General features: G+C 58.3%; 96 protein-coding genes, 1 tRNA gene and 7 pseudogenes (2 of these 104 cut by a window edge). 54 read left to right on the forward strand and 50 right to left on the reverse strand.

Going from position 1 to position 115,343, the window contains the following annotated elements:
• Together VD17_RS05225 and VD17_RS05230 are read left to right on the forward strand one after the other, a co-directional pair.
• Window positions 1–532, forward strand: the 3' portion of a protein-coding gene (locus tag VD17_RS05225; RefSeq protein WP_046052965.1) for a vWA domain-containing protein. Its footprint begins 8 nt before the window's first position; the window shows 532 of its 540 coding nt (coding positions 9–540); the start codon falls outside the window, past its left edge; the stop codon is at window positions 530–532.
• Window positions 533–647: 115 nt separating this feature from the next.
• On the forward strand, window positions 648–2,294 hold the full coding sequence (locus VD17_RS05230) for a phospholipase D-like domain-containing protein (protein WP_046052966.1): 1,647 nt from the start codon (window positions 648–650) through the stop codon (window positions 2,292–2,294).
• Window positions 2,295–2,445: 151 nt separating this feature from the next.
• Here VD17_RS05230 and VD17_RS05235 read toward each other — a convergent pair whose 3' ends face one another.
• Entirely contained in the window at window positions 2,446–3,672 is a 1,227-nt protein-coding gene (locus VD17_RS05235; protein WP_046052967.1) for an NADH:flavin oxidoreductase/NADH oxidase family protein, read from the reverse strand.
• Between the two features lie 77 nt (window positions 3,673–3,749).
• Here VD17_RS05235 and VD17_RS05240 point away from each other — a divergent pair, with 77 nt between their 5' ends.
• Window positions 3,750–4,154, forward strand: a complete 405-nt coding sequence (locus VD17_RS05240; protein ID WP_046052968.1) for a MerR family transcriptional regulator — start codon at window positions 3,750–3,752, stop codon at window positions 4,152–4,154.
• Here VD17_RS05240 and VD17_RS05245 read toward each other — a convergent pair.
• Window positions 4,144–5,685, reverse strand: a complete 1,542-nt coding sequence (locus VD17_RS05245; protein WP_046052969.1) for an MFS transporter — start codon at window positions 5,683–5,685, stop codon at window positions 4,144–4,146. The genes VD17_RS05240 and VD17_RS05245 overlap by 11 nt on opposite strands.
• A 165-nt stretch (window positions 5,686–5,850) precedes the next feature.
• Here VD17_RS05245 and VD17_RS05250 point away from each other — a divergent pair, with 165 nt between their 5' ends.
• A complete protein-coding gene (locus VD17_RS05250) occupies window positions 5,851–6,717 on the forward strand; it encodes a LysR family transcriptional regulator (RefSeq protein ID WP_046052970.1) in 867 nt (288 codons plus the stop codon).
• 123 nt (window positions 6,718–6,840) lie between these two features.
• On the opposite strand, the gene VD17_RS05255 is transcribed toward VD17_RS05250, so the two are convergent.
• Window positions 6,841–7,284 carry a thioredoxin family protein gene (locus VD17_RS05255; RefSeq protein WP_046052971.1) on the reverse strand — a complete coding sequence of 148 codons (444 nt, stop codon included), beginning with the start codon at window positions 7,282–7,284 and terminating at the stop codon, window positions 6,841–6,843.
• 84 nt (window positions 7,285–7,368) lie between these two features.
• Window positions 7,369–7,782 (reverse strand): hypothetical protein, encoded by a 414-nt coding sequence (locus VD17_RS05260; RefSeq protein WP_046052972.1) that lies wholly within the window; start codon window positions 7,780–7,782, stop codon window positions 7,369–7,371.
• A gap of 448 nt (window positions 7,783–8,230) precedes the next feature.
• Here VD17_RS05260 and VD17_RS05265 point away from each other — a divergent pair, with 448 nt between their 5' ends.
• The 8 genes from VD17_RS05265 (at window position 8,231) to VD17_RS05300 (ending at window position 14,940) form a co-directional block, all read left to right on the forward strand.
• Window positions 8,231–9,079, forward strand: coding sequence for a transporter substrate-binding domain-containing protein (locus VD17_RS05265; RefSeq protein WP_046052973.1), 849 nt, complete (start codon window positions 8,231–8,233; stop codon window positions 9,077–9,079).
• Window positions 9,080–9,130: 51 nt separating this feature from the next.
• Window positions 9,131–9,793: an amino acid ABC transporter permease gene (locus VD17_RS05270; RefSeq protein WP_008015908.1), complete on the forward strand. Its 663-nt coding sequence runs from the start codon at window positions 9,131–9,133 to the stop codon at window positions 9,791–9,793.
• An 8-nt stretch (window positions 9,794–9,801) separates the two neighbouring features.
• Complete coding sequence (locus VD17_RS05275) at window positions 9,802–10,464, forward strand: amino acid ABC transporter permease (RefSeq protein WP_008033040.1); 663 nt, start codon at window positions 9,802–9,804, stop codon at window positions 10,462–10,464.
• Complete coding sequence (locus tag VD17_RS05280; protein WP_046052974.1) at window positions 10,461–11,267, forward strand: amino acid ABC transporter ATP-binding protein; 807 nt, start codon at window positions 10,461–10,463, stop codon at window positions 11,265–11,267. The genes VD17_RS05275 and VD17_RS05280 overlap by 4 nt, the downstream gene beginning before the upstream one ends.
• A 45-nt stretch (window positions 11,268–11,312) precedes the next feature.
• Window positions 11,313–11,702 (forward strand): RidA family protein, encoded by a 390-nt coding sequence (locus VD17_RS05285; protein ID WP_046052975.1) that lies wholly within the window; start codon window positions 11,313–11,315, stop codon window positions 11,700–11,702.
• Between the two features lie 142 nt (window positions 11,703–11,844).
• Window positions 11,845–12,609, forward strand: a complete 765-nt coding sequence (locus VD17_RS05290) for an IclR family transcriptional regulator (RefSeq protein WP_046052976.1) — start codon at window positions 11,845–11,847, stop codon at window positions 12,607–12,609.
• A gap of 39 nt (window positions 12,610–12,648) precedes the next feature.
• Window positions 12,649–13,866: an amino acid deaminase gene (locus tag VD17_RS05295; RefSeq protein ID WP_046052977.1), complete on the forward strand. Its 1,218-nt coding sequence runs from the start codon at window positions 12,649–12,651 to the stop codon at window positions 13,864–13,866.
• A 141-nt stretch (window positions 13,867–14,007) separates the two neighbouring features.
• Window positions 14,008–14,940 (forward strand): sugar kinase, encoded by a 933-nt coding sequence (locus VD17_RS05300; RefSeq protein WP_046052978.1) that lies wholly within the window; start codon window positions 14,008–14,010, stop codon window positions 14,938–14,940.
• Window positions 14,941–15,081: 141 nt separating this feature from the next.
• Here VD17_RS05300 and VD17_RS05305 read toward each other — a convergent pair whose 3' ends face one another.
• Together VD17_RS05305 and VD17_RS05310 are read right to left on the reverse strand one after the other, a co-directional pair.
• On the reverse strand, window positions 15,082–15,357 hold the full coding sequence (locus VD17_RS05305) for a peptidylprolyl isomerase (RefSeq protein WP_007898282.1): 276 nt from the start codon (window positions 15,355–15,357) through the stop codon (window positions 15,082–15,084).
• 64 nt (window positions 15,358–15,421) lie between these two features.
• Window positions 15,422–17,959 carry a PAS domain-containing hybrid sensor histidine kinase/response regulator gene (locus VD17_RS05310; RefSeq protein ID WP_046053093.1) on the reverse strand — a complete coding sequence of 846 codons (2,538 nt, stop codon included), beginning with the start codon at window positions 17,957–17,959 and terminating at the stop codon, window positions 15,422–15,424.
• Window positions 17,960–18,079: 120 nt separating this feature from the next.
• Between VD17_RS05310 and VD17_RS05315 the strand changes: the two genes are divergently transcribed.
• Both VD17_RS05315 and VD17_RS05320 read left to right on the forward strand, forming a co-directional pair.
• Window positions 18,080–19,189 carry a PilT/PilU family type 4a pilus ATPase gene (locus VD17_RS05315; RefSeq protein WP_046052979.1) on the forward strand — a complete coding sequence of 370 codons (1,110 nt, stop codon included), beginning with the start codon at window positions 18,080–18,082 and terminating at the stop codon, window positions 19,187–19,189.
• A gap of 315 nt (window positions 19,190–19,504) precedes the next feature.
• Entirely contained in the window at window positions 19,505–23,311 is a 3,807-nt protein-coding gene (locus tag VD17_RS05320; protein WP_046052980.1) for a hypothetical protein, read from the forward strand.
• 4 nt (window positions 23,312–23,315) lie between these two features.
• Here the strand turns inward: VD17_RS05320 and VD17_RS05325 are convergent, their stop codons facing one another.
• The 11 genes from VD17_RS05325 to VD17_RS05375 all read right to left on the reverse strand — a co-directional run bounded on the left by VD17_RS05325 (window position 23,316) and on the right by VD17_RS05375 (window position 37,793).
• Window positions 23,316–25,271: an acetoacetate--CoA ligase gene (locus tag VD17_RS05325; protein ID WP_046052981.1), complete on the reverse strand. Its 1,956-nt coding sequence runs from the start codon at window positions 25,269–25,271 to the stop codon at window positions 23,316–23,318.
• A gap of 185 nt (window positions 25,272–25,456) precedes the next feature.
• On the reverse strand, window positions 25,457–26,230 hold the full coding sequence (hbdH, locus tag VD17_RS05330; RefSeq protein WP_046052982.1) for a 3-hydroxybutyrate dehydrogenase: 774 nt from the start codon (window positions 26,228–26,230) through the stop codon (window positions 25,457–25,459).
• Between the two features lie 6 nt (window positions 26,231–26,236).
• Window positions 26,237–27,628, reverse strand: a complete 1,392-nt coding sequence (locus VD17_RS05335) for a GntP family permease (RefSeq protein ID WP_046052983.1) — start codon at window positions 27,626–27,628, stop codon at window positions 26,237–26,239.
• 287 nt (window positions 27,629–27,915) lie between these two features.
• Window positions 27,916–29,331 (reverse strand): sigma-54 interaction domain-containing protein, encoded by a 1,416-nt coding sequence (locus VD17_RS05340; protein WP_046052984.1) that lies wholly within the window; start codon window positions 29,329–29,331, stop codon window positions 27,916–27,918.
• A gap of 128 nt (window positions 29,332–29,459) precedes the next feature.
• Window positions 29,460–31,034 carry an ABC transporter ATP-binding protein gene (locus VD17_RS05345; protein WP_046053094.1) on the reverse strand — a complete coding sequence of 525 codons (1,575 nt, stop codon included), beginning with the start codon at window positions 31,032–31,034 and terminating at the stop codon, window positions 29,460–29,462.
• A gap of 27 nt (window positions 31,035–31,061) precedes the next feature.
• Window positions 31,062–32,084, reverse strand: a complete 1,023-nt coding sequence (locus VD17_RS05350; RefSeq protein ID WP_046052985.1) for an ABC transporter permease — start codon at window positions 32,082–32,084, stop codon at window positions 31,062–31,064.
• Window positions 32,084–33,145, reverse strand: coding sequence for a microcin C ABC transporter permease YejB (locus VD17_RS05355; protein ID WP_008150922.1), 1,062 nt, complete (start codon window positions 33,143–33,145; stop codon window positions 32,084–32,086). The genes VD17_RS05350 and VD17_RS05355 overlap by 1 nt, the downstream gene beginning before the upstream one ends.
• Window positions 33,145–35,013: an extracellular solute-binding protein gene (locus tag VD17_RS05360; RefSeq protein ID WP_046052986.1), complete on the reverse strand. Its 1,869-nt coding sequence runs from the start codon at window positions 35,011–35,013 to the stop codon at window positions 33,145–33,147. Before VD17_RS05360 ends, VD17_RS05355 begins: the two co-directional genes overlap by 1 nt.
• A gap of 135 nt (window positions 35,014–35,148) precedes the next feature.
• Window positions 35,149–35,430, reverse strand: a complete 282-nt coding sequence (locus VD17_RS05365; RefSeq protein WP_008150918.1) for a peptidylprolyl isomerase — start codon at window positions 35,428–35,430, stop codon at window positions 35,149–35,151.
• 106 nt (window positions 35,431–35,536) lie between these two features.
• A complete protein-coding gene (locus VD17_RS05370) occupies window positions 35,537–36,418 on the reverse strand; it encodes a lipase family alpha/beta hydrolase (RefSeq protein WP_046052987.1) in 882 nt (293 codons plus the stop codon).
• Window positions 36,419–36,704: 286 nt separating this feature from the next.
• Window positions 36,705–37,793: a 3-deoxy-7-phosphoheptulonate synthase gene (locus VD17_RS05375; protein ID WP_046052988.1), complete on the reverse strand. Its 1,089-nt coding sequence runs from the start codon at window positions 37,791–37,793 to the stop codon at window positions 36,705–36,707.
• Window positions 37,794–38,418: 625 nt separating this feature from the next.
• Between VD17_RS05375 and VD17_RS05380 the strand changes: the two genes are divergently transcribed.
• From VD17_RS05380 to VD17_RS05405, 6 genes are all read left to right on the forward strand, one after another.
• The gene (locus tag VD17_RS05380; RefSeq protein WP_046052989.1) at window positions 38,419–39,177 is read left to right on the forward strand and encodes a carbon-nitrogen hydrolase family protein; all 759 of its coding nucleotides are present in this window, start codon (window positions 38,419–38,421) and stop codon (window positions 39,175–39,177) included.
• Window positions 39,177–39,620 (forward strand): GNAT family N-acetyltransferase, encoded by a 444-nt coding sequence (locus tag VD17_RS05385; protein ID WP_046052990.1) that lies wholly within the window; start codon window positions 39,177–39,179, stop codon window positions 39,618–39,620. Before VD17_RS05380 ends, VD17_RS05385 begins: the two co-directional genes overlap by 1 nt.
• A gap of 126 nt (window positions 39,621–39,746) precedes the next feature.
• The gene (gene gacA / locus VD17_RS05390) at window positions 39,747–40,388 is read left to right on the forward strand and encodes a response regulator transcription factor GacA (protein ID WP_008015884.1); all 642 of its coding nucleotides are present in this window, start codon (window positions 39,747–39,749) and stop codon (window positions 40,386–40,388) included.
• Between the two features lie 2 nt (window positions 40,389–40,390).
• Window positions 40,391–42,214 (forward strand): excinuclease ABC subunit UvrC, encoded by a 1,824-nt coding sequence (gene uvrC, locus VD17_RS05395; protein WP_033061681.1) that lies wholly within the window; start codon window positions 40,391–40,393, stop codon window positions 42,212–42,214.
• A 32-nt stretch (window positions 42,215–42,246) separates the two neighbouring features.
• Window positions 42,247–42,807: a CDP-diacylglycerol--glycerol-3-phosphate 3-phosphatidyltransferase gene (gene pgsA, locus VD17_RS05400; protein ID WP_008150904.1), complete on the forward strand. Its 561-nt coding sequence runs from the start codon at window positions 42,247–42,249 to the stop codon at window positions 42,805–42,807.
• Window positions 42,808–42,869: 62 nt separating this feature from the next.
• Window positions 42,870–42,945 (forward strand) — tRNA-Gly (locus VD17_RS05405).
• 337 nt (window positions 42,946–43,282) lie between these two features.
• Here VD17_RS05405 and VD17_RS05410 read toward each other — a convergent pair.
• The 7 genes from VD17_RS05410 to VD17_RS05440 all read right to left on the reverse strand — a co-directional run bounded on the left by VD17_RS05410 (window position 43,283) and on the right by VD17_RS05440 (window position 50,928).
• Window positions 43,283–43,879 carry a sarcosine oxidase subunit gamma gene (locus VD17_RS05410; protein WP_046052991.1) on the reverse strand — a complete coding sequence of 199 codons (597 nt, stop codon included), beginning with the start codon at window positions 43,877–43,879 and terminating at the stop codon, window positions 43,283–43,285.
• Window positions 43,880–43,882: 3 nt separating this feature from the next.
• A complete protein-coding gene (locus VD17_RS05415) occupies window positions 43,883–46,780 on the reverse strand; it encodes a 2Fe-2S iron-sulfur cluster-binding protein (protein ID WP_046052992.1) in 2,898 nt (965 codons plus the stop codon).
• A complete protein-coding gene (locus VD17_RS05420) occupies window positions 46,777–47,079 on the reverse strand; it encodes a sarcosine oxidase subunit delta (protein ID WP_046052993.1) in 303 nt (100 codons plus the stop codon). Before VD17_RS05420 ends, VD17_RS05415 begins: the two co-directional genes overlap by 4 nt.
• Before the next feature lie 13 nt (window positions 47,080–47,092).
• The gene (locus tag VD17_RS05425; protein WP_046052994.1) at window positions 47,093–48,334 is read right to left on the reverse strand and encodes an FAD-dependent oxidoreductase; all 1,242 of its coding nucleotides are present in this window, start codon (window positions 48,332–48,334) and stop codon (window positions 47,093–47,095) included.
• Window positions 48,316–49,221: a bifunctional methylenetetrahydrofolate dehydrogenase/methenyltetrahydrofolate cyclohydrolase FolD gene (gene folD, locus VD17_RS05430; RefSeq protein WP_046052995.1), complete on the reverse strand. Its 906-nt coding sequence runs from the start codon at window positions 49,219–49,221 to the stop codon at window positions 48,316–48,318. Before folD ends, VD17_RS05425 begins: the two co-directional genes overlap by 19 nt.
• Window positions 49,218–50,084, reverse strand: a complete 867-nt coding sequence (purU, locus tag VD17_RS05435; RefSeq protein ID WP_046052996.1) for a formyltetrahydrofolate deformylase — start codon at window positions 50,082–50,084, stop codon at window positions 49,218–49,220. The genes folD and purU overlap by 4 nt, the downstream gene beginning before the upstream one ends.
• 244 nt (window positions 50,085–50,328) lie before the next feature.
• Window positions 50,329–50,928, reverse strand: a complete 600-nt coding sequence (locus VD17_RS05440; protein ID WP_046052997.1) for a helix-turn-helix domain-containing protein — start codon at window positions 50,926–50,928, stop codon at window positions 50,329–50,331.
• Window positions 50,929–51,210: 282 nt separating this feature from the next.
• On the opposite strand from VD17_RS05440, the gene glnT reads away from it, so the two are divergent.
• From glnT to VD17_RS05465, 5 genes are all read left to right on the forward strand, one after another.
• Entirely contained in the window at window positions 51,211–52,545 is a 1,335-nt protein-coding gene (gene glnT / locus VD17_RS05445) for a type III glutamate--ammonia ligase (protein ID WP_046052998.1), read from the forward strand.
• Between the two features lie 72 nt (window positions 52,546–52,617).
• Window positions 52,618–53,523, forward strand: coding sequence for a class II glutamine amidotransferase (locus VD17_RS05450; RefSeq protein ID WP_046052999.1), 906 nt, complete (start codon window positions 52,618–52,620; stop codon window positions 53,521–53,523).
• 11 nt (window positions 53,524–53,534) lie between these two features.
• On the forward strand, window positions 53,535–54,218 hold the full coding sequence (locus VD17_RS05455; protein ID WP_046053000.1) for a protein glxC: 684 nt from the start codon (window positions 53,535–53,537) through the stop codon (window positions 54,216–54,218).
• Window positions 54,219–54,238: 20 nt separating this feature from the next.
• Window positions 54,239–55,579 carry an FMN-binding glutamate synthase family protein gene (locus VD17_RS05460; RefSeq protein WP_046053001.1) on the forward strand — a complete coding sequence of 447 codons (1,341 nt, stop codon included), beginning with the start codon at window positions 54,239–54,241 and terminating at the stop codon, window positions 55,577–55,579.
• A 187-nt stretch (window positions 55,580–55,766) separates the two neighbouring features.
• Window positions 55,767–57,092 (forward strand): ammonium transporter, encoded by a 1,326-nt coding sequence (locus VD17_RS05465; protein WP_046053002.1) that lies wholly within the window; start codon window positions 55,767–55,769, stop codon window positions 57,090–57,092.
• On the opposite strand, the gene VD17_RS05470 is transcribed toward VD17_RS05465, so the two are convergent.
• Entirely contained in the window at window positions 57,080–57,343 is a 264-nt protein-coding gene (locus VD17_RS05470) for a hypothetical protein (protein ID WP_046053003.1), read from the reverse strand. The genes VD17_RS05465 and VD17_RS05470 overlap by 13 nt on opposite strands.
• Before the next feature lie 110 nt (window positions 57,344–57,453).
• Here VD17_RS05470 and VD17_RS31455 point away from each other — a divergent pair.
• From VD17_RS31455 to VD17_RS05485, 3 genes and pseudogenes are all read left to right on the forward strand, one after another.
• A pseudogene (locus tag VD17_RS31455) lies at window positions 57,454–57,636 on the forward strand (S-(hydroxymethyl)glutathione dehydrogenase); the annotation flags it as partial.
• A 325-nt stretch (window positions 57,637–57,961) separates the two neighbouring features.
• Window positions 57,962–58,864, forward strand: a complete 903-nt coding sequence (locus VD17_RS05480) for a LysR family transcriptional regulator (protein ID WP_046053005.1) — start codon at window positions 57,962–57,964, stop codon at window positions 58,862–58,864.
• Between the two features lie 105 nt (window positions 58,865–58,969).
• On the forward strand, window positions 58,970–59,959 hold the full coding sequence (locus VD17_RS05485) for a zinc-dependent alcohol dehydrogenase family protein (RefSeq protein WP_046053006.1): 990 nt from the start codon (window positions 58,970–58,972) through the stop codon (window positions 59,957–59,959).
• Between the two features lie 176 nt (window positions 59,960–60,135).
• Here the strand turns inward: VD17_RS05485 and VD17_RS05490 are convergent, their stop codons facing one another.
• A complete protein-coding gene (locus VD17_RS05490) occupies window positions 60,136–61,959 on the reverse strand; it encodes an NAD(P)/FAD-dependent oxidoreductase (RefSeq protein WP_080931967.1) in 1,824 nt (607 codons plus the stop codon).
• 242 nt (window positions 61,960–62,201) lie between these two features.
• Here VD17_RS05490 and VD17_RS05495 point away from each other — a divergent pair, with 242 nt between their 5' ends.
• The 3 genes and pseudogenes from VD17_RS05495 to VD17_RS33020 form a co-directional block, all read left to right on the forward strand.
• Window positions 62,202–64,097: a sigma-54-dependent Fis family transcriptional regulator gene (locus VD17_RS05495; protein WP_046053007.1), complete on the forward strand. Its 1,896-nt coding sequence runs from the start codon at window positions 62,202–62,204 to the stop codon at window positions 64,095–64,097.
• Between the two features lie 370 nt (window positions 64,098–64,467).
• Complete coding sequence (locus VD17_RS05500) at window positions 64,468–64,683, forward strand: hypothetical protein (protein WP_046053008.1); 216 nt, start codon at window positions 64,468–64,470, stop codon at window positions 64,681–64,683.
• Between the two features lie 4 nt (window positions 64,684–64,687).
• Window positions 64,688–64,762, forward strand: a pseudogene (locus tag VD17_RS33020) (LysE family translocator); the annotation flags it as partial.
• A 56-nt stretch (window positions 64,763–64,818) separates the two neighbouring features.
• Here the strand turns inward: VD17_RS33020 and VD17_RS05505 are convergent.
• From VD17_RS05505 to VD17_RS33030, 3 genes and pseudogenes are all read right to left on the reverse strand, one after another.
• Window positions 64,819–65,130 carry a hypothetical protein gene (locus VD17_RS05505; protein WP_080931968.1) on the reverse strand — a complete coding sequence of 104 codons (312 nt, stop codon included), beginning with the start codon at window positions 65,128–65,130 and terminating at the stop codon, window positions 64,819–64,821.
• Window positions 65,131–65,645: 515 nt separating this feature from the next.
• A pseudogene (locus tag VD17_RS33025) lies at window positions 65,646–66,193 on the reverse strand (methyl-accepting chemotaxis protein).
• Between the two features lie 51 nt (window positions 66,194–66,244).
• Window positions 66,245–66,961 (reverse strand): annotated as a pseudogene (locus VD17_RS33030) (PAS domain-containing protein); the annotation flags it as partial.
• Between the two features lie 406 nt (window positions 66,962–67,367).
• Between VD17_RS33030 and VD17_RS33035 the strand changes: the two are divergent.
• The gene (locus VD17_RS33035) at window positions 67,368–67,547 is read left to right on the forward strand and encodes a hypothetical protein (RefSeq protein WP_440130557.1); all 180 of its coding nucleotides are present in this window, start codon (window positions 67,368–67,370) and stop codon (window positions 67,545–67,547) included.
• Here VD17_RS33035 and VD17_RS05515 read toward each other — a convergent pair.
• The 7 genes and pseudogenes from VD17_RS05515 to VD17_RS05545 form a co-directional block, all read right to left on the reverse strand.
• Complete coding sequence (locus VD17_RS05515) at window positions 67,520–68,416, reverse strand: class I SAM-dependent methyltransferase (RefSeq protein ID WP_046053009.1); 897 nt, start codon at window positions 68,414–68,416, stop codon at window positions 67,520–67,522. The two genes, VD17_RS33035 and VD17_RS05515, sit on opposite strands and share 28 nt — an antisense overlap.
• A gap of 75 nt (window positions 68,417–68,491) precedes the next feature.
• Complete coding sequence (locus VD17_RS05520) at window positions 68,492–68,902, reverse strand: type II toxin-antitoxin system HicB family antitoxin (protein WP_046053010.1); 411 nt, start codon at window positions 68,900–68,902, stop codon at window positions 68,492–68,494.
• Between the two features lie 2 nt (window positions 68,903–68,904).
• A pseudogene (locus VD17_RS32945) lies at window positions 68,905–68,994 on the reverse strand (transposase domain-containing protein); the annotation flags it as partial.
• A 7-nt stretch (window positions 68,995–69,001) separates the two neighbouring features.
• Entirely contained in the window at window positions 69,002–69,211 is a 210-nt protein-coding gene (locus VD17_RS05525) for a hypothetical protein (RefSeq protein ID WP_046053011.1), read from the reverse strand.
• 916 nt (window positions 69,212–70,127) lie between these two features.
• Entirely contained in the window at window positions 70,128–71,387 is a 1,260-nt protein-coding gene (locus VD17_RS05535) for a cation:dicarboxylate symporter family transporter (protein ID WP_046053012.1), read from the reverse strand.
• Between the two features lie 93 nt (window positions 71,388–71,480).
• A complete protein-coding gene (locus VD17_RS05540; RefSeq protein ID WP_080931970.1) occupies window positions 71,481–72,689 on the reverse strand; it encodes a pyridoxal phosphate-dependent aminotransferase in 1,209 nt (402 codons plus the stop codon).
• Between the two features lie 11 nt (window positions 72,690–72,700).
• On the reverse strand, window positions 72,701–73,366 hold the full coding sequence (locus VD17_RS05545) for an RraA family protein (protein WP_046053013.1): 666 nt from the start codon (window positions 73,364–73,366) through the stop codon (window positions 72,701–72,703).
• A gap of 128 nt (window positions 73,367–73,494) precedes the next feature.
• Between VD17_RS05545 and VD17_RS05550 the strand changes: the two genes are divergently transcribed.
• On the forward strand, window positions 73,495–74,391 hold the full coding sequence (locus tag VD17_RS05550) for a LysR family transcriptional regulator (RefSeq protein WP_046053014.1): 897 nt from the start codon (window positions 73,495–73,497) through the stop codon (window positions 74,389–74,391).
• Window positions 74,392–74,494: 103 nt separating this feature from the next.
• Here the strand turns inward: VD17_RS05550 and VD17_RS05555 are convergent, their stop codons facing one another.
• Entirely contained in the window at window positions 74,495–74,770 is a 276-nt protein-coding gene (locus VD17_RS05555; RefSeq protein ID WP_046053099.1) for a hypothetical protein, read from the reverse strand.
• Window positions 74,771–75,325: 555 nt separating this feature from the next.
• Here VD17_RS05555 and treS point away from each other — a divergent pair.
• Complete coding sequence (gene treS / locus VD17_RS05560; RefSeq protein WP_046053015.1) at window positions 75,326–77,392, forward strand: maltose alpha-D-glucosyltransferase; 2,067 nt, start codon at window positions 75,326–75,328, stop codon at window positions 77,390–77,392.
• A gap of 53 nt (window positions 77,393–77,445) precedes the next feature.
• On the opposite strand, the gene VD17_RS05565 is transcribed toward treS, so the two are convergent.
• Both VD17_RS05565 and VD17_RS05570 read right to left on the reverse strand, forming a co-directional pair.
• Window positions 77,446–78,846: an amino acid permease gene (locus VD17_RS05565; protein WP_046053016.1), complete on the reverse strand. Its 1,401-nt coding sequence runs from the start codon at window positions 78,844–78,846 to the stop codon at window positions 77,446–77,448.
• Between the two features lie 78 nt (window positions 78,847–78,924).
• A complete protein-coding gene (locus VD17_RS05570; protein ID WP_052962683.1) occupies window positions 78,925–80,217 on the reverse strand; it encodes an MFS transporter in 1,293 nt (430 codons plus the stop codon).
• A 304-nt stretch (window positions 80,218–80,521) separates the two neighbouring features.
• On the opposite strand from VD17_RS05570, the gene VD17_RS05575 reads away from it, so the two are divergent.
• Entirely contained in the window at window positions 80,522–81,649 is a 1,128-nt protein-coding gene (locus VD17_RS05575; RefSeq protein WP_046053017.1) for an MFS transporter, read from the forward strand.
• A gap of 56 nt (window positions 81,650–81,705) precedes the next feature.
• The gene (locus tag VD17_RS05580) at window positions 81,706–82,806 is read left to right on the forward strand and encodes a LacI family DNA-binding transcriptional regulator (protein ID WP_046053018.1); all 1,101 of its coding nucleotides are present in this window, start codon (window positions 81,706–81,708) and stop codon (window positions 82,804–82,806) included.
• A gap of 61 nt (window positions 82,807–82,867) precedes the next feature.
• Here the strand turns inward: VD17_RS05580 and VD17_RS05585 are convergent, their stop codons facing one another.
• Genes VD17_RS05585 through VD17_RS05595 form a run of 3 tightly spaced genes read right to left on the reverse strand, consistent with a single transcriptional unit; the run spans window position 82,868 to window position 86,996 of the window.
• Window positions 82,868–84,478 carry a GMC oxidoreductase gene (locus tag VD17_RS05585; protein WP_046053019.1) on the reverse strand — a complete coding sequence of 537 codons (1,611 nt, stop codon included), beginning with the start codon at window positions 84,476–84,478 and terminating at the stop codon, window positions 82,868–82,870.
• 17 nt (window positions 84,479–84,495) lie between these two features.
• On the reverse strand, window positions 84,496–86,283 hold the full coding sequence (locus VD17_RS05590) for a thiamine pyrophosphate-binding protein (RefSeq protein WP_046053020.1): 1,788 nt from the start codon (window positions 86,281–86,283) through the stop codon (window positions 84,496–84,498).
• Entirely contained in the window at window positions 86,280–86,996 is a 717-nt protein-coding gene (locus VD17_RS05595) for a ThuA domain-containing protein (RefSeq protein WP_046053021.1), read from the reverse strand. Before VD17_RS05595 ends, VD17_RS05590 begins: the two co-directional genes overlap by 4 nt.
• A gap of 395 nt (window positions 86,997–87,391) precedes the next feature.
• Between VD17_RS05595 and hisD the strand changes: the two genes are divergently transcribed.
• The 3 genes and pseudogenes from hisD to VD17_RS33045 all read left to right on the forward strand — a co-directional run bounded on the left by hisD (window position 87,392) and on the right by VD17_RS33045 (window position 90,971).
• A complete protein-coding gene (gene hisD / locus VD17_RS05600) occupies window positions 87,392–88,675 on the forward strand; it encodes a histidinol dehydrogenase (protein WP_046053022.1) in 1,284 nt (427 codons plus the stop codon).
• 442 nt (window positions 88,676–89,117) lie between these two features.
• Window positions 89,118–90,113: pseudogene (locus tag VD17_RS33040) on the forward strand (PDC sensor domain-containing protein); the annotation flags it as partial.
• Between the two features lie 102 nt (window positions 90,114–90,215).
• Window positions 90,216–90,971, forward strand: coding sequence for a methyl-accepting chemotaxis protein (locus VD17_RS33045; RefSeq protein WP_440130558.1), 756 nt, complete (start codon window positions 90,216–90,218; stop codon window positions 90,969–90,971).
• Between the two features lie 165 nt (window positions 90,972–91,136).
• Here the strand turns inward: VD17_RS33045 and VD17_RS05610 are convergent, their stop codons facing one another.
• The 5 genes from VD17_RS05610 to VD17_RS05630 all read right to left on the reverse strand — a co-directional run bounded on the left by VD17_RS05610 (window position 91,137) and on the right by VD17_RS05630 (window position 97,055).
• Window positions 91,137–92,723, reverse strand: a complete 1,587-nt coding sequence (locus tag VD17_RS05610; RefSeq protein WP_046053024.1) for a GMC family oxidoreductase — start codon at window positions 92,721–92,723, stop codon at window positions 91,137–91,139.
• A 115-nt stretch (window positions 92,724–92,838) separates the two neighbouring features.
• Complete coding sequence (locus tag VD17_RS05615; RefSeq protein WP_046053025.1) at window positions 92,839–93,918, reverse strand: ABC transporter ATP-binding protein; 1,080 nt, start codon at window positions 93,916–93,918, stop codon at window positions 92,839–92,841.
• A gap of 5 nt (window positions 93,919–93,923) precedes the next feature.
• Window positions 93,924–94,715 (reverse strand): ABC transporter permease, encoded by a 792-nt coding sequence (locus tag VD17_RS05620; protein WP_046053026.1) that lies wholly within the window; start codon window positions 94,713–94,715, stop codon window positions 93,924–93,926.
• Between the two features lie 31 nt (window positions 94,716–94,746).
• Window positions 94,747–95,682 carry an ABC transporter permease gene (locus VD17_RS05625; protein ID WP_046053101.1) on the reverse strand — a complete coding sequence of 312 codons (936 nt, stop codon included), beginning with the start codon at window positions 95,680–95,682 and terminating at the stop codon, window positions 94,747–94,749.
• Between the two features lie 212 nt (window positions 95,683–95,894).
• Window positions 95,895–97,055, reverse strand: coding sequence for an ABC transporter substrate-binding protein (locus VD17_RS05630; protein WP_046053027.1), 1,161 nt, complete (start codon window positions 97,053–97,055; stop codon window positions 95,895–95,897).
• A 515-nt stretch (window positions 97,056–97,570) separates the two neighbouring features.
• On the opposite strand from VD17_RS05630, the gene VD17_RS05635 reads away from it, so the two are divergent.
• Both VD17_RS05635 and VD17_RS05640 read left to right on the forward strand, forming a co-directional pair.
• Entirely contained in the window at window positions 97,571–98,743 is a 1,173-nt protein-coding gene (locus VD17_RS05635; protein WP_046053028.1) for a thiamine pyrophosphate-dependent enzyme, read from the forward strand.
• Between the two features lie 27 nt (window positions 98,744–98,770).
• On the forward strand, window positions 98,771–99,004 hold the full coding sequence (locus VD17_RS05640) for a twin-arginine translocase TatA/TatE family subunit (RefSeq protein WP_046053029.1): 234 nt from the start codon (window positions 98,771–98,773) through the stop codon (window positions 99,002–99,004).
• Between the two features lie 28 nt (window positions 99,005–99,032).
• On the opposite strand, the gene VD17_RS05645 is transcribed toward VD17_RS05640, so the two are convergent.
• Window positions 99,033–99,899 (reverse strand): transcriptional regulator, encoded by an 867-nt coding sequence (locus VD17_RS05645; protein WP_046053030.1) that lies wholly within the window; start codon window positions 99,897–99,899, stop codon window positions 99,033–99,035.
• Between the two features lie 496 nt (window positions 99,900–100,395).
• Between VD17_RS05645 and VD17_RS05650 the strand changes: the two genes are divergently transcribed.
• Entirely contained in the window at window positions 100,396–101,565 is a 1,170-nt protein-coding gene (locus tag VD17_RS05650) for a Gfo/Idh/MocA family protein (protein ID WP_046053031.1), read from the forward strand.
• Window positions 101,566–101,575: 10 nt separating this feature from the next.
• Here the strand turns inward: VD17_RS05650 and VD17_RS05655 are convergent, their stop codons facing one another.
• A complete protein-coding gene (locus VD17_RS05655) occupies window positions 101,576–102,337 on the reverse strand; it encodes a DeoR/GlpR family DNA-binding transcription regulator (RefSeq protein ID WP_046053032.1) in 762 nt (253 codons plus the stop codon).
• A gap of 148 nt (window positions 102,338–102,485) precedes the next feature.
• On the opposite strand from VD17_RS05655, the gene VD17_RS05660 reads away from it, so the two are divergent.
• The 5 genes from VD17_RS05660 (at window position 102,486) to VD17_RS33050 (ending at window position 107,932) form a co-directional block, all read left to right on the forward strand.
• Complete coding sequence (locus VD17_RS05660; protein WP_046053033.1) at window positions 102,486–103,520, forward strand: glycoside hydrolase family 3 N-terminal domain-containing protein; 1,035 nt, start codon at window positions 102,486–102,488, stop codon at window positions 103,518–103,520.
• Window positions 103,521–103,522: 2 nt separating this feature from the next.
• Window positions 103,523–104,536, forward strand: a complete 1,014-nt coding sequence (locus VD17_RS05665; RefSeq protein ID WP_046053034.1) for a glycoside hydrolase family 3 N-terminal domain-containing protein — start codon at window positions 103,523–103,525, stop codon at window positions 104,534–104,536.
• A 121-nt stretch (window positions 104,537–104,657) separates the two neighbouring features.
• Entirely contained in the window at window positions 104,658–105,542 is an 885-nt protein-coding gene (locus tag VD17_RS05670) for a sugar phosphate isomerase/epimerase family protein (protein ID WP_046053035.1), read from the forward strand.
• A 69-nt stretch (window positions 105,543–105,611) separates the two neighbouring features.
• The gene (locus VD17_RS05675) at window positions 105,612–107,198 is read left to right on the forward strand and encodes a GMC family oxidoreductase (protein ID WP_046053036.1); all 1,587 of its coding nucleotides are present in this window, start codon (window positions 105,612–105,614) and stop codon (window positions 107,196–107,198) included.
• Window positions 107,199–107,776: 578 nt separating this feature from the next.
• Window positions 107,777–107,932, forward strand: coding sequence for a DUF4113 domain-containing protein (locus VD17_RS33050; protein ID WP_440130559.1), 156 nt, complete (start codon window positions 107,777–107,779; stop codon window positions 107,930–107,932).
• A gap of 165 nt (window positions 107,933–108,097) precedes the next feature.
• On the opposite strand, the gene VD17_RS05685 is transcribed toward VD17_RS33050, so the two are convergent.
• Window positions 108,098–108,817, reverse strand: a complete 720-nt coding sequence (locus VD17_RS05685) for an SOS response-associated peptidase family protein (RefSeq protein ID WP_046053038.1) — start codon at window positions 108,815–108,817, stop codon at window positions 108,098–108,100.
• A gap of 262 nt (window positions 108,818–109,079) precedes the next feature.
• On the opposite strand from VD17_RS05685, the gene VD17_RS05690 reads away from it, so the two are divergent.
• The 7 genes and pseudogenes from VD17_RS05690 to VD17_RS05720 all read left to right on the forward strand — a co-directional run.
• On the forward strand, window positions 109,080–109,991 hold the full coding sequence (locus VD17_RS05690; protein ID WP_046053039.1) for a TauD/TfdA dioxygenase family protein: 912 nt from the start codon (window positions 109,080–109,082) through the stop codon (window positions 109,989–109,991).
• Window positions 109,992–110,026: 35 nt separating this feature from the next.
• Window positions 110,027–111,136, forward strand: coding sequence for an ABC transporter substrate-binding protein (locus VD17_RS05695; RefSeq protein WP_046053040.1), 1,110 nt, complete (start codon window positions 110,027–110,029; stop codon window positions 111,134–111,136).
• Window positions 111,137–111,140: 4 nt separating this feature from the next.
• A complete protein-coding gene (locus tag VD17_RS05700; RefSeq protein WP_046053041.1) occupies window positions 111,141–112,046 on the forward strand; it encodes an ABC transporter permease in 906 nt (301 codons plus the stop codon).
• A gap of 8 nt (window positions 112,047–112,054) precedes the next feature.
• Window positions 112,055–112,828: an ABC transporter permease gene (locus tag VD17_RS05705; RefSeq protein WP_440130556.1), complete on the forward strand. Its 774-nt coding sequence runs from the start codon at window positions 112,055–112,057 to the stop codon at window positions 112,826–112,828.
• Between the two features lie 25 nt (window positions 112,829–112,853).
• Window positions 112,854–113,618: an ABC transporter ATP-binding protein gene (locus VD17_RS05710; protein ID WP_046053043.1), complete on the forward strand. Its 765-nt coding sequence runs from the start codon at window positions 112,854–112,856 to the stop codon at window positions 113,616–113,618.
• A gap of 64 nt (window positions 113,619–113,682) precedes the next feature.
• The gene (locus tag VD17_RS05715) at window positions 113,683–115,014 is read left to right on the forward strand and encodes an LLM class flavin-dependent oxidoreductase (RefSeq protein WP_046053044.1); all 1,332 of its coding nucleotides are present in this window, start codon (window positions 113,683–113,685) and stop codon (window positions 115,012–115,014) included.
• A 208-nt stretch (window positions 115,015–115,222) separates the two neighbouring features.
• Window positions 115,223–115,343, forward strand: a pseudogene (locus tag VD17_RS05720) (IS5/IS1182 family transposase) (its annotated part continues 348 nt past the right edge of the window); the annotation flags it as partial.

Here is a 115,343-nt window from a genome sequence, read left to right on the forward strand (position 1 = left end):
CGGCCGCCCGCGTCAACGCGACGATGTCTTGTTTCACCTGCGCACCCGTTCGCCCCACGAACTGTGGCTGGTGATCGTTGACGCCTCGGCCTCGACTCGTCGCCATCAGGCGTTGAGCGATGCCAAGGGCTTGCTGGCGCAACTGTTCGACGATGCCTATCGTCAGCGTGCACGTCTGGCGTTGCTCACCGCCAGTGGTCATGTGCCGAAGTGGCAGGTGCAAGGGTTGAAAGCCTCCGCGGGTTTGCGCGACTGGCTTGATGGGCTGGGAGCGGGCGGTGGTACGCCGTTGCTGGCGGCGCTGGGTGAGGCGGGGCGTTGGCTGGCTGCACGACAAAAACGTTTTCCGGCGGAACATCAGCGCTTGTTGCTGGTGACCGATGGCCGATTGAAGGACTGGTCGATGTTGCCGGCGCTTGATTGTCCGGGTCTGCTGATCGACATCGAACGGGGGCCGATTCGGCTTGGACGGTCTAAAATCCTGGCTGCCGAGTTGCAGGCCGAATATCGACATATCGATGATATGGAGTGACCGAAAAGATCGTCCGAACGCGGCCCGAACCTGCGGCAGCTCCTACAATGAATGGCGTACACCCCCGTAGGAGCTGCCGCAGGCTGCGATCTTTTGATCTTCACAGGAGTGAGTCATGCGCGTTCTAGCCGCCAACCATCAGGATGATTTTCGCGTCAAGGCCTACGCCGGCACCAATGGCGTGCTGTTGGCCATGGACCTGGCCGAACCCCGCCGAAAAGGCCTCTTGGGTTTCGCCATCGAAAAACAGCAAGGCACCAAGCCCTGGCTGTTCCTGTTCAACAGCCTGACCTTCCCCGGCAAGGTGCATACCTTTCCCCAGTTTCACGCCACCCCCAGCGATATCGCACCGTTGCAGAAATTTCGCTGGGCCGATTACGCGGTCAATCCGGGGATGACGATCCATTACCGAATCCACCTGGCCTACGGCAGCGTTGATGCGCCGCAACTGGGTGAATTCCTGGAAGTGACGGTCACCTCCGACAATGGTCAGCCGAATCACCAAAGTGTGATCTTCAATCGCGCAGTGGCCGCCAGCCAGGCGTTCCAGCGCAAGTTTCCTGAACTCGACGCGCTGATCAGCGCCAACAAGAACCTGCCCATCGAAGCCTGGCCGGATGCCCCGCGGCAATGGCTGGAAAATGGATTGCTCGGGCGTTTGCTGGGATTTATCGAACGTGCGGTGGATGGCCAGTGGGCGTTGGACATTGCCATCTACGAGTATGAATTGCAGGCCATTGTCGAGGCGGTCAATGCCGCGTTCGAACGTGGGGTCAGCGTTCGAGTCCTGTATCACGCTCAACCGGGCGATGAAGACACCACCATGAACGAGACCAGCCTGGAAAAAATCCCGGCAGAGAACAAGCGCGGGCGGGTCACCCACAATATTTTCCACAACAAATTCATGGTGCTGAGCCGGCTCGACGCGGCGGGGCAGCGTCAGCCGGAAGCGGTGCTTTGCGGCAGCACCAATTTCACGCCCAACGGCGTTTACCGCCAGGCCAACGTGGTGCATGTGCTGGACGACACACGCGTCAGCGCCAGCTATCTGCACACCTTTGAGCAGGTCTGGGCAAACCCGGCGGATGTTGGCGCCACCCGAAACTGGCTCACCCAAAACAACCCGATGGATCCGCTGCAACCAACGTTCGCCGGGTTCTCACCACGCTCGGGCGGAGAGGATCTGGATGAGTTTGTCGAAATCATCAACGCCGCGAAAAAGGACGTGCTGTTCGTCACCGCGTTCGCCTTGCCCGACGACATCCTGAACGGTTTGCTCGGCCAGCCCCACGACGACATTTTGCGTTACGGCCTGCAAAACACCGCCAGCCGTATCACCGGTTTTCACGCCGACCGTACCGCCGAATTCGCCGCCACCGCGCTGCTCAACACCGGGCTGGAGGGGTGGCTGCGAGAGAACATGAAAGGCCAGAAGGGCAACCTGCTGGTGCACACCAAAGCCGTGGTGACGGATTTCACCAGCGATGCGCCGACGATCATCAGCGGCAGCCATAACCTCAGTGCCGCGGCCAGCAATGGCAATGACGAGAACTACCTGATCATTCGCGGTGATACCGATCTGGCAGACCGTTATGGTCTGGAACTGCTGCGGTTCTACGAGCATTACCGCTTTCGCTACTTCGCCAGGAAACTCGCGCTCAAGCAGGTCCAGCCGTTGGCGGCGGATGACAGCTGGACCGATGATTACTATCGCGCAGGGGATTTGCGTCAGCTTTCCAGATTGCGTTTTTCCGGACGGTAAGCCCCCTCGCGGGGAAGATGAAGCCCTTGTGGGAGCGAGCTTGCTCGCGATGGCGCCCGGCCAGTCAATATTGATGTCGCCTGACACACCGCTATCGTCGGAACGCCGCCCGGAGCAAGCTCGCTCCCACATTGGATCTTCGACAACTGGACTACTTCATTCCCATCGCCTGCCGGTACTGGCGAGTGCGTCGGGCGATGTACACGCGGTCGAGAATCAACGCCCATAACGCCGAAACGTCAGGACGGGTCTTGCGCCCACGGCTCAGGCGATTGAGCTGGAACTTCACGACGGCCATGCTCGCCAGTGCTGCCAGCGGTTTGCGTTTCCAGCGAATCGGCGGCAGCTGCGGGTGACTGTTCTGGCCTTCACGCCAGCGTTTGACCAGTTGAGGTTCGAGCGCCAGCGCCGTGCCGATTCCGGCCATGGCGATGCCGCTGTCGAGCACCTGTTCGACGATCGCCAGGCGTCGAATCCCGCCTGTGACCATCACCGGCATGTTCGCCACACTGGCCAATTCCCCGGCCATCTCCAGAAAATACGCTTCACGCGCCAGGGTCCGACCATCCCGGGCCTCGCCTTGCATGGCCGGGGCTTCGTAGCTGCCGCCGGAGAGTTCCAGCAGATCGATCGGTTGATCGTTGAGCCACTGGATGACTTGCCGGGCATCGTCGGCATCGAAACCGCCACGCTGGAAATCCGCCGAGTTGAGCTTCACCGCCACGCAAAATTGCGGCGACACGACCTTGCGCATGGCGCTGACCACGGCCAACAACAAGCGCGCGCGATTTTCCAGGGAACCGCCCCAGCGGTCGGTTCGGCGGTTGGTCAACGGCGAGAGGAACTGGCTGATCAGATACCCGTGCGCGGCATGAATCTGCACCCCGGTGAAACCGGCCTTTTCAGCCAGGGCAGCGCTGGTGGCGAAGCGCTGGATGACCTCTTCGATGTCGCGCTCGCTCATGGGTTTGGGTTCGGCAAACATCTTCGAGAATCCACCCAGGTCCAGCGCCACCGCCGAAGGTGCCAACGCTTGCTGGCCGAGGTTGGCCATGGTCTGACGGCCAGGATGATTGAGCTGCATCCAGAACTGCGCGCCACCGGCCCGACCAATGGTTGCCCACTGGCGAAAGCGTTCAAGGTGCCGCTCATCTTCCAGCACCACACCACCGGGGCCGGTCATGGCGCGGCGGTCGATCATCACGTTGCCAGTCAGCAACAGTCCGGTTTCGCCTTCGGCCCACGCCTGATACAGCCGGAACAAGGCCTCTGCAGGTGCCTGCGCGGTATCGGCGAGGTTCTCTTCCATCGCGGCTTTGGCGATGCGGTTGCCGATGGTCTGGCCGTTGGGCAAATTCAATACTTGGAAGGGCGACATGCTTGACTCCTCATCAGTGATGAGTAGAGGCTAAGCTTAAAGTTAACTTTAATGTCAAGCAGGCAAATGAGGCCGTGATGAAGATTGGTGAATTGGCGCAGTTAAGCGGGTTGAACGCGTCGCGCATTCGGTTTTACGAGGCTCAGGGTTTGATTCGGCAGGTGGAACGCCGGGCCAACGGTTACCGGCATTACCCCGACCAAGCGTTGCAAACCCTGAAGATCATCCTTTGCGCCCAGCAGGCCGGGTTCAGCCTGGAAGAATTGAAGCAGTTGTTGCCGGACAGCGCGACCGGTGAGTTCAAGCAAGACGAATTGCTGGCGGGTCTTACGCGCAAAGTCGAACAGATCGAAGAGATGCAGCTGCATCTGGCGCAGAGCAAGGCGCAGCTGTTGGAGGTGATCGACAACATTCAGTCGCGACCCGAAGGCATGGGCTGCGAAGCGAATGCCCAGCGGGTATTGGCGAGGTTCAAGCCTTAACGCCGAGGGCTGCAGTCGAGGGGGCAGGGATCGGATTGCGCATCAGCGTGCCCACCACCAGCGCACCCAGCAATGCCAGCAAACCTGCAACCCAAAGCAGCAGGCTGAAACCACCGACGAAGGCTTGCCGGGCCAACGGCTCGACCACGGTGCGCGCGGTTTCCGGCAACAGGCCCATCGCCGCCGTCATGTCGCCGGCCACCACCCGTGAAGCAATGCCCTGGGTTTGGCCGAGCCATTGCGTGCCATGCTCCGACAGACTGGTGCGCAACAACAGCTCGGTATGACTGGACAGCAACGCACCGAACACACCGATGGCCAGCACGATGGCGCTGAAGCGCATGGTGGTGCTCATGCCTGAAGCCATGCCAGTGCGCTCCCGTGGCACGCAGGCCATGATGTTCTTTTGCGTGTCGCCGTTGAGCAGCCCGGCACCGGCGCCCGTCACGGCAATCGCTAGGGCGAAGGGCAGGTAACCGCCGCTGCTGACCGCCCAGGCACTGAGCAGATTGCCGCTGCCGACCAGGGTCAAACCAGCGGCCATCAATGTGGCAGGGGCAAACCGACTCGCCAGACGTACGCCGATGCGCGGGCAAATCAGCATGGTCAGGGCAAACGGCAACATCCCCAGCCCTGAAGCGATGGCCGAGAAACCCAGGCCATTTTGTAGGTAGAAGGGCAGCAGGGTCATCATCACCTGGGCGCAACCGGCGTAGGCAAACATGCCCAATAGCGCACCGATGAAACGCGGATGCTTGAACAGTTGCAGGTCGACCATCGGCCGCCGCTGCATCCGTTCAATCAGCACGAACAGTCCTAGCAACAGAGCGCCACCGATCAGCCGGGCGTAGGTCAGCGGGTTGCTCCAGCCGATCCGGTTCGCCTCGATCAGGCCCCAGATCAGACACAGCAAACTCGCACTGAAGGCCAGGCTACCCCAGGGATCGAGGCGTGCGGACTGCGTGTCGCGGGACTCCGGCACGGCGCGCCAGACCATCACCATCAGGAACATTCCGACGGGCAGGTTAAGGTAGAAAATCCAGCGCCAGCCCATGTATTCGGTGATCAGCCCGCCGACCGTCGGCGCGGCGGTCATCGCCACCCCCATGCACGCGCCCCAGAACGCCCAGGCCTTGGCCCGTTCCACTTCATCGTGAAAGGTGTGGCCGATGGAGGCGAGGGCCGAGGTCAGCAGCAAGGCTGCGCCGACACCCTTGATCGCCCGGGCGATGTCGAGGAACAGCGCATTGGGCGCGGCACCGCAACCGATGGACGCAAGGATGAAAATGGCCAACCCGCAGAGCAGGGTTTTCTGCCGGCCGAAGCGGTCGGCAATGCTGCCAGCCGGCAACAAAAGAGCGGCGAAGGCCAGCATATAAGCGCTGACGACCCATTCGATGTCGGCAAAGTTAGCGCCCAGGTCGCGGGCGATCGCAGGCAGGGTGACGGCGACAATGTTGGTGTCGAGGACAATCAGCGAACAGACGCCGGAGGCCGTCAGCAGTGTCAGACGAGGACTGACCCGGCTCATGGTGTGATTGCCTTTTGGGCAAGGTCGTTGGTCATGAGGACGATACGGGGTTTGACGTACATGAGGTGGGCTCTCTACTGTGATTGCCAGGCGAGCTTATCGCGACCGGTTGCAGGCTTCGTTAGCCCGACAACGGGATTTCATTACCTTTTGGCTAATACACCCATGGACATACGGCATTTCCGCTATTTTCTGGCCGTTGCCCGGCAAGGCAACTTCACCCGCGCCGCCGAACAACTCGGTATCGCACCGCCGACCTTGACTCGACAGATCCAGGACATGGAGAACGAACTCGGCACGCGATTGTTCGTGCGCCAGACACGTGAAGTCAGCCTGACCGAGGCCGGCGCCGCGCTGCTGATCGAAGCCGAGGCGACGGTGCGGCAATTCGAATACGCTCAGTACAACGCCCAGCGTGCCGGGCGCGGGGATATTGGCCATATCGAGCTGGGTTACGTGGCTTCGGCGGTGTATTCGGGCTTGCTGCAGAAACAGGTGCAAGCCTTCAGCCGTGAGTGTCCTGACGTCAGCCTCAACGTACGGGAAAGTCCCATGGCGTCATTGCCGATGATGGTGGTCGAGGGGCGTTTCGATATTGGCTATGTCCGCTCACCCATGACTTTGCCAGAGGGCCTGGAAGCCATTCGCCTGGACGCAGAAGGTTTTGTGCTGGCGGTGTCGGCCGAGTCCTGGCTGTGCCGATTGCCAGAGATTGGTCCGGAACATTTGCAGAACGAGACGTTCATCCTGCCGGAGCAAATCAGCGGCACCTTGCAAGTCGCCGCCGAGGGCGGATTTGCACCGAAACTGGGGGCGCAACCGGGTGGGCTGGTGGCGGTCATTGCGTTGGTGTCGTTGGGGCAGGGCGTGGCGGTGGTGCCAGAATCGGTGGTTGGGCATGTCGGCTTGCCCGGTGTGTTGTACCGGGCAATCAAAGGGTGCGAGGCGAGTTCGTGGTTGTCGTTGATTTATCGTCGGTTCGAGAAGTCTGCGGCGGTCGCCAGGTATATCGAGCAGGTCAAGAATCGCTAAGCGCAAAAGCTTCGCGAGCAGGCTCGCTCCCACAGATGACCGTGTCTGTTTGGGTACCTCGGTCAATTGTGGGAGCGAGCCTGCTCGCGAAAGCGATTGTTCAAACACTAGAGATGACACGGATTAGCAGCACGCCCGCCGATTCAACTCCCGGGTTGCGCGAGGCACAGTGCGCAACCTTCGCAGGGTCTGACGCAGCCACGCCAGATCGTGAACCGGTTTACGCTTCGTCGTTGCCGGCTTCACCTTGCCGATGTGCCTGGCGAAGTCTTCTTGCAGGGTTTGCTCAGTGCCGATTCCCTTGAGCTTCTTCAGCAACTTCCCATCCTTGTAAAACAGTACGGTGGGTGTGCCGGTGACGTCCGGGTGACGGGGTGATTCGCTGGTGTCCAGCATGTAGATCTGCGCGTGATGCCGATACGGCTCGGCAATCTGGCGAAACACCGGTCCCGCCATTTCGCAGGCGGGACAGTGCTCACTGCCGAAGTACAGGATCACTGGGCGCCAGGTTTTCAGGGCCTTTTGGTAGACCGGGTCCAGTGCTGTATGAGTGGTTATCGAGCTCATTGAAATCTCCGTCTTCAATAGGGGCGCGTGTTGTAGCGGTGAAGGGGCTGGTAGCCAGATGGCTGGCTACCGGTTGGTCAGACTTCAACGTTGCTCGAGTCGCACATCATCGAAATACGATCCAAAAGTGTCGAACGGACCATCGTTTGCTTCCAGCTTGATCGACACTTTGTGGGTGCCTGCAGGTGCAGTGAAGTCTACGAAGTGCGCGCTCCAGGGGGTGCCGCCGCTGATATCGAGGCGTCGCACCTCCCATGATGGGTACAGCAAAACTTGTGCTGTGCAGGCGGAGCCTCGCTCTGATTTCATTTTCACGGAAAACCGGAATTCGCCCTCGCTGGCGATCGTAACGTCCTGAGTGATCAGGCCTGGTGCCTGCAAGACACAACAACCGTCTTCATAGCGGACTTTCTCCGATGGATTCGCTGTCCAGTGCTGGCCTTCCTGTGTGAATTCACCATTGAGCAGCAAATTGGCGGTTGAGGATGGTTGAGACATGTGAAAACTCCTGTAAGTGGTTTGCAAAAACCGCAAGCCCAGCCAATCGCGTGTGAGGGAAGGTTTGAGCGGTTGCACGGATTGAGCGCTCATAACCTGTGGCCCACAACTGTCAAATCTGACAGGTCAACCTTGAAAATCGATGAACGGTCATGAACTGATAGCCTGGCGTATCGGTGCGAACGGGCAGGCTTGCGCCGTGTTTTTATCGTGCGCCACGCACCGTTTGTGGCCTTGCTACTCATGGGGTGTAGCCCGCGGTAGCAGCTTCGCCGCGGTCGATGGTGCGCAGTATTCAGCTCAGATTTATCTATCCTCTTGAATTAATAGCCTTTTCGGATCCACGAAGATTTTCCGTCAATCCTGTGGCACACTTTCTGCTGTCTATTCCGTTGTTACATACCAATATCCGGTATAGCGGAATAAACATCACCCTGGAGTGCTTGCCATGCATCGCCGACCTTCCTTGTTTAAAGCGTGTGTTTTTGTTCTCGCGGCTTCGGCTGCTGTCATGGGCGTGGCCCAGGCGGCGGACAGCAAGCTCGATAGCGTGCTGGCCCGCGGGAAACTGATTGTGGGCACGGGCAGTACCAATGCGCCGTGGCACTTCCAGGGAGCGGACGGCAAGTTGCAGGGTTTTGATATCGATATCGCGCGAATGGTGGCCAAAGGGTTGTTCAACGATCCGAGCAAGGTCGAGTTCGTGGTGCAGTCGTCCGATGCGCGGATTCCCAACCTGCTGACCGACAAGGTCGACATGAGTTGTCAGTTCATTACCGTCACCGCCAGCCGAGCGCAGCAAGTGGCGTTCACGCTGCCGTACTACCGCGAAGGTGTCGGTCTGCTGTTGCCGGCCAACAGCAAGTACAAGGAAATCGAAGACCTCAAAGCTGCCGGCGATGGCGTGACCGTGGCGGTGTTGCAGAACGTGTACGCCGAAGAGCTGGTGCATTCGGCGTTGCCCAAAGCCAAGGTCGATCAGTACGACAGCGTGGACCTGATGTATCAGGCCGTGAACTCCGGTCGTGCCGACGCCGCGGCCACCGATCAGTCGTCGGTGAAATACCTGATGGTGCAGAACCCAGGTCGCTATCGCAGCCCGACCTACGCCTGGAGTCCGCAAACCTACGCCTGCGCCGTCAAACGTGGCGATCAGGATTGGCTGAACTTCGTCAACACCGTTTTGCATGAAGGCATGACCGGCGTGGAGTTCCCGACCTACGCGGCGTCGTTCAAGCAGTGGTTCGGTGTCGATCTGCCGTCGCCAGCCATCGGTTTTCCCGTCGAATTCAAATGATCCCGTGAGAGCGGGGCGGTTCCGATCGCCCCGTTCAAGGTACTGCTGACCATGAACTATCAGTTGAATTTTGCCGCCGTGTGGCGCGATTTCGACACCTTGCTGGCGGGGCTCGGTCTGGGCCTTGAGCTGGCGTTGGTGTCGATCGCCATCGGTTGCGTGATCGGCCTGATGATGGCGTTTGCTTTGCTGTCAAAGCACCGCGCGTTACGGGTGCTGGCGTCGGTGTATGTGACGGTGATCCGTAACACGCCGATTCTGGTGTTGATTCTGTTGATCTACTTCGCCTTGCCGAGCCTTGGGATCCGTCTGGACAAGATTCCGTCGTTCATCATCACCCTGTCGCTGTATGCCGGGGCCTATCTGACCGAAGTGTTTCGCGGGGGGCTGTTGAGCATTCCCAAGGGGCAACGTGAGGCCGGGTTGGCAATCGGTCTGGGCGAGTGGCAGGTCAAGGCGTACGTCACCGTGCCGGTGATGCTGCGCAATGTGCTACCGGCGCTGTCGAACAATTTCATCTCGCTGTTCAAGGACACCTCGCTGGCCGCGGCGATTGCCGTGCCGGAGCTGACCTATTACGCGCGCAAGATCAATGTCGAGAGCTACCGGGTGATTGAAACCTGGCTGGTGACCACAGCGCTCTATGTGGCGGCCTGTTACCTCATTGCCATGATGCTGCGTTACCTCGAGCAGCGTCTGGCGATTCGCCGATAGGAGGCCACATGTACGAATCACCCAGTTGGTTGCATGAGTTATGGGTTGCCCGGGAAGTGCTGTGGCAAGGATTTTTGACCAGTGTGCAGGTCTCGGCCCTGGCGATTCTGTTGGGCACGATGGTCGGCATCGTCGCCGGTCTGGTGCTGACGTACGGCAAGTTCTGGATGCGCGCGCCGTTTCGGTTTTACGTCGACATCATTCGCGGCACGCCGGTGTTTGTCCTGGTGCTCGCCTGCTTCTATATGGCGCCCGCGCTGGGCTGGCAGATCAGTGCCTTTCAGGCCGGTGCGTTGGGGCTGACGCTGTTTTGCGGCTCCCACGTCGCCGAGATTGTGCGCGGCGCGTTGCAAGCACTGCCCAGCGGCCAGATGGAAGCGAGCAAGGCCATTGGCCTGACGTTTTATCAAGCGCTCGGTTACGTGTTGTTGCCTCAGGCGTTGCGGCAGATCTTGCCGACCTGGGTCAACTCGTCCACGGAGATCGTCAAGGCCTCCACGCTGCTGTCGGTGATCGGTGTGGCTGAATTGTTGCTCAGCACCCAGCAGATCATCGCCCGGACGTTCATGACCCTGGAGTTTTACCTGTTCGCCGGATTTCTGTTTTTCGTCATCAACTACGCCATCGAATTACTCGGCCGGCACATTGAAAAGCGGGTGGCCTTGCCATGACTCAATCTTCGCTCTCTAACGCAAAAGATGCTCAAAACGGTCAGCCCCTGCTGGACATTCGCGGGTTGCACAAAAAGTACGGCCAGCTCGAAGTACTCAAGGGTGTCGACCTGACCCTGCAGCGCGGCAACGTCGTGACACTGATCGGTTCCAGCGGTTCGGGCAAGACCACGTTGCTGAGATGCGTGAACATGCTTGAAGAGTTCCAGGGCGGGCAGATCATGCTCGATGGCGAGTCTATCGGTTATGACGAGGTCAACGGCAAGCGCGTGCGGCATCCGGAAAAAGTCATCGCCCGGCATCGGGCCATGACTGGCATGGCGTTCCAGCAGTTCAACCTGTTTCCGCACCTCACGGCGTTGCAGAACGTCACCCTCGGTTTGCTCAAGGTCAAAAAGCTGCACAAGGATGAAGCGGTGGCGCTGGCGGAAAAATGGCTGGAGCGGGTCGGCTTGCTGGAACGCCGCGATCACTTCCCCGGTCAGTTGTCCGGTGGTCAGCAGCAGCGCGTGGCGATTGCCCGGGCGATTGCGATGAACCCGAGCCTGATGCTGTTCGACGAAGTGACCTCGGCCCTCGATCCGGAACTGGTGGGCGAAGTGCTGAGCGTGATCAAAGGCCTGGCCGAAGACGGCATGACCATGCTGCTGGTGACCCACGAAATGCGCTTCGCTTTTGAGGTCTCGGACAAGATTGTTTTCATGAATCAGGGGCGGATCGAAGAGCAGGGGCCACCCAAGGAACTGTTCGAACGCCCGCAATCACCGCGTCTGGCGGAATTTCTCAAAAACACGCGGTTCTGATTTTTTCAAAAGAAGTCTTTAACGTTTCAATCAGGAGAAACACTCATGAGCATTACTCGTTACGGCACTGGCAGCACTGCCGCTGGCGGTCAGCCTCGCCCTTTCGCCCGCGCCGTTGAAGCCGATGGCTGGCTGCACGTTTCCGGGCAGGTGCCGGCGATGGATGGCGAAATCATTACCGGTGGCATCGTCGAGCAGACCCACCAGACCATGAAGAACCTGATCGCGATTCTCGAAGAGGCCGGTTATGGCCTGGAAGATGTGGTGCGTGCGGGTGTGTGGCTGGAGGACCCAAGGGATTTCACCAGTTTCAACAAGGTGTTCTCTGAGTACTTCAAACCCGAGCACGCCCCGGCCCGGGCCTGTGTGCAGGCGAACATGATGGTCGATTGCAAGGTCGAGATCGACTGCATCGCGTACAAGAAAAAGGCCTGAACCGTGGTGACTTCATCGCGAGCAAGCTCGCTCCCACAGGGTACGCATTTCAATGTGGGAGCGAGCTTGCTCGCGATGGCGGCCTAACGGTCGCCGCTGCACTCTAGGTAAACTCCCGGCGACTTTGAATGGGAACACTGACATGACCGAAGACACCATCAAGCGCCGGGCTCGCGGTCTGGACCGGGCGTTCGATATCCTCGATTTCCTCAAGGAAGTTGGCAAGCCCCTGCGCCCGAACGAAATCGCCAGCGGCATCGGCAGCCCGAAATCCACGGTCTACGAATTGGTTGCCTCCCTGCTGGAGCGACGGATTCTGGAGGCCGTGGGCAAGGACGGTCACGTCTACCTCGGCCGTCAGCTGTACTTCCTCGGGCAAGCGCATTTACGCCATTTCGACCTGACCCGCGAGGCCGATCATGCCTTGCAGGAGATCGCCAGCCAGACCCGCGAAACCGCGCAGATGTGCCTGCTCAACGGACGAAAATACACCGTGGCCTTGATGAAAGAGGGCGAGCGGCATTTCCGCATTTCCTCGGACATCGGCGAGAACGCGCCGATTCCCTGGACCGCTTCCGGGCGCCTGCTGCTGGCGCACTTGAGCGACCAGGAAATCGTCGACCTGATTGATCACGACGACTTCATCCTGCCCAACGGTGAACGCCTGCCGCTTGAACAGTTTCTCGGTGAAATCCGTCAGGCCGCTATCGATGGCTTCTTCTCTTTCGATAGCGTTGCGGACACCTTTACTCATTGCTTCGCCGCCCCGGTGAAAGACCCGAACGGCGTGGCCATTGCGACCCTGTGCATCGTCGCCCCACGGGCCGATGCCAAGAACAATTACAACGACTACCGCCGGGTGCTGATCGACAGTGCCAACAGCCTGGCCCGTCGCATCAACGAATAACAGCGGCTGCCTGCGGCCGCGAATGTGAGGAGTTCGACCATGTTTTCTGCCAAAAATACTGCCACCGTGGAAAAGGGCTTTGCCCACACAGGTGCCAATCTGGTGCGCGACGTCAGCCTGCCTGCGCTGGTGCTGCACCGCGAAGCGCTGGAACACAACATTCGCTGGATGCAGACCTTTGTCAGCAACAGCGGTGCCGAACTCGCTCCCCACGGCAAAACCAGCATGACCCCGGCACTGTTTCGCCGCCAACTGGATGCCGGTGCCTGGGGCATCACCCTGGCCAGCGCCACGCAAACCCGCGCGGCTTACGCCCATGGCGTGCATCGGGTGCTGATGGCCAACCAATTGGTCGGTACGCCGAACATGGCGTTGATCGCCGATCTGCTGGCCGATCCGGCCTTCGATTTCCATTGCATGGTCGATCACCCGGATAACGTCGCTGACCTCGGAGCGTATTTCGCCTCCCGTGGCGTGCGCTTGAACGTGATGATCGAGTACGGCGTGGTCGGCGGTCGTTGCGGTTGCCGCACGGAAGACGAAGTGGTCGCGCTGGCCAAAGCCATTGCTGCACAACCGGCCCTGGCGCTGACCGGGATCGAAGGTTACGAAGGGGTGATTCACGGCGATCACGCGGTGAGCGGCATCCGTGCGTTCGCTGATTCTTTGGTGCGCCTGGCCGTGCAATTGCAGGACAGCGGCGCGTTCGCCATTCCCAAGCCGATCATCACTGCGTCCGGTTCGGCCTGGTATGACCTGATCGCTGAATCCTTCGAAGCGCAGAACGCCGGCGGGCGTTTCCTCAGCGTGCTGCGCCCCGGCAGCTACGTCGCTCACGACCATGGCATCTACAAAGAAGCGCAATGCTGCGTGCTCGACCGCCGCAGCGACCTGCACGAAGGCCTGCGCCCGGCGCTGGAAGTCTGGGCTCACGTGCAGTCGTTGCCGGAACCGGGTTTTGCGGTGATCGCCCTGGGTAAACGCGACGTGGCCTACGACGCCGGGTTGCCGGTGCCGCTGTTGCGTTACAAGGCGGGCGTGGTGCCGGCGACGGGCGATGATGTCAGTGCCTGCAAGGTGACGGCAGTGATGGACCAGCATGCGTTCATGACCGTGGCGCCGGGGGTTGAGTTACGGGTGGGGGACATTATTTCCTTTGGTACTTCGCACCCGTGCCTGACGTTCGACAAGTGGCGTATCGGGTGTCTGGTGGATGAGCAGCTGAATGTCATCGAGACCATGGAAACCTGTTTCTAAGGCCCAGACCGAGGCGCGGCCTTCGCGAGCAGGCTCGCTCCCACATGGGATCTTCAGTGTTCACACAATCCCTGTGGGAGCGAGCTTGCTCGCGATGAGGCCCTGCCAGACAACACAGAAACACCTGAGACTACAAAAACAATGAATACCATCAGCACCCTCGGCCCCAACACCCCGCGCATCGCCCTGATCGGCGAATGCATGATCGAGTTGCAGCAACGCGCCGACGGCAGCCTGCAACAGAGTTTCGGTGGCGATACCTTGAACACGGCGGTCTACCTGTCCCGGGAGTTGGGCGAGGGCGGCTCGGTGGATTACGTCACCGCCCTGGGCGACGACAGTTTCAGCGATGCCATGTGCCAGAGCTGGGCCGACGAAAACATCGGGCTCGGTAGGGTCCAGCGCTTGCCCGGCCGCTTGCCCGGCTTGTATTGCATCCAGACTGACGCCGCCGGCGAGCGGCGTTTTCTCTACTGGCGCAACGAGGCGGCAGTCCGCGATTGTTTCACCACCCCGGCCGCCGCGCCGATCCTGGCGGCACTGCCGGATTACGATGTGCTGTATTTCAGTGGCATCACCTTGGCGGTACTGGGCGTGCAAGGTCGGGAGAAGTTACTGGAAACCCTGATCGAAGCCCGGCAGCGGGATGCGCGGATCGTCTTCGACAACAATTACCGGCCACGTTTGTGGGCGTCGATCGAAGACGCACGGGCGGCCTATCGCAGCGTTCTGCCCTATGTCGACCTCGCGTTGCTGACCGTCGATGACGAACAGGCACTGTTTGATTTTTCCGATTGCGAGGCGGTGTTTGCCGCTTACGAACAGATCGGCACGCCTGAAGTGGTACTCAAGCGTGGCGCCGAGGCGTGTCTGATTCGTTGTGATGGAGAGTCGTTTGAAGTGCCGGCGCAGGTGGTCGAGCGGGTGGTGGACACCACGGCGGCGGGGGATTCATTTAGCGCGGCGTATTTGGCCAGTCGCCTGAAAGGAGGCAGCCCGGTTGAGGCTGCTGAAGCGGGGCATCGGTTGGCGAGTCGGGTGATTCAGGTGCCGGGGGCACTCATTCCGAGATAAGCGGTGAATGGCCGCCTGCTGCGCAATCGGATCGCGAGCAAGCTCGCTCCCACAGGTTTTTTGGTGTGGTTGCAATCTGTGGCAACTCACAAATCCCTGTGGGAGCGAGCTTGCTCGCGATGGGGCCCTAAGGCGAACCCATCAATCCCGGTAAAACACCTGCACCAGGTGATAACCAAACTTGCTCTTGATCGGACCATGCACCACGCGAAGCGGTTTTTTGAAGATCACGGCATCGATCACCCCGACCATCTGCCCGGGCCGCACTTCACCCAGATCGCCGCCACGCTTGCCGGACGGGCAGGTGGAGTACTTCTTGGCCAGCACATCGAAAGCCTCGCCCTTGGCGATGCGTTGTTTGAGCTGTTCGGCTTCTTCCGAGGTTTTCACCAGAATATGGCGGGCTTGAGCTTTCATGGGCAGTACCTTGCAACGGTGGTGGCTATGTTGGTGCCAGCGGGGGGCGCGATTATGCCTTAACTCAGTCCGGTTGACCGATCATCGCGCGAATCTTGTTGGCCAACAGGTCAATGGAAAAGGGCTTGGCCACCATGTCCATGCCTTCTTCCAGGAAGCCCTGGCGTTCGGCGGCTTTTTCCGCGTAACCGGTCATGAACAGCACTTTGAGTTCGGGGCGGTGCTGGCGCGCAATCTCCGCCAATTGCCGACCGTTCATCCCTGGCAGCCCGACATCGGTGACCAGCAAATCGACTCGCAGGTCGGACTCCAGCAGGGGCAGGGCGGTCTTCGCGTCTTCGGCTTCATGGGCGTGATAACCCAGCTCGTTGAGCAGGTCGAGCACCAGCATGCGCACCGCCGGGTCGTCCTCCACCAACACCACGGTTTCACCGGCAATCGCGGCCGGCGCTTCGCTGGTGACCGGCATCAGGACGTTTTCGGGCTCTGCGGCGTGCAGCCGTGGCAGGTACAGGCGAACGCTAGTGCCCTGGCCCGGCAAGCTGAACAGGCTGACATGCCCGCCCGACTGCTGGGCAAAACCATAGATCATCGACAGCCCAAGACCGGTGCCCTGGCCAATGGGTTTGGTGGTGAAGAACGGGTCGAAAGCCTTGGCCAGCACCGACGGTGTCATACCGGTGCCGTTGTCGCTGACGGCAATCATCAGATAATCCCCGGCCTTGACCGGTTCCAGGGTGTTGATGTCACTGCTGTCGAGGTAAACGTTGGCGGTTTCGATCCGCAACTCGCCGCCATCGGGCATGGCGTCCCGGGCGTTGATCACCAGATTGAGCAGGGCATTTTCCAGCTGGCTGACGTCGGTGCTGACCGGCCAGACGTCATCGGCCAGTTGCAGTTTGAGCTCGATGTGGTCGCCTTTGGTCCGGCTGAGCAGATCTTCCAGGGAATGGATCAGGTCATTGGCGTTCAGCGGCTTGCGGTCCAGTGACTGACGGCGGGAAAACGCCAGCAGGCGATGGGTCAGGGCGGCGGCGCGGTTGGCCGAGGACACTGCCGCCTCGGTGAAACGGCCCACTTCGTCGGCGCGCCCGTCGGCGATGTAGCGCTGCATCAAGTCGAGGCTGCCGATGATCCCGGTGAGCATATTGTTGAAGTCATGGGCGATGCCGCCGGTGAGCTGACCGAGCGCTTCCATTTTCTGCGCATGCCGCAACGCCTCTTCGGCGCGCTCGCGTTCGAACATCTCGTTCTGCAGTCGCTGGTTGGCCTCAGCCAATTGTTGGGTGCGGGCGGCGACTCGTTCCTCAAGGGTTTCGTTGAGGTTGCGCAGGGCTTCTTCGGTCTGTTTGCGCTCGGTTTCGTCGATCACAAAGATATAGAAACCATTGACCGCACCATCCGCGCCGTGGCGCGGCAAGTAGTTCATCAGGGCATGGCGGATGCTGCCGTCACGGTGCGGGGTGCTGATGCTGAAACAACAAGGCTTGCCGGACAGCGCCTGGGCGATGTATTCGGCGCGCAAGGCATAGGCTTCTTCACCCAGTACTTCACGGATGGTTTTGCCAAAGAGCTCCTGAGGCGTGAGCCCGTACCAGTCGAGGTAGGCCGCATTGTTCAGGCGAAAGCGTTCCTCGCTGTCCACGTAGCTGATCAGGATCGGCATGGCGTTGATGATCAGTTGCAGCTCCGTCTGACTTTGCCGCAAGGCTTGTTCTGTGTGTTTACGTTCGGTCAGGTCCAGGGCGGCGCCGAGGAAGCGGATCGGCCGGCCATGGTGGTCCTTGTAGCAACGACCCCGGGCAAACACCCAGCGCAACTGGCCGTCGGCCTGCAACAGGCGATATTCCTCGGCGTACTCGGTGCCGTGGGTGATGGTGTGCTTGATGCTGCGAGCGACCATGGCGCGATCTTCCGGGTGCACGCCCTGAAGGTAAGCGCTGATGGGCAATTGATTGGCGAGCAGCGGGTTGACACCGTGTAACTGGGCGAAGTGGGTGTCGGCAATGAAGCGGTCTTCGTTTATGTCCCAGTCCCAGGTGCCGACGGCGTCGGTGGCCGCGAGGGCCAGTTGCAGGCGCTCCTCGGTTTCGTGCTGGGCCTTGAGGCTGGCAGCCGAACGCTGTTCGAGCTCGAGGGCGATGCGTCGGCGTTCGTTGGTTTCGATGGCGGTGACCAGAATCCCGGCGACCTGGGCGCTTTCATCGCGGATGGGGCTGTAGGTCAGGTCCAGCCAGAAGTCGGAATCATGGCCATCACGCTGCAAGGTGAAGCGCTGTTCGCTGTAGGTCCGCACCTGCCCTTGTAGGACGGCGCTGTAAATGGGGTCGGTAAAGTCTTTTAACTCTGGCCAGATCAGGTGTGTCGGCTGTCCGAATGCGTGTGGATGCTTGCTGCCGGCCAGCAGGGCGAAGCCGTCGTTGTAGATCTGCGTGAGCTGCGGCCCCCACAGCAACAGCATGGGCATCGGCGAATGAATCACGATATCCACGGCGGTTCGTAGGCTTTGCGGCCAGGTACTGGCAGCGCCCAGCGGGCTGCGTGTCCAGTCCAGTCGGGCAATCAAGGCCTGGGCATCGCTGCCGGTCGGTGATGCGTTCATCAAGATGTCCTGCATTTAAGTCGGTGTAGCGGCGTCAACTATCCTTGTACCGCAGTAGACGCTGCATGACCCTTTTTGGGTCATTTTTATTCATTGAATGCTTCGCGGGTGCTTTTTGCCATGGAAATCGATGCACTGTTAAGGCTCCTGGCCAGCCAGAATGGCTCCGATCTTTATCTGTCTACCGGTGCGCCACCCAGCGCACGGTTCGAGGGTATGCTCAAACCCTTGGCCGATCAGCCGTTCAAACCGGGCGAAGTCGCGGCCATTGCCGCGTCCATCATGGACGCCGAACAGCGACTGGAGTTCGATCGGGAGCTGGAGATGAACCTGGCGATCTCTTTGACCGGTGTCGGGCGCTTTCGGGTCAATATCTTCAAACAACGCAACGATGTGTCGATTGTGGCGCGCAACATCAAACTCGACATTCCGCGTTTCGAAGACCTCAAACTGCCGCCGGTGCTGCTCGAAACGGTGATGCTCAAACAGGGACTGATGCTGTTCGTCGGCGCTACCGACTCGGGCAAGTCAACCTCGCTGGCGGCATTGATCGACTACCGCAATCGCCACAGCAGTGGCCACATCATCACCATTGAAGATCCGGTCGAGTACATCCATCGGCACAAGAAGTCGATCATCAACCAGCGCGAGGTCGGCGTCGATACCCGCAGTTTCCACGCCGCATTGAAAAATACCCTGCGCCAGGCCCCGGACGTCGTGCTGATCGGCGAAATTCGTGACCGCGAGACGATGGAACATGCGCTGGCGTTTGCCGATACCGGTCATCTGGTGATTTCCACCCTGCATGCCCACAACGCCCATCAGGCGCTGGACCGGATCATCAATTTCTTCCCTGAAGAGCGCCGAACGCAGCTGCTTCACGACCTGGGCAACAACCTCAAGGCGTTCGTGTCCCAGCGGTTGGTGCACACCCGGGACGGTCAGCGACGGGCGGCGGTGGAAGTGATGATCGGCACGCCGACCATCGGCGACCTGATCCGGCGCAATGAGTTTTCAGAACTGAAAGGGATCATGGAGAAGTCTTCAGAGGCGGGGATGCAGACCTTCGATGGGGCGCTGTTCGAGCTGTTTGCCGAGGGTGCGATCGATGAGGCAGAGGCGTTGAAACATGCGGACTCGGTGAATAATTTGCGCTTGCGGCTGAAGTTGCACGCCGAAGCATCGCCAGGCCCCCATGCGCCGCCGGGTGAATGGGGGTTGATGGACTGACCCCATAGGTGCTGCCTTCGGCAGCGCCTATAACAAGTCAGTTGTCGCAGGTGTTGTCGGCGAGAAGAATTAAAGCATGCTGATTGTTGACGAATAACCTGAAGTTACATCTGTAGCTTCAGGGGGTGCCACTTCTGTAAGTTACTTGATTTTCGGAGCGCGGGGCTTGATGGGCCGATTTTTGGCTGGCTAGTTGTACTACGGTTGGTCTGTCGGAAATGTTACTTAATAGATTGGTTCTGGATTGTTCGGTCTGAGTAAGTAAGATCGGCCCGGACTGAATAAGTCAGTCAGCTAATTTATTAAGGTTGGGCTATGCATTTTGAATTAAGGGATAAGTTCTATAAGCCTCTGGGTAATTTCGGCAGAGAGGAGTCGTTGTGCCAAGACGCGGATGCCGCTGAGCGCAAATTGATTTTAGACCAACTGAAAGCTTGTCTGGCAGATGACAGTGGCGACCAACCAATAGACTGGTTTGACTACGAGATGGCGTTAAAGAAGGGCTCATCTTTGTATGAGGTCTATGTGCCGGGAAGCGTTCTATTGAACGAATTGCTCAGTACGGTTGCAATAAGAAGCGCACTAACCCAGGAAAATATGAGTGACGCCGAACTTATTCGTGTTACCCATTCTGGCAAGCTGGAAGTGTATGACGGCCATGGTTGGAGAGATCTCGTCGCGCTGGGATATTTTGCCCACCGCAAGGCTGTCCGAGCTTCAATGGAGATCTTGGCGGACATTGCCAAAGAGGCCGGGGGTTGCCTGTGGGCAGACAACATTGTGATTGTCGATCAGTGGCTTGAATTTTATGGCTTCCATGTGCCAAAGACCGTTGCGCAGCTCAGAAACCTGATCGGCTACTTCGAGTTTGACTGTCCTGAAGTCGATCTTTTTGGCAATTATTGGGGGCAGATCATCACCGATGATCAATCGTTGATCGTATTGTCTGCCGAGCAACTTAACGATATTCGTCAGGCCACTGCAAAACTTATAGCTCCGGACAAAAAACTGCTGGACACACTGTACCGCGAAGCGGGTGGCACTGTTGCAACGCACGATAACGCCGCCGAATGTATCGTTCGGTTGGCCAAGTATCCGGCGGCCCAAGCCTGCGCCATGAAACTCCTGAAGGAACTGGACTGGTTCGGTGCAACATCCGGGCAAGACGCCTCTGCACAGGATCTTGGGCAACTATTGATAACGGCTATTTTGCTGGAGCTGTATCCGCACATTGGTAACGCTCAAGCCAGAAAGAATATCGGCGGGTTCGATTTGTATGCACCGACGCATGTCGAACGATCTTCGTCGGTCGTGCGCAAGGAGCTGGAAACCTTTCTACACACCCAAGGCTGGGTGAATCCTGTCGTGGCGCCATTGGCATCGCACCTGCTGCTGGCGGAAATCGCGCCAGAATTTCTGGTCAAGGGTGTCCCGTCGTCGCTGATGATGGGTTCGGTTGGCTGGGTGTCCTTCTGCGTTGGAGTTGCCTTGGTGGAAGCGGTCACCAAGGGAGCTTCGCGGGTTTTGACGTATACGCAGATTATGGCGTATGCCGAACTGGAGCCAGTCAGTGATCCGCTGGCACGTCTGCGGGATTTGGCAATGCTCGATCCAATCGTTGACTGGGCCCTGATGAATGACGTGGTGACGACAACGGAACTTAAGCACGCGGAAAAGGAAACGACCGAGCGGGCAATCACAGTGTTCGAGGGGTATGTGGACCGCACGCACCTTGCCCGCGCCTATACCAGCGCCATTCCAAGCAGAATAGACATCGCACGGGCGTCGATCAGGGGCGTCGAGCCAACGTGTGCCCTGGAAGATAAAACGCTCTATCAGCGAAAGGGGCTATATGCCTCACCTACCGCCATGTCTATGGTCGACCTGCATATGTCCGGTGACCTGGTGGGTGGCGAGTGGGATCTGCTTGGGGTTTTCCCCGACGAACACGCTTACGGTGCGCCCGATTTACTTTCAAGTATCACTAATCAAAAACACAAAGGTTACTATGATCCATCCATCGTCAGCATTCACACAAGCTATCCGAGGCTGCAGCGGTTGGAGCCTAATGATCATAAGTATCACCGCCAACTGCGGGGTTACCTCGGCAGTTTGAACAATGCGGTGGTCAGAAATGTGAAGATGGCCCTTTCACACATGCCTCCCTCCGATCTGGAAACCTTTCTGAAAGGTAAGATCACCTTCTTTACCCTTCGCGGCCCGGCGATAGAGACCTCTTCCAACCGTTTAGGGGGGCCGTTTACACTTGAAGCAGACTACGAAACCCAACAAGGCAAAGATACTGTCACGGGGCGTTTTGGTATTGTCATGTGCGCTTTTCATGGAAACACTGTTACGTGCTATGAACTGTTTACCTTGCGTGGTGAACTACGTAGAAACAACACGCTTGGTGCCCTGATCGCCAACACCGGAAAATTGCAGGGCGACGCCAGAGTGGATTTTAAAGGTGATCTGAAAGCGCAACAAATACCGACGAATCCAGAACGATTGCCGATTATCCTTAGTGAATACACTGATGGTCTTGTAGAGGCCAGTTCAGCCAGCAGCAGCGTGGCGATAATTGACAAGTTGGGTGAACTTGCCGCGCCGGCTACGCCATCGGAGCGCAAGCAGAGCGTTTATCAGAATTTTGATAATCCGCAGCTTGTTAGAATTGCCAAGTTCATCGTCAATCATCGTCCGATGATGACGTTTGACGAACTTGAAGCAGTAGCCACTGTGCCAACAGTGCTTGAAACCCAGCGCAAAAAAGGCGAAGAAACGGCGACGTATATCGTCGATCTGGTCGTTCCCTTTAAAAAGTGCATCGAGGATCTATCTTCCGGGGAGCACAATAAGGTGGTCGATGGGGTGTATGGCTGCGTTATGGATGTCATCGCAGTGGGTGGGGCGTTTGTGGGGGCTGGCGCCAAAGCACTGAGCATCTCGGCGAAGGCTATCTCCACGGCTTCCAAAGCCGTCCGCCTGACCAAGCTCGCGTTCGTCACATCTGTTTCACTCTTCAACCCCGTGGATGGCGTGCCTACGGCATTGTTCGGCGCGGGGAAACTTGTCCATAAGGGGGCGCTACGCTTTAACAGGCAAGCTCAAGAGATGCTCGGACTGGCGCAGTCCCAGTTGCACAAACTCAATGGCCGGCATAAAACCTACGACCTGGTTCGCGCAGCCAATAGCGCCGATACCACCGGACAGGGTACCTGGCGACCCCGTGGTGCAACCGGTAACGCGCTAACGGTGGTGGCCGGGCGTAAGGCCCATCAATGGTATGCCCTTGATCGACTGGGCAAACCCTGGGGGCCAAAACTGATCAACTTCACCTTTCAGGCACCTATCCAGTTGCCGCGATTCAGTAAGATATTGCCCGTCAGCTATACCCGACGGTTCATTGAGCAAAGCTTGCCGCTGGCGCGTACAAAAATCGACAACGCGATCAGCGTCATGACCCGTCTTGACTTGACGAAGCAACGCAACGCAATCATCAAGGTCATGCTGGGAAGCAACTCGAGCGATGCATTCGAACGGTTGTTGAACTATCTGAGATTGGTCAGGGCAGACTTTGCAGGTCTTTCCATCAGTAATATTTTTCTCGATCCGCTCAAGAGCACTAACAATATTGCTGCTTTCAACATGGACGATTACAAGCAATGGAAAGATGCAAAAGACCAATCCGACAAGAAATTCATCGAAATCTATACGCCCAATATCAACAAGCACTTCATCGGTCTGGGCTTCAACCATGACGTCGTGGCAGACGACTTGATTCATGAGGTGTTCCACGGTGCTGCACAGACTGAAGATGTCAGCTATGCCCGCGATGCGGGACGCAACGGCGAAAAAGGGCAATTGCTGGATGTGGCTGCGCTGCTGAACCTGGCGTCGGGACGTCTGCCCGTTACGGATGAGGGCCGTGCCTGTCACGCCAGTTCCAAAGCCTTTGAAAATGCTGACTCACTGGCTGTGACCACCTCGCTGCTGAGCCAGCTGTATACGGACAAGGATAGTTATGAACTCAATATGTCCACCCTGCGGGGCGCGCTTGAAGCAAACCCCGGTAGCGCGATTGACGAGCCGGTTCTGATCACTCTAAACACACCCGCATGATCGTTTAAGTTGCGAGTTCCGGCCGATCCCGAAACTGCTCAAGTGCTTCGGGATTGGCCAAGGCATCGGTGTTTTTTACCTTCTCACCATGCACCACATTCCTCACCGCCAGTTCAACGACCTTGCCGCTGATCGTGCGCGGTATATCGGTCACCGCGACAATCTTCGCCGGCACATGCCGCGGTGTGGTGTTGGCGCGGATGACTTGGCGGATCTGCTGCTGCAGCGCTTCGTCGAGTTCGACGCCCTCGCGCAATCGCACGAACAGCACCACCCGCACGTCATCCTGCCATTGCTGACCAATGGCCACGCTGTCCAGCACTTGCGGGACTTTCTCCACCTGACGGTAGATTTCGGCGGTGCCGATGCGCACGCCGCCGGGGTTGAGCACGGCGTCGGAGCGTCCGTGGATCATCATCCCGCCATGGGGCAATTGTTCCGCGTAATCGCCTTGGGCCCAGACACCGGGGAACTGACTGAAATACGAGGCGCGAAGCTTTTCCTGCTGAGGATCATTCCAGAACCCGATGGGGATTGCCGGGAAGTGCCGGGTGCACACCAGCTCGCCTTTTTCGCCGATCACCGGCTGGCCGTTGTCGTTCCAGACTTCCACCGCCATGCCCAGGCTTTTGCCTTGTATCTCGCCACGACGTACCGGTTGCAGCGGATTGCTGTTCACAAAGCACGAAACGATGTCGGTGCCGCCGGACATCGAGGCCAGGCACAGGTCGGGCTTTAGGTCGCGGTAGACGTAGTCGTAACTCTGCGGCGACAACGCGGAACCGGTGCAGAGCACGGTTTTGAGGCTGCTCAGGTCATGGCTTTCGCGAGGTTTGATGCCGCTGCTTTCCAGGGTCGCGAGGAACTTGGGGCTGGTGCCGAAGACACTGATGCGTTCGTCGTCGATCAGGTCGATCAGACGCTCGGAGGCGGGATGAAACGGCGAGCCGTCGTACAGCACCACTGCGCTGTCCACGGCCAGTGCCGAGACCAGCCAGTTCCACATCATCCAGCCGCAGGTGGTGTAGTAGAACAACCGGTCGCCGGGGCCGAGATCGCAATGCAATCCGTGTTCCTTGACGTGTTGCAGCAACACGCCGCCGGTGCTGTGAATGATGCATTTCGGCACGCCAGTGGTGCCGCTGGAATAGAGGATGTACAGCGGATGAGCGAAGGGCACCGGGACGAAATCCGGCTCGCCGCCCACGTCGTAGAAATCATCCCAGAGCGTCACGTTGGCCCGGGTGCGGAAGTGTTCGATGTGCGCTTGCGGTCGGGCGTAAGGCACAACAATCAACTGCTGCAAGGACGGCAAGCGTTCAAGGATTTCATTGACCTTGGCGGTCTGGTCGATGTCCTTGCCGGCATAGCGGTAACCGGCGCAGGTGATCAGTACTTTGGGCTCGATCTGGCCGAAGCGATCGATGACGCCCTGGGTGCCGAAGTCCGGTGAGGAGCAGGACCAGATCGCTCCCAGACTGGTGGTGCCGAGCATCGCCACGAGGGTTTGCCAGGTATTGGGCATGCACGCCGCGACGCGGTCACCGAGGCCGACACCGGCGGCTTTCAGGCTGTTTTGGAAACCGGCGACATGCTCGGCCAGTTCGGCCCAGGTCAGGTGTTCACGCTGGCCGTTCTCGCCAATGGCAATGACCGCTACGGCATCGTCGCGACGGCGCATCAGGTGTTCGGCGAAGTTCAGGGTGGCGCCGGGAAACCATTGGGCGCTGGGCATTTGCGTGCCCTCGACCAGCACAGCGTCCGGTTGATCGTGGAAACGGATGTCGAAGAAATCGACGATGGCCTGCCAGAACGCTTCACGCTGATCGATGGACCATTGATGCAGGGCAGGGTAGTCGTCGACGTGGAGGTTGTGTTGCTGATTGATGAAGCGCCGAAAGGCCTCCATGCGGGTTTTGCCGATGCGCTTGGCGCTGGGTTGCCAGAGGATGTCGGACATGGCTTGCCTCTTCTTGTTAATGCATTCAGTCGGCCTTTTGTGGCGAGGGGATTTATCCCCGTTCGGCTGCGAAGCAGTCGTAAATCCTGCGCTCTCGGAATGTCAGTCATAGCTGAGGTGCCGGGTTTGGGGCGGCTTCGCCACCCAACGGGGATAAATCCCCTCGCCACAGGGTTACTGGTTGATCACTGCGCCAACCACCCACCATCGATATTCCACGCCGCGCCACGCACCTGGCTACCGGCCTCACTGCACAAAAACAGCACCAGTTCGCCCAATTGTGGCGGCGTCACAAACTCCAGGGAAGGCTGTTTCTCGGCCAGCAAATCATGCTGCGCCTGCTGCGGGTCGATCCCTTTGGCGATGCGGTCATCAATCTGCTTCTGCACCAGCGGCGTCAACACCCAACCCGGGCAGATGGCGTTGCAGGTGACGTTGGTGGTCGCCGTTTCCAGCCCGACCACCTTGGTTAAGCCGATCACCCCATGCTTGGCCGCGACGTAAGCCGCTTTGCCCACCGAGCCGACCTGGCCATGCACCGAAGCGATGTTGATGATCCGTCCCCAGCCCTTGGCGCGCATGCCCGGCAAACTCAAGCGGGTGCTGTGGAATACCGACGACAGGTTGATCGCTATGATCGAATCCCAACGTTCCACCGGGAACTCTTCCACCGGCGCCACATGCTGGATACCGGCGTTGTTGACCAGGATGTCCACGCCGCCAAACTCACGCTCGGCGTAGGCGATCATGTCGGCGATCTGCTCAGGGTTGCTCACGTCAGCCGGGTGATGGCCGACCTTTCCACCGTATTGCTCAACCTCGGCAATCACCGTGGACGCATCACCGAAACCGTTGAGGATCAGGTTGGCGCCAGCCTTGGCCAGGCTGAGGGCGATGCCCAGGCCGATGCCGCTGGTGGAACCGGTGACCAGTGCAGTCTTGCCCGAAAGAGTCGTCATAAAACCTCACACAATGCCAGTGGCGTAGAAAGTACCGATCACCACAAAAACCGCCAGGGTCTTGATCAGCGTAATACAGAAAATGTCTTTGTAGGCTTCGCGGTGGGTCAGGCCGGTCACCGCCAGCAAGGTAATCACTGCGCCGTTGTGCGGCAGGGTGTCCATGCCGCCACTGGCCATTGCGGCCACTCGGTGCAGCACTTCCAGCGGGATGTTAGCGGCATGGGCCGCTGCGATGAAGTCATTGGCCATGGCTGCCAGCGCAATGCTCATACCGCCCGATGCAGAACCGGTGATGCCGGCCAGCAGGGTTACGGTAATCGCTTCGTTGACCAGCGGATTGGGGATGCTCTTGAGCCAGTCGGCCAATACCAGGAAGCCCGGCAAGGAGGCGATCACCGCACCAAAGCCGTACTCCGATGCGGTGTTCATCGCCGCCAGCAACGAACCGCTGACCGCGCTTCTACTGCCTTCGGCGAGTTTGCCGCGAATCGCCTGGAAGCCGAACACCAACACCATGATGATGCCGACCAGCAGAGCGGCCTGAACGGCCCAGATCGCGGTGAGTTTCGCGATGTCGGTGGTCACCGGCGCAGCCATGCCTGGCAGCGCGAGGCTGTGGGTCTTGCCGTACCACTGCGGAATCCACTGGGTAAACAGCAGGTTCATGATGCCGACGGCCAACAGCGGCGACACTGCAATCCACGGATTCGGCAGTTTGATGTCGGCAGCGGTTTCCGGCTCGTTGCGCAGATCGGTGCCATAACCCTCACCGGCGCGCTGAGCCTTATTGCGTTGGCGCTGCAGAAACAGCATGCCGGCGCAGACCACGAAGATCGCGCCGATCAGGCCCAGCCAAGGCGCGGCCCAGGCGGTAGTGTTGAAGAAGGTGCTGGGGATGATGTTCTGGATCTGCGGGGTGCCGGGCAGGGCGTCCATGGTGAACGAGAAGGCACCGAGGGCAATGGTCGCCGGGATGAGTCGCTTGGGAATATTGCTCTGGCGGAACATTTCCGCAGCAAACGGGTAGACCGCGAACACCACCACGAACAGCGACACGCCGCCGTAAGTCAGCAGGGCGCAGACCAGTACGATCACCAGCATCGCCTGACGGGTGCCGAGCAGGCGAATCGCCGCGGCGACGATGGAGCGCGAAAAGCCCGACAGTTCAATCAGCTTGCCGAACACCGCACCGAGCAGGAACACCGGGAAATACAGTTTGATGAAGCCGACCATTTTCTCCATGAACACCCCGGTGAAGGCGGGGGCGACGGCGGAAGGGTCGGTGAGCAGAACGGCGCCGAGGGCGGCAATCGGGGCAAAGAGGATAACGCTGTAGCCACGGTAGGCCGCGAGCATTAGCAGCGTGAGAGCTGCCAAGGCAATGATCACACTCATGGTGTGTCTCCTGGATTGTTATTTTTGTAGGGGGGATCTGTTGTGGGAGAGGGCTTTAGCGAGTTTCGTGCCACACACGCAAGCTATTGAAATATAAGGAGATACTTAGATTTTTTGAGTTGGGTTTTGATTGTTTGTCTCTATTTTGAGACTTGTATCGGTAGTGCTGGCCTCATCGCGAGCAAGCTCGCTCCCACAGGTTGACCGATTTGCGCGCAAGAATGCAGTCAAATGTGGGAGCGAGCTTGCTCGCGATGTTCTGTCTACAAATGGAGATGTATGTCTCTTTATGGAGATTCTGCAATACCCAACGCCACCATTTTCTTGTACAGCGTCGACCGCCCCAGCCCCAACCGCGCCGCCGCTTCAATCACCTTCCCTCCACATAGCGCAAGGGTGCTTTCGATCAACTGCCGATCAAACCGCTCACGAGCCTCACTGAAAGTCTCATGCGCAACCGGCTCAATCGTTACCGGCGCCGCACGCTCTACCGGTGTGAACGTCCCAATCGCCGCGCGGATATCCGTGGCATTCAGCATCAGGTCATCGCTGAGCAATGCCGCGCGCTCCAGCACGTTGCGCAGCTCGCGAATATTCCCCGGCCAGGCATGTTGGCCCAGCAGGTCCAGGGCTTCGCGGTTCAATTCGTGCTGACTGCGCAGTTCCTCCAGAATTGCTTCACTGAGGGCTGGCAGGTCATCAAGCCGATCACGCAGCGGCGGGACCTGGATCGGCAGCACGTTGAGGCGGTAATACAGGTCGGCGCGAAATTCACCGCGTTTGATCGCGGCTTCCAGATCCGTGGAGGTCGCGGCAATCACCCGCACATCGCTCTGGATCACTTCGTTGGAGCCTACCGGCTCGAATTCCTTTTCCTGCAATACCCGCAGCAATTTGCTTTGCAGTGGCAATGGCATGTCGCCGATTTCATCGAGAAACAGGGTGCCGCCCTGGGCAATCTGTAACTTGCCGGCGCGGCCCTTGCGATCGGCGCCGGTAAACGCGCCGGGCGCGGTGCCGAAGAATTCCGCTTCCAGCAACGATTCGGGAATCGCCGCGCTGTTGATGCTGACAAAGGCTTTGTGCGCGCGCGGCGAAGCGCCGTGGATCGCCTGGGCCAGCAGCTCTTTGCCGGTGCCGGTTTCACCGAGCAGCAATACCGGAGACTCGGCGCTCGCGCTGCGCCGGGCGCGGCGTTTGACTTCGAGGCTGGCGGCGCTGGTGCCGATGAAGTGCGCGAAGTTGTACTTGGTCTGCCGCGCTCGCAACAGCGAGCGGGTGGACGCCAGTTCTTCCTGCATGCTCATGTAGCGCTTGAGCATCGGCGAGAGGCTGCGCAATTCATCGAACAGCGCAAACCCGATGGCGCCGATCACTACACCGGCGTCGTCGTGAATCGGCAGGCGCATCACCACCAGCGGTTCTTTGGGGGTGTCCTGCATGTCGAGCAGGATCGGCCGACCGGTGCGCACCACCTCGCGCAACAGACTGCCGGGGATCACGCTTTCGCAGGCCTTGCCGATTGCCACTTCCGCCGATTCGAGGCCAAAGCGTCGGGCATAGCGCTCGTTCATCCAGACGATGTTCGAATCGCGGTCGACAATCACCGTGCCTTCGCTGGACTGCTCGATGATCTCGAACAACGAACGGATCGCCAGCAGGCGAACACGCTGGTAATCCTTGAGGCTTTCGGTGGTGTTCATGGGCGTCATGTCCAAAATGTGTAGTGTTGGTGCGGGCCTCATCGCGAGCAAGCTCGCTCCCACATTGGTATGCATTTCAAACTGTGGGAGTGAGCCTGCTCGCGATGGCCGCGCCGCGGTTTCAATTCTTAACCGGGATGCGCCGCCGCCAACAGCTCTTTGGTATAGGGATGCTGCGGCGATTCAAACACGTCGTGGCTGGCACCGCTTTCCACTACTTTGCCGTCCTTGATCACGATCATGTCATGAGCCAGGGCGCGGACCACTGCCAGGTCGTGGCTGATGAACAGGTAGGTCAGGCCATGTTTTTCCTGAAGTTGGCGGAGCAGGGCGACCACTTGTTTTTGCACCGTGCGATCCAGCGCCGAGGTCGGTTCGTCCAGCAGGATCAGCGCCGGTTTCAGCACCAGCGCCCGAGCGATGGCGATGCGTTGGCGTTGGCCGCCGGAAAACTCGTGCGGGTAGCGATGACGGCTTTGCGGGTCGAGGCCGACTTCTTCCAGCGCCCGAATCACTTCGGCTTTGCATTCGTCAGCCGTCAACTGGCTATGCACTTCAAGGCCTTCACTGATGATCTGCGCCACGGACATCCGCGGGCTAAGACTGCCAAACGGGTCCTGGAACACCACCTGCATTTTCTTGCGCCATGGCCGCAGCTGCTTTTGCGTCAGACCGTCCAGCGCTGCCCCCTGAAAGCGAATGCCGCCTTCGGAATCGAGCAAGCGCAGGATCGCCTGACCCAGCGTCGACTTGCCGGAGCCGGACTCGCCCACAATGCCCAGCGTCTTGCCGCGCTGAATATTCAGGCTGATGCCGTCCACGGCCTTCAGGTAGGTCTTGCGCTGAAACAGCCCGCCACCGAGGGCAAACTGAACGCGCAGATTGTCCACTTCCAGCACGTTCTCGCGCTCGTCCCGGGGCAGTGCTTCACCTTCCGGTTCGGCGTTGAGCAAGACGCAGCTGTAAGGATGTTTCGGTTCGGTAAACAATGTTTCGCAAGGTGCCTGCTCGACGATTTCCCCGGCCTTCATCACGCAGACTCGTTGGGCAATGCTGCGCACCAGATTGAGGTCGTGGCTGATCAGCAGCAGCGACATGCCGAGACGCTGTTGCAGGGATTTGAGCAGCAGCAGGATCTTGCGCTGCACTGTCACGTCCAGCGCTGTGGTCGGCTCGTCGGCGATCAGCAGCTCCGGTTCGCAGGCCAGGGCCATGGCGATCATCACCCGTTGCCGCTGGCCGCCGGACAATTGATGGGGATAGGCCTTGAGCCGCTCTTTGGGTTTCTGAATGCCGACCAGATGCAGCAACTCGAGTATCCGCGCTTGCGCCGCTTTACCGGCCAGCCCCTTGTGTAGCAACAAGGTTTCGCCGATCTGCTTTTCGATGCTGTGCAACGGATTGAGCGAGGTCATGGGCTCCTGGAAGATCATCGCGATGCGGTTACCCCGCAGTTCTCGCAACACCTTGGCCGGAGCGCCGACCAGCTCCCGGCCACGGTAGCGAATACTGCCCGTGGTTTCGGTGCCGGTCTCGGGCAACAGTTGCAGGATCGAGTGAGCGGTCACCGACTTGCCGCAGCCCGACTCGCCCACCAGCGCCAGGCATTCGCCGGGGCGGATGTCCAGGCACAGATTGCGCACCACGGTCTGGCCGCTGAAGGCGACGCGCAGGTCACGGATTTCGATCAGGTTGTTACTCATATCAGCAGTCCGCTTCATAACCGGGGATCAAGATCGTGGATCAAAGGCATCTCGCAATGCCTCGCCAATAAACACCAGTAAAGAAAGAATCAGCGCCAGGGTGAAAAACGCCGTCAGCCCCAGCCACGGCGCTTGCAGGTTCTGCTTGCCCTGACCGATCAACTCGCCCAGCGATGCACTGCCGGCAGGCATGCCGAAACCGAGGAAGTCCAGCGCCGTGAGGGTGGAGATCGCTCCGGTCAGAATGAACGGCAGATAACTCAGCGTCGCATTCATTGCGTTGGGCAGGATGTGCCGGACGATGACTTTACGGTCGGTGAGGCCCAGCGCACGCGCGGCTTTGACGTATTCCAGGCTGCGTCCGCGCAGGAACTCGGCGCGCACCACGTCCACCAGGGCCAGCCAGGAAAACAGCGCCATGATCCCCAGCAGCCACCAGAAATTCGGCTCGACGAAACCCGACAGGATGATCAGCAGGTACAGCACCGGCAGTCCCGACCAAACCTCCAGCAACCGTTGACCGATCAGGTCGACCCAGCCGCCGTAGTAGCCTTGCAGGGCGCCGGCAGCGATGCCGATCAGTGCACTGACGAAAGTCAGCATCAAGGCAAACAGGATCGACACCCGCGCCCCGAAAATCACTCGGGCCAACACGTCCCGCGCCTGGTCATCGGTGCCTAGCCAGTTGACCTTCGTCGGAGGGCTGGGCGCGGGTTGGTTGAGGTCATAGTTCGGCGTGTCGTCGCTGAAGGGAATCGGCGGGAACAGCATCCAGCCACCGTCGTTTTGAATCAGCTTCTGCACATAATCGCTGCGGTAGTCCGCCTGGAACGGCAGCTGCCCGCCAAATTCCTGCTCGGTATGACGCTTCAAGGCCGGGAAGTAGAGGGAGCCCTGATAGCTGACGATCAGCGGTTTGTCATTGGCGATCAGCTCGCCACCGAGGGTCAGCAGGAACAGGCCGACAAACAGCCACAGCGACCACCAGCCACGACGGTTTTTCTTGAAACGCTCAAAACGACGACGACCTAACGGCGAGAGTTTGAACATCAGGCGTTCCTCCCGGCGAAGTCGATACGCGGGTCTACGAGGGTGTAGCAGAGGTCGCCGACCAGTTTTATCAAGAGACCGAACAGCGTGAAGATGAACAGCGAACCGAATACCACCGGATAGTCCCGTGAAACCGCGGCCTCGTAACTCATGCGACCCAGGCCGTCGAGGGAGAAGATCACTTCGATCAGCAGCGATCCGGCGAAAAATACGCTGATGAACGCCTGTGGAATCCCCGAGACCACCAGCAACATGGCATTGCGAAACACGTGACCGTAAAGCACTCGGCGTTCGCTCAGGCCCTTGGCGCGGGCGGTGACCACGTACTGGCGCGTGATTTCATTGAGGAAGGAGTTCTTGGTCAGAATGGTCAGCGTGGCGAACCCGCCGATCACCAGCGCCGTCACTGGCAATACCAGGTGCCAGAAATAATCGGCGATTTTGCCCACGGTCGACAGCGATTCGAAGTTGTCCGAGACCAGACCGCGTACCGGGAACCAGTTCAGCGAGGTGCCACCGGCGAAGACCACGATCAGGAACATCGCGAACAGGAACGCCGGCATGGCGTAGCCGATGACGATCGCGGTGCTGCTCCAGATATCGAAGTGGCTGCCGTGGTGCACGGCCTTGCGGATGCCCAAGGGAATCGACACCAGATAGGTGATCAGTGTCGCCCAGAGCCCAAGGGAAATGGTCACCGGCATTTTTTCCAGGATCAGGTCAGTGACGGTCGCGCCGCGGAAAAAGCTCTTGCCGAAGTCCAGGCGCGCATAGCTGGTGAGCATCAGCCACAGGCGTTCGTGCGCCGGCTTGTCGAAGCCGTATTGCTTTTCGATGTCCTTGATCAGTTGCGGGTCGAGGCCGCGACTGGATCGGGAGGTGCCGGACATGCGTTCGCTGGAGCCGCCGCCGACACTCGCGCCGCCGATGCCTTGCAAGTGCGCGATGGCCTGTTCCACCGGGCCGCCCGGCGCGGCCTGGACGATGATGAAGTTGACCAGAAGAATGATCACCAGCGTCGGAATGATCAGCAGCAGTCGCCGCAGTATGTAAGCCCACATCAGTGCGGCCCTCCAGGTCTGCCACGGCTGATTTGCTCAGCGGTCATCTGTTGGTTGGTCAGCGGCGTGGTGCTGATTTCCCACCAGCTCTCGATGGCTTCGTCATTGCTCGCTTGCTCGTTGGGCCTGCCGAAACGATTCCACCACACGGTGGAGCTGCCCGGCGGGTAATAGTTGGGAATCCAGTAGTAGTTCCATTGCAGCACCCGGTCCAGCGCGTGGGCGTAGTGCAGCATTTCGGGTTGGGTGGTGGCGCGAATCAGCCCGGCGATCAGTGTGTCGACCGCCGGGTTTTTCAACACCATGTAGTTATTGGCGCCAGGGTCGTTGGCCGAGACCGAGCCGAAGTAATTGAGCAGTTCGCCCCCGGGCGACGTCGTGACCGGGTAGCCGCTGACGATCATGTCGTAGTCGCGGCTCATCAGGCGATTGACGTATTGGGACGAGTCGATGCGGCGGATGTTCATGTCGATGCCGATCTGTTTCAGGGTGCGCTTATAAGGCAGCAGCAATCGGTCCATGCCGTTCTGGCTGACCAGGAAAGTGAAACTCAATGACGTGCCTTCGGCATTGACCAGTTGATCGCCATCGGGTTTCCAGCCGGCCTGTTTGAGCAAATCGAGTGCCTGCAACTGTTTGTCGCGTATCACGCCACTGCCATCGGTTTTCGGTGCCTGGAAAACCTGGGTGAAAACCTCGTCGGGAATCTGCCCGCGCAGCGGTTCGAGAATCGCCAGTTCGCCGGCGTCCGGCAGTTGTCGGGCGGCGAGGTCGGTGTTGGAAAAGAAGCTCTGCTGGCGGATGTACATGTCGCGCATCATCTGCCGGTTGCTCCACTCGAAATCCCAGAGCATGGCCAGCGCCTGACGCACTCGACGGTCCTGGAACAGCGGGTTTTGCAGGTTGAACACAAAGCCCTGAGCCGTTTGGGGAGCTTGTGTTGCCAGGTGTGCCTTTTGCAGGCGCCCGTCGTTCAGGGCCGGGCTGTCGTAGCCGATGGAGTAAGCGGTGGCGGAGAATTCGCGGTTGTAGTCGTAGGCACCGCCACGCAACACCTGACGGGCGACGTCGGTATCGCCGAAGTACTCGATGCTGAAAAGATCGAAGTTGTAGAGGCCGCGGCTGACCGGTAGATCCTTGCCCCACCAATCGGCATTGCGCGTGAAGGTGATGCTGCGACCGGAGTCGACTTTGCTCACCCTGTAGGGGCCACTCCCCAGCGGTGGCTCGTAACCGCCGCCATTGGCGAAGTCGCGCGTCTTCCACCAATGCTCGGGAAACACCGGCAAGGTCGCGATATCGAGGGGCAGGGTACGGTTTTCATTGCTTTTCAAGTCGAACCGAACCGTCAGGGGGGATTCCACTTCGACGCCTTTGACGTCGGCAAATTGGGTGCGATAACGCAGGCTGCCCTGGGTCATCAACAGGTCGAAGGTGTAGCGCACGTCTTCGGCCGTGATCGGTTTGCCGTCGGCGAAACGGGCTTTGGGGTTCAGGTAGAAGCGCAGGAACAAACCGTCCTCCGAGCGCTCCATCTTCTCAGCCACCAGACCGTACACGGTATAAGGCTCATCCAGTGAACGCTGGGCGAGGGGCGAGTAAAGCAGGCCGTCGATCTGTGTGACGCCAATGCCTTTATCGATATAGGGCAACATATGGTCGAAATGACCGATTTCGACGGCCGAGCGGCGCATCGTGCCACCCTTGGGGGCTTGCGGGTTTGTGTAGGAAAAATGACTAAAGCCGGCAGGATACTTCGCCGGTTCACCGTACACGGTCAACGCATGTTGCGGTGCTGCAGTCACACCGGTGGCGCTCAACAACAGGGCCACGGCCGTGAACAATAAAGTAGGGAACGCCAGTCGCATTGTCAGCCTTAGAGCCGGGTGGTCAGTAACCGCAATTTGTACGCTAGCGGCGCGTCCCTCGCCACCCGTATCACGTATCCGAAACACAACGGCCCACCAAAAGGCGGGCCGTTGTGTTGAAAACTCAAGGCTTGATCAGTCCTGACGGCTGGTCACTTCCAGCAGGTGGTAACCGAACTGGGTCTTGACCGGGCCTTGCACCACGTTGATCGGTGCGCTGAAGACCACGGTGTCAAATTCCTTGACCATCTGGCCTGGACCGAACGAACCCAGATCACCGCCCTGGCGGCTGGACGGGCAAGTGGAGTTGGCTTTGGCGACTTCGGCGAAATCAGCGCCGCCTTCGATTTGGGCTTTCAATTCGTTGCACTTGGCTTCGCTGGCAACGAGGATGTGACGGGCAGTGGCTTTGGCCATGGAAAAATACTCCTTTCAATGTTCAGTAAAGTGCGGAGCCTACCGGATTCAGTGGTCTATTTCTTCTCAAAGTTCCCTCCAGTCCGCACACATCGCTGGCATTCCTTTATAGACCGGCATTTCTCAGACGCTCCGCATGCTGCACATACAAGGCAATCGGATCGATGCCCTTGCGCAACGGACCGGCGGTCTGGCTGAGGCTGTCCAGATGATCCAACGGATAGTCGGACCGGATGACTTTGCCCAAATGGGAGCTATAGCGGCCAACCAGGCCGTCGTTCTGCTCGGGTTCGGTGGTGAAGTATCGAGAAAAGGCGCGGAGAAACCCGTGCAGTGGACTCAGTGCATCAAGCCCTTTGTCGAGAATGTCGCCCTGCAAGGTGCCGCTCCAGGAGTAATAACGTACGCCGTCGACCCGTTCGCGACCCTTGCCGCCCCAGGTTTTCGGCAAACCCTGGGGGTATTTGTCGTTGAACGCGCCTACGCCTTCGGTGGTCAGGGCATTCAGAGCGGCGATGGCGTTCTGCGGCAGGTGACGGTGGCCGCTAAGCAACGATAGAAAGTCTGCAAACAACGTTGCAACCGTCGCGGCGACTTGTTCCGGCAGGCGGCCGGGCGTCAGCGCCTTGCGCAAGAAGTCGGCCAGTTCCGAGCCGTGATTCGGCCCGCTGACGGACGTCACCGAAGCGACGGCCTCCGGTGCCGTCGCTGCCGCATAACGTGCAGCGAGTGCGCCTTGGCTGTGGCCGATCAGGTTGACTTTGTTCGCACCGGTTCCTTCCAGTACCCGTTCGACCTGCGCCAGAAGTTGGTCGCCGCGGACTTCATTGCTATGGGTAGCCGACACGTGCGGGATAAACACTCTTGCGCCTGCACTCCTGAGGGCCTGCTTGACGTCATGGAAGAGTTCGACCTTGCCGATGCGATCGAAGCCGAAGAGCCCGTGGACCAACAGGATCGGATACTGAGTGGTTGCATTCCGTAGCATGTTCTTTCCTTTTTCGCAGTCGTTCAGAGGTGTGTTGATGGGCTCACTCTAAAGCACACCCACTGTTCGGCGTTGTATGAAAAAGCCGCTGTAACCTACTGAAAACGGAATAGAAAATGTACGAAAGTTCGAAAGTACATGAGGTCTTGGTCGGAATATTTGGACATCTTTTTATCTGTAACAGGGCGTTTTGCTGCAATGGCCTACTCCGGTAACACCCTTTGCCTGTTAATCGTGTCTCGATTCCGACGTCCAGTCCTCAATGGGAGGACTGGACGAGGGGGGCTCACGCCGATGGTTGATCGCTGCTCTGCGCTCTGAGCCGGTCGGCTGCCTGGCGTAACAACAATTCCGTCCCGCTCCAGCCAAGGCAGCCGTCCGTGACTGACACGCCGTAACGCATTGACGGCCCCAGCGGTTGGCAGCCTTCGAACAGATGACTCTCGATCATCATGCCGATCAGTGAACGATCACCTTGCAGGCGCTGTTCAAGCACATCGTTAAACACCGCTGGCTGACGCAATGGGTCTTTACCGCTGTTGGCATGGCTGCAGTCGACCATGATCCGGGCCGGGATCTTCAGTTTGGTCAAATCGCTGTTCACCTGGGCGACGCTGTCTCTGTTGTAGTTCGGCCCACGGTGTCCGCCACGCAGCACCAGGTGGGTGTCGGGATTGCCCGGCGTCTGAATGATTGCCGGATGCCCCTGGCTGTCGACACCGAAATGGCGATGCGGATGGGCGGCCGAGCGCATGGCGTCGCTGGCCACACCGACACCACCATCGGTGCCGTTCTTGAAGCCGACTGGCATGCCCAGGCCGCTGGCCATTTCACGGTGGATCTGCGATTCGGTGGTGCGAGCGCCAATAGCGACCCAGCTCAACAGGTCATCGAAGTAGCCGGCGGCCATCGGTTGCAGCAGTTCGGTGGCAATCGGCAGTCCCAGGCGCAGCATCTCGCGCATCAGCTCGCGGGACAGGGTCAAGCCGCTGGCCATGTCGTCGCTGCCATCAAGCTGCGGGTCGTAGGCCAGGCCTTTCCAGCCGATGGTGGTGCGGGGTTTTTCGACGTAGGCGCGCATCACCAGCAGCATTTCATCGCTGACCTCGGCGGCGAGGCGGGCGAGGTTGCCGGCGTATTCGAGGGCGGACTGAGGATCGTGAATCGAGCAGGGGCCGACAATGACCAGCAGACGGGAGTCTTCACCGTTGAGGATCGCGCGAACCGCTTGGCGGTGGGCGGCGACTTGCTGGGTCAGGGCGTTGCTGAGTGGCAGTTGCTGTTTGAGTTGCAATGAGCTGGGCAGACGCAGGGTCAGCGCCTCATTGGCAGGGCTCAAGGTGGACAGCGGCAGAGCAGAGACGGACGAGTTCATATTCGGGCTTCCTGGGCTGGCGGCGGGTTCGTTCCCGCGCACTCGGCCCTACTGGGGTGTTCGACAATTGGCCGGATTGGCTGCGTGTGTGTGCTTGCCACCTGTGGGTGACCGATCGGAGGCGGCAGGCTGTCCCGAGCGGAGGCTGCTAAATCGCCAGGCGGTAAAACTGTCGTAACGGTAATAAGTGGCGTAGTTCATTGTTGAATCCTCTGGTTGTCTGGTGTGTCGCTAAAAATGTGTGGGGCTGAAAAAACAAAACCCCCGGTCGGGAAGCCGACCGGGGGTTGAGAATTCTCTGGTGGCGACCCGTTTAAAGTGGGCGCCGTGTGGGTATCAGGCGCGCCAGTGGCTAAACCAATACCCAAAATAAAAGCTGACCGGAGCACAAACGTCATTCACCCGGGCAGCCGCCACCGAGCGCAGGGCGCTGACGGTACGAAGCTGTGAGAGGGTGCAGGACATGGTCTTTCTCCGATGAATGCGCCGAGCTTACTCGAGGCCGGTACACGGATTCAATCAGAAAATGCTATCGATCACCGACGGCATTTTCTATCGCTTGAGTGCGTCGCCGGTTGTGACACACTTTGTGCTCCGCTTATATACAACGTCACAAGGACGAACCATGACGCCACTGATCATCGCCGCTGCTCAATCGATCTCCATCGCCGGTGACCTTGCCGCAAACATTGTGTGGCATCAGCGCTTCATGCAGCTTGCCGCGGAGCAGGGCGTGCAACTGCTGGTGTTTCCGGAGTTATCGCTGACCGGGTACGAGCGTGGACTTGCGGCTGAATTGGCCATTGCGCCAGACGCCGGGGTCCTGCAACCGCTACGGGATTTCGCGCGGGAAGTCGGGGTGACGACTGTCGTCGGGATGCCGATTCGGCTGTCGGAAGATTTGCCCGTATTGATTGGGGCGCTGGTGTTGGGTGTCGATGGTTCGCTCGGGATCTACAGCAAGCAACATCTGCATCCAGGCGAGGAGGTAGCATTTGCACCGGGAACCGGCGGTTCGACCCTGACCGTAGGTGCCGATACGGTCGCGTTGGCGGTGTGTGCGGATTTCTCTCACGCCAGTCATGCCGCCGCGGCAGCGCAGCAAGGCGCCGATCTCTATGCGGCGGGCGTACTGATCACGGAAAACGGCTACGCCCCGGATACCGCGTTGTTGCAAGGCTACGCGAGCACTCATGCAATGGCGGTCCTGATGGCCAACCATGGCGGTGCAACGGGTGGCTGGGAATCGGCAGGTCGCAGTGCGATCTGGGCCTCGGACGGCTCGTTGATTGCGTCTGCATCCGGAACCGGTAACCTGATGGTCGTTGCTCGACGCAACGCTGACGGCTGGAAAGGGCAATTAGTGGAGGTTGCATTGGGGTGATGGTATTTGAATTACGTCCGGCGACATCCCGGGACCTCGACTTCGCTCGTGAACTGACCCGCAACAACATGCTCCGCTATTACATTCAGCACGATCTGCTGTGGCAGGACGAAGGGTTCGATGTTGGCTGGGCAGGGCGCGAGAATTGGCTGATTGTAAGTGGCAGTACCGTGTTGGGCTTTTTCAGTCTGAGTCGTGACGCCCAAGCCCTGTACATCCGCGAACTGCACGTCCTCGAAGCGTTTCGAGGACAGGGCGCCGGTTCTTGGGCGATTGATCAGGTATTCGCCATGGCGTGCAAGGAACGGCGTCCGGCATTGCGTTTGACGGTTTTTGAAAATAATCCCGCGCAAGCGTTGTATGCGAGAAAGGGCCTGAAGGTGGTCGGCACGGACGCGTGTTTCCTGAGAATGCAGCGTGATATCAATGCCTCGCCTGGCTGAAACACGCATACGACAAGCCTTTCAAGATGTATTGAAACTTTTTATATGACGCTTGCCGCTAGGTCTGCCAGTTGCTTTTTGCTAAGGTGTCGGCAACCCAATAAGACCATTTCGCGAGGTGTCTGCTTGATTAGGGTGCTAGTAGTCGATGATCATGATCTCGTTCGTACAGGCATTACACGAATGCTGGCTGACATCGATGGCCTGCAAGTAGTCGGCCAGGCTGAGTCAGGCGAAGAATCCCTGCTCAAGGCGCGTGAGTTGAAACCCGATGTGGTACTGATGGACGTCAAGATGCCCGGCATCGGCGGTCTTGAAGCCACGCGCAAATTATTGCGCAGTCATCCGGATATCAAAGTCGTCGCGGTCACCGTGTGCGAAGAAGACCCGTTTCCGACCCGGTTGTTGCAGGCCGGGGCCGCGGGCTATCTGACCAAGGGTGCCGGATTGCCGGAAATGGTCCAGGCTATCCGCCTGGTGTTTGCCGGTCAGCGCTACATCAGCCCGCAAATTGCACAGCAACTGGCGATCAAATCCTTCCAGCCGACCAATGATTCGCCTTTCGACGCCTTGTCGGAGCGTGAAATCCAAATCGCGCTGATGATTGTCGGCTGTCAGAAGGTCCAGATCATTTCCGACAAGCTGTGTCTGTCGCCAAAAACCGTGAACACTTACCGTTACCGCATTTTCGAAAAGCTTTCGATCAGCAGCGACGTCGAGTTGACGCTGTTGGCGGTTCGTCACGGCATGGTCGATGCCAGTCTCTGAAAATGACTGAAGTCTTCGATCCAAGCGCCTTTCTGTCGACGGTCAGTGGGCGTCCCGGCGTGTATCGCATGTTCGACAGCGAGGCACGCCTGCTCTATGTCGGCAAGGCCAAGAACCTCAAGAATCGCCTGTCGAGTTACTTCCGCAAATCCGGTCTTGCGCCCAAGACCGCGGCGCTGGTCGCGCGTATCGCTCAGGTCGAAACGACGATTACGGCCAATGAAACCGAAGCCTTGTTGCTTGAGCAGACGCTGATCAAGGAGTGGCGTCCGCCCTACAACATCCTGCTGCGCGATGATAAATCCTACCCCTACGTCTTTCTCTCGGATGGCCAGTTTCCACGCTTGAGCATCCATCGCGGTGCAAAAAAGGCCAAGGGCAAGTATTTCGGCCCTTATCCCAGTGCCGGTGCGATTCGCGAAAGCCTGAGCCTGCTGCAAAAGACGTTTTTCGTTCGTCAGTGCGAAGACAGCTATTACAAGAACCGCACGCGTCCTTGCCTGCAATACCAGATCAAACGCTGCAAGGCGCCTTGTGTGGGGCTGGTGGAGCCTGAGGTATACGCCGAAGACGTACGGCACTCGGTGATGTTCCTTGAGGGGCGCAGCAATGCGCTGACGGACGAGTTGTCCGCAGGAATGGAAGAGGCGGCGATCAACCTCGAATTCGAGCGTGCGGCCGAGTTGCGGGATCAGATTTCATTGCTGCGCCGGGTCCAGGACCAGCAAAGCATGGAAGGCGGGACCGGTGATGTCGATGTGATCGCCGCGTTTGTCAATCCGGGTGGTGCCTGCGTTCATTTGATCAGCGTGCGTGGCGGTCGGGTGCTGGGGAGCAAGAACTTCTTCCCGCAGGTGGGTATTGAAGAGGACGTTTCCGAAGTCATGGCGGCGTTTCTCGGCCAGTACTTCGTCAGCAGTCCCGAGCGCGACTTGCCGAGCGAACTGATCGTCAACGTGGTTCACGAGGACTTCCCGACCCTGATCGCGGCCATCGATGAGCTGCGCGGTCGCGAATTGACCATCAGTCATAGGGTTCGTGGTACGCGAGCACGCTGGCAACAGTTGGCGGTCACCAATGCCGAGCAGGCCCTGGGAGCGCGACTGGCCAACCGCCAACACGTTGCTGCACGTTTCGATGCCCTGGCGGAAGTGTTGAACCTGGATGAGCCACCACAGCGCCTGGAGTGTTACGACATCAGTCACTCCAGTGGCGAAGCAACCGTGGCGTCCTGTGTGGTGTTCGGCCCCGAAGGTCCGATCAAGTCCGACTACCGTCGCTACAACATTGAAGGCGTCACCCCAGGTGATGACTACGCCGCGATGCACCAGGCCCTGACCCGACGCTTCAGCAAGCTGAAGGACGGGGAGGGCAAGCTACCGGACATTTTGCTGGTGGACGGTGGCAAGGGGCAGCTGTCCATGGCCCGCGACGTGCTCAATGAACTGGCCGTGCCTGATCTGATTCTGCTGGGCGTAGCCAAGGGCGCCACGCGCAAGGCCGGTTTCGAAACCCTGTACCTGAACGATGCTGCCCACGAATTCACCTTGCGCGGCGATTCCCCCGCGCTGCATTTGATCCAGCAGATACGCGACGAAGCTCACCGTTTCGCGATTACCGGGCACCGCGCCCGTCGTGGGAAAACCCGCCGCACGTCTACACTGGAGGGCGTCGCCGGTGTCGGACCGACCCGTCGCCGCGATTTGTTGAAACATTTTGGTGGATTGCAGGAGCTGTCTCGTGCCAGCATCGAAGAGATCGCCAAAGCACCCGGGATCAGTAAAAAGCTCGCAGAGTTGATTTATGCCAATCTGCACAGCGAGTAGAATGCCCCCTCACCTCGTAGCCAGTTGTGCCGATGAATATCCCTAATCTGATTACCGTACTACGCGTCCTGCTCATTCCGATCTTCATTTTACTGTTCTACCTGCCGTATCAATGGAGCTACCTGGCGTCCGCCTCGGTGTTCGCATTTGCCGCCGCCACAGACTGGCTGGATGGGTATCTGGCCCGCCGACTGGAACAAAGCACACCGTTCGGGGCTTTCCTCGATCCCGTGGCTGACAAGCTGATGGTCGCTGTTGCGCTGGTATTGCTGGTGCAAGAACATGGCAACCTGTGGCTCACGCTGCCGGCCGCCGTGATCATCGGTCGCGAGATTGTCGTCTCGGCACTTCGCGAATGGATGGCCGAACTCGGCGCCCGCGCTCACGTCGCGGTGTCAAACCTGGGCAAATGGAAGACCGCCGCGCAAATGCTGGCGCTGGTGATTCTGCTGGCCAACCCGTCGGATTTCACGTTCTGGGTGCTGCTCGGTTACGCCTTGCTGCTGATATCTGCGGGCTTGACGTTGTGGTCCATGGTCCAGTATTTGCGGGCTGCCTGGCCGCATCTGAAGACCGACGTGGAAAAGAAATAAACTTTTTTGAATCAAGGGGTTGACGGGGCATCTGGATTCTATAGAATGCGCCTCACCAAGACGCGGGAATAGCTCAGTTGGTAGAGCACGACCTTGCCAAGGTCGGGGTCGCGAGTTCGAGTCTCGTTTCCCGCTCCAAGATTCACAAAAAACGCCACTCAATGAGTGGCGTTTTTTTGTGCGTGACATTTACGTTCTGCGTTGAAAAGAAAGGCTTCGGCCTCTTTTTTCGTTCCGGCGAGTTCTGCTGAAAACCATCATCAGCCACGCTTTTTTGTACATTAAAACGTACATCGAAATCCTGGCTTGAAGCGTCAGTACTGCGTTGCTCATTGGTCGTGCGTTCACAGAAGCGAATTCGCTACGCCGCGAAGCTTAATTATTGGGGCGTGGTTAGTCGCCGGTGCCGGCATCTGCCCATGCATGCTTGGAACGGAGTTTCGTCTCAGCATGCATGACCAGTGGGGCGGCAGAGTCAGCGTGTTGTCACCGCCGTAACCAGACCTGAATACTCCTGCATTGCATCCTCCAACGCCCCCCGAAAATACTCCTGCGACGCCCGGTCACAAAGGATGTGTAAACTCGCCTGCTGCACGGTGTCGGAATTGATGACGATCACGTTGATGCGTGCCGCCGACGTCTGCGCCACCGCCCCCGGGCCGAACGCCTGCGAGCTCAGATCAACCCCGCAGAGCTTGGCCAATACTTCGCTCAGGTGATCTCCTGTCAGCTGAAAACAGGCATGGCTGTCCTGACGAGGCAGCAGATAGTTGGCTTGATGATCGAGTTCCCAACGGGCCTCTTCATCTGCCATTCGTTGGCCCTGATCCTCGGGACTGCCCAGCAGCAGGTATTCGGTCTGCGACAGCCGTGCCACCTGACTGCCATCGGCTTGAATCACTGCACGGTTGGGCGCATCTGGCAGGACGAAGCCGCGGCTGCGCAGGTACTCGGCACTGTGGGCTCCGCGGAAACCGACCCGCGGCAGGTCGGTCAGGTCCGCCAGGCGGCACCCCGGCAACGGTGCGAGGGCTTGCCGGGCGATGCTGTGTTGTTCTCTCAGGCTGGTCATGACTCAAAGCTCCTGGCGTTGGTTGTCGGGATCGAAGAAAGGCAACTGCACCACCTCGGCCTGGATCACGATGCCGCCTTCTACGCGGATCGGAATCCGTTGCCCAGGTGTGCTCTGGTCGATGCCGGCGTAAGCCAGGCCGATGATCTTGCCCAGGGAGGCGGAATACTCGCAGGAGGTGACGTTGCCACTGATGTCCGGGCCGTTAAGCACCAGATGGCCTTCCAACGGTTGCAGGCTGCCTTTGGGCAGGCTGAAACCCACCAGTTTGCGTTTCAGTGGCTGGGCTTCGAGGATGTCTACCGAGCGGCGGCCGACGAAAAACGGCTTGGTGCGGTTGATCGCCCAGCCCATGTCGATTTCCGCCGGGTGAGTCATTCCATCGGTGTCCTGACTGATGATCACATGGCCTTTTTCCAGCCGCAGCAGGCGCTGGGTTTCGACGCCGAAGGGGCGGATGTCATGTGCTTTACCGGCCTCAATCAGTGCGTCCCAGAGCTTGAGCCCGTGACGCGCGGGGACGTGGATCTCATAGCCTAGTTCGCCGACAAAACCGACTCGCAACAGCCGCGCCTTGATGCCGGCCACAGTGCCTTGACGAACGCCCAGATAAGGGAAGGCTTCGGCGCTGAGATCGAGGTCGGTGCAGACCTGTTCCAGCACCTTGCGCGAGTCCGGCCCCGCGACGTTGACCGCGCAAATGGCCGCAGTGACGTTGGCGACGTCCACGTCCAGACGCCATTGCGCGTTCCACTTAAGCATTTGCTGATAGATCCGGTCGACACCGCTGGTGGTGGCGGTGACGTAGAAATGGTTCTCGGCAAACCGCGCGCAGACACCGTCGTCGATCACCACGCCGTGCTCATTGGTCATCAGCGCATAACGGGAGCGGCCGATCGGCTGCTTGAGAAAGGCGAAGGTGTACATCCGATTAAGCAGTTCGGCGGCGTCCGGACCGCGCACGTCCAGGCCGCCCAAAGTCGAGACATCGATGATGCCAACCTTGTTGCGCACGTGCAGGGCTTCGGCCTGCATGCATGCCTCGCGATCCTTGGCGTTGCCATAGTAGGCCGGGCGTTGCCAGATGCCCGCAGGCATCATTTTCGCCCCGGCTTGCAGGTGACGAGCGTGCATCGGCGTTTGCCGGTACGGGTCGAACGCGCGACCCGCCACATGCGCCAGCTTTTCCGCCACAAACGGCGGTCGCGCCGTGGTCACGCCGGTTTCACTGATATTGCGTTGGGTGGCCCACGCCACCAACCGCGCGGTCGGCAGCGCCGAGTGACGACCCTGAGACGGTCCCATGCCGACGGTGGAGTAGCGCTTGACCAGTTGTATATCGCGATAGCCGATCCGGGTGGCGTTGACGATGTCGGCCACTTGCAGATCCTCGTCGAAGTCGACGAAGTCCTTGCCTTTGGGGTGCGGGAAGATTGGCCAATTAAAGTTGACCCGCGCCTCGCCGCTCAATGGCTCGCGTTGCGTGCCCACTGTCAGGCCCAGCGCGAGGGCGGCTTCGGCACCGGCATTCACGCCATCGGCAATCACGTTATCCAGCTGGTGACGACCGTTGACCGAGCCGGCGACATTCAGATTCTTTGGCAGGCCGCTGAGCGTGAACTCGGCACGCTGATCGTCGTAGGCCAGCTTGCCGCCAGCCTGGCACAGCAGTTGATAGACCGGCATGTAGCCGGCGGACATACACAGTAAATCGCACTCCAGATGTTGCCCGCTCTCGGCGACCTGGCCTTGTGCGGTGATTTTTCGCACGTCGACGCCGTTGATATGGCGCATGCCTTTCTCATGCAGGGCTTCATAGACGGTGCTGTTGCCCTGGCGGTAGATCTTGCGTTGCGCCAGTGCGCGCAGCAGGGATTCGTCCGAAGGACCATGACGCAGGTCCACCACAGCGACGACCTCCACGCCCTGGTCATGCAGATCCAGCGCGGCGAGGTAACCGTCATCGTTGCCCGTCAGCACCACGGCACGTTTACCCGGTTTGACCGCGTACAGCTTCATCAACCGTTGCGCAGCGCTGGTCAGCATCACACCCGGCAGGTCGTTGTTGCGAAAGATCACCGGCTGATCGAAGGAGCCGCTGCACACCAGGCACTGGTGGGCGCGGACCTTGTACATGCGTTTACCCTGAATCACCGGCAAGTAGTTGTCGGTGAACCAGGCGTTGCAAGTGGCTTCGGTCAGAATCTGGATATTGGCGTGTTGCTCTACCGCCGCGAGCAGTTCGCGGCGCAGGGTTTCAGCCCTGCCGCCTTCGATATCGAAGCGGGCATAGGCCAGCGAACCACCGAGAACGGGTTGTTGCTCGATGAGCAACACCCTGGCCCCCGCGTTGGCTGCCGTCAGCGCCGCATGTAGCCCGGCGGGACCCGCGCCGATTACCGCGACGTCGGTGAACAAGTAGGCCTTGTCGTAGTACTCGGGCTGGAATTTCAGGTCGAGCACGCCGAGGCCGGCCTTCTTGCGAATGATCGGTTCCCAGACTTTCCACATGCCCTTGGGTTTGTAGAACGAACGGTAGTAGAAGCCCACCGGCATGAATTTGGAGAACTTACCCAGATAGGCGTCGCGGTCATTGTCCAGTGAGCCATTGACGTTCTGCGCCGTCACCTGCAATCCAGCGGACAAGGCGTGGGCATCGGCGAGCACGTTGGGCTCTTCGGGCAACTGCACCAGGCTGTTGGCGTCCTGACCTGCCATGGTCAGCGGGCCACGCGGGCGATGGTATTTGAACGAGCGGGAGATCAGGAAGCGCCCGTTCGCCAGCAGGGCGCTGGCGATGCTGTCACCCAGCAGGCCTTGGTAGCGATGGCCGTCGAAACTGAAATCCAGCGGCTGATCACGGTCGATCAGCAAGCCCATGGGGGCGGGTAGGCGATTCATCCTGCGATCTCCTTTGCGGCTGCGCTGAATTCGACGCGGGTGGTGAACAGTTCTTTGGGGTCGAAGGTGCGCAGGATTTCGTCGGTTACGGTGTGCCGCTCCGCCAGAAACCAGTAGCTGGAGGGCGTGTGCATCCACCACTCGCGTACCACGCCGGCGAGGTTGTCGGTGTTGAACACGTAGTCGGCCCATTCGGCATCGCTGCAACTGACCGGGTCAGGCATCGGCTTGAATTCGCCGCCATAAGTGAACTCGCTGATGTTGCGCGGCCCGTTGAGCGGGCAATTCATGATTTTCATAGTCCGCTCTCCGTCAGTGACTGGCCGCCGTGGCGCCCATTTCGTTGACTTGCTGGAAGGTCGAGAAACGTTCGAGGCCGAAGGGTTTGATCAGCTCCGGCACCTTGCCGCCGCTGGCCACCAACTCGGCCATGGTCTTGCCGCAGATCGGCGTGGCCTTGAAGCCCCAGGTGCCCCAGCCGGCGTCGAGGTAGTAATTCTTCACTGGCGACAGGCCCATGATCGGGCTGTAATCCGGAGTCATGTCGGTGATCCCGGCCCATTGGCGCATCAGCTTGGCGTTGGCCAGGAACGGGAACATCTCAATCGCATGGGCGAGCAAGCTCTCCTTGAGGTCCAGCGTCGAGCGGGTGTTGAACAGCGGATAGGGATCGGAGCCGCCGCCAAAAACCACCTCGCCACGGCTGGTCTGTTGCACGTAGCAGTGCAGGGCGGAGGAACTCACCAGCGGATCGAGAAACGGTTTGAACGGCTGGGTGACCATCGCTTGCAGCGGGAAGGTCTGGATCGGCGAACGGATCCCGGCCTTGGCCATCAGCAACGAACTGTGCCCGGCAATCGCTTGCACCGCGCAACCGCATTTGATGGTGCCGCGGTTGGTTTTTACGGCAGTGATAGCGCCGTTTTCGATGATCAGGTCCTGGACTTCGGTGAGCTGATGGATTTCCACGCCGCGCTTGGCGGCTTGTTTGGCGTAACCCCAGGCCACCGCGTCGTGGCGCGCGGTGGCGCCGTCGATGTGCCAGAGCCCGGCGATCACCGGCAAGTGGCCGGGATCGAGGTTGAGGCTGGGCACCAGTTCGCGGATCTGCTGCCGGTCGATCATCTCGGTACGGCCGCCAAAGTGTTTGTTGACCTCGGCTCGCTGCCGGAACGAACGCACCGTGGCGTCGGTGTGGGCCAGGGTCAGTTGGCCGCGCTCGGAGTACATGATGTTGAAGTCGAACTCGTTGGACAGCGACTGGAACATCCGCACCGACTCGGCATAAAAGCGCACACCTTCGCTGGTCAGGTAGTTGGAGCGGATCACCGCGGTGTTGCGCGCGGTATTGCCGCCACCCAGGTAAGACTTTTCCAGTACCGCGATGTTAGTGATGCCGTGGTATTTGGCCAGGTAGTAAGCGGTGGCCAGGCCATGGCCGCCGGCCCCGATGATCACCACGTCATAGCTCGACTTGAGTTCCTTCGGTGGCGGCAAATCCACTTCCACCGGGTACTCCGAACTCAGCCCGTATTTCAATAGATTGAACGGCATAAGGCCTCCGATTGGTTGTGTTGGGCCTGGTGTTGCGCAAGGGCTGCGGTGACAGTGTTTTTCATCAGAAAGGCGATGGTCATCGGCCCGACACCACCCGGTACCGGGGTGATCGCCGCGACGTGGGGGAGGGCGCTGTCGAAGTCGACATCGCCCACCAGACGGCTGCGGCCATCGTCTTCGATGCGGTTGATGCCGACGTCGATCACCACTGCGCCTGGCTTGAGCCAACTGGCGTCGATTAGCCTTGGGCGCCCCACGGCGGCGATGACGATGTCTGCCTGCCGGCACAGAGCCTGCGGATCCGGGCTGCGCGAATGCAGGACGGTCACCGAGCAGTCGGCCTGCAACAACAACGCTGCCATGGGTTTGCCGACGATGTTCGAGCGGCCGATCACCACCGCGTGCTTGCCGCGCAGATCGCCGCAGGTTTGCTCCAGCAAATACAAACAACCACTGGGGGTGCAGGGCGCGAGTACGGTGCGGCCCTGGCTGAGACCACCGACGTTCTGACTGTGGAACCCGTCTACATCCTTGTCCGGAGCGATAGCCTCCAATGCGCGTAATTCATTGATATGGGAAGGCAGCGGCAGCTGCAAAAGAATGCCGTGGATCGAGGGATCGGCATTCAGTCGGGCGATCAAGATGAGTAGCTGTTCAGTGCTGGTGTCTGTGGACAATCGATGCTCCAGAGAGCGGATACCGACTTCTTCGGCGCGCAGGATTTTGTTGCGCACGTAGACCTGGCTGGCCGGGTCGCTGCCCACCAGAATCACTGCCAGTGCCGGTTGAATGTCTTGCTCGCGCAGTCGCTCCACGTCCTCGCGGACCTGCACCAGGACGCGGGCGGCGGTGGCCTTTCCGTCGATCAGTTTGTGTGTGTTCACCGGAAGATCACCGTTCTGTCCTGGTTGAGAAACACCCGGTGTTCCAGGTGGTACTTGACCGCCTTGGACAGGGCCACGGTTTCGGTGTCGCGGCCGGTGGCGACCAGATCGTCGGGGAGGTAGACGTGATCGACACGCTGCACTTCCTGCTCAATGATCGGTCCCTCGTCGAGGTCGCTGGTGACGTAATGGGCGGTGGCGCCGATCAGTTTCACGCCGCGCTGGTACGCCTGGTGATAAGGCTTGGCGCCTTTGAAACCGGGCAAGAACGAATGGTGAATGTTGATCGCCCGCCCCGAGAGTTGCTTGCACAGGTCGTCGGACAGGATCTGCATGTAGCGCGCCAACACCACCAGTTCGGTGCTGGTGTCGTCGACGATCTTCATCAGCTCGGCTTCCTGCCGGGCCTTGGTGTCCTTCGTCACCGGCAAGTAGATGAAGCGAATGCCCTCGCGTTCAGCCATGGGCCGCAAGTCGAGGTGGTTGGAGACGATGGCGGTGATGGTCATGTCCATCTCGCCCTTGTGGTAGCGGTAGAGCAGGTCGGTCAGGCAGTGGTCGAACTTGCTGACCATCAGCAGCACGCGCATCGGCTCGCGGGTGTCGTGCAATTCCCAGGTCATCTCGAACGCCTTGGCGACGTCGGCGAAACCGTCCTTGATCTGTTGAATGTCGCCCTGATGGCCGTCGTTGAAGCGGAACACCGCACGCATGAAAAAACGGCCGCTGAAGTCGTCATCGAATTGCGCCATCTCCCCGATGTAGCAACTGTTGTCCGCCAGGTAGGTGGTGACGGCAGCGACGATGCCGGACACCGCGGGACAGGTGATCTTGATGATGAAATGGTTTTTTTCGTGTTGCATGACACGTCCTCGGGATGATGGCGGCAGCTCATCGCATAGCGAAAAAAAGTGTCAGCGGACAGCAGGCTCATTCCCTGAGCGCGTTTTCTTGTGGGGAATAAAATATTCCTGTTGGTGGCTTTATAGGGGAAATGGGTGTGTGGCGTCCAGATCTTTTAAGAAAGTTTTTTAACTGGGAGGAAAATGAGTGAGGCCGACATGGGTCGGCCTCAACGTGGGGCAAAGCGGGGGAAGAGGGGGGGCGTTACTCTTTGTCGCTGCCGTAATTCATGATCGACAGCAGACGGATCGGCACGTGCACCAACTGTTCCGGACCGTGAGGGATTTCGCCTTCGAATGTCAGGCTGTCACCCGCTTCCATGCGGTACAGCTGATTGCCGTGGCGATAGATCAGTTCACCTTCCAGCAGGTGAAGGAATTCGGTGCCGGGGTGAGAGAAGGTCGGAAACTCCTCACTCGCGTCATCCATGCTGACCATGTAGGCCTCGAAGCTCTTCTTCGGCCCGCGGGTGTGGTTGAGCAGATGGTACGTATGGCCTTTCTCGGTGCCACGGCGCACCACTTCCATGCCCTGATCGGCCTTGACCAACAGCGCACTGCCGTCCTGTTGGTCATATTCGCTGAACAACTTGGACAGTGGCAGGCCTAGCACGTCGCACAGACGGCTCAGGGTATCGAGGCTGGTGGACACCTGGGCATTTTCGATCTTGCTCAACATGCCCTGACTGATATCGGCAATCTTGGCCACGTCAGACAATTTCAGATCCTGAGCCTGGCGCTGGCGCTTGATCTGCAATCCCAGATATTGCTCAAGCTTGAGGCGCGGGGCGGTTTCGGTCGACATAGTCATCAGATCCTGCACACTTTCCGTTCAGTAATATTAGTTTCGCACTGAGAAAGTGCAAATGGCGACGCTTGGCGCCTACCCTGCAGGCAGTATTCCCACAGGGAAAAGAATATTCCCATATATACAGCACAAAAGCGCCTGTCACGGCGTATCAACGTTTCACTCGCGAATCTGGCAAGGGCTTTGCATTCCTATTGGGAAAATAACTTTCTTTTTAGGAATAAAAAGACGGTCAAGGCCCATCCAAGATGTTTTGCCTTTCGCGAGGAGTGACGAGCAATGTTGCCAGCAGAAACCCAGCGCATCATCGACAAGCACGGGATCAAGTACGTGCTTGCGCAATTTGTGGATATTCACGGTGCGGCCAAGACCAAGTCGGTGCCGATCTGTGGGCTCAAGACCGTCGCCGAAGAGGGGGCGGGTTTTGCCGGGTTCGCGATCAGCGGCATGGGCATGGAGCCCCACGGTCCGGACTTCATGGCTCGCGGCGACTTGTCCACCTTGACTCCGGTGCCCTGGCAGCCGGGTTACGGGCGGGTGGTGTGCGTCGGCCACGTCGATGGTAAGCCGCATCCATATGACAGCCGTTATGTGCTGCAGCAACAAGTGCAACGCCTGGAAGAAAAGGGCTGGACCCTCAACACCGGCCTGGAACCCGAGTTCAACCTGATGCGGCGTGACGAGCAGGGCAAGCTGCAATTGGTCGACCCCAGCGACAACCTCGCCAAGCCTTGCTACGACTATAAAGGCTTGTCGCGCTCCCGCGTTTTCCTGGAGCGGCTGACCGAAGCCCTGCAGGCCGTGGACTTCGAGGTCTATCAAATCGACCACGAAGACGCCAACGGCCAGTTTGAGATCAACTACACCTACAGCGACGCCATGACCTCGGCGGATCGCTTCACCTTCTTCCGCATGGCCGCCGGCGAAATCGCCAATGACCTGGGCATGATTTGCTCGTTCATGCCCAAGCCTGATCCGAAGCGCGCCGGTAATGGCATGCACTTTCACCTATCGATCAGCAGCGCCGACAACAAGAACCTGTTCCATGACGCCAGCGATCCGAGCGGCATGGGGCTGTCGAAAATGGCCTATCACTTCGCCGCCGGCCTGCTTGCCCACGGCCCTGCGCTGTGTGCCTTCGCCGCGCCGACGGTCAACTCCTACAAGCGTCTGGTGGTGGGTAATTCGTTGTCCGGTGCGACCTGGGCACCCGCCTTTATCGCCTTCGGTGCCAACAACCGTTCAGCCATGGTGCGGGTTCCTTACGGCCGCCTCGAATTCCGTCTGCCGGACGCTGGTTGCAACCCTTATCTGGTCAGCGCCGCGATCATCGCTGCGGGCCTGGACGGCATCGACCGCCAGTTGGAAATCGATCACGTCTGCAATGAAAACCTCTACAGCCTGAGCCTCGAGCAGATCGCCGCGCGGGGCATCAAGACCCTGCCGCAATCGCTCAAGGAAGCCTGCGACGCGCTCGAAGCCGACCCGTTATTCGCCGAGGTGCTTGGCCCACAGATCGTTGGCGAGTTCATCAAGCTCAAGCGCATGGAATGGGTGGAATACAGCCGCCACGTCTCCGACTGGGAAATCCAGCGCTACACCGAGTTTTTCTGATTTTCCATTTTGACAACCATTCGGGCTCCCGGCACGGCGCCGGGTGTTCACTGCCTCCGAAGGAGACTTGATATGTGTGGAATCGTAGGTCTTTACCTGAAAAATCCGCAGTTGGAATCCCAGCTCGGCAAGCTGTTTGAACCCATGCTGCAGGCCATGACCGATCGTGGTCCAGACAGTGCCGGTTTCGCCATTTACGGCGATGAAGTGGCGGAGGGCGGGGTCAAGCTGACCTTGCAGGCGACCACTGAAGGCTTCGACTGGAAAACCCTGATGGGTGAATTGGAAGGGCGCCTCGGCTGTTCGCTGGACTGGTTCCAGAACGCCAGTGCCGCGGTGTTGAAGATCCATGCCGAAGAAGCGCCGGTACGCCTGGCCCTCGCTGAACTGGCACCGAGCCTGCGCATCATGAGCGCCGGGCAAAGCATCGAAATCCTCAAGGGCATGGGCTTGCCCCAGGAGATTTCCCAACGCTTCGGCCTGGCCGGCATGAAGGGCAGCCACATCATCGGCCACACCCGCATGGCCACCGAAAGCGCGGTGACCATGGAAGGTAGCCATCCGTTTTCCACTGGCGCCGACCTGTGCCTGGTGCACAACGGTTCGCTGTCCAATCACTTCCGCCTGCGTCAGGAACTCAAGCGCGAAGGCATTCACTTCGAGACCGACAACGACACCGAAGTTGCCGCCGGCTACCTGACCTGGCGCCTGCAGCAGGGCGACTCGTTGAAGGAAGCGCTGGATCACTCGCTGGAGGATCTCGACGGTTTCTTCACCTTCGCCATCGGCACCCGCAACGGTTTTGCGGTGATCCGCGACCCGGTCGCCTGCAAGCCGGCGATCCTTGCCGAGACGGACGACTACGTCGCCATGGCCTCCGAGTATCAGGCGTTGTCGAGCCTGCCGGGAATCGAAAACGCCAGAATCTGGGAGCCTGCACCGGCCACTCTCTACATCTGGGAACGCGAGTCAGCTTAAGGAGCGCACACATGAAAACCATCGATCTTTCCACTGCCACCGTGCGTGACCTCAATCAGGCGCTGCACGATCAGGTCAATAACGTGACCGATCACGAGTGGGTGGTGACTCACTCCGATGGCAAGCACAACCTCGCGGTCGGGGTGAATGAAGCGGTGTCCATCGATATCCAGGGTCACGCCGGTTACTACTGCGCGGGAATGAATCAAAAGGCCTCGATCACCGTCCACGGCAACGTCGGTGTCGGTTGTGCCGAGAACATGATGTCCGGCTATGTCCGGGTCAAAGGCAGCGCCTCCCAGGCGGCCGGTGCTACGGCCCATGGCGGGTTGCTGGTGATTGAAGGCGACGCTGGGGCGCGTTGCGGGATTTCCATGAAGGGCATCGACATTGTTGTCGGCGGCAGCATCGGCCACATGAGCTGCTTCATGGGGCAGGCTGGTCGCCTGGTGGTCTGCGGCGACGCCGGCGATGCACTGGGCGATTCGTTGTATGAAACCCACATCTACGTGAAAGGGACCGTTGAGTCTCTGGGCTCGGATTGCATCGAGAAAGAGATGCGCGCCGAGCACCTGGAAGAGCTACAAGGGCTGCTCGACCGCGCCGGTTTCGAGCACGAGGCGGCTGACTTCAAGCGCTACGGTTCGGCCCGTCAGTTGTACAACTTCAAAGTCGATAACGCGTCCGCGTACTGATCCGCGCGAGGAGAATAGATATGAGCGACCCAATCAGCCAAAAAGCGCCTCCCGTACTGCGCGAGTCAGCCACTTTCGACCGCCTGACCATCCAGGAGATTCAGCGTGCCGCGGAAACCGGCATCTACGATATTCGCGGCGGTGGCACCAAACGCAAACTGCCGCATTTTGATGACTTGCTGCTGCTTGGTGCCAGCGTTTCGCGCTATCCGCTGGAAGGCTATCGGGAGAAGTGCGGAACCGATGTGATCCTCGGCAACCGCTTCGCCAAGAAGCCGATTCACCTGAAGATTCCGGTGACCATCGCCGGCATGAGCTTCGGGGCTTTGTCGGCCAATGCCAAGGAAGCCCTGGGCCGTGGCGCGACCATCGCCGGCACCAGTACCACCACCGGTGACGGCGGCATGACCCCGGAAGAACGCGGCCAGTCGCAACATTTGGTGTATCAGTATTTGCCGTCCCGCTATGGCATGAACCCGGACGATCTGCGCAAGGCCGACGCGATTGAAATCGTTCTGGGGCAGGGCGCCAAACCCGGTGGTGGCGGTATGTTGCTGGGCATGAAAGTCACCGAGCGCGTGGCCGGTATGCGCACTTTGCCGATCGGTGTCGACCAGCGCAGCGCCTGCCGACACCCGGACTGGACTGGCCCGGATGACCTGGCGATCAAGATTGCCGAGATCCGGGAAATCACCGATTGGGAAAAACCGATCTACGTGAAGATCGGCGCGAGCCGGCCGTACTACGACGTGAAGTTGGCGGTAAAAGCCGGGGCTGACGTGATTGTGCTCGACGGCATGCAAGGCGGTACCGCAGCGACTCAGGAAGTGTTCATCGAACACGTCGGGATCCCGATTTTGTCGGCCATCCCACAAGCGGTACAGGCTTTGCAAGAGATGGGCATGCATCGCAAGGTTCAGCTGATTGTTTCGGGAGGGATTCGCAACGGTGCCGATGTCGCCAAGGCGATGGCGCTGGGTGCGGATGCGGTAGCTATCGGGACGGCGGCGCTGATTGCCTTGGGCGATAACCATCCACGCCTGGACGAGGAACTGAAAAAAATCGGCTCGGCCGCCGGTTTCTACGATGACTGGCAGAACGGCCGGGACCCGGCCGGTATCACCACGCAGGACCCGGAGCTGTCCAAGCGTCTGGACCCTGTGGAAGGTGGTCGGCGTCTGGCCAACTACCTGCGCGTGCTGGTGCTGGAAGCCCAGACCATGGCCCGGGCTTGCGGCAAGTCGCACCTGCACAACCTCGATCCCGAGGATTTGGTGGCGCTGACGGTGGAGTCGGCTGCCATGGCGCGGGTGCCGCTGGCGGGGACCAATTGGATTCCAGGTTCTGGTTCCGGTTACTGACAAAAACCTGTGGCGAGGGAGCTTGCTCGCGCTGGGCTGCGAAGCGGCCCCAAGAACCTTTGCGAGTGCTACGCACTCAAGCGCGAGCAAGCTCGCTCGCCACAGATCAAGGGGCCCGACAAGAGGCCCATGAGATAACAACTGCTCGCTGCCAGACACCTACCATTCCTTTGCAGGAGCTTTGAACATGGTCAATCGTCTTCTCGGCAAATCCCTCCTTGTCTTATTGGCGGCCGGTGCCCTCGCGCCGCTCGCCCAGGCGGCCGACGCACCCACATTGAACACCGGCAGTACCGCCTGGATGGTGACCGCCGCGGTGCTGGTGCTGTTCATGTGTCTGCCGGGCCTCGCATTGTTTTACGGCGGTCTGGTGCGGGCGAAAAACATGCTCTCGCTGTTTACCCAGTGCTTCGGCATCGCCGGCCTGGTCGGCGTGCTGTGGGTGATCTATGGCTACAGCATGGTGGTCGACAGCACCGGCATGGTTGAGGGGCAGGTGACGTTCAACAGTTTCGTCGGTGGTTTGAGCCGGGCCTTTCTGGCCGGCATGACCCCGGATAGCCTGGTCGGTGACATCCCGGAAGGCGTGTTTGTCACCTTCCAGATGACCTTCGCGATCATTACCCCGGCGCTGATTGCCGGTGCATTCGCCGAGCGCATGAAGTTCTCGGCAGCGCTGTGGTTCATGGCGCTGTGGTTTACCCTGGTTTATGCGCCTGTCGCCCATATGGTCTGGGGAGGTTCGGGCGCTTTGATGCATAACTGGGGCGTTCTCGATTTCGCCGGTGGCACTGCGGTGCATATCAATGCCGGCGTCGCTGCTTTGGCTGCGTGCCTGATTCTCGGCAAGCGCAAGGGCTACCAGAATACGCCGATGCCGGCTCACAACCTGAGCCTGACCATGGCCGGTGCGGCGATGCTCTGGGTTGGCTGGTTCGGCTTCAATATCGGTTCCGGCGGCGGTCTCAATGGCACTTCGGGCATTGTCATGCTCAACACCCAACTGGGCGCTTGCGCGGGGATTCTCGGCTGGATGTTCACCGAGTGGTTCAAGGTCGGCAAGCCGAGTGCTTTGGGCCTGGCCAGCGGTGCTTTGGCCGGTTTGGTCGGCATTACTCCGGCGTGTGCGTATGTCGGCGTAGGCGGCGCGTTGGCCATCGGTCTGCTGTGCGGGGTGTTCTGCTACTTGAGCGTCACTGTGCTGAAACGCCGCTTCGGTTATGACGACAGCCTCGACGTGTTTGGCTTGCACGGCATCGGCGGAATGATTGGCGCGGTATTGACCGGCGTGTTCTGCGTGCCGTCGCTGGGCGGGTTGGTGGAAGGCGTGAGCATGGGCGCTCAGGTCGTGGCGCAGATCAAGGGCGTGTTGCTGACGACGGTGTACTGCTTCGCCATCAGCTGGATCATTCTCAAAGTGATCAACGCCGTCATCGGCTTGCGTGCCGATGAATCGGTGGAGGACATGGGGCTGGACTTGGCCGAGCACAACGAGCGTGCCTACAACCACTGATCTTGATGGTTGATCGTTGTCTCGCTTGAACCACTGAAAACCCGGTTGGCATTGCTGGCCGGGTTTTTTTTGCGATGGCGACTTGGCCGCCGGTCTATGTTTTTTTGATCGAGTACAAATCCGTTTCTGCGGTAATGGCGGTTGGCGGTTTCGCTTTTACAGCGAGTCACTTGGAAATACGGAATGCCGCCCAACCCCAAGTAACCAAGGGCTCCTGCCCCGCCATTCGGTGCCTCGCCCAGGCTCGGCATGCCCTCACTCCGGCATTGCTCCGTGGGCCCGCCGCCATCGGCCATCCATGGCCGGGGGCGGCTACCGCGGCATCCTTGCCGCGGTACCCCTGCGCAACGCCTGCGTTCGGCCTCTGGAAAAGGTCTGCCTGCTCGGTTGCGGCGTGACGACCGTGATCGGCGCAGTACTCAATACGGCCAAGGTGGAAGAAGGCGCCAGCGTGGCCATCTTCGGCCTGGGCGGCATCGGTCTGGCGGCCATCATCGACGCCACCATGGCCAAGGCCAGTCGGATCATCGCGATTGATATCAACTTTACAGTTGCCGAAAATTCCTTGGCTGCAGAAGGACGGTACGATCGCGCCAGCCTTTTTTTTGCTGCCGAAAGAATCGTCTACACACCACGTCGCGGAGGTGAATTGGTATTGGCTGTTGGGGCTGTTTCCAGTCGACGGGCTCGCGGCTTGGGTGCTGCAACTTCTTAACGCTTGCGTTGTTGGTACCCTTTGTTACCGCCATGCAAACGCTACGGCTGGTGCTGGTGCTGGTGCTGGTGCTTTTTGCTTGCGGAGCCTCTATACCGTTATTGGCGGAGAAGAGGGGAGTAAGCTGTGATGATCCTTCGTCAGGTGCGTTTTAATGGACATCGTTCACTCGATGCAGGTTTTCGTCAGCGTCATGGAAACCGGCAGTTTTACCAAGGCAGCACAGGCCTTACACCTTCACCGGCCTGCTGTTTCCAAAACGATTCAGCTTTTGGAGCTGCAACTGGGAGGGCGATTGCTTAATCGAACAACTCGCCAGGTGAGCTTCACCCCTGAAGGTGAAGTGTTCTATAAACGGTGCAAAGCCATCTTGGCCGAGGTCGATGAGACCATGGCGTCATTCGGTAATCGTCCAGCACGTCTCACTGGAAAGCTGCGTGTAGATATGCCTGTCGCCCTGGGGAAGCTGCTTATCATCCCGTCGCTGATGGAGTTTCAAAGCCAATATCCAGGTATCGAATTGACCCTTGGCACGAGTGACAAGCCTATCGACATGATCGCAGAGGGAGTGGATTGTGTGGTGCGGTTGGGGCCCCTTGAAGACTCGAGCATGGTCGCTACCGGCATAGGTTTTCTACCGATGGTGACATGTGCTGCGCCGGCTTACCTTGAGCGCTTTGGAGAGCCCCGCACATTAGCCGACCTGGACACCCATCAAGCAGTCAATTATTTCTCCGGTACCCATCCACGGCCAATCGAATGGATCTTCGTCGTGGACGGGCAGGTGAAGACCATGCGCCTTAATTCGGGAATCAACGTGAATGATAGCGAAGCGTTCGTTGCGTCGGCACTGGCCGGGTTTGGACTGCTTCAAGCGCTTGAGTTAACGGTGCGAGAGCATCTAAAAGACGGTTCGCTTGTTCGAGCGCTGGACGGTTACCCGGTACCTTCCAAGCGGGTCTCTATTCTCTACCCCCACCGAGACCTATTGCCGCCAAAGGTCGAGGTCTTTGTGCAATGGCTGAAGGCTTTGATGGCCACACATAATCTGACCTAGACCGGATTGTTATTTTTGGGATAACAGTCTGTGTCTCTGGCCGGTCTTCTGGGCGGTGCAGTGACGGATTACCTTTGACGCTTTCCAGATACCGGGAGTTTACCCATGTCAAAAGTCGTCCGTTTCCACCGCGTAGGTGGCCCAAAAGTGCTGCAGATCGATGAAGTCGATGTACGTGAACCCGACGCCGGAGAGGTTCGAATCAAGGTGAAAGCTTTGGGGCTGAACCGCGCCGAGGCGATGTACCGTTCCGGCCAATACGGGTTCGTTCCTGAAATGCCTGCTGTCTTGGGTTATGAAGCAGCTGGCACCGTTGAAAGCATCGGAGAAGGTGTGACTGAGTACGCTGTAGGCGATGAAGTCAACGTCATCCCTGCGTTTTCCTTTGCGGATTACGGTATGTACGGCGAACTGGTCATTGCTCCGCTACACGCCGTTGTAAAGCAGCCTACTGGTATGACAGCAGTAGAGGGAGCAGCAACCTGGATGCAGTTTGTTACGGCATACGGCGCCCTTATCGACATTGGAAAACTCCAAAAAGGCGAAACTGTACTGATTCGCGCAGCCTCCAGTAGCGTCGGTTTAGCTGCCATTCAAATCGCAAATCTGGTGGGTGCGGTGCCTGTTGCATTCACCCGTACAAGTGAGAAGCGACAAGCTCTTCTGGATGCCGGTGCTACCCACGTGATCGCAACTGAAGAGCAGGATCTGGTCAATGAGATCAACCGCATTACTGATGGAAAGGGCGCTCGTATGGCGTTCGGCCCGGTCGGAGGAGCTGAGGTTGCAAACATTCTTCGCTCGCTGTCTACCCAGGGTATTTTCTTCCAGTACGGCGCTCTCGAAACCGGTGATATGAGCATTCCGGTATGGGAAGTACTCGGCAAGAGCCTGACTATTCGCGGATATCAGTTATTTGAGGTCACCCAAGAGCCTGAGCGTCTGAGTCGGGCCAAAGCCTTCATCACCAAGGGGCTTGAGGCTGGTGCGTTGCATCCGTTGATCGCCAAAACGTTCCCGCTAGCCCAGATTGTTGAGGCTCATCAGTACATGGAAACCAACACCCAAATCGGCAAAATCGTTATCGAAGTTTGACGCAACAATCGGTAAAACAAACGGTGATGCTCACCTCTCGTTGTCCTGAAGCGTTGGCGATTCCCAAGCACTCAATCGTTCAACAGAGTGTGAGCTACCAGCCATCAATCTCTACGAGTAGGCTGCATTCGGGACATTGTGGATAGGCGCCCAACCACGGTTGGGCGCCATTTGACTCAGCCAGTGTGGTGACTCTCGGCAAGGCCATAGACGGATGTGTCGATGCCTTCGAAGCGCGCTTTTATCTGCAGCGCCAGATACAGCGAATAATGCCGTGACTGATGCAGGTTGCCACCGTGGAACCAGAGGTTTTCCTGCTGTGTTGGCTTCCACATGTTCCGCAGTTCGCCCTCGTACGGGCCAGGATCATTCGTGGTTCCAGAACCCAAGCCCCAGCAGCGGCCGACCTTGTCAGCTACTTCCTGGGAAATCAGCTTCGCTGCCCAACCATTCATTGAGCCATAGCCCGTGGCGTAGACAATCAGATCTGCCGGTAGTCGGCTGCCATCGTTGAGTACGACGGCATCTGCTTCGATGCGTTCGACACCCAGGCCAGGCGCGCTCTTGAGCCTGATCGTGCCGTTAGCGATCAGTTCGCAGGCGCCGACGTCGATGTAGTAACCAGAACCACGGCGTACATACTTCATGAAAAGGCCAGACTCGTCGTCACCGAAATCTAGCATGAAGCCGGCCTTGGCCAAGCGCTCGTAGAAGTCCTTGTCGCGCTCCTTGATCGCGTCAAAGATGGGTTGATGAAAGCTTGGCATAACCTTGTAGGGGATCGAGGCGAACAGCATGTCAGCCTTGTCCGTGGTCAAACCCGTCTCCAGGGCTTCTTCAGAGTAGAGCCCGCCGAAGACGAGATCCATTAAACTGTCGGAACGCACGATGTGGGTGCTGGAGCGTTGCACCATGGTCACCTCGGCGCCGTTCTCCACCAAGTCGGCGCAGATATCGTGAGCCGAATTGTTCGCACCGATGACCACCGCGCGCTTGCCGCTCCAGGCGTCTCCGCCGGGATGGCGGCTGGAATGGTGCTGCTGGCCATTGAAAACCTCGGCACCCGGGTAACTGGGTACATTGGGTACGCCAGACATACCGGTGGCGAGGATCAACTGGGTAGGCTGTAAAGTCACACGCTCGCCCTCGCGCTGCACTTCAACCTTCCAGGTGCCACTTTGCTCGTCAAAGCTGGCGCTCACGCATTCCGTACGCGGCCAATAATTGAGCTCCATGACCTTGGTGTACATTTCCAGCCAGTCGCCAATCTGGTCTTTTGGAGTGAAGACTGGCCAGTGATCGGGGAAGGGCAAGTAAGGCATATGGTCGTACCAGACAGGGTCGTGCAGGCACAGCGACTTGTAGCGACCGCGCCACTGATCACCAGGACGCTCGGCCTTGTCGACGATCAGAGTTGGCACACCCATTCGCTTGAGCCGCGCAGCGAGCCCCAGTCCACCCTGGCCGCCCCCCACGATCAGGCAGTAAGGTTGGGTGGTGATGCCTAGCGAAGCTTCTTCATCGCGACGGCGCTCTAGCCAGTTGCGTTTGTCGGCGTGGGCGTGACCATGATTGGCACCCATTGGACGACGGCGGCCGCTGGGTTCTTCAAAGCCTTTGAGCTCGCGCATGGTCGTCAACAGCGTCCAGCACAGGCCCTCCTTTAGACGCACGTAGCCTTTACCTCGCGCCGCATCGGTTTCCAGGCTGATCCAACCTTCGAGCACACCGTCATTCAGCGTCGCCTCACCTTCCAGTTTCCATCGCTCAGGACGAGTCTGGTCGAGGCGTGTTTCGAGCATGTCTCGGATGGCAGGCTTGCCTTCCAAGGTCACTAAGTTCCAGCTGAAAAGTAGTAGGTCACGCCAGTGACACTCTTCGGCAAACAGTTCCAGTACGCCGTTCAAATTACGTTGGGCGAGACGCTCGCCGAGGTTTTCGATCCAAGCAGCGAGCTGAGCAGTTGGCGTGTGCAGAGGCGTTTCGACAGCGATGTTCATGGGGCTTCTCCCGATCTTGTTGTTTTGTACAACTTGCCCAGAGCAAGGCTCGGGCCACCTTCTCGAAAGCCCCATTGCAGAGCTGCTGCGGCAGTATTGCTCAGGCTTGGATTCAGATCTCTGTCACGATTCTGGAAAGGGTGGATGACAGAGTGTCACTCGGTGCAAAAAGCGCTCGTTGCGATCTTTTCATATAAGCTGCGAACAGACCCGTGTCCTAACCGTAACGGAGAACAAGAACAATGAAGCCGGCCTTGATCAACGCCCATGCACAACAAGTGCTGCAAGCCGTGCAGGACACTCACGCCAACCATGGCCCTATTGTTGACCGTGCCATCACACGATCTTGGCGTCGGTGCCTGGATCAGTATCAGCTCGATCCTGCCAGTCGCCGCGCACCGAACGTGGTTGAGCATCCACGCTTGCAGGATCACCGCGCGCCACTGGAACACATCATCGCTGTGGCGCACTGGCAGATGAGCAACTTGCACCAACAACTCGGACGTGATGGTCACGTGGTGCTACTCACCGATGCTCGCGGTGTGGCGATCGACAGTGTGTTTAACGAATCCGAACGAGCCGAATTTCAGCGTTCCGGGCTGTGGCTCGGCTCGGTATGGAGTGAAGATTGCGAAGGCACCAACGGTGTCGGCACCTGCCTGGTCGAGCGGGCGCACGTAACCATCCGTCGTGATGAGCATTTCCGTGGCAAGCACGTCGGTCTTACCTGTTCGGCGAGCCCGATATTTGATGCGAGTGGAGAGTTGCTAGCTGTCCTCAACCTCTCTTCTGTAAGGGATGACCACAGCCTTCAGCAACACTTCCAGGCCATGGCATTGACCAACCTATCGGCCAAGTTAATAGAGAGCTGTTTTTTCTTGGGGCATGATCCGCAGCGTTATTTGCTGCGCTTCCACCCTGAGGCAGGCTTCGTTGGACTGCTGGGTGAAGGTCTGCTCAGTTTCGACGAGGGTGCCCGTATTTGCTCAGTCAATCATGCAGCGCTGGATCTGTTGGGCCTCAGCCGTGATCAAGTGATCGGCCAGTCTCTAACAGCGCTGTTGGAAACACCTATTGAGCAGGTGATGAGCCAGGCCAGCTCTCAGCCGAGTGTCTGTTGGCCAGTGCGGCTGCTGGACGGACGCCAGTTCTACGGGCAACTGCGAGAACCTGCGCACCAGGCGCCTTTAGTCATTCCAGCGACCCCCAAAATCAACGATGTGCACGTGTGCTTGGAAGACCCACGTCTGCAACGCGGCTTTGCTCGCGCATTACGTGTTTTGGAGCGTGACGTTCCGGTGTTTTTACAGGGCGAAACCGGTACTGGAAAAGAAGCTTTTGCTGCGGCGCTGCACCGCGCCAGCTCCCGAGCGACCCAGCCGTTTGTGGCGATCAATTGCGCAGCCATTCCAGAAGCGCTTATCGAAAGCGAGCTGTTCGGCTATCGCGGCGGCAGCTTCACCGGTGCACGTAAAGACGGGATGATCGGTAAGCTGGAACAGGCCCACGGCGGCATACTATTTCTTGATGAGATCGCCGATATGCCGCTGGCTTTGCAGACTCGCCTGCTACGCGTGTTGGAGGAACGTCAGGTGGTGCCCTTAGGCGGCGCGACGGCACGTCCGCTCGATGTTCGCCTCATCAGTGCCAGCCACCAGGATCTGCATGCCTGTGTGGCCGAAGGGCGCTTGCGCGAGGATCTGTTCTACCGCGTTGCCGGATTCGCCGTGCAGCTCCCACCGCTGCGTGAACGATCAGACAAGGGGCGTTTGCTCGACCTATTGCTGCGCGAGGAAGCAGCAGGGGGCAGGATTCGGCTAGAGGTGGGCGTCAGAGAGCGCCTGCTGACGCAGCCTTGGCCGGGCAATGTCCGGCAGCTGCGTACGTGCCTGCGCACCTTGGTAGCGTTGGCATTGGAGGGGCGTGTCACTCTGGACGATTTGGCGGAGTTACTGCCGGCAGTGCCAGCTACAGTGTCGCTGGCCGAAAATCCGCTAGGCGTATCCGAGCGGCAGACGCTGCTCACATTGATTGAGGCGGAACACTGGCATATCGCCCATGTTGCCGCTCGCCTAGGGATCAGCCGCAATACGCTCTATCGCAAACTGCGTCATCACGGTATTTCACGACCCGGTTGAATGCAGAATGACACCGTCGTGTTTCCTGCCTCTGTGGACTTGGACTGAGGGTAGATACGACATGTGTTCTCGACCTTATCGGTTGACTGGAGAGGGAAGGGCTCGCTTAAGCTTCGTTACGTGCCTCAGTCAGCGGTAAATCCTGATGTTGATTGTTGTAATCGCTCATTCGGGCAAGGCCCGGCTTGATGGTAGCGCTTTAGATTCATCATGGATCGGCGCTACAAACGTAATCGACGCCTCATGGGGCGCCCCTCCAGCTAGCGTCAATTCAGCCGGAGCCGGTAGTTCAAGCCAGTTCGTGCCGCTGAAATACTGACGCAACATTTCGGCCATATGATTCGCGTCACTTAAATCCAGGGAGTTGGAGATGAATCGACCATCAAGAAGCATGCGCAAACTGCTGGACGCCGTTGCCACTAACAATGAGGTAGCGGCGCTCGATATGATGCGCGCAGCAGAGCAACTCCAAGACGAAGTGCTACGCCAGCGGTTGCTCAACATGATTCACCGACTCAACCAGGACGCTATTGACTTGCGAATGGCGCGTGACGATATCCAGGGCGGAGCCATAAAGCTCGCGTGATCGGTCTCGGTGGGTCAGCCGGGTAGTTGGGTCGACGTTCATCTGCTTCGGAGCAGCCATCCTGACCATGCGTCGGTAGGCTGCATAAGAGGAGGGCGGCTGGGTGCCGATTACCGCAGCACAGGCGCCAACACATCACCACTGGTTTGATGCAGAGCCTGCCTCTTTCAAGCCAGGGTAATCATCGAGCGCAAGGCTAGGCTTACCCTCGTCCATCGGCTCGCGCACTGATTTATGTATCACTCCGGCTTCAGCATCCGCACGCATCTGATCGAGCTCCCTGTGAAATGCCTTGTCCTGTACCGTGGGTTTACTGGTGTATGGCTTTCGATCGGGTTCAGGCTGTGCTGCATAAGTCGTAACCGCGTCAGGGTCGTGCTGTAGCTTTTCTTGTACTTGCGATTCGAGCATCGCACGTAGCGCGTCTTTGTCGGGCCGAGTCAGCAATTTGTCACTCCTATTTGGAAACCAGGCACCCAGTAATCAACTGGGGCAGTTGGTGAAAATCAAATCAATCGTGTCGAAAATTTGGTTGCAGATTCAGCCAAGGGTTCAGGTCGAAGAGAGAACGCGGATCATCAATTTCATCCAGCACGCAGCAGATGGCCAATCATCATTTGTCATTGATCATGAACTTGATCCAGTCGAGACGGCTCGGTGGGCTTGTTTGAATTAGACTTATACGCACCTGCCGACGGTGCGGGCGGGGGAGGCCGGGGCTTTGGTCACATCATGGCACTCGGTTGGATTACTCTACGTGGGATGCCTACACCTAGCATTGAAACGCCATGGACTTTCGCTTGATGCAGCCAAACTTCAATACCAGAGGCCGTCCAACAAACCAGAGTATGTTGGACGGCTTTCTATGAGGGAGTCACCTGCCATTTCCAAGAAACGACTGCACCCAAATCAGAAGTCGATTGCACGTCTGGAGATGGCTTCCAGCAAACCGAACGCCACTTTCACTGACCACGCTCATTGGCAAGCATGCTCACCGCCTGCACCGCATCGCTGGCTCCATCGCGAATCTGCTGGATCACTGCGCCAGCCTGATCCGCCAAATCGACACCTTTGGTCGCCCGTTCACGAGTGCCGCCCATGCTCTTGATCGCGAGCTGAGTTTCGTTCTGGATCATGTTAACCATCTCGGAAATCTCCATCGTCGAGCCACTGGTACGTGAGGCTAGCTGGCGAACTTCATCAGCCACCACCGCAAATCCACGACCCTGCTCACCCGCTCGGCGGCTTCAATAGCTGCGTTCAAAGCCAGTAGGTTGGTCTGATCGGCAATCCCGCGAATAGTCTTGACGATGGCGGTGATCTGCTCCGAGCGCTCTCCGAGCCGGGCGATGATGACTGATGAATCCTCAATATTAGCGGCAATCCCCCGCATTTCACTCGCTGCTTGCTGGATAACGCCCGTGCCATGTTCGGCAGCTTTACGCGTCTCGACGGAGATGTGATACGCCTGGCTAGCGCTCTGAGTGTCCTGCTTATGCTTCTCAACCATTGCGGTGACGTCCGAGGCAAATTTCACCACTTTGCTTAACTGCCCGCTGGCGTCATACACCGGGTTGTAGCTCGCTTCCAACCACAAAGTTTGCCCGCGTTTGCCGACCCGTTCAAATTGCCCGTTGAAAAACTCACCTTGATTCAGTCGTCGCCAGAAGTCCTGGTATTCGCTACTGTTCGCGAGTGCCGGCTTGCAGAACAGTCTATGGTGCTGGCCCTTGAGTTCGGCCAAGCTGTAGCCGACCAGACCCAAGAAGTTCTGGTTGGCATCAACAATACTGCCGTCCAGGTTGAACTCGATAATCCCCATGGCCCGGTCGAGGGCTTGTAACTTGCCTTCGGATTGACTCTCGTGCTGTACCTTTAAAGTGACGTCAAGCGCATATTTGACCACCTTTACCACGTTGCCCTGCTCGTCCTTGATCGGGTTGTAGCTGGCTTCCAGCCAAACGGGCTGACCATTAGCATCTATTCGTTCAAAAGTTCCTGATTCGAACTGGCCGCTTTTGAGGCGCCGCCAGAAGTCTTGGTACTCGCTACTACGAGCATAGTCTGGCGGACAAAACTGTCGGTGCGGCTGGCCGAGCACCTGCTCCGAGCGATATCCCATGGTTTTCAGAAAGTTCTCATTCGCTACTAGAACGATGCCATTCAGGTCGAATTCGATTACCGCCATGGAGCGGTTGATGGCTTCAAGTCGGCTGGCTTGATAGGCGATGGTTTGGTTTAGAGCGCTGATATTTTTTTTATAGGAGTTAAACAGCATGATGTCAGTAGCCCTTAAAAGGGTGAATCGTGGCAGTCAGTCCTAATTTTTATGATTGCTCACCGTAGCCCATTGGCCATTGGTCTAATTGCGCAATGCCGATATCCCTGCTGGCGATTCCAGACTGCTAGATCCCATGCGTTAATTCAACAGATGAAACGTAGGGTTAATATCAAGCGCGGTGGCACCACAGACGTTGGATTAGGAAATGCTGGTGCGTCTGCATTGATGGGTGGGCGCTGTACGTCCTGCATCACACTTTTATCGAGAGGGTGGCACTTATTTGGGAGCAACCAATTGCCAAAAATTGCCGTCCACTTTGGGCAAGCACATAAGGGGGGCGGTTGGGTAATCAGATGCCGTTCACTTTCAGCAGCAAGAATCTTTAGATTTTTATCAGTGGCTGATAAGTCAGAATCCCAATTCCGTCGAGTTGATCGAAACGAAGTGCGATAACCATCGCCAATTGAAAGAATGGAAGCGGCATGCAGCGGTTTCCGCTGCGAGTACGTTAATGCTAGCGAGACCGTCGGCACGCGGGTCAACTTGGCATCGGCGTCAACAGCTCCGGGTGAGTAGTAGGTAGATCACATTGCGATAGGGGTCGAAATACAAGCAGGAATGTGGTGATGAGTCCGCAGGTATGAACGCCCTCATCTGTTCGCGCGTCCTGAGCACGAGCTCCCAGTCCATGAAAGCTTCCATGTAGCCCCGCCCCCAGTTGTCCGGTGTAAAGTTTGCGATCAGGAGTTTACCTCCTGGATTCAGTTTACCCATCAGCCAAGCTGTAAGCGCCATTGCCTGGGCGCGATTTAGGTAGTCATAGATGCCAATACTGTAGATGAAGTCGAATCCATCGTAATCATCACTTTCAGGCAGCTTCTTGACATTGCACTGCCACTTGATGATTTCCGAGCAAGTTAGAGTGGCAAGCTTCAGCGTCTCTAAGTCATTATCAAATGCGACGAAGCGCTGGATCCGCAGTCGGGTCTCGGGTTTGAGAAGCTCCAGTTCTCGGCAGTGGCCACAAGCCACGCTCATGATAGAAAGCGTTTCCCGATGGGATGCCAGCCGCTCAATCAAGCCTGCGATGTGCTCACGGCGCCAGCGTACGCTCAGTGCATTTGGGCTTGAGGTGACAACCTCGAATATTAATTTTCCGATCGCGCTGGCGTCGGGAGGCGGATTCTGAAAGTAGGCGTAATCCAGCATTACAGCATCCCCTGGGTAGCCTCTGGGCTTTTCGAAAGCTCGTGAGGTGTAGGGGTCTTCCTGGAGTAGTTGAAAAATCGGATGCTCACGACATTGATCGACTATGTCGTCCTGCCAGAGCGTGTCGGGCAAACTTTGGCGGTATTCCGTCAGCAGTTCGGTCATGCAAGTGATGGCGTGCATATGGTCGCCACCGAGAATTTCTTGCTGGAAAATATCAAGTTCGCTAATCAGGCCTCTCATCATCAACCTCCGTTGCGCCGCAAAGTAGGTGAGCCACTGTCATAGATTAGTAGAACCAGTGCGGTGCAGTACCTCTCACGGAGAGAGGCGCAAGTCAAAAGCTTTCAAAGCCACTTCTAATTGTTCAATTTTCGATGTGTGCAAAAAGTCCACTAAGCGATCACCCTGGGCCTGGTATACGCCGAGCAACCGGCACAAGTCAGCCTTGCGCATATCTCGCTCCATCATGGCGTTCCATAGCGCGATCTTCGCCGCGGTTACCGCTGGCAAGCGGACTACATGCTCACCAGCCTCTGGCACAGATGCTACTGGTATGACTCGTCGCTGATCGACGTAAATGGATAGGGTTGTCTCGATCGCGTCCAGGGCTTCGCTGATTGCGCTCTCCCGATCATCGCCATAGCTGTTCAGTTCTGGAAGGTCGCGGCAGAACATGGCAAGTCCTGGAGCACTGTCTTCCTCGAAGCGGATTGCATAGTCGTACATGGTCACTCCTCGGAGGTCATCGCGGTAATTTCACTCTCGCGCTGCGTCGGTAGGCGAGTGAGAACGTCCTTCAGGTAGGCATACGGGTCATGGGGTAGATCATTCCGGTGCCATTAGCACCGCTAGCGTCATGGTGATGAACTCCTCATTTTTGCTGATCGTTTCCAGCGCACCACACACGTTGCCTCCAACCTTGCCCGATCCACGCTGCACGACCCATAGCGTGAGCTCCATGATGGCGGCCTCAAGGGCAAGCTGGTTTTGATTGATTTTGAAGAGTAGGGAAGGGAGCAGGTCTGCATTTGGCATCGCGATTCCTCCGTGGAAGGGGTCAGCGTAGCAGCAGGAGACTCTTCAGAAATAGATGGCCTTTCCAGTAAATAGAAGTGCGGGGTAGCGCATCACTTAAGCCTTTTTGCGATGCTGCCAACCGCTATAGGCCCGCTCGTGCTTCTCATCGGAAACTGTCGACGTTCATTTGCTGTGGTGGCTTATAGCCGCTAATAGTAAAGGGGTACTTGGAGAGGGCGTGAAGATGATTTCGAGATTTGTTGTTGTCCCTGCAATCCCAACGGAAACGGGATCAATGCGTAACGGATCGCGCTTCTACTGCCAGACCGCACCTATAGGCTTCAACCTCTATGACAATGAGGAGAAGCTTCGGCTGAAGACTACCTATCAGACCCGAGAAGAAGCCGAGGGAGAGTGTCAGCAGCTTAACCTTGAGCGGCTTCAAAGCATCCTTTCGGAACGGGAATCCGTGACTGCACTATAGGCATTCACTCCCGCATAGTCATCAGGCGCCCGGTTTCCGAAACGAGTGGATCAGGAGCTCGCGCAAGCACGACTTACACCACTCTGACGTGGATGCTCGGCATTCAGGCGCGAACAAACAACATCTGCCTCTACCCTGATCTTGAACACACCATGCTTGCTAGCTGAGCCTCCCTCGACAAGATCAACGACCCTGTATCGCTTACTGCCATCTTCCATTTCTGTGGTCTCGATGACCCTGAATCTTGGATGCAATGTGCGTTCCCTGCTAAAGAATGGTGGTCTAGAAGTACCGGTAAGATTCCATGATTTCAACAACTGTGCAGGACTGAGCTGAGACAATTTATGTCAGCGAGTCGGGTTTGCCACGTGGTGCGCTGTCGAACTTGGGGTCTGTAAAAGCTGCCCTTGGCACTAATGTCACCAGTGCCCAGGGCAGGATTTCTTAAGCTCAGGCTGGTGTAGCCTTCAGACAATGCGCAGCCCGGCCCTCCCATTTGGCGATTACCAACGGAGCCAACGCGTTGCCAAGTACGTTCAGGGCAGTCGTCGGCATTTCCATCAGTCGGTAGACCCCGGCAATGAATGCAATGCCTTCTAAGGGCAGACCGGCGCTGGCCAGCGTGGCTGACAAAATCACGAACATGAACCCCGGTACACCAGCAGCCCCCTTGGATGTCAGAACCATGGTGACCACCAGCAAAGCCTGATCACCAAAGCTCAGATCGATGCCATATAGCTGTGCTACGAACAAGGTGCCGATGCCGAGGAACAGCGAAGCGCCGTCAAGGTTAAAGGAGTAACCCACCGGCACCACGAAACTGACCAGTGACGGTGGCACGCCGTAGGTTTCGAGCTTTTTCATCAACTGCGGCATCACCGCTGCCGAACTCGCACTGGAGAAAGCCAGAATCAGTTCGTCCTTGATATGCCGCATCAGGGCGAACAGGTTGATTCCGCACAGCCGTGCTACCAGGTTGAGCACTACCAGGACGAAGAAAGCAATCGCCACGTAACTGACCATGATCAGCTTGGCCAATGGCAACAAAGAGCTGAAACCAAAGTTGGCCACGGTCACGGAAATCATGCCGAATACGCCAATGGGCGAGTAGGCCATGATCATCGACGTCACCTTGAACATCGCTTCAGATACGCCACGCAGTAGCGCAATCAACGGCTCTTTGCGTTCATTGCTCAGCTTGGAAACGCCCAGGCCGAACATCACGGCAAAGAACAGCACCGAGAGTAAACTGCCCTGAGCCATTGCATTGATCACATTGTCCGGGATGATCCCAACGATGATCTGACCCAGACTATGACCGGCGCCATTGCTGGTTGGCAGGGTAATGGCGGCGGCTTTGAGACTCGCCAGATCGGTGCCGGAACCCGGCTTGAGCAAGTTGCCGATCACTAGACCGACGATGATCGCCAGGGTGGTGATGCTGAAGAAATACGTCAGCGACTTGACCCCGATGCGGCCTAGGGATTTACCGTCACCGTGACCGGCAATGCCCACCACCATGCATGAAAACACAATAGGCACGACGATCATCTTCATCAGCTTGATGAAAATGTCGCCGGCCGGTTGCAGTAAGTTGTCGACCAGCCAGGGACGGGACTCAGGAAAACGGTGCAGCAGGGCGCCGATGGCGATGCCGGCGAGCAGGCCAATCATGATTTGCCATACCAGCGCGATACGGGGCTTGTGCATGGGGATGCCTCATTTGATGACAATGATTATGAGTGTTGTTCTAGGCAGTCAATGAGCAGCCGTCCGGTGGCTGTCGGGTGTCGCGAATTTCCATCAGCGCAATCGTTGGCACGCTTCTTTGAGGCGACGGCAGCCTTCTTCGATTACGTCTAGAGAGCTGGCAAATGAAAGGCGGATGTAGGGCGACATGCCGTAAGCCGCGCCGCTGACAGTGGCCAGTCCGTACTCCTTGAGCAGATAGCTAACCAGCTGTGAATCACTATGAAGGGGGTCGCCGTTTTCGGTGGTTTTGCCCATCAGGCCTCTGACGTTGGCGAACACATAAAACGCCCCGTCTGGTGGGGTAACACTCAAGCCGTTGATTGTTTGCAACAACTCCAGCATTCGGTCGCGGCGTTGCTGATACACCTCGCGCATACCAGCAATCGGTGCTTGATCTCCTGCGAACGCGGCCACCGCAGCGGCCTGACTCACCGAGCTCGGACAGGTCGTGGTCTGAGACAACAATTTGCCGATAGCTCCAATCAACCATGCAGGGCCGGCACCAAACCCGAGTCGCCAACCGGTCATGGCATAACCCTTGGACGCGCCGTTAACGATCAGCGTGCGAAGCTTGAGATCGGGGGCAAGCCGGGTTAGCGACACATGCACGGCGTCGCCGTATACGAACTGTTCGTAGATTTCGTCGGCCATGATCAGCAGGTGAGGGTGCCTGCGCAGCACTGCAGCAAGCGCCAGCAGTTCGGATTCGTTGTATACCGCGCCACTCGGGTTGTTTGGTGTGTTGAGAATCACCCATTTACTGCGTGGCGTGATGGCCTGCTCCAAAGCCTCGGGTGAGAGCTTGAAACCGTTGGTTTCGTCGCCAGGGATGATCACCGGTGTGGCGTCGTTCAGTCGGGCGATGTCCGGGTAAGAAACCCAGTACGGAGTATGCACGATGACCTCATCACCCAAGTTTAAGGTCGCGGCCAGGGCGTGATAAATGATGTGCTTGCCACCGCAACCGGCGATCACTTCGTCCAGGGCATAATGCAAACCGTTGTCGCGCTCAAGTTTCAGGCAGATCGCCTGACGCAAAGCCAGTGTTCCGTTGGTGGCTGTGTAATGGGTGTCACCGCTGTGCATCGCGGTACTGGCAGCTCGGAGAATATGCTCCGGGGTGTCGAAGTCCGGCTCACCTAAAGTGAAGTTAACGATGTCCCGGCCTTGAGCCCGTAACTCAGTCACCAATGCGTTGGCAGCAATACTCGGCGAAGGCTCGATGCCCAGCACCCGATTAGACAAAAATGCAGTGCTCATGATTTTCCCCCTCAATCGGCCAGGCCAGCCTGTTGCAAGACCTTGTCCATCCAGCTTTGGCGGACAGCACCGGTAGCTATTTCGGCCTTTACTTCTTCTTCGTGGGCTGCGTGTTGCGCGGCGCGGCGCAGCACTTCGCCGGCATCAGCCTGGGAGAACGCCACCAGCCCGTCTTCATCGCCGACCAGCAGATCACCCGGCTCGATCAACATGCCACCAATTGAAACCGGTACGTTTATCTCGCCGGGGCCGCTTTTGTACGGGCCACAGTGCACAACGCTACGGGCGTAGCAGGGGGTGTCCTCGAAACTGGCGACATCGCGAACTGCACCGTCGATGACGAAACCGACGCATCCACGCTGCTGGGCGTAAAGCTTGACCAACTCGCCGATCACCGCGTTGTTGGTGTCGCCCTGAGCATCCACCACCAGCACGTGACCGGGTTGCAACATGCTCATGGCTTTGTAGATCAGCAGGTTGTCGCCGGGGCGGGTTTTAACGGTGAGGGCAGTACCGACTAATTTTCCTCTGCGGTTGAAGCGGGTCAGCCCGCGAGCGCCGATGTGCCGGCCGAGGTTGTCGCTGATGTGCGGGGTGACCACGTGGGCAAGCGCTTCGAGCACTTCGGCAGCGGCTAGCGGCGGATTGGGAAGAATGCGTGAACCGGGCAAGGACATGGCTGATGTCCGAAAGAATGAGGTAGCAGCCGGTTAGGGCTGTGGCTCGATCTTAGGAGTGATAAAGAAACAGTTTTAGCGATATTTTATTATGAAGTAGTATCGCTTTTTTTCATGTGGATTTCTTGATGATCACCTTCAAGCAAATTGACGCGTTGTACTGGATTGCCGAGTTGGGCAGCTTTGAAGCAGCAGCGAACAAGCTGAACATGTCGCAGTCGGCTATTTCCAAGCGCATCCAGGAGCTGGAAGAAACCTTCGACGTGGAGATTTTCGACCGCAGCAAGCGCAACGCTCGGTTGACCGAAAAGGGCGGGGAACTGCTGGATTACGCCAAGGACTTGCTGGAGCGTCGCGACTATTTGCTGGAACGCGTAAGTGCCCGTGAAGTCTTGGTGCGAAGGTTTCGACTCGGTGTCACCGAACTGACTGCGCTGACCTGGTTGCCAGCGCTGGTAGAGGCGCTGCGACAAGCTTATCCAAAGGTGCAAATCGAGCCTTCGGTGGAACTGAGCAGTGAGCTGTTTCGAAAACTGGAAAACGATCAGCTTGATCTGGTCATCGTTCCAGACGTTTACAACGATGCTCGATTCGTAAGTACGCCACTGAAAAGCGTTGAGAATGCCTGGATGTGTGCTCCGAGCCTAATCTCCGATCCTGACCCTGTGAGCCTCGATGTCTTGGCCGGGTGCACGGTGCTGACCCAAGGTTCACAGTCAGGCACTGGCTTGATCTACGAACGATGGTTGGCCTCTCATAACGTGCAGATGCCCAAAACCATCACCAGTCACAACTTACTGGTGCAGGTAGGGCTAACTTTGTCCGGGGTGGGGGTGAGTTACCTGCCTAAGGCCTGTCTGTCCCACTTGATCGACCGAGGTGCGTTGCGAGCATTGGTCACGACTCCAGGATTACCACGGATCCGTTATGCCGCGCTTCATCGTACAGACCGCCAGTTTGGACTGAATCAGAACGTGGCGCAGTTGGCACTGCAGTGCTGTGATTTTTCTCGACTGCTGTTGTAGGGAATCCCATGGCTACATAGCATTGGCTGATCTATACCACTGTGTTTCGCAGAGGCTTAGGTAGAAAACGAGCCTGAGATTACCGTATGACAGGCATGCGAAATCACCATTGAATTGATGCGGAGCTTGCCTTTCTTAATCCCGGGTAATCGTCAAGGGCAAGATTAGGCTTGTCGTCTTCAACCGCGTCGGATTCCGGTTTACGAATCACTCCGGCTTCAGCATCCGCACGCATCTGCTCGAGCTCCTTGTGAAATGCCTTGTCTTGAACCGTGGGCTTGGTGGTGTATGGCTTTCGTTCGGGTTCAGGCTGTGCTGCATAAGTCGTAACCGCGTCAGGGTCATGCTGTAGCTTTTCTTGAACTTGCGATTCGAGCATCGCACGTAGCAAGTCTTTGTCGGGCCGAGTTAGCAATTTGTCACTCCTATTAGGAAACCAGGCACCCAGTATTCGACTGGGCCAGTGGTCGGTTGGATAACATTCAATCGATCGTGTTGAAAATGTGGGCTGCAGATACAACCACAGGATTTCAGGTCGAAGAGAAGAAGCGGATCATCAAGTTCTTCCAACACGGCGAACATGTCAAATTGGGTACATGCCTGGGATGATTTCGTAGTCGACAGAAACGTAGGTAGTGAGGGAGTACAAAGCTACACTCTCGTTACGATTTTTCCAGCGTGCTGATAATGGGTGTCGGCCTCTACGTGGGTATCCCTGGCTGAAAAGTACCCGTTGTTGAAATACGTGCCGGTACCTTGGAAATGTCAGTGCGCTGCGTTGGGCCTCTTGGCATTTACGTAACCCATTGCGCATCGCAAGCGTCCTGCTGACTCGATGCAACGAATGCCACGTCATGGCCTCATATAAAAACGAGCGGCGCCTTTGGTGGAGAGGGGCGAGTGCGGTTTTTTCATTACAGAGGTGATTGTTTCCATGACGGCAGCTGAGAAAAATCATGTCGACTGGCTGGTCGAACAATCGATGCTTCATGCAGCAAAACAGCGGGCCAAGCTCTACTCGGGGCAAGGTCGATTGTGGCAACAGCCTTACGCCCATACCCGGCCCCGTGATGCTTCGGCCCTGGCGTCGGTGTGGTTCACCGCGTACCCGGCGTCCATTGTCACTCGCGAAGATGGCAGCGTGCTGGAGGCCCTGGGGGATGAAACCTTATGGCACGCGTTGTCGAGAATCGGTATCCAGGGTATTCACAATGGCCCGTTGAAAAGGTCTGGCGGCCTTTCGGGCACGGAACACACGCCGACGATTGACGGCAACTTTGACCGCATCAGTTTCGACATCGACCCGCAATTGGGCACCGAGGCTCAGCTTCAGGCGCTGGTGCGCATGGCCGCCGCGCACAATGCGGTCATCATCGACGATGTGATCCCGTCGCACACCGGTAAAGGCGCGGATTTTCGCCTTGCCGAGATGGCGTATGAAGACTATCCGGGGCTCTACCATATGGTGGAGATCCGCGAAGAAGACTGGCCGCTCCTGCCCGACATTACCGAGGGACGCGATGCGCAGAACCTGACCTCGCAGCAGGTAGACGTTCTGCGAGACAAGCATTACATCGTCGGTCAGTTGCAACGGGTGATCTTCTTCGAGCCAGGGGTCAAGGAAACCGATTGGAGTGCGACACCGATCGTGATGGGGGTCGACGGCAAGCCGCGACGTTGGGTTTACCTGCATTACTTCAAGGAGGGGCAACCGTCGCTGAACTGGCTTGACCCGACTTTTGCCGCTCAGCAGATGATCATCGGAGATGCGCTACATGCCATCGACGTCATGGGGGCGAAAATTCTGCGTCTGGACGCCAACGGCTTCCTCGGCGTGGAACGCAAAATCGATGGCACCGCCTGGTCCGAGAGCCATCCGTTGTCGATCACTGGCAACCAACTGCTGGGCGGGGCGATTCGCAAGGCCGGTGGCTTCAGTTTCCAAGAGTTGAACCTGACGGTCGACGACATTGCCGCCATGTCCCATGGCGGCGCCGACCTGTCCTATGACTTCATCACCCGACCGGCCTACCAACACGCCTTACTGATGGGCGACACCGAATTTTTGCGCTTGATGCTGCGTCAGATGCACAACCTCGGCATCGATCCGGGCTCGCTGATCCATGCCTTGCAGAACCATGATGAATTGACCCTGGAACTGGTGCATTTCTGGACGCTGCACGCTCACGACACCTACCTCTATCAGGGCCAAACCTTTCCCGGCAACATCTTGCGCGAGCACATTCGCGAGCAGATGTACGAGCGCCTGGCGGGAGAACATGCTCCCTACAATCTGAAATTCGTCACCAATGGCGTGTCCTGCACCACCACCAGCATCATTACGGCGGCTCTGGGCATTCGTGACCTCGAGGCGATAACCTCAGCGGATATTCAGCAGATCCGCCAGGTCCATCTGTTGTTGGTGATGTACAACGCCATGCAACCCGGCGTGTTCGCATTGTCTGGCTGGGACCTGGTTGGCGCGTTGCCATTGCCTGCGGAACAAGTCGAGCATTTGATGGGCGACGGTGACACACGCTGGATTCATCGCGGTGCCTATGATCTGGTGGACCTCAACCCGCAGGCATCGATGTCGGCGGGGCGGATACCACGTCCGAAGACTTTGTATGGCAGCCTGCCGAGCCAACTGAAGGATTCGGATTCGTTCGTCTCACAACTGCGCAAAATTCTCGCTGCGCGCCGCGCCTACGACATCGCCGCCAGTCGCCAGATCCTGGTGCCGGATGTCGAGCATCCGGGGTTGCTGATCATGGTCCATGAACTGCCGGCCGGCAAAGGTACGCAAATCACCGCGCTGAACTTCGGCTCGACTCCGATCACCGAAACTCTGCATCTGCCCAATATCGCACCGGGGCCGGTGGTCGACATCATCAATGAACGAGTCGAAGGTGATCTTACGCCTGAGGGCGAGTTCACCATTACGCTGGATGCGTATGAGGGGTTGGCACTGCGGGTGGTGAGTAGCTCACCTATGATCTAGGAACCTGTAGGGGAAATCGAAGTGGTTGATCGCTCAACCACCTCGACGGTACTTCAACCTCGGCTCATCACCGTTGCGTCACCAGCATCGCGCCGCTGTAGGTACACACCGATCACGACCAACATCAATGACAAGACAGCGGAAACCCCCAATTCCATTTGATGCCCCGGGACGAAAGCCATAAGGCCCAGGAACACCAGAATAAAGGCGATGGTGATGTAAGAAAGCACCGGGAAGAAGGGCACCTTTACCAGCAGTTTTTCTCCACTCGCAATGGCACGCTTGCGAAGAATGACGTGGCTGATCGCAATCACCAGATACATAACCAACGCAATTGTGCCAATCGTCGCAATCAGTGGCACCAGAACGGCTTGCGGCAGGGTGTAGTTAGCGACCAGCAGAATCAACGATGCTGCACTGGAGTAAAAAATCGAGATCCGTGGCACACCGTTATGTGTCGTTTTAGCCCATGATCGCGGAGCGTCACCTCGTGAAGCGAGGGAGTAACCCATCCGTGAGGCGGTGAAGATTGCAGAGTTCAAGGTGCTGGCGACGCCAACCAGGATGACGGTCTGGACAATCGTCGCCGCAGCGGGAATGTTCATCGCTTCCAGCGTTGCCTGGAAAGAACCGTTCGCCAGCGCCGGGGCGTTCCAGGCAACCAGGCTCACGATCACGAAAATTGAGCCGAAGTAGAAAATCACCATCCGCCAGACAACCGATCGTATGGCTTTGCGAATGCTGGTACGCGGATCCGGGGATTCGGCGGCGGCAATGGTGACGATCTCCATGCCGGTGAAGCTGAACATCGCCAGTACCAGCGCGGCGAGTATGCCCTTGCCGCCCGTAGGGGCGAAGCCACCATCAATCCAGAGGTGGCTCACACCGCTGGTTGTGGAGCCAGGTAATAATCCGAAGATCGCAGCGAGGCCCAGCGCGATGAAGGCCAAGATAGTGATGACCTTGAACAGCGAGAACCAGTACTCCAGGGTGCCAAAGTTCTTGACGCTGAGGATGTTGGTGGCCGTCAGCAAAGCGATCATGACGGCGCCCACCCACATTGACGGTACACCCAGCCAGCCGCCGAGGATGTCCGAGGCGACGATGGCCTCAAGCGGGATGACCAGCACATAGAACCACCAATACAACCATCCGATAGAGAAGCCGGCCCAGCGTCCCAATGCCTGTTGAGCGTAAGTTGAGAATGAGCCCGTATCCGGATTGGCGGTCGCCAGTTCTCCCAACATGGTCATAACCAAAATGACCATGACCGCGGCGATAGCGAACGAGACAAGGACTGCCGGGCCAGCGGCGGAAATAGCGCTGGCCGATCCGACGAAAAAGCCGGCGCCGATCACACCGCCAATCGAGATCATGGTGATCTGCCGGCTGTTAAGGCCTTTTGAAAGTTTGCCGCCAACAGGCGGAGTCTCCTGCGTGTTGTAAGTGCTCATTGGTATAGATCCCCCGATTTTATTGTTGTCAGAACCCCGGACGAGATGAGTCGCCAGTTTCTTTTCGCTGCTGCACGTTTAGAGAACATTTTTTTTTAATGAGGCGTTGTTGCTGCGTGCAAGGCGTTGTTTATCGGTCGAAGCTGTTTTGGGTGTTCGCGTCAGCAATGGGCCGAGCGTTGCCAGCAAGCCCAGCATGATCAACGGGAAAAACATCAGCCTGCCCAGGCCAAAGTTGCTGACAATCACCGTGATGGCGGCCGGCCCCACAAGCATCCCGGAGAACCCGATACAGTTAACGATGCCGATGTTGCGACCCGCATGTTGTGGGTCGCGGCGTCCGGCGGCAGAAATCATCAGGGGGGCGATGCAGGACAGTCCGAGGCCGAACAGTGCGAAGCCGAAGATGCCGGTCACTGCGGTGCCACCGACAATGGTGATGATCATGCCGAGGACACACAGCGTCCCGCAGCCGAAAACCACCTGTGAATTACCGAACGCGGCAGCCAACCGGTCACCAAAAAGACGCCCGACAAAGGCTGCACCAACGAAGACGGAGACTGCCATGCCGGCTGTCGAGGTCGTTGTCGAGAACTCACGCCGAATGTATTCCTGGCCCCAGTCGGCAATCGCGTTTTCTCCCATCATGCTGCCTAGCAACAGGGTACCGAGCGCAATCATGACCAGTAACGTTTTGGTCGATGGGCCTTTGCCTGACTCATCTGTCGAGCGGGCGCCTGTGTGCCAGTCGCTGGATGACGACTCGGGAACATCATGCTTGCCGAGCAGCCATCGGCTGAAAAAACAGCCCACGATAAATAGCGCCACGCCAAGTACGGTGTAGGGCACTTGCACGCTGTCGGTGTAGAAACCGGTCAGCCAACTGCACACCATCCCCAGCAGAAAGCCGCCCAGTGAATAAAACGCGTGGAAGCCAGACATGATCGAGCGCTGGTAGAAGCGTTCGACTTGAACACCATGCGCATTCAACGCGGTATCCAGCGCGCCTCGCAGTAGACCGAGCACAACACCGAAGCACAACGCGAACCAGAAATTACTGACGAAACCCAGCGGAATAATGGAGAGGGGATACGCGAGTGCGCACACCGTGATGACTGGCTTTGCACCGAAAGTGTCCAACAAGCGGCCAACCCACAGCGCACCCGTTGCCGAACCCACACCAACCCCGAGTGCGACTAAACCGAAGTTCGCATCTCCCAACTCGCCGGTAAAGCCCAGTTGCGCTCTGAAGACACTGACACCTGTCGACCAGATGTACATCATGGCGCCAATCATCATGAAGCCCAGGAAAGTCGCGATGCGCGCCTTGCGAATGCGATCGGGGATCTGTGTTCTTTGAATGTTGTTAATCACGCTGCATTGTCCCTTTTGTTTTTTTTGGGGTGTTCATGCAATTGGAAGGTTATGTGGTTAGGGTTATACGTATAACTTTATAAAAGTAACATTGGCAACAGACTGGCTGTCAATCCTTTTCGATTTTGTGGCCAGTGCGTGCAGATTCGAATCTCAAGTCCTACTGGGCGTGGTTGTCCTGCTTTTCGTTGTCCTGTTGGCCTATTTTATTGTTTTGAGTTATACGTATAACCTTAATGAATCGAACACAGAGGTTTGCGTGTCGTCTCAAGAATTGGTATTGCCGTGTGCCACACCTGATATGGCCGCCTACCGGCTGACATTTCTGATGTCAGGCCTTTGCATGGGCGCATGGGCACCTCTGGTTCCTTATGCACGTAGTCGAGCAGGGGTCGACGACGGTGCGTTAGGCCTGCTGTTGCTATGCCTCGGCCTGGGCTCACTGGTGATGATGCCGCTTGCCGGCATTCTGAACGCCAGGAAAGGTTGCCGCTTCACCATGCACGTCGGTATCGCACTGGTATTACTGACATTGCCGATGCTAGCGACGACGCATTCATTTGCAGGCTTGATGTTTGCCTTGACAGTTTTCGGCGCTGGGTGCGGATCAGTCGACGTGACGATGAACGTACAAGGGGTGATGGTGGAGCGCGCGACGGGCCGTTCACTCATGTCAGGCTTTCATGGATTGTTCAGCCTGGGAACGATTGTCAGTGCGGCGGGTATGACCATCTTGTTATGGCTCGGCGCTACGCCTTTGCTGGCGAGCAGCGCGGTGTTGGCGGCACTGGTCGCTTTCGCCCTGACCGCCGGGCGGCAAATGTTGGGGCGCAGCGGCGATGAAGGCAGCCCGATATTTGTCCGGCCCACGCGAAAAGTCTTGTTGTTGGGCTTGCTCTGTCTGTTCGCCTTTCTCGCGGAAGGGGCGATTCTTGACTGGAGCGCGGTGTTTCTCGCGGAGGTACGTGGAGTTCAGCATTCGATTGCCGGCCTGGGCTACGCGGCGTTCGCCGTGATGATGGCCTTGGGACGATTGAGTGGCGACCGGATTCTGCTGAAGCTTGGTTCGCGCGTGGTGCTCATCGGTGGCGGCCTTATTGTCATACTGGGTTTCATGATGGTTGTGCTGGCGACGAACTGGCTCCTAAACCTGGTGGGGTTCGCCGTCATAGGTATTGGTTTGGCGAACATTGCTCCGGTTTACTTATCGCTGGCAGGTGCCCAACAGACGATGCCGGGTGAGTTGGCGATTGCCGCGGCAACCAGTCTCGGTTACCTCGGCATCTTGATGGGTCCGGCAGTCATTGGACTCTTCGCTCACGCGACCAGTCTGTCTGCGGCGCTGCTCGCAGTCGCTTCATTAATGATCGCGATCATGGTCAGTGCTACTCGACTGGTTCCGAAGGCTTCCCGTCAACGGTTACACTGAGTGCATGTTTTTTCACGGACCTCGTATGAGGTTTCAAAAAGATTGGGAAGCAAGCGATGGCATCCGTTTCAATGAAAGATGTAGCACTGGCGGCGGGGGTGTCTCAGCCTGCGGTGTCGTACGCTTACAATCGCCCCTCCAAATTGTCGCAAGCCCAGCGTGAGCACATCCTTGAGGTGGCCGCCTCATTGGGCTACCCGGGACCCAATGTTCTGGGACGAAGCCTTCGCTCGGGCAAGATCGGGGCGATCGGGCTGATGATGATGGACAAATTGTCCCTGGCGTTCGCCGATCCCTGCACCATCGCCTTATTGCGCGGGATCAGTGAAGTAGGGGAGCTGGAAAATGTCGCGCTGACGTTGTTTCCACTCAATAACAACCGGCTCGTCGGTCGTGCGCAGGCGGCGAATCACGGCAGCCTTGCTCTTCGCGGGCTGGTGGACGGTTTGATTATCTCAACCTTGCCTGATGATCACCCAGCCGTATTGGCCGTGGTGAAACAGAACATTCCGTTTGTGGTGATCGATTCCCCACTGGTGGAAGACTCATTTTTTGTCGGGATTGATGATCGCGGTGCCGCCCGTACGCAGATGCAACACCTGCTGGACCTGGGGCATCGCAAAATAGGCATCATCATTGACCGTCTGAACCCCGACGGTTATCGCGGCCCGATTGATCAGCAGCGATTCAAAAGCGCCAGTGAGCGCATTGTGAGAGAGCGGCTGACCGGGTACGTGGAAGCGGCGAGTGTGGCCGGCCTGGCCTTCGAGGACCTGAGCATTATCGAGGCCGGTGGACTTGATTCGACGGCGGGGCAAGCGGCCGCCTTCACGCTGCTGACGTCCAACGACGTCACGGCGGTGGTTGCCTGCTCGGATGTGATGGCGATCGCCTGCATGAAAACGGCTCACGCGCTCAATCGCAATGTCCCGCAAACCCTTTCCGTAATTGGCTTTGACGATATTCCTGAGGCGGTTCAGCTCGGTTTGACCACGATTGGCCAGCCCATGGTGGAGAAGGGCGTTTACGCCGCAAGAATGCTGACCGAACAACTGAATGCGCCAGCCGGCACCCGGCTCGAACCCGAGCAGAAGATTTTCGCCACGAAATTGATTGTGCGCACATCGACGCTCAATGTGCAGGCAGCAGACGCTTAAGAACTCGCAGGGCTGCGGCGTAAAGTACGCCGCAGCCATTCTTCAGGTTGGTTTTTACCGTTCAACTCGGCAGGCGTTTGAAGCTCGCCGCGACCCGAAGGGCATTGGCGGCGATGGTCAGTGCCGGATTGACCGCGGCCGATGAGGGGAAGAAAGAGCTGTCGACCACCCAGACGTTATTCAGGTCATGCAGCTTGCAATTCACGTCCAGCACACTGGTAGCGGGGTCGGTGCCCATCACGGCAGTGCCGCATTGATGCGAGTTGGTGGCAATCCCCATGCGTGCTTTCAGAATCACTGGATAGCCCGCCTCGCGCATCACTTTACTGGTCTTGCTCACCAAACCTTCATGAGCCTTGAGGTTGTTCGGCGTCCAGTGGACCTTGATCGCACCACGCTGTTTGTCATACGTGACGCGGTTTTCCTGCGTCGGCAAATCCTCAGAGGTCAGATACAGGTCGACGCTGTGGTCGGTGATGTATCGCGATGCGAACTTTGGCAGCCACGGGCGCATGGAGGTAATCATGGGCTCACGGATTTTTCCCAGCATCTGCACGTTACCCAGCGGGAACGAATTGTGCGGGCTGGCGCTGTACCAGTCGTTGATGGCCAGGGTCTTCTGGAAGATCACTTTGTTCTTGCGTCGCGGGTCCACCGCCAGCATGAAGGTGCTGTTGTGAACCATGTAGTTGCGCCCCAGTTGCCCAGAGCTGTTGCCAAGGCCTTCAGGGTGCTGATCGTTCGCCGACTTGAACAACAGGGCTGCGCTGTTCACCGCGCCGCACGCCAGGACAAAACGTTTGGCTCGAAGCGTCACCTCGCGGCCATCAATCAGGCCACGGGCCTCGTTCACGGTCCGGCCGTCGGTGCCGGTGATCAGTTGTTTGATCGTGGTGCGGGTCATCAGCCTGACGGTGCCACTGCGCAAGGCAGGTCTCAGCGCCGATACTTCAGCGTCAGCCTTGGCATCGACGAGGCAAGGATAGCCGTCGCAGGTTGAACACAATACGCAGTCACCGCCGTCGCCATAATCCACCGCTGCCGGCATCACGAAGGGTTTGAGCCCGGAACGCCGCATGCTTTGTTCCAGCGGAATCAGGGCGGGGTCATGTTTGAGCGCAGGTAGCGGAAAAGGGCCCGAGCGCCAGGGTTCGCTGGGGTCGATGCCGGCCTGGCCATGCACCCGATAAAGCTTTTCGGCTTCGGCGTACCAGGGTTCCAACTGCGCGTAACTGATGGGCCATGCGGGTGAAACGCCCTCGGCGTGCTGAATTTCGCCAAAATCCTCTTCGCGAAACCGTGGCAGCATGGCGCCGTAGAATTTGGTGTTGCCGCCGACGTAATAAAACACCCCCGGCGAAAACGCTTGATTGGATTCATCCAGCCACTGTTCGGCATTGCGATAGCGGCCTTCGGCGAACACCGATTCGCTGCTCCAGTTCTGTATTTCACGGGGCAGGAAATCCCCCCGTTCGACGATCACAATGTCCAGCCCACTCTCGCGCAGCGCATGGGCAAAGGTTGAGCCGCCCATGCCCGAGCCGATAATCACGACATCACAGTTGATATTGCCATCTGCATCAGGTGTCACCACGTCGAGGGCGCGCGGTTCGCGCGGCGCCCCCGGTTGTGGATTCAGCTCTGCATGATGCGAAATCAAGGCATCACTCATTTGAGCTGCTCCAGTTCTTATAGGTGCTGTTCGGAGTTGCGTAGTTCCCGGTATTCGTCCTGGCGTTCGTCGGTGATGTACTCAGGAATCGGGAAGTCCCACCAACCCGGCACCCAAGGGCCCGCGGCGTCACGGTCAGTCGGGACTTCGATCAGCACCGGCACGTTGAGGTCCAGGGCTTCCTGCAGGATTGGCTCGAGGTCTTCAGGGCGCTCCACGCGATAGGATTTCAGGCCGAAGGCTTCGCCGACCGCTTTGAAATCCGGGCTGTACGGCGTGCCATCCGGGTGGTTGAACTCGGTGCCGATGTGGCGACTGGTCTGCTTGCGCTGGCCACCGCGAATCGACATGTATCCGGCGTTGTTCTGGATCATGAACACCACGGGAATGTTGTTGGTCACGCAGATCGCAATTTCCTGTGAGGTCATCAGGAAGTCACCATCGCCGAGGATGCACACCACCGGTTGGTTCGGCGCCGCCAGTTTGGCTCCGATCGCCGCAGGCACCGCCCAGCCCATGGACGAGAAACCGCCAGAGGTCAGGTGTGTACGCGGCGTGTACACCGGGAAGGTCTGCTTGACCGCGCCCTGGGTGTTGCCGGAGCCGACCACCACAATGGTGTCCCGCGGGAAGATCTTGCGCAGCGCGCCCAGCGGACGTTGCGAGGTAAACGGGAAGCGGTCGGAGTCGCGACGACCCGCCAGTTTGGTTTCCCATTCGTCCTGATAACCGCGCAGGTCGGCCAGGTATTCTTCGCGGTCCACGGTCTGGCCTTTCAAGCCTTCGACGATGTGGGCCAGGGCGTATTTCGCATCGGCACAGATACCCACGGTGACCGGGTAGTTTTTGCCGATTTCGTGCGGATCGATATCGATGTGGATCAGCTTCGACGGCGGAATCGCAAAGGTCACACCCTTGGCATAACTGGACGACGACCAGTCGGTAAAGCGACAACCCACGGCGATGATCACATCGGCGGTGGACGCCACTTTATTACCGCACATCGTACCGGTCTGACCGACGCTGCCGGCGAACAGCGGGTGATCTTCGGGGAAGCCGCTTTTGCCGTTCCAGGTGGTCACCACCGGAATCTTCCAGGCTTCGGCCAGGGCAAGCACTTCAGCACTGGCCTCGCCGGTAATGACACCGCCGCCGATCACCAGCACCGGGCGCTTGCACGTCTTCAGCTCTTCAACCGCACGGGCGGTAGCTGCCGGGTCTGGGAAGCATTTGCCGATCGGGGTGCGTTCTTCCAGGGCGTGCAGGGTTACTTCGGCGGCTTCGGCCTGAACGTCCATCGGGATTTCCAGATGAACCGGACCAGGGCGGCCAGTGACCATTGCGCTCCAGGCCCGATGCATCATGAACGGCAGTTCTTCAACGCGGGTCGCGACCCAGTGACGCTTGGTCACGGCTTCGGCGATTTTCGGAAAGTCGTTGTCGGTATAGCGCTCCAGCTCCTGCAGCAATCCGTGGCCGCGCATGTGGGTGGGCGGCCCACCGGTGATCAGCATCAGGCTGGTGGAGTCGGTGAACGCGGTGGCCATGCCGATAACGGTATTGGCCGCGCCGGCACCGATGGAAGTGACCGCCGCCATCGGCTTGCCGGAAACCCGGTAGTAACCGTCCGCAAGGTGAACCGCACTCTGTTCGTGGAAGACCTGGATGAACTTGAGTTTCGAGTCTTCCTCAAGGAAGGCATCGGTGAGGGTCCAGATACCGTGGCCGGGGATGCCGGCGACGTATTCGACGCCATAGTTTTTCAGGGTTTGAGCCACGATCTGGCTGCCGGTCAATTTAGTCATGACAGGACTCCTTGGGTTGATGAAAGTGGGGTGGTTTTTTCAGTGCTTTGTGCGCGGCCGCGAGTTGCCCAGTTCAGGCCCTGCTTGGTCAGGCGGCGGATATTCGGGTCGGCCAGGTTGCTGGTGTCGTGGCCGATCGAGTGATAGAACACCCGGCCCTGCCCCCACTGGCGAACCCAGGCGACCGGGCTGCGATGGCCCTTGAGCCAGGGGAACGGGTTACCGTCGAAGGTGGTTTCGGCCAATACGTGGATGTTCGGGTCGACCTGCATGTAGTACTGCTCGGACCGCACCTCGAAATCCTCGACGCCTTGGGTGACTTCGTGGCTGTGGTCGATGATGTTGACCTGGTACGGATGGGGAAAACCTTCGCCCATCGGGTGCTCGAGAAACGAGCCGCCCAGCACCCAGTGATACTTGAGGCTGGCGCGAAAAGCGGCGCCCGCGCCATGCCAACCCACCAGCCCGGTGCCGCTTTCTATGGCTTCGAGCAGGCGGTTTTCCTGGGAGGCGGTCAGCGTTTCCGTGGTCACGGCGTTGTTCCAGCCGATCACGATCAGGTCGTAACCGGTCAAGTCCCTGTCCAGTGTGAAGATGTCGGTGGACTCTTCGACGTCGAAATCCAGTTCCTGGAAAACGGTCCGAGCCCATGCAGCAATTTCGTAGGGGTAATGGCCGGGCCAGCCACCGTATAAATACAAGACTCGACTCACGGTTGGTCACCTCTTCAAGTTGGGTGTGATTATTAGGTTATACGTATAACCGCTTATTTAAACTATCACTCAGAATTACTAAGTCAATGCCTTCGTTGTTTTTTTATGGGTGATGGCTTGCGGCCCTTGTTTTATGGGCCTTAAAGCCGCGCAGGTCGCAGTTTGTAAATAACCGGTAGTTCTGAAAACGATCAGGTCGCAAGGGTTTGTTAATAAATGGTTATACGAATAACAATAGTTGTCGCTGTCAGTGCTTCAGCATTGCGTCTGTGCTGCGTCAGATCGCGTCATCAATAAGGAGCCTGCGAAATTGCCCGGGGCAGGGAGGTGAGAAAAGATGGTCGCCAATGCTGAGTGCATGTGGCGTGCCCTCAAGAACCACCTGGAGCAAGTTGATGATTCGTTATCTGAAGAAAAGTAAGCCTGTCGAAGCTCAGGCCGAGATTGCGTCCCAAGTCCGCGAGACGGTTGAGCAGATCATCGCCAACATCGCCAGGAACGGCGACGCCGCCGTGCGTGAATACTCGAAGCAATTTGATAAATGGGAACCCGTGTCTTTCCGCCTGACCGACGCAGAAATCGCGGCGTGTGTCGCCAGTCTGTCGGAGCAGGAAATCGGCGATATCAAATTCGCCCAGGCGCAAGTCCGCCGGTTTGCCGAAGTGCAAAAAGCCTCCATGCACGACGTCGAAGTCGAAACCCTGCCGGGGGTGATCCTCGGGCACCGCAACATTCCGGTGAACTCGGTGGCCTGCTACATCCCCGGCGGCAAATACCCGTTGCTGGCCTCGGCGCACATGAGCGTGCTGACCGCCAAGGTGGCGGGCGTGAAACGCGTGGTCGCCGCAGCGCCACCTTTTGATGGCAACCCCCATCCGGCGATCGTCACCGCGATGTACCTGGCCGGTGCCGATGAGATCTATTGCGTCGGCGGCGTACAGGCGATTGCCGCGTTTGCCCTGGGCACCGACACCTTCAAAGCGGTGGACATGATCGTCGGGCCAGGTAACGCTTATGTCGCGGAAGCCAAGCGCCAACTGTTCGGCAAAATTGGTATCGACCTGATCGCCGGCCCGACCGAAACCCTGGTGATTGCCGATGACAGTTCCGATGTTGAAATCATCGCCGCCGACTTGCTAGGCCAGGCTGAACATGGCGTCAACTCGCCTGCGGTGTTCCTGACCAACAGCACGGTACTGGCAGAAACCCTGCCGGCCGAAATCGAGCGCCAATTGGCCATTCTCTCGACCGCGCCCGTCGCCTCGGTTGCCTGGCGTGACTATGGCGAAATTATCCTGTGCGACACCGTCGACGAGCTGGTGCAGGAAGCCGACCGGATTGCATCCGAGCATGTCCAGGTGATGACTCGCGAGCCGCTGTATTTCCTGGAGCACATGACCAACTACGGCGCGCTGTTCCTCGGTGAACGGACCAACGTCTCCTACGGCGACAAGGTGATAGGTACCAACCACACCCTGCCTACCACCGGCACCGCGCGTTACACCGGCGGGCTGTGGGTCGGAAAGTTCATCAAGACCTGCACTTATCAACGCGTGCTGACGGACGAAGCGTCGGTGCTGGTTGGCGAATACTGTTCGCGCTTGTGCGGCATGGAAGGCTTCGCCGGGCACAAGGAGCAGGCGGATATTCGCATTCGTCGCTACAAGAAACACGCTTGAGGGTTGTTGCTCAGTTGCAGCACTTGGCAAGCGGGTAGCGAGAAAAAGGGTCGTTTCTCGCTGCTGTTGGTCACTCTCACCGTCTTTCCAAGTGTTTTCAGGCTCTCCGTATGGGGAGCTTTTTTTTTGAAGCGCTCGACAGAACTCGTTGTTCCAGGCTGGATTTTAGTGAGGCGATGCGATGGGAACCTTCTCGATTAAAACAAGAATTACGCTGGCTGCCGGGAGTTGCCTGTTTGTCATGGTGCTTTGCCTGGTGGGGTTTTCGATTCAACAGATGCGCGACACCTCTGCAGTGGTCAGCGAGTCCAGTACCCAGGCGCTGTCCCAGGCCTCCATGCAATACCTGGAGGCGACGGGGTTCTTGCAGGCCAACGGGATTGAGCAACGCTTCCTCAGCAGCCTGATGTTCACCCGTTCCCTGGCTACCCAAGTGGTGATGATGCGCCGCCAGGCCAAGCAAAATGGCTTGGCCCCGGCGCAGTTGCGCGGTGATCTCTATCGCCTGATTCGCGCGCAAGTGGCGACCACACCGGAGATCCTCGGCGTCGGCATTTCGTTTGAGCCGAATGCCCTGGACGGTGCCGACGGGAGCGCCATCAATGGCGCCGAATTCACCGGCAACCCTAAAGGCCGGTTTGCGGTATACGTCTCGTCGATGCAGAACTTCGTCCTCGACGAAAAGGAAATGCTGGACGACGGTGACCCTGGGAAAGCCTGGTGGAATTGCCCGAAAAAAACCCGCAAGGCCTGCCTGATCGAGCCCTATACCTTCCAGCTCAACGCTGTGCCGACCCTGACGTCGAGCATCGCGATCCCATTGATGGATGGTGGGAAATTCCTTGGTGTGGTAAGCATCGACCTGCCGTTGAGCAGCCTGCAAAACATCGCGCAGAAAGCCAGTACCTCGCTGTTCGACGGCCAGGGACAACTGACGTTTGTCAGCGCCGCCGGTGCCGTCATGGGTAAAAGCGGCGACCCTGCGGCGTTGGGAAAATCCATCAAGGACCTCTACCCACGACAGGCTGCTGACATGTTCGAGGGCGCGAAGTCGGGGAAAACCTTGGTCCACGATGAGCCTGACAGCGCCAACGTGATGCTCGTCGTGCCGTTTTCGCCGATCCCGAACGCCAGCCAGTGGATGACTGTTATCGAAGTGCCGCGCGCCACGTTGATGGCCTCGGTCGCAGAGATGCAGCAGATCATGGAGCAATCCAATCGGCGGTCGGTCATGGTGCAAGTGGCCACCGGAATCGGGGTCACGGTGGCCGGTACGCTATTGATGGGGTTGTTGGCGGTGAGTGTCACTCGGCCTATTCGCCGGGTGTCCGCCATGCTGGAAGACATTGCCAATGGCGAGGGCGACCTGACTCGCCGGTTGAGCGCCGAGCGGCGTGACGAAATGGGCGCGCTGGTGGGGTGGTTCAATCGCTTCCTCGATAAGCTGCAGCCGATCATTGCCGAGGTCAGTCAGAGTGTTCTGGAGACTCGATCCACCGCAGATCAGGCGTCGTCGATTGCGACTCAAACCAGCAGCGGCATGCAGCAACAACTGCGCGAGGTCGAGCAAGTCGCCACCGCTGCCCATGAGATGAGCGCGACTTCACAAGACGTCGCGCGCAATGCGTCCATGGCCGCGACGGCTGCGCGCAATGGTGATGTCGCGGCGCGGTCCTGCAAAGGCACCATCGAGACGGCTGCGCATTCCATTCAGTTGCTGGCCGATCACATGAGCGGCGCCATGACCGGAGTCCGCCAGCTTGCCGACAGCAGTGAGAAAATCGGCAGTGTGCTTGATGTGATTCGCACCATCGCCCAGCAAACCAATCTGTTGGCACTCAACGCTGCAATCGAAGCGGCGAGGGCCGGGGAGACGGGACGGGGATTTGCGGTGGTGGCGGATGAGGTTCGCCATTTGGCCCAGCGCACGCAGGATTCCGTGAGTGAGATCCAGGGCGTGATCGAAAGCCTGCAAAGCGGTACGCGCGAGGTGGTGAATGCCATGCAGAGCCAGCACCGCCAGGCAGACGCCAGCGCCGCCCAGGCCCTGGAGGCGGTCGGTGCGTTGGCCCATGTCAGCCAAAACATCGAGATCATGACGGACATGAACCTGCAAATCGCCAGCGCGGCGGAAGAGCAGAGTGCGGTGACAGAAGAAGTGAACCGCAACGTCTCGGCGATCAGAGACGTGACCGGTGCATTGGTAGAACAGGCCGATCAATCGGCCCGGATCAGCCAATCTCTGAATGACCTGGCGAACCAGCAACAGGTGCTGATGAACAACTTCAGGATCTGATCCTCCCACGCTGGACTGGTGTCGTTCACAAGTCCTGGGCCCGGCAAAGATCACCTGTGGGAGCGAGCTTGCTCGCGATGACGGCGGTACATTCAACATCAATGTCGCCTGTTACACCGCTATCACGAGCAAGCTTGCTCCCACAGGGGGGCTGTGCTGTGTTTGCTAATGAGCGTGCTGGATATGATCCGCCGCTTTCTCGCCAATCATGATCGCCAGTGCGTTGGTGTTGCTGGAGCACAAACTCGGTGCAATGGAGTTGTCGGCGACGCGCAGGCCTTCGATCCCGTGTACGCGCAACGTGTTGTCCACCACCGCCATCTCGTCCACGCCCATTTTGCAGGTGCCGACCGGGTGTAGCGCGGCGTGGGCCTGTTGGCGCACGAACTTGCGGTAATCGTCGTGGGTGCGCAAGGGTTCGGCGGGGACGTGCTCGCGCAGGATGTGCCCGGCCATGGCGCTCTGGGACATGATGTGGCGGCCGAATTCGGTCGCTTGCACCATGCACTCCAGATCGAAGGGGTCGGTCAGGTAGTTGGGTTCAATCGACGGCAAGTCCATCGGGTTGGCGCTGCGCAGTTGCACGGCACCCGTCGAGCGCGGGCGGGTCTGGCACACGTTCAAGGTGCAGCCATTGCCGCCAGGGACGGAACCGACGCCCGCCTCGACGCCGGCGCCGGCCATGAAGCAGTACTGCGCATCCGCACGGTTCTGCGCCACCGACGTGCGCCAGAACGCGCCGCCTTCGACCACGTTGGAGGTCACCGGGCCTTCCCGAAACAACGCGTACTGCAAGCCTGCTGCGAGTTTCCAGTGCGGCTTTTTGTACTTGTCGTAGCTCAAGGGGCGCCGCAGTTCATTGATCAAGGACACTTCGATGTGGTCCTGCAAGTTCTGCCCGACTCCAGGTAGGTCATGCATCACCTTGATCCCTTTTTCGTGCAGGTGACTGGCCGGGCCAATGCCCGACAGCATCAACAGTTTCGGCGAGTTGATCGCACCGGCGCTGACAATGACCTCGCCATCAGTCCTGAGTACTCGGCGCTGATTTTTCTCCCTGTATTCAACGCCCGTCGCGCGCCCCTTTTCGATGAGGATGCGCAAGACCCGGCAGTTGGTTTTCACCGTCAGGTTCGGGCGCTTGCGCGCAGGCTTCAGGTACGCGATGGAGGCGCTTGATCGCAGGCCGTTTTTTGCGTTGATTTGATACAACCCACAGCCGTCCTGCACCCCGGAATTGAAGTCGGCGTTATAGGCCAATCCAGCCTGTTGGCAGGCTTGCAGCCAGAGCTTGGTCAAGGGGTGGGTATAACGCTGATCGCTGACGCCGAGCGGGCCATCGGTGCCGTGGGCGTCGTTGCTGAAGCGGTCGTTGATCTCGCATTTCCTGAAGAAGGGCAGGACGTCCTGATAGGCCCAGCCCTGAGCACCGCCGGCGGCCCAACTGTCGTAATCGGCGGGTTGCCCGCGCAGGTACACCATGGCGTTGACCGAACTGCCGCCGCCCAGCACGCGCGCCTGCACCATGGTGGGGTTGGCGGTGCCGATATAGTCCGCTGGCGGCTCCCAGGGGTAATGCTCGACCAGGTTGCCCTGGCTGGTCTTGTAGAAACCGACCGGCAGATGAATAAACGGGTGGCTGTCTCTCGGACCTTCTTCGAGGAGGATCACTGAAGCCTGCGGATTTTCGCTCAAACGTGCTGCAATCACGCACCCGGCTGACCCGCCCCCGACCACGATATAGTCGACCATTTTTGTGTACCGTCCTGGTCAAAAAAAACGCCGGATCATGCTCTTGTGCAAGAGCGAATGATCCAGCGCTGAAGTGACTGATAGATCCCGCGCTGAATTCGGCAGGGGTTTGTGTTTACGCCGGTATCACCACAAAACTGTCCGGCTTGCAGGTCAGCGCCACGTCCGCTCCGGGCGGCAGCGTGAGGCTGCCCGGAGTCGGCAGTTGCTGGCATTTGAGGTCAATGGTGCCGCCAGCCACCGCCACCCGGTAAATCACCCGATTACCGATAAACGATGTGTCCTTCACCTTCCCGGCAAAGGCGCCGTCAGCCAGCGTCGCGCCTAGAGCGGGCTCAAGGCCGATGGTTTCAGGACGGATCGACACATTCACCGGCCCGGCGCCGAGGCTGTTCTTGGCCGTGTGCGCATAGCGACCGAACGGCAGGTCCACAAAGCCATTGCTGGTATCGCCCAGCCCATAGGTGCCGTTGACTATATTGGTGTCGCCGAAAAACTTCGCGGCGAACAGTGTGCGCGGTGACCAATACATCTCTTGCGGGCCACCGATCTGTTCGATGCCGCCCTTGTTCAACAGGACCACGCGGTCCGACAGGATCATCGCTTCGTCCTGGTCATGGGTCACATAGACGAAGGTGGTCGAGGTCTCTTCGTGGATCCGTTTGATCTCGTTGAGCATGTGGTGGCGAATCTTCAAGTCTAGTGCCGCTAACGGTTCGTCGAGCAGCAACACCGCGGGGCGATTCACCAGCGCCCGGGCCAGAGCGACCCTTTGGGCCTGGCCGCCGCTGAGCTCGGAGATCCAGCGATTCTTGAAGCCTTCCAATTGCACCAGCTCCAGGGCCTTGGTCACTTCACGTTTGATCTCATCCTTCGGTTTCTTCTTCAGGCGCAGGCCGAACGCCACGTTGTCGAAGACATCGAGGTGCGGGAACAGCGCGTATTTCTGGAACACCATGTTCACCGGACGCTGCTCGGGCGGCAGGGACGTGGAGTCCTTGCCGTCGATCACGACCTTGCCGGTGGTGGGTTCTTCGAAGCCCGCGATGATGCGCATCAGGGTGGTCTTGCCGCAGCCACTGGGGCCGAGCAAAGTCAGGATTTCGTTGCGTTTTACGGTCAGGTCGACTTTGCCCAGGGCGGACAGGCCACCGTAGCTTTTGGAGATTCCGGTCAGTTCAATACTGTTGGTCATGGTGATTACTCTGCAGTTTCAGCACGTTCAAGTTCGAGACGACGACGGCGCAAGGTCATGACCAGGCCGGCGATGACGATGATGGCGATGGTCACGACCAGCATGAATACCGAGGCGGCATTGATGGTTGGGCTGACGGCGCGGCGCATCATCGAAAGAATCATGAGGGGCAGCGTGGTGTCGCTGCCGGTGACGAACACGGTGATCAGGAATTCGTCCATGGACAGCGCCACGGCGAGGATCGCGGCGCCGGCAATCGTCGGGCCGATGATCGGCAGCGTCACCAGCCAGAACGCCTTGAGCGGTGTGGCGCCCAGGTCCCGCGCCGCTTCTTCGAACGACAGATCGAAGTACTCCAGGCGTGAACGCACGGACTCGACGAAAAACGGAAAGGTGAACAGCGTATGACCGATCACCACGGTCAGCAGCGAACGCGGCAGGCCGATCAACGAGAAGAAAATCACCAGCGCGATCCCGAGGAACAGACCGGGCAGGGCGATGGGGGCGAAGTTCATGAAGGCAAAGACCGATTTGACACGGCCTTTCATGCGCATCAGCGCCAGTGCCGAGAACGTGCCCAGCAGGGTGGTGAGCACGGTCGAGCCCGCGGCGACGATGGCACTGTTGGTCAGTGCCGTCATGAAGTCCGAACTGCTGAACAGCGCCTCATACCATTGGGTGGAGAAGCCCTCGAACGGGAACGACAACGAAGCCGACGAGTGAAAGCTGAACAGCGTGATAATCGCGATCGGCGCGTAGAGAAACAGCATGTAAACGTAAGTGAAGAGTCTGATCATGGCGGTCACCTTGCATTGTTATGGGCGGCATTCAGTCGTGGTAACGCTTGCCGGGCGCCAGGTTGGCCGCCCGCAACACACCCAGCAGCAGCGCATAGACCAGCATGAAGACAATCAACAGCAGGTAGGCCATCGCCGCCCCCAGTGGCCAGTTACCCACCGAGCGGAACTGGTTGGCGATCACCAGGCCGGTGGTCATGGCGTCTCGACCGCCCAACAACTGCGGTGTGACGTAGTCACTGGCGGCGAGGACGAAGGTGAACATGAACGAGCTGACGATGCTCTTGTGCGCCATCGGAATGATCACCCGCCACAAAATAGTGGCGCCGCTGGCGCCCAGGTCGGCGGCCGCTTCGAGGTAATCCTTCTTGATGTCGCGCAGGCCCGACACCAACAGCAAAAGGGTGAACGGCAACATGATGTGGACCAGGGTCAACACCACGGAAAACTTGCTGAACACCAGCCAGTCCAGTGGTTGATCGATCAGCCCCAGGTGCAGCAAGGTGGAGTTGATCACGCCGTTGGTGCCCAGGATCGAGCGCCAGGCGTAGACCCGCACCAGGTAGCTGGAAAACCACGAGATCAACGCCAGGTACAGCACGGCGTTGGAGCGCGTTCGATAAACGATGTAATAAGCCACCGGGGCGCTGATCACCGTTGACAGCACGGCGGTCCAGAAACCGTTTTGCAGCGCGATCCAGAGCGAATCGTAAAACCCGCTGGCGCCAAGGGCCTTGGCATAGTTGGCCAGGGTGGCGGCCGGTTCCATGCTGAAGGTCTTGGCGGTCCAGAAACTGGCGACCAGCAGCAGCACCGACGGGATGAGAAAGAACACAACCAGGAAAAACAGGGGAGGCGACGCCAGCAAATAACCGCTCAGGGTTTTTTTGTCGATTTTCACGTGTTTACCGGCCTGCGAATCCCGTTCATCAAGAAGGATGGGCTCGCTGTTGTTGACTACGTTCATGATTAGGGTGCCTTTACTTTTTTTATCGATAACGAGGGCGCTTTGGCGAGCGCATGCACGGCGTAACGTGTGCTGTTTCCGGGTGCTGCGAATGGCGTCGACAGGCCATTGCATCGCCCTCATCAAACGGAGCAGCGCGTGCCCGTAGACACGCGCCCTCCGGTGACCGTCCGTTCAAACCAACCTTCCACTACACCGGGTTGCCGGCCGCTCTAGAACGAGCCTTTGAAGTTCGCCCACTGATCGATCCATTCAGCATAGGTCACATACTTGTCGGAGCTCAGGGGGGGCTGGCCGTAGAGTTTCGACTTCTCGAAAAAGCTGTCGAGGTTCGCGTAGTCGAAGGTGTTTCGCAGGTCTTCGGGCAGCATCGGCACGGCTTTCTGGTTGACCACGCCCGAGAACATGGTGGTAGCCATCTTGGCCTGGGTATCCGCCTCGAGCGTCTTGTTGATGAACTCCAGCGCCAGGGGCACGTCTTTGGCGGTTTTGGGGATAAACAGGGCATCGCACCAGAGCGCTGCGCCTTCTTTGGGAACTGACAGCGCGGTGGTCACGCCGCGCTTGACGGTTTCGCTCGGGGTGTTGGCGGACGCCGAGAACACCGCGTCGACTTCGCCCGACACCAGCAGGGACACCGCGTCGCCCGAAGAGGCGGCAAAGACGCGGCATTGATCGCGATACGGTTTGAGTTTTTCGAAGGCGTCGTCGAACTCGGCACGGGTCAGGTTGGGGAATTTGTCGCCGTAGCCGGCAATGATCGCGATGAGTGACCAGTTTGAGGTGCCGTCATCGACGAAGGTCAGCTTGCCCTTCAGTTTCGGGTCCAGCAGGTCCTTATACTCGGTAGGCTTTTTCACGTTTTTCGGGTTGTAGACAATGGTGTTCATGCCCCACAGAAGCGGCACGCCCCACTGTTTGCCATCCCAGAACCAACGTTTGCCCTTGTAGAACAGCGGGACGGTATTTTCCTGCGAGTAGTTGGGGATCTTCGAGGTGTCGATGGCCTTAAGCAGGCCCATTTCCTGGTAGATGGTCTCGTAACCCAACGCGTACATGGTCAGGTCAAGTTGCACGGGATCGGAACCGGCCAACCGCGCGGTAATGTCGTCCTGATTACTGGCATAGCTGGAGCGCACGGTGATGCCACGCTGTTTGCGCCATTCGGCCAGTTCCGCGTCACCGGTTTCACCTTCCCAGCCAAGAATCTCCAAATGTCCGCCCGACGCGGCGAACGCACTGGGCACAAAAGAACCCACGTACAACCCCACGGCAGAGGCGGCGGCCCCGAGCAAAAACGTGCGCCGTTTCAAGCTGATCGAATCCAGGTCAATGCCGGTCAAGCCATAACCCGTTTCTGTTTCTTTTTTCATTTCGAGTTCCTGCCTAGGGTGGTTGTTAGCAAACGCTTTGCGACTAGCAATGTCTGTAGATCGGCAGTGTTATGGCCAGCATGGGTCCTTTGCAGCTGGGGAGGCGGGCGGCGCAAAATTGCCTGATGCAACGGGCATTGCGCGGTTGAGCTCCACTGATCCGATTGACTCTTCCTTGGCTGGGCTGCGCCGCTTTCCTCGGGTTGCAAGGTCAAGACTTGAAGCGGCGCGCCTAGCGCTTGATAGGCTCGGCTTGTTGTTTTCATGGATCGAGTATTGGCCTGGCAGGCAGAGCACTCAATTTCGCAGCATCTTTAAAAGCGACGCACTCTGACGCATCAAAGTGACCTAATCGGCGCAGCAGACTCCCTTTAACCATAGTTCTCCCTGAACGGGTGAGGGGGATGGATGAGCTGCGTCAACCTGCGTCTCTTTTACCGGGGGTGCGAAATTGAGCCGGGGCTGCTGCGGGCGAATACTCCAATCGCGATCCTGAGATTTGATTGGAGTGTCCTGTGAAACTCACTGGTGGCCAGATTGTGGCGAAAGCGCTGAAAGCGAACGGTGTCGACTATGTCGCCGGGATGCCGGGTGACGGCTCGTGGGCATTGGTGGAAGCGTTGCTGACGGCCGGTACCGATATCCCGTTCATTCAAGTGATGCAGGAGCAAAGCTCGGTGCATCTGGCCGACGGCTATTTCCGCGCCTGCGGTCGTCCCATGGCGGTCCTGCTGCCCGTCCCGCCGGCTATTTCGAAAGCCCTGGGTGCGATGGCGGCCGCGTTGGCGGATTCATCGGCGATGCTGATCATCAGTGGTGACAGCGCTGTTCAGCGTCCGGCCACGTTGGCCCCCGGCATTACCAAAGAGCATGTGCAGGTCTCGGCGATTGAACAGCTGCCGCGCGCCCTGCGTCAGGCGTTCGATACGATGTTGAGTGGCCGCGTCGGCCCGGTCAGCCTGGAGATTGCGCAAGCGGTGCAGACCGCCTCGCTGGACGTCAGCCTGGCGCCCGCCACGTTACGAGCCAGCAGCGAAGTCCAACGGCCAGATCCCCGATTGAAAACAGCCGGGCCAGATGAACATCCAGCGGCGCGCTGGGTTGAAGACAGTACCATTGACGTCCCGGCCTTGACCGTTCACAAACCCTTGGCTGAATTGCGCGCGGTGCTGGAAAGTGATGCGATGCTGGTCATCGGCGCGGGGCGGATCCAGGCCATCGCACGGGAGATGTTCCCCCTCGACAATCCCGGCAACCATCTGTGCACCGGTCGTGTCAGCACGCTGGGTTGGGCGGTGCCGGCGGCGATCGGCGCGAAGCTCGCCATGCCGGCGCGTCAGGTGGTGTGCGCCGTAGGCGACGGGGATTTCCTGCAGTCGATGCAGGAAATGGCGGTGTGCGTGATGCACAGCATTCCCGTGGTGTTCCTGGTGTTTAACAACAGTGGTTACGTGTCATTGAGCGATGTGCAGGTCCCGGTGGTCGAGCAGCACCGCGCTGGCGAATTCAATTTGCCGGACGGCAAACCTTACTCGCCGGACTTTGCCGGCATTGCCAGGAATTTCGGGCTTGAGGCGTGGCGGGTCGAGCACGCTTCACAACTCAATCCAACCTTTATCAAGGCCCTGAACAGCAAGGGGCCGTCGTTGGTCGAGGTGATCACGGCGCGCGGTTCGCGGGTGAATTAATCAACGGGTCTGCAGAGGAATCATGCGATGGGCATTTTGGACTGGAAGCACTGGATCGTCATTCTGGTGGTGGTTGTGCTGGTTTTCGGCACCAAGAAGTTGAAGAACCTGGGCACGGATGTCGGTGAATCCATCAAGGGCTTTCGCAAAGCCATGAATGACGATGAGCAGGGCAACGAACACCCGCCAACGCCGGTGCCCCACGTCAGCACGGCAGTGGATGCGCCGTCGATCATCGACGGGCAGCATCACAAGGTCTGAACATCAACGAGGTGGTTTTGCCGCCGCCTCAGTCCTGACCGCCCCACACGATTGTCGCGTTTTCGCCGGTCATGTATTCGCGCACTTCCAACGGTAAAGACTGGTCGCTGGGCAGGACGGCGGTGGCGTTGCGCAGGTGATGTTTGCGGATCTTGCCTTTGTCCACCAGCCCCAGCGCCATTCGGGTAGAGAAGGGCTGGCGGAAAGACGAAGACGCAACGCCGGTCACCAAGCCATACAGGAATCGGATCGGTCGGCGATGCTGTGGGGTCAGGATCGAAAATGTCATCTCGTTGCGTTGCTTGCCTTCAAAGTCCACCAGGAACAAACGGTCTCCGAGCAACAAACAAAAGCCGTGATAGGTGAACGAGTAGCCGATCTTGCCGCTGCCATCGAGCAACGGGAAGCGTTCTACCGTGACGTACTGCACCATCGAATCGGCTCGATACAGGCAGGTGACCGAGCGCAGTATCCGGCCCTTGTAGATCGATGAGTTGTGGTAACGGTAATAGACGCCCAGATAGTCCTCGAGCAAATCGGCCGACTGCTTGGCCAGCGGCAGGAAATGATTGAATTGCGCCGAGGCACGCAAGTCCGTCGGCAGTTCGTTTTCATACCCCTCATAGAACTTCTTGAACTCGGCAGGCGGGCGAAACAGGTCCTCGGCTTCCATCATGAAATAACGGCCGATCTTCTGCAGGATCTTCTGCGAAGGAACGTGCTGACCCACCAGGTATTTGTTGAACTGCTGGCGATTGACGTCGACCTTGCGGCACATGTCGGCCACCGACCGGCAGGACTCCACTAGCGTACTCAGGTTCTTTTGCACATTCGCCTGCAAGTCACTGCGAACCTGCTGTCGCTCGGAGTGCGAGGTGGCGGCAGTCAACGACATGGGGGGCTGATCTCCTCGGCTGGGCATTGTTATCTCGATGGGGTCTGGTTAATTAAGTGGCAGGTTATAAAAGTTATAGCGCAGTTATCGAAATAACCCTTTGCTTAACCACAAGTGCTTGAATTTGTTGTTATTAATTCAAGCATGTTTTGTGCCGGTTTATTCAGTTCGCAGGGTTCTTTTATAAGCAAGCGAATGCAGCATGTTTTCGCCTTGATTGGCGCTGATAAACCTATGGAAAACGTTGGATCATTGTGGCCGGACGGGCGAGTCCAGAGCCTTCGGGTTACTACTGACCACAGCCAGTAACACATTGATTTTTCGCGGGTAACACCTGATGTTGCTTCCTGTGAAAGAACCAGCTGGCCAGATCGGTCAGGACGCAGGTGCTTCAGTGCGCGTCATGTATCGAAGTGGTGCGAAATGGAGAATAAAACAATCGCCATTGATACTCATGGGATGCACCTAAGCGTCCTCTTAGTGGAGTCTTTAAGCGATGGCAAGATTAACCGGTGATATTCCAGGGCAAAGGCGTTTCAAGGTCGGCATGGTCGGCGGTGGACAGGGCGCTTATTTCGCCAGCTATCATCGAGCGGCCATGCGTTTGTGCAATCGCTTCGAGATTGTCGCCGGCGCCTTCTCTTCGGACGCGGATAAATGCCGTGAGGCCGGGACGGCGTTCAATCTTGAGCAAGACAGGATTTACCTGTCATTCGCAGAAATGGCCGCTGCCGAATCCCGTCGGCCGGACCCCATCGATGCGGTGGTCATTGTCACGCCCAATCACCTGCATTTCGAACCGTGCCGACTGTTTCTCCAGGCGGGGATCCCGGTCATTTGCGACAAGCCATTGGTCAATGACCCGCAAGAAGCCTACGGGTTAGCCAGCATTGCCGAGCGGCACAATACGTTTTTCGCGGTGACTTACACCTATCAGGGCTATCCCATGGTCCGGGATGCCCGCAGTCGTATCCAGTCCGGGGAATTGGGTGAGATCCGCTTCATGTATGTCGAGTATTTGCTGGAATGGCTGGCGCCGGGCGTCGACGGCTTGAGTAAGAGCCTCGCGTGGCGTGGCGACCCTGCAAAGGCCGGCCCGACCGGCGCGTTGGGCGATGTCGGGACCCACGCTTTCAATATGCTCGAGTTCCTTTCCGGGCGACGCTGCACGAGCCTCAACGCCAAGTTGACCACGGTCGTGCCCGGTTGGCGGCTGGATGACACCTGTGTGGTTCAACTGGAATTTGCAGGCGGCGCGGACGGCTTGCTGTGGGCCAGTTTCGCCGCGCCGGGGCATCGCAATGGGTTGCGGTTCAAAATCATTGGCAGCAAGGCGTCGCTTGAGTGGTGCCAGGAAACACCGGAAACCCTGTTGTTTACGCCCATCGATGGCGCCGACCGCATCTACCGTCGCGGCCAGAGCGACAACGCGGCTCAAACGTTGACGTTCACCAGTTTGCCGGCGGGCAATACCGAGGGTTATCTGGAGGCGTTGGCCGTGCTTTATGCCGATTTCGCCGAGGCCCTCGATGCCGGGGCAGGGTGGCGAACGGCGACGACCGTGCCATTGCCGGATATTCACGAGGGCGTGCGCGGCGTGGTGTTGTCCCAGGTCTGTGTCGAATCCAGTCAACGGCGGGCCTGGGTGGCTTTTCCAGATCAGTAAATCAGTTGGCTCAAGATGCGACCACGATGTTTGAAACCTTGGCCTGAATCGGGCCAAGACGTTCGGCCGGGGCGTCTTTTTCCACCACCAGCACACCCAGTTCCTCGCAGGACGCGACCTGGTAATGCGCGATGCTCGACAGTTTTTCATTGGTCGCGGCCACCACAATCTGGCCGCTGCGAGACACCACCGTGCGCTTGAATTCCGCATCGTCCATGTCGAACGCCGTCACGCCCTTGACCGCATCAATCGCGCAGGCGCCCAAGAAGCACAGGTCGAAATTGAAGTTCGACAACTGCTGAATCGCCGTCAGCCCCACGGTGCTGCCGGTTGCCTTGTGCAGGCGCCCACCGAGCAAGATCACATCGGCCAGCGGCAGCTTTTGCATTTCCAGGGCAATGGCTGGCGAGTTTGTGGTGATAGAAACTGCGAGGTTGTGATCGATTGCGCTAGCAATCGAAGCGTTGGTGGTGCCGCCGTCGATGAAAATATGTTGGCCGGACTTGATCAGTGCCGCAGCGGCCTGCCCCAGTGAGCTTTTGCGGTCAGCCTGAGCATGGTCGCCGCCGCGCACCGGTGCCACGGATATAGCCCCGCCGTAGACCCGTTTGCAGATGCCTGCTTCCGCCAGTGTCGCCAGATCGCGGCGGATCGAGTGCTCGGAAACATTGAATTCCTGGGCCAGATCGCCTGCCAGCACCCGACCATGGGTCGCCAGCCGTTCCGCGATCAGGTTCTGTCGTTCCCCGGGGAAAGCTTCATGAGTGAGCATTGACTAAATCGATTCCCTGTGTAGAGTGAGCGCAATCGAGCATATGGCGTGCGTTTTGTGCTCGAAGTTGATCGGTATCATGCGTGGCACTTCGTCATGCGTCAATAAAGTCGAGCGTTCTGCTCAAAAACGGTGTTGAGGAAAAGCGATGTCAAGCGAACTGCATCAAGCTGCGTATTCGGTCCTGCTGCCCGCATTCGGGGATTTGCACCTGGACGACAACGTCCGTCGTTACTTGAGCCGAGGCGGCGTTTCCATTTTGCTCGGTGAAACCCGGGATGAGTACGTCAGCCGTGACATGAGCCCGGCGCGCAAGGGCGCTGAGACCCAGGCCGGCTTTATCGCGATCGCCGCAGAGGCGGCAGCATTGGCCGGGGCGCCCGTGCTGATTGCGGTGGATCAGGAACTCGGAGGCATCGAGCGCCTGCACCAACTGGTGCCTGCCATTGCGTCGAGAGAACAGCTCAAGGACCTCAGTGCTCAAGACATCGAGCAACGCTGCTTTGAGATGGCCACCGTGGCACGGGGCTTGGGCGTTAACCTGTTCCTGGCGCCGATCGTCGATGTGGTCACGGGCGCCAACCCGTGGTTGCACAACCGGCATTTGGGGGCCGACCCCGTCGAAGTCAGTCGGGTTTCCTGTGCCTTTATCCGCGGAGTGCAGCGCGCCGGGGTCATCGCCACTGCCAAACATTTTCCCGGTCATTACGTCACCGAGCTGGATCCGGCAATCGCTGAGGCCACGGTTCCCGGGCCGCTGGAATTGCTCAATGACAACCTCGACGTGTTCAAGCACGTCATTGCCACTGGTGTGCAAGCAGTGATGCCGGGGCCTGCAGTTTTCCCTGCCATCGACCCTGATCACTCCGCCTCGACCTCGGCCAAAGTCATCGGGGTTTTGCGTGACACCCTCGGCTTCGATGGCTTGATCATTTCCGATGATCTGGATGCGGTTTCCATCCTCAGGGGCAACGCCATCACCGACACCGCTGTCGCTTCGCTGGCGGCCGGCGCGCACCTGTTGCTGGTGTCCAGCGAGTCGGGCCTGGATGCCATCGCCGAGGCAATTGTCGCGGCTGTCCAAGAAGGCGTTCTGGATTGTCAGATTCTGTTGGCCGCGGCCACCAAGGTTCGCGAACTGGCAGCGGCCAATCACAACCAACACATCTCCCGTCGGGGTTGATCATGAGCACCCTTGAAAGCAAGGCATTCAGCGTGCTGTTTCCGGTGTTGCTCGATCTGGACATGAATGACGGCGTGCGTCGTTTTCTCGGCAGTGGCGGGCGCAGCCTGCTCTTCGGCGAGACCGCGCAGGAGTACGTCAGCGGAAAAATGAGCGAGAGCCGCCTGCAAGCGGAAACCCTGGAAAAGTGGCAACGATTCACCGGCACGGCAAAGGAACTGGGCGGTCCGTTGCTGCTCGCGGCCGATGCGGACATCTCCGCCGTGCACCGTTTGCAAGGGATAGCGCCGGCGCTGCCCGAGCCTGAGCGGGCCAGGGCGATGGGCATCGTTGAACTTGAAGAAGCGTGCTTTCAAGTCGCGACCGCCGTGCGCAACGCCGGGGTGAATCTGCTGCTGTCGCCGACCGCCGACGTGCTGGGCGGCACCAACGTCTGGTTGCAGGGGCGCACACTTAGCGATGATGTCGACCGCGCCGCAGCTATGGTTGGGGCTTATGTGCGTGGTGTGCGTCGGGCCGGGCTGGCCAGCACGCTGAAGCATTTCCCCGGGCATCCGGTGCTATTGCAGCTACCGGCCACGGAAGTGGCGGTGGTCAACGAGTCGCTGGATCAACTGCGTGCCTACTGGCCTGCGTTTCAAGCCGGGGTGAATGCCGGGGCCGACGCGGTCATGATGGGGCCGGCGATTTTTTTGGCGTGCGAGCCGCCGGTTGCCGCCTCGGTGTCACCCGAGCTGATCGGTTTGCTGCGCCAGGAATTGGGGTTCAAGGGCCTGGTCATGACCATTGACCTCGACCACCGCTCAACCATCGGAGACTTATCGCTCGGCGAAGTGGCGGTTGCGGCGCTGAACGCGGGGGCGGATCTGTTGCTGGTTTCCGCCAACGCGATGCCTGAGATTCCACAGATTGTTCGCGCCATCACCGCGGCTATCACTCAGGGAAGGTTGTCGCAGGAGCGACTTGAGGCGGCTGCAATGGCCGTCGCCATCTTGGCCAACCGTCTCGCGGGTTGAATGACCCGTTGCCACAACCTGACGCAGAAACTGCGTCAGGTTGCGCCGCATTTGCCGTGAGTGCGAAATAACCGTCGAAACCCTATCGCTCTACACTGGATGTCAACGGTAGGAGCCTTATATGCACACTCAAAACAACATCCTGGCCTTGCATTCCACAGTCGCCAAACATTCGACGCTGGCGATAGACATCGACATCGCAAAGACCGTCGGTTTCGATGCGCTGGAAATCTACAGCGGCAAACTGGAAGCCTATTTGCTGGCCGGTCATTCCGAGTCGGAACTCAAAACCCTGCTGAGCAAAACCCACGTCACGGGGATCGGCTACCTGAGAGATATCGAACGCCAGGGCGCTGAACGCGATGATCTGTTGAAGGAAGCGGAACGGCTTTTTCAACTGGCCAACCTGGCCGGCGCCAAAGGCGTGCAAGTGCTCACCGGGCCGATCAATGTTCAAGCGGTGATCGATTTCCAAATGCATGGCACGAGTGCTCATTACAGCGGTTTGCTGGGGCACGATGAAGCGCAACAATTGGCGTTAACTGCCAGCAATCTCGCGCTGCTGGCGGACCTGGCCAAGCAATACGACGTCCTGCTTTATCTGGAAGCGTTGTCCTGGACGCCGTTGAACACCTTGGCGCACCAACTGCAGCTCATCGATCGCACCGAACGCAGCAACGTCAAAATGGTGATCGATTACTGGCATTGCTTTACCTCCGACGTTAAACCCGAAGACATCGCGCGCATGGATAGAGACGTGATCTACGGCGTGCACGTGTGTGACTCACTGCCGTTTGCCGGTGGCATTCCCAATGAAGAAATCCTCCGGGATATACCGACTGGGAGCGGGATCTTGAACCTCGCCGAGTGGACGGACGCGGTGAAGGCCACCGGCTACGACGGTTGGTGGAGCTGCGAGTTGTTTTGCAAGAAACAGCAGCAGCAAAACAGCTATGAGGTGGCGAAAGAGCTGAAGGCGCTTTTAGTCAGCCTCGTTGCTCGATAAAGCGCCGTTCACCCGGTTTCACAACTTCCGTTCTTACACGCGTTACCTCATAAAAGGTCCTAAGTCGTCATGGTGGATTTCATCGTAATCGGAGGCGGCTCGACGGGCTGCACGGTGGCATCGAGACTCAGCGAAGATACTTCTGCGTCCGTGGTTCTGTTTGAAGAAGGGCCTCGCGACCGCAACCCCTACATCCATATTCCCGGCGCCTACTACAAAACGGCGCAAGGGCCGTTACTCAAACGCTATGCCTGGGAGCCCACCGAAGATCAACGCAGGACCGAAACACCGACCATGGTCCAGGCCAGCGTGCTGGGTGGCGGGAGTTCGGTCAATGCGATGATTTACATCCGTGGCGTACCTGCCGACTACGATGGTTGGGCCGAGCAGGGGGCAACCGGCTGGTCTTACAAAGACGTATTGCCTTACTTCAAAAAAGCCGAAGACAACGAGCGTTTCTGTAACGACGTTCACGGCGTGGGAGGGCCGTTGGGGGTTTCTGACCCGATCAATGTTCATCCACTGACCAAAGTGTGGCTCCGCGCTTGCCAGCAGTACGGCTTGCCCTACAACGAGGATTTCAACTCGGGTAAACCTGAAGGCTGCGGGCTTTATCAGATCACGGCCAAGAATGGTTTTCGAAGCAGTGCGGCAGTGGCCTACCTGGCACCCGCGAAGTCACGCAAGAACCTGACGGTCAAGACGGGTTGTCGTGTGATCCGCATTCTGATGCAGGGTAACAAGGCCATTGGTGTTGAATACATCGAGAAGGGCGTGCGCCACGTAATGCACGCCGAAAAGGAAATTGTTTTATCGTCCGGCGCTATCAATTCACCCCGATTGTTGATGTTGTCCGGTATTGGCCCCGCCGCACAACTTGATAAGCACGGCATTAAAGTGATCAAGGACTTGCCCGGGGTGGGGCAGAACCTTCAAGACCATATTGAAGTATCGCTCGTGTATGAGTTGACGGGACCACACAGCTACGACAAGTACAAGAAACTGCATTGGAAAATGATGGCTGGTTTGCAGTACGCCCTGTTCAGGCAAGGCCCGGCAGCGTCCAACCTGATTGAAGGCGGGGCTTTCTGGTGGGGCGACAAGGCGGCCACAAATCCGGATATCCAGTATTTCATGGTCGTTGGCGCAGGTATCGAAGAGGGGGTCGACTCGGTTCCCGGGGGCAATGGCTGCACCCTGAATCTAGGCCAGATAAGGCCGAAATCCAGGGGCTATGTCGAGCTTTATTCCGCAGACCCGATGTCGCCGCCGCGTATCGTCCCCAACTATTTCTCTGATCCTTATGATATTGAAAGCCTGGTGGATGGTTGCCTCGTGGGTGAGGAAATCATGTCCCAGGCGGCCTTCAAACCTTACCTTGCACGACGTCATGTGCCGGACGTCGCGGTCACTTCGCGAGAGGCCATGAGAAAGTTCTGCCACGAAGAGGCCCACGCTGCGTTGCATCCGTCCGGTACTTGTCGAATGGGGGTAGATGACCAGTCGGTGGTCGGTCCGGATCTGAAGGTGCATGGCATTGAAGGGCTGCGGGTTGCCGACGCGTCGGTCATGCCCACGCTGATTTCAGGGAACCCCAATTCGGTGTGCATCATGATTGGCGAAAAGGCTGCCGATATGATTCGAAGCGGCCAATAGGTCGACCCTTAGGCAAACATTCAACATCGTTTTATAAAGGCGTGGCAGTAACAGGTGCTTAACTTGTTGCTGCCGCGTTTTTTTTAGTTCACACGTAGCTGCCGATCAACCACAGCGCGCAGCAAGTACTCAATGCCAACAGCAAAATCGCGCTGCAAATTTTCGCTTGGAGTTCAAGTGTGGGAGGCTTTGTTTCAATGGGTTTATCCAGTGGATTAACAGGCTGTACACGGACTCTGGTCAGATGACCTGTCGCATAAAACACGCTGTGCATGGCATCTACCCCTGTGTTTCGTTTCTGCTCAAATAGAGATCAATCAGCGCCTCTTTCCTGGTTGGGGGCAATCTGCATGCCATCAGACCTGTTCGGACTCAGTCACGTCCTCGTCTATGCTGCGCGAGACTCAGCGGTCTGTGCGGAAGTCATCCGGTGTATGAGTTAAAAGCCACTGGAGCGTGTGTATGGGCCTGGATTCAATTACAGCAACGCCGAGGTAATGCTCCTGAATCTTTGATAGCCAGGCGTGTACGTGGACGATTTGTTCGCTGTCTCACAGCCGGCTCAGGGCACTAAGTTCATGGCTGTGTTGGACAAGATCAAAGGACGGTGGGGCAGGGGGACGCTGCGTGCGGCCAGTGTGCCGAGTAATCCAGACTGGGCGATGCGGCAGGAGATGATGAGTCAGAGCTTCACGACAAGGCTTGATCAGCTTTGGACTGTTCAGTCCAGATGAGTTTCGATAGGAGCATCCCCGACAAAGCTATCCACAGAATGAGTGGGTATATCTGTGGACAATGACCCGGGAAGCGCGGAACGCAGGGCTTGTCATGTGTTGGTCATTAATTGAGCATATGTGCGTTGAGTAGCCTCTGAACGCTATGACGTGAAAAACCACGTTTCACGGAAAGTGTGGATGTTGGAGAGGCAATGACTGAGCAGGTGATATTGGATCTATCAGACCGGCACCCTGATTGCGGACATTGCCCACCGCCCGGTCAACCTTAAACCACTCGAAGGCTTCGGTCGGCTCACCCTCGAGCAGCACGATCTGCTCGGCACGTTCTTTAGGTATGCCCGGGTCCAGCCATTCCCGGGCCAGTTCCGGCGATAACGTCACTGGCCGCCGGTCATGAATGTCCACCATGCCGCCGGCGCTGTCGGCGGTGATTATGACGAAGCCGTCATGCTCGCCGGGCTCGTGTTCGCCGATGGGGTACTGACCGATCGCAGCACAGAGGATCGGCGTCTGGTCACAGTGGCGAATCAGGTAGGGCTGTTTCTTCGGACCGCCTTCGTAAACCCACTCAAACCAGTTGTCGATCGCGATGATTGCCCGGTGCGGCCAGATGGCTTTGAAGAATGGCCCGTGGGCGACTTTCTCAACCCGAGCGTTAATTGGCGTGGTGCGGTCTTTGGCCCAATGCGGGCGCCATCCCCAACGAACCATATCGGCGCGTAGAAACTGGCCTTCTTGGTGGAAGAGGGCGAGCTGTGTGCTCGGCGCGGCGTTATAGCGCTCAAAAGGCTGGTCGCCGGCATAGTTGATTAGGGCGTTGGGGATGCTAAGTGCCGCAACGAAGTCGTGAATGCCTCGATACTGGGAAAGGCGTCCGCACATGATTGCACCCTCCGGCTGTGTATTCAGAGTATGAACGTACTTCGTTGTGTCCGCCGTTTCCGCTATTGGTCACTGTTCGTTCAAATTCCCAACTAAAGAGTTATGAGCTAATAACCGGTGGCTTATAGCTGTTCATTCATTTTTATAGCGGATTAGTTATATGGTCGATCTTATATCTTTATATTAAATGGTGATTAGTCACAGCAGCTTTTATGTCTTTATGATTGGTCCTACAACAACTCGTGAGACAGGAGGTAGCTCGATGACAATTCAAATAAAACCCGTTGCTGGTCGAATTGGTGCGCAACTGGAAGGTGTGAAGTTGGGTGGAAACATCAGTGCTGAGCAATTCGAATTTATTAACCAGGCGCTGCTGAAATATAAAGTGCTGTTCTTTCGCGACCAACATCTGGATGACGCCGAGCACGAAGCTTTTTCCCGGCGTTTCGGTGATCAGGTACCGCATCCGACCGTACGTTCCGCCGAGCAAAGTGCCGCCATCCTACACCTGGATGCCAAGGAAACCCGAGCCAATTCCTGGCACACCGATGTGACCTTTGTTGCTAATTATCCGAAAATCTCCATCTTGCGCGGTGTGGTTATTCCACCTTACGGCGGTGACACGGTGTGGGCCAATACCGCCGCAGCTTACACCGACTTGCCCGAGCCATTAAAACAACTGGCAGATAGTTTACGCGCGTTGCATACCAACTTATATGACTACGCCGCGCCACGTAATACTGACGAGTCGGGTATCAGACGTTATCGCGAACAGTTTACCGCCGAAGTCTATGAGACCGAACACCCTTTGGTGCGAGTGCATCCAGAGTCGGGCGAAAGGAGTTTGTTGTTGGGGCACTTTGTTAAACAGATTCAGGGCGTCAGCAATAGCGATTCGAAACAACTTATTCGCTTGTTCCACGATCGTATTACCCATGTCGACAACACCGTGCGCTGGCGCTGGCATGAGGGTGACGTGGTGATCTGGGACAACCGCGCCACGCAGCACATCGCGATTAACGACTATGGCGATGCCCAACGAATCGTGCGCCGAACCACCATCGGCGGTGATGTGCCGGTTGGCGTTGACGGTCGCTTGAGCCAAGCGCTCAAGCCAAGCCCGGATACCCGCTCGCCGAAAACCGAAGCCGATAAAAAACACCTCGCTGCGTAACAAACGAGTCTCATCGACACAAGGAAGGTTTCTACATGGAACTTAAAGGTATCCCCCTGTTTCACAAAGGCCGCATCGCTGCAGTACTGGCTGCGCTTCTTGCAATACCCTTGGCGCAGGCCGATGTATTGCGCATTGGTGTAGCGACGGCCGGCGGCGGTGACCCGGTAACGTTCAGTGGCTCTACCTTGGGCATTGTGCGCAATCAGCAACTGCTGGAAAAGGCCTTCGCTGGAACCGGTACCGAGGTGCAATGGTTCTTTTTCAAAGGGGCTGGCCCCGCGGTAAACGAAGCCTTGTCGAACCAGCAACTTGATTTCGCCTACCAGGGCGATCTGCCCGCAGTAGTTGGTCGTTCCAATGGGCTGGACACCAAACTGCTGGCCGCACTGGGTGTACGTGCCAACCTTTATCTGGCGGTACCCAAGGCCTCTCAGATCAAAAGCATCGAAGATCTGAAAGGTAAAAAGGTGGCGGTCTTTCGTGGAACCAACGGCCATCTGGTGACGATCAATCTTTTGGCGGCGCATGGTCTGAGCGAGCGCGATATCAAGGTAATCAACCTCGATACCGGAAGCACTCAGGCAGCATTGGTATCCAATGGAGTAGATGCCGCATTCGGCGGCCGCGAATTGTTCAAGCTTCGCGATCAAGGCCTGATCGACATCGTTTATGACAACCCCACCCAGGATGTGCGCTACACCCGGCAGACTGCACTGGTGGTTCGGGGTACCTATGAGAAAGAACATCCGGACAACGTGCAAAAGGTTGTCGATACGCTGGTGGATGCGGCGAAATGGACATCGGATGACAGCCATCGTGATGCTGTCTTCACTGAATGGGCCAAGAGTAATGAACCCGCAGAATCACTACGCGCTGACTTTACCGGTGTAAGTCTCAGGGACAGAGCCTCGCCTCTGGTCGACAACTTTCTGCTTGGCCGCTATCAGGCCGTATCGGATCAAGCCAAGGAAGAAAAACTCATCCGTCGCCCCGTCAGCATCGATGGCTGGTTCGAGACCAGCTACTTGCAAAAATCCCTGAAAGCCAAGGGACTTGAAACCTACTGGACGCCCTACGGTCCGGATGGCAAACAGCCCGCTGGCAATGCAGTAGCGGCCGCGACCAGCAGGCAAGGGAGCTAGGCAAATGGCCAGGGCACAGACCGTCAGACAAGAACAGTACGCGACGCCGGCATTACCGAGCGACAACGTCAAACGCTTGCCACCGTCACCGGCCCGTTCAGTACGCAAGGTGGAGGTACTGCGCACGTCGGCCTGGTCCTTCAATCTGGGTGATAAAGCCTTGCCCTGGCTATTGCCGCTGGTGTTGCTTGGCTTATGGTACTTGGGAGTGGAACGCGGTTGGCTTTCAGAGCAGGTGCTACCACCGCCAGGCTACGTCTATCAAACCTTGTCGGACCTGGTCACCTCCGGTGACCTGTGGTTGAACGCGTTCGCCAGCTTGCAACGGGTGGTCGTCGGATTTGCGTTGGGTGCATTCGTCGGCATAGCTCTGGGTTTGGCCATGGGTCTTTCCAAAACTGCAGAGGATTATCTTTTACCCACCTTCAACGCGCTGGTGCAAATACCGGTACTGGGTTGGTTGCCGTTTGCCTTGTTGCTGTTCGGCATCGGCGAGACGCTCAAGTATGTGCTGATTGCCAAGGCGGCCATGGTGCCGATCACTCTGTGTACTTTGCAGGCTTTCCACCAGGCGCCCAAAGGGCTGTTGGAGGTCGGCCGGGCCTACGGCTTCAGTCGTCGGCAAAGCGTCACCTCCATCGTCTTTCCGGCGGCCATCCCGACGCTGTTCACTGGTTTGCGTCTGGGCTTCACCAAAGCCTGGTTGTCGCTGGTAGTGGTTGAGTTGGTGGCATCGAGTGAGGGGCTGGGTTACCTGATTGTCTATGGACGCCAGCTGTTTCAATTGGACTTGGTGATGGCGGCCGTTGTGGTGGTCGGTGCTCTTGGCCTGTTGATTGACCGCAGTTTCGACTACTTGGAACAACGCTTGAGTCGTGGTCGGCCAACTGCCGGGGGGCGACTGTCATGAGTGCGATCATGTCAGTAGGTAGCCGTAACCGCCGATATCGTGGATGGGTCTTGCCAATTGCCGCCATTGCCGTCTGGTGGCTGGCTTCGAGCCAGGGCTGGAGCCAATCGGGCTTGCTCGTTTCGCCGGAAAAAGTCGCCACCACGGCTTGGGATCAAATTGCCTCGGGCAAATTCTGGCGGTCAATTTCTGCCAGCCTGGCGCGCAACCTCAGCGGCTTTTTTATCGGTACCACACTCGGCCTGGTATTGGGATGCCTGCTGGGCCTGTCGCGGTATTTCCAACGTCTTGTAGGTCCGAGTTTCAATACCTTCAAACAAATTTCTCTGTTCGCCTGGATCCCGTTGATCTCGGTGTGGTTCGGCCTTGGCGATGTGGCCAAGGTAGTGTTCCTGTCACTGGCAGCACTGGTGCCGGTGGTGGTGAATACCTGCGACGGTTTACGCAATGTCCCACCTAACTTGTTGGAAGTGGCGCGGGTATACGGCTTCACCCGTTGGCAAACCATCGTCGGGGTCATGCTGCCCGCCGCCTTGCCGTCGATTTTCACGGGGATTTACCTGGCGCTGGTCTATTCCTGGCTGGCGACCATCGGTGCCGAATACCTGCTGGTATCGGGGGAGGGGATCGGTAACACGCTTATTGATGGCAGCGAACATTTCATGATGGACCTGGTGTTATTTGGAATGGTGGTTATCGGCCTGGTGGGCTGGGGCCTCAACGCATTGGCCCGGACACTTGAGCGGCGAATGCAACGCCTGTACGGCATCGCTCCTCGTTGATTGGCACTTTCAAAAGGATTGCAACATGCTCAACAACAGCCTGACCCTCGAAAACATCAGCAAGCGTTTCGCTTCCCGACCGGGCAGTTCGACTCAATTGCAAGTACTCGACAACATCCGCCTCGACATCGCTCCTGGGGAGTTCATCAGCATCGTCGGTGCCAGCGGCTGCGGCAAATCTACGCTGCTGCGACTGATTCTTGGACTGGACGAAGAATATGACGGGCGCATCCTGCTGGATGGCAAACCCATCGAAGGCACTGGCCTGGAACGTGGCATCGTATTTCAGGATCACCGCTTGTTCCCCTGGCTCAATGTGGAACAGAACGTCGCTGTTGGCCTCAAGAACTCACCCCTGAACGCCAGGCAGAAACGCGACACCGTGCGTGAGCACATTGAACTGGTCGGCCTGCAAGACTTTATCGATGCCTACCCTCATCAGATATCCGGCGGCATGGCGCAACGCGTGGCCATAGCCCGAGGGTTGGTCAATCGCCCGAGCGTGCTGCTACTGGATGAACCGCTGGGTGCCCTCGATGCCTTGACCCGTGCGCGCCTGCAGGGCGAGCTGCAAAACATCTGGGTCAAGGAAAAAATAACCATGATCCTGGTCACCCACGATGTTGATGAGGCGGTATTCCTGGGTGACCGCGTGGTGGTGATGCAGCCCAACCCCGGCCGCATCCGGCGCATCCTCGACATCGATCTGCCGCGTTCACGCAACCGCAGTGACAGCCGCTTCATTGCCCTGCGCGACGATGTGCTGAGCGATTTTGCCGAGCTGCACTGAGACTCTGCGCCTGACGCCGTGCGCAGGCTTGTTTTTCAAACTCAATTTTTTCAGGGAACGGGAAATGTCCGAACGCCAGCTCAGTCTCAACCTATTTATCTATCCGAACGGCCATCACGAAGCGGCCTGGCGTCACCCGCAGTCGGTGCCGGAATTGTCCATGGATATCGGCTATTACCAGCAACTGGCATTGCGCGCTGAACGTGAGAAACTTGATGCGATTTTCTTCGCGGATTCGCCTTCACTGGCTGAAAGCGGGCGTGAGGGTTTGCGTATTCGTTTCGAACCCATCACCTGGCTGGCAGCGATTGCCGCAGTGACCCAACGCATAGGCCTGATCGCCACGGCCAGCACGACCTACAGCGAACCCTACAATTTGGCCCGCTCATTCAGTGCGCTGGACCACCTCAGCAAGGGGCGCGCCGGCTGGAACATTGTTACCACTTCCATGGCCGCCGCAGCCGCCAATTTTGGTCTGGATAAACATCCCTCGGCGTTTGACCGCTATGCTCAGGCCGAAGAATTCGTGCAGGTGGTCGGTGACCTATGGGACAGCTGGGAAGACGATGCGCTGGTGCTGGACAAAACTTCCGGGGTGTTTGCCGATGGTGACAAGGTGCATGCGATCAACCACGTGGGTACCCACTACAAAGTAAAGGGCCCATTCAACTCTCCGCGCTCGCCACAGGGACGGCCGGTGCAGGTGCAGGCTGGGTCTTCTGAAGATGGCCGTGATTTCGCCTCCAGGCATGCCGAAGCGATTTTCACCGCGCACCAGACCCTGCAAAGCGCGACCGAATTCGCCAACGATATTCGTACTCGGGCGAAGGCGGCGGGCCGCGATCCTCGCCAGCTGAAAATTCTCCCGGGCATCAGCCCCTACATCGGTAGCACCGAAGCCGAAGCCCAGCGCAAGTTCGACGAGCTCAACGAACTGGTGCTGCCGCACATCTCGTTAGGTCAGCTACGCCGCATGTTGGGGGTCGACCTGACCGGGCACGATCTGGATGCACCGTTCCCGCGCCACCTGATCAACTTCGACAGCAGCGAAAGCCAGTCAAGCCGTTTCAAATTGATCATCGACATTGTCGATCGCGAGAAACCGACGTTGCGCCAACTGATCAATCGCCTGGCGGGTGCTCGTGGGCATTGGGTGCCGGTGGGTACGCCGGTGCAGATTGCAGATTTGATCGAGCAGTGGTTCCGCAGTGGTGCCGCCGATGGTTTCAACGTGATGCCGCCAGCGTTCCCCGAAGGCTTTGAAGTGTTCCTCGATGAAGTGCTGCCGATACTGCGAAAGCGTGGCCTGTTCCGCAGTGAATATTCGGGTAGTACTCTGCGCGAGCATTACGGCTTGAATCGCCCGGATTCGCGTTTTTCCCTGAAGTCCGCCTGAGCGAGGGGCAGATAGTCTTACAAGACGCCCGAGGCTGCTCACGGGCGTTAGGTTCCTACAGGTGTGCGCATCTGGTCAGCTAATGACGAAGCCAGTCCCAGCCGGAACATTGCGCTCGATCACCCAGCACGATGGCCCTAGGAAGGGCTGGCTGCAACCGATCCAGGCTGTGTGAAAACACCTGCCATTGTCTAATTTTCTGATCGTCGGTTCCGACCGCGATCAACTCAGCTCAATGGCCAAGCAGGCCCGCGAGGCGATGGCGTCAGATACATTGTCGGTAGTGGCTGACCGAGGTTACTTCAAAAGCGAAGAAATCCTGGCTTGTC

It is taken from the genome of Pseudomonas fluorescens (assembly GCF_000968015.1).
GTDB classification, from domain to species: Bacteria; Pseudomonadota; Gammaproteobacteria; order Pseudomonadales; family Pseudomonadaceae; genus Aquipseudomonas; species Aquipseudomonas fluorescens_W.

What these genes read in the sequence shown, in the direction of transcription:
- VD17_RS05230 (WP_046052966.1), top strand. Translation starts at nt 648, where the DNA reads ATGCGCGTTCTAGCCGCCAACCATCAGGATGATTTTCGCGTCAAGGCC.
- VD17_RS05235 (WP_046052967.1), bottom strand. Translation starts at nt 3,672, where the DNA reads ATGTCGCCCTTCCAAGTATTGAATTTGCCCAACGGCCAGACCATCGGC.
- VD17_RS05240 (WP_046052968.1), top strand. Translation starts at nt 3,750, where the DNA reads ATGAAGATTGGTGAATTGGCGCAGTTAAGCGGGTTGAACGCGTCGCGC.
- VD17_RS05245 (WP_046052969.1), bottom strand. Translation starts at nt 5,685, where the DNA reads ATGAGCCGGGTCAGTCCTCGTCTGACACTGCTGACGGCCTCCGGCGTC.
- VD17_RS05250 (WP_046052970.1), top strand. Translation starts at nt 5,851, where the DNA reads ATGGACATACGGCATTTCCGCTATTTTCTGGCCGTTGCCCGGCAAGGC.
- VD17_RS05255 (WP_046052971.1), bottom strand. Translation starts at nt 7,284, where the DNA reads ATGAGCTCGATAACCACTCATACAGCACTGGACCCGGTCTACCAAAAG.
- VD17_RS05260 (WP_046052972.1), bottom strand. Translation starts at nt 7,782, where the DNA reads ATGTCTCAACCATCCTCAACCGCCAATTTGCTGCTCAATGGTGAATTC.
- VD17_RS05265 (WP_046052973.1), top strand. Translation starts at nt 8,231, where the DNA reads ATGCATCGCCGACCTTCCTTGTTTAAAGCGTGTGTTTTTGTTCTCGCG.
- VD17_RS05270 (WP_008015908.1), top strand. Translation starts at nt 9,131, where the DNA reads ATGAACTATCAGTTGAATTTTGCCGCCGTGTGGCGCGATTTCGACACC.
- VD17_RS05275 (WP_008033040.1), top strand. Translation starts at nt 9,802, where the DNA reads ATGTACGAATCACCCAGTTGGTTGCATGAGTTATGGGTTGCCCGGGAA.
- VD17_RS05280 (WP_046052974.1), top strand. Translation starts at nt 10,461, where the DNA reads ATGACTCAATCTTCGCTCTCTAACGCAAAAGATGCTCAAAACGGTCAG.
- VD17_RS05285 (WP_046052975.1), top strand. Translation starts at nt 11,313, where the DNA reads ATGAGCATTACTCGTTACGGCACTGGCAGCACTGCCGCTGGCGGTCAG.
- VD17_RS05290 (WP_046052976.1), top strand. Translation starts at nt 11,845, where the DNA reads ATGACCGAAGACACCATCAAGCGCCGGGCTCGCGGTCTGGACCGGGCG.
- VD17_RS05295 (WP_046052977.1), top strand. Translation starts at nt 12,649, where the DNA reads ATGTTTTCTGCCAAAAATACTGCCACCGTGGAAAAGGGCTTTGCCCAC.
- VD17_RS05300 (WP_046052978.1), top strand. Translation starts at nt 14,008, where the DNA reads ATGAATACCATCAGCACCCTCGGCCCCAACACCCCGCGCATCGCCCTG.
- VD17_RS05305 (WP_007898282.1), bottom strand. Translation starts at nt 15,357, where the DNA reads ATGAAAGCTCAAGCCCGCCATATTCTGGTGAAAACCTCGGAAGAAGCC.
- VD17_RS05310 (WP_046053093.1), bottom strand. Translation starts at nt 17,959, where the DNA reads ATGAACGCATCACCGACCGGCAGCGATGCCCAGGCCTTGATTGCCCGA.
- VD17_RS05315 (WP_046052979.1), top strand. Translation starts at nt 18,080, where the DNA reads ATGGAAATCGATGCACTGTTAAGGCTCCTGGCCAGCCAGAATGGCTCC.
- VD17_RS05320 (WP_046052980.1), top strand. Translation starts at nt 19,505, where the DNA reads ATGCATTTTGAATTAAGGGATAAGTTCTATAAGCCTCTGGGTAATTTC.
- VD17_RS05325 (WP_046052981.1), bottom strand. Translation starts at nt 25,271, where the DNA reads ATGTCCGACATCCTCTGGCAACCCAGCGCCAAGCGCATCGGCAAAACC.
- hbdH (WP_046052982.1), bottom strand. Translation starts at nt 26,230, where the DNA reads ATGACGACTCTTTCGGGCAAGACTGCACTGGTCACCGGTTCCACCAGC.
- VD17_RS05335 (WP_046052983.1), bottom strand. Translation starts at nt 27,628, where the DNA reads ATGAGTGTGATCATTGCCTTGGCAGCTCTCACGCTGCTAATGCTCGCG.
- VD17_RS05340 (WP_046052984.1), bottom strand. Translation starts at nt 29,331, where the DNA reads ATGAACACCACCGAAAGCCTCAAGGATTACCAGCGTGTTCGCCTGCTG.
- VD17_RS05345 (WP_046053094.1), bottom strand. Translation starts at nt 31,034, where the DNA reads ATGAGTAACAACCTGATCGAAATCCGTGACCTGCGCGTCGCCTTCAGC.
- VD17_RS05350 (WP_046052985.1), bottom strand. Translation starts at nt 32,084, where the DNA reads ATGTTCAAACTCTCGCCGTTAGGTCGTCGTCGTTTTGAGCGTTTCAAG.
- VD17_RS05355 (WP_008150922.1), bottom strand. Translation starts at nt 33,145, where the DNA reads ATGTGGGCTTACATACTGCGGCGACTGCTGCTGATCATTCCGACGCTG.
- VD17_RS05360 (WP_046052986.1), bottom strand. Translation starts at nt 35,013, where the DNA reads ATGCGACTGGCGTTCCCTACTTTATTGTTCACGGCCGTGGCCCTGTTG.
- VD17_RS05365 (WP_008150918.1), bottom strand. Translation starts at nt 35,430, where the DNA reads ATGGCCAAAGCCACTGCCCGTCACATCCTCGTTGCCAGCGAAGCCAAG.
- VD17_RS05370 (WP_046052987.1), bottom strand. Translation starts at nt 36,418, where the DNA reads ATGCTACGGAATGCAACCACTCAGTATCCGATCCTGTTGGTCCACGGG.
- VD17_RS05375 (WP_046052988.1), bottom strand. Translation starts at nt 37,793, where the DNA reads ATGAACTCGTCCGTCTCTGCTCTGCCGCTGTCCACCTTGAGCCCTGCC.
- VD17_RS05380 (WP_046052989.1), top strand. Translation starts at nt 38,419, where the DNA reads ATGACGCCACTGATCATCGCCGCTGCTCAATCGATCTCCATCGCCGGT.
- VD17_RS05385 (WP_046052990.1), top strand. Translation starts at nt 39,177, where the DNA reads ATGGTATTTGAATTACGTCCGGCGACATCCCGGGACCTCGACTTCGCT.
- uvrC (WP_033061681.1), top strand. Translation starts at nt 40,391, where the DNA reads ATGACTGAAGTCTTCGATCCAAGCGCCTTTCTGTCGACGGTCAGTGGG.
- pgsA (WP_008150904.1), top strand. Translation starts at nt 42,247, where the DNA reads ATGAATATCCCTAATCTGATTACCGTACTACGCGTCCTGCTCATTCCG.
- VD17_RS05410 (WP_046052991.1), bottom strand. Translation starts at nt 43,879, where the DNA reads ATGACCAGCCTGAGAGAACAACACAGCATCGCCCGGCAAGCCCTCGCA.
- VD17_RS05415 (WP_046052992.1), bottom strand. Translation starts at nt 46,780, where the DNA reads ATGAATCGCCTACCCGCCCCCATGGGCTTGCTGATCGACCGTGATCAG.
- VD17_RS05420 (WP_046052993.1), bottom strand. Translation starts at nt 47,079, where the DNA reads ATGAAAATCATGAATTGCCCGCTCAACGGGCCGCGCAACATCAGCGAG.
- VD17_RS05425 (WP_046052994.1), bottom strand. Translation starts at nt 48,334, where the DNA reads ATGCCGTTCAATCTATTGAAATACGGGCTGAGTTCGGAGTACCCGGTG.
- purU (WP_046052996.1), bottom strand. Translation starts at nt 50,084, where the DNA reads ATGCAACACGAAAAAAACCATTTCATCATCAAGATCACCTGTCCCGCG.
- VD17_RS05440 (WP_046052997.1), bottom strand. Translation starts at nt 50,928, where the DNA reads ATGTCGACCGAAACCGCCCCGCGCCTCAAGCTTGAGCAATATCTGGGA.
- glnT (WP_046052998.1), top strand. Translation starts at nt 51,211, where the DNA reads ATGTTGCCAGCAGAAACCCAGCGCATCATCGACAAGCACGGGATCAAG.
- VD17_RS05450 (WP_046052999.1), top strand. Translation starts at nt 52,618, where the DNA reads ATGTGTGGAATCGTAGGTCTTTACCTGAAAAATCCGCAGTTGGAATCC.
- VD17_RS05455 (WP_046053000.1), top strand. Translation starts at nt 53,535, where the DNA reads ATGAAAACCATCGATCTTTCCACTGCCACCGTGCGTGACCTCAATCAG.
- VD17_RS05460 (WP_046053001.1), top strand. Translation starts at nt 54,239, where the DNA reads ATGAGCGACCCAATCAGCCAAAAAGCGCCTCCCGTACTGCGCGAGTCA.
- VD17_RS05465 (WP_046053002.1), top strand. Translation starts at nt 55,767, where the DNA reads ATGGTCAATCGTCTTCTCGGCAAATCCCTCCTTGTCTTATTGGCGGCC.
- VD17_RS05470 (WP_046053003.1), bottom strand. Translation starts at nt 57,343, where the DNA reads ATGCCGAGCCTGGGCGAGGCACCGAATGGCGGGGCAGGAGCCCTTGGT.
- VD17_RS05480 (WP_046053005.1), top strand. Translation starts at nt 57,962, where the DNA reads ATGGACATCGTTCACTCGATGCAGGTTTTCGTCAGCGTCATGGAAACC.
- VD17_RS05485 (WP_046053006.1), top strand. Translation starts at nt 58,970, where the DNA reads ATGTCAAAAGTCGTCCGTTTCCACCGCGTAGGTGGCCCAAAAGTGCTG.
- VD17_RS05490 (WP_080931967.1), bottom strand. Translation starts at nt 61,959, where the DNA reads ATGAACATCGCTGTCGAAACGCCTCTGCACACGCCAACTGCTCAGCTC.
- VD17_RS05495 (WP_046053007.1), top strand. Translation starts at nt 62,202, where the DNA reads ATGAAGCCGGCCTTGATCAACGCCCATGCACAACAAGTGCTGCAAGCC.
- VD17_RS05500 (WP_046053008.1), top strand. Translation starts at nt 64,468, where the DNA reads ATGAATCGACCATCAAGAAGCATGCGCAAACTGCTGGACGCCGTTGCC.
- VD17_RS05515 (WP_046053009.1), bottom strand. Translation starts at nt 68,416, where the DNA reads ATGAGAGGCCTGATTAGCGAACTTGATATTTTCCAGCAAGAAATTCTC.
- VD17_RS05520 (WP_046053010.1), bottom strand. Translation starts at nt 68,902, where the DNA reads ATGTACGACTATGCAATCCGCTTCGAGGAAGACAGTGCTCCAGGACTT.
- VD17_RS05525 (WP_046053011.1), bottom strand. Translation starts at nt 69,211, where the DNA reads ATGCCAAATGCAGACCTGCTCCCTTCCCTACTCTTCAAAATCAATCAA.
- VD17_RS05535 (WP_046053012.1), bottom strand. Translation starts at nt 71,387, where the DNA reads ATGCACAAGCCCCGTATCGCGCTGGTATGGCAAATCATGATTGGCCTG.
- VD17_RS05540 (WP_080931970.1), bottom strand. Translation starts at nt 72,689, where the DNA reads ATGAGCACTGCATTTTTGTCTAATCGGGTGCTGGGCATCGAGCCTTCG.
- VD17_RS05545 (WP_046053013.1), bottom strand. Translation starts at nt 73,366, where the DNA reads ATGTCCTTGCCCGGTTCACGCATTCTTCCCAATCCGCCGCTAGCCGCT.
- VD17_RS05550 (WP_046053014.1), top strand. Translation starts at nt 73,495, where the DNA reads ATGATCACCTTCAAGCAAATTGACGCGTTGTACTGGATTGCCGAGTTG.
- VD17_RS05555 (WP_046053099.1), bottom strand. Translation starts at nt 74,770, where the DNA reads ATGCTCGAATCGCAAGTTCAAGAAAAGCTACAGCATGACCCTGACGCG.
- treS (WP_046053015.1), top strand. Translation starts at nt 75,326, where the DNA reads ATGACGGCAGCTGAGAAAAATCATGTCGACTGGCTGGTCGAACAATCG.
- VD17_RS05565 (WP_046053016.1), bottom strand. Translation starts at nt 78,846, where the DNA reads ATGAGCACTTACAACACGCAGGAGACTCCGCCTGTTGGCGGCAAACTT.
- VD17_RS05575 (WP_046053017.1), top strand. Translation starts at nt 80,522, where the DNA reads ATGGCCGCCTACCGGCTGACATTTCTGATGTCAGGCCTTTGCATGGGC.
- VD17_RS05580 (WP_046053018.1), top strand. Translation starts at nt 81,706, where the DNA reads ATGGCATCCGTTTCAATGAAAGATGTAGCACTGGCGGCGGGGGTGTCT.
- VD17_RS05585 (WP_046053019.1), bottom strand. Translation starts at nt 84,478, where the DNA reads ATGAGTGATGCCTTGATTTCGCATCATGCAGAGCTGAATCCACAACCG.
- VD17_RS05590 (WP_046053020.1), bottom strand. Translation starts at nt 86,283, where the DNA reads ATGACTAAATTGACCGGCAGCCAGATCGTGGCTCAAACCCTGAAAAAC.
- hisD (WP_046053022.1), top strand. Translation starts at nt 87,392, where the DNA reads ATGATTCGTTATCTGAAGAAAAGTAAGCCTGTCGAAGCTCAGGCCGAG.
- VD17_RS33045 (WP_440130558.1), top strand. Translation starts at nt 90,216, where the DNA reads ATGCAGCAACAACTGCGCGAGGTCGAGCAAGTCGCCACCGCTGCCCAT.
- VD17_RS05610 (WP_046053024.1), bottom strand. Translation starts at nt 92,723, where the DNA reads ATGGTCGACTATATCGTGGTCGGGGGCGGGTCAGCCGGGTGCGTGATT.
- VD17_RS05615 (WP_046053025.1), bottom strand. Translation starts at nt 93,918, where the DNA reads ATGACCAACAGTATTGAACTGACCGGAATCTCCAAAAGCTACGGTGGC.
- VD17_RS05620 (WP_046053026.1), bottom strand. Translation starts at nt 94,715, where the DNA reads ATGATCAGACTCTTCACTTACGTTTACATGCTGTTTCTCTACGCGCCG.
- VD17_RS05625 (WP_046053101.1), bottom strand. Translation starts at nt 95,682, where the DNA reads ATGAACGTAGTCAACAACAGCGAGCCCATCCTTCTTGATGAACGGGAT.
- VD17_RS05630 (WP_046053027.1), bottom strand. Translation starts at nt 97,055, where the DNA reads ATGAAAAAAGAAACAGAAACGGGTTATGGCTTGACCGGCATTGACCTG.
- VD17_RS05640 (WP_046053029.1), top strand. Translation starts at nt 98,771, where the DNA reads ATGGGCATTTTGGACTGGAAGCACTGGATCGTCATTCTGGTGGTGGTT.
- VD17_RS05645 (WP_046053030.1), bottom strand. Translation starts at nt 99,899, where the DNA reads ATGTCGTTGACTGCCGCCACCTCGCACTCCGAGCGACAGCAGGTTCGC.
- VD17_RS05650 (WP_046053031.1), top strand. Translation starts at nt 100,396, where the DNA reads ATGGCAAGATTAACCGGTGATATTCCAGGGCAAAGGCGTTTCAAGGTC.
- VD17_RS05655 (WP_046053032.1), bottom strand. Translation starts at nt 102,337, where the DNA reads ATGCTCACTCATGAAGCTTTCCCCGGGGAACGACAGAACCTGATCGCG.
- VD17_RS05660 (WP_046053033.1), top strand. Translation starts at nt 102,486, where the DNA reads ATGTCAAGCGAACTGCATCAAGCTGCGTATTCGGTCCTGCTGCCCGCA.
- VD17_RS05665 (WP_046053034.1), top strand. Translation starts at nt 103,523, where the DNA reads ATGAGCACCCTTGAAAGCAAGGCATTCAGCGTGCTGTTTCCGGTGTTG.
- VD17_RS05670 (WP_046053035.1), top strand. Translation starts at nt 104,658, where the DNA reads ATGCACACTCAAAACAACATCCTGGCCTTGCATTCCACAGTCGCCAAA.
- VD17_RS05675 (WP_046053036.1), top strand. Translation starts at nt 105,612, where the DNA reads ATGGTGGATTTCATCGTAATCGGAGGCGGCTCGACGGGCTGCACGGTG.
- VD17_RS33050 (WP_440130559.1), top strand. Translation starts at nt 107,777, where the DNA reads ATGGCTGTGTTGGACAAGATCAAAGGACGGTGGGGCAGGGGGACGCTG.
- VD17_RS05685 (WP_046053038.1), bottom strand. Translation starts at nt 108,817, where the DNA reads ATGTGCGGACGCCTTTCCCAGTATCGAGGCATTCACGACTTCGTTGCG.
- VD17_RS05690 (WP_046053039.1), top strand. Translation starts at nt 109,080, where the DNA reads ATGACAATTCAAATAAAACCCGTTGCTGGTCGAATTGGTGCGCAACTG.
- VD17_RS05695 (WP_046053040.1), top strand. Translation starts at nt 110,027, where the DNA reads ATGGAACTTAAAGGTATCCCCCTGTTTCACAAAGGCCGCATCGCTGCA.
- VD17_RS05700 (WP_046053041.1), top strand. Translation starts at nt 111,141, where the DNA reads ATGGCCAGGGCACAGACCGTCAGACAAGAACAGTACGCGACGCCGGCA.
- VD17_RS05705 (WP_440130556.1), top strand. Translation starts at nt 112,055, where the DNA reads ATGTCAGTAGGTAGCCGTAACCGCCGATATCGTGGATGGGTCTTGCCA.
- VD17_RS05710 (WP_046053043.1), top strand. Translation starts at nt 112,854, where the DNA reads ATGCTCAACAACAGCCTGACCCTCGAAAACATCAGCAAGCGTTTCGCT.
- VD17_RS05715 (WP_046053044.1), top strand. Translation starts at nt 113,683, where the DNA reads ATGTCCGAACGCCAGCTCAGTCTCAACCTATTTATCTATCCGAACGGC.